Source organism: Vibrio proteolyticus NBRC 13287 (assembly GCF_000467125.1).
GTDB lineage: Bacteria > Pseudomonadota > Gammaproteobacteria > Enterobacterales > Vibrionaceae > Vibrio > Vibrio proteolyticus.
In genome coordinates this window covers 230,686-346,028 of the sequence record NZ_BATJ01000002.1, presented here as the reverse complement: position 1 = coordinate 346,028, position 115,343 = coordinate 230,686, and the positions used below count along the sequence as shown (strand labels likewise).

103 protein-coding genes, 1 tRNA gene and 1 riboswitch (2 of these 105 only partly in view) are annotated in these 115,343 nt (G+C 50.7%); of the genes, 40 read left to right on the top strand and 64 right to left on the bottom strand.

Annotation, left to right across the window (positions count from 1 at the left end; genetic code table 11):
* The 4 genes from purR to VPR01S_RS04150 all read left to right on the top strand — a co-directional run.
* Positions 1-884, top strand: partial view of an HTH-type transcriptional repressor PurR gene (gene purR, locus VPR01S_RS04165; RefSeq protein ID WP_021704053.1) — the 3' portion only. 121 nt of this gene lie to the left of the window's left edge; the window shows 884 of its 1,005 coding nt (coding positions 122-1,005); the start codon falls outside the window, past its left edge; the stop codon is at positions 882-884.
* 156 nt (positions 885-1,040) lie between these two features.
* Positions 1,041-1,125, top strand: a riboswitch (cyclic di-GMP riboswitch).
* A 113-nt stretch (positions 1,126-1,238) separates the two neighbouring features.
* Entirely contained in the window at positions 1,239-1,829 is a 591-nt protein-coding gene (locus VPR01S_RS04160) for a TfoX/Sxy family DNA transformation protein (RefSeq protein WP_021704052.1), read from the top strand.
* Positions 1,830-1,980: 151 nt separating this feature from the next.
* Positions 1,981-2,673 (top strand): TVP38/TMEM64 family protein, encoded by a 693-nt coding sequence (locus VPR01S_RS04155; RefSeq protein ID WP_021704051.1) that lies wholly within the window; start codon positions 1,981-1,983, stop codon positions 2,671-2,673.
* Entirely contained in the window at positions 2,670-2,990 is a 321-nt protein-coding gene (locus VPR01S_RS04150; protein WP_021704050.1) for a putative signal transducing protein, read from the top strand. Before VPR01S_RS04155 ends, VPR01S_RS04150 begins: the two co-directional genes overlap by 4 nt.
* 3 nt (positions 2,991-2,993) lie before the next feature.
* Here the strand turns inward: VPR01S_RS04150 and VPR01S_RS04145 are convergent, their stop codons facing one another.
* The 4 genes from VPR01S_RS04145 to topA form a co-directional block, all read right to left on the bottom strand.
* Complete coding sequence (locus VPR01S_RS04145; protein ID WP_040902243.1) at positions 2,994-3,791, bottom strand: alpha/beta fold hydrolase; 798 nt, start codon at positions 3,789-3,791, stop codon at positions 2,994-2,996.
* Between the two features lie 182 nt (positions 3,792-3,973).
* Positions 3,974-5,431 carry a glycogen synthase GlgA gene (gene glgA, locus VPR01S_RS04140; RefSeq protein WP_021704048.1) on the bottom strand — a complete coding sequence of 486 codons (1,458 nt, stop codon included), beginning with the start codon at positions 5,429-5,431 and terminating at the stop codon, positions 3,974-3,976.
* Positions 5,421-6,638 (bottom strand): glucose-1-phosphate adenylyltransferase, encoded by a 1,218-nt coding sequence (gene glgC, locus VPR01S_RS04135; protein ID WP_021704047.1) that lies wholly within the window; start codon positions 6,636-6,638, stop codon positions 5,421-5,423. The genes glgA and glgC overlap by 11 nt, the downstream gene beginning before the upstream one ends.
* Positions 6,639-7,087: 449 nt before the next feature.
* A complete protein-coding gene (gene topA / locus VPR01S_RS04130; RefSeq protein ID WP_021704046.1) occupies positions 7,088-9,715 on the bottom strand; it encodes a type I DNA topoisomerase in 2,628 nt (875 codons plus the stop codon).
* Positions 9,716-10,043: 328 nt separating this feature from the next.
* Here topA and VPR01S_RS04125 point away from each other — a divergent pair, with 328 nt between their 5' ends.
* Positions 10,044-10,289 (top strand): YciN family protein, encoded by a 246-nt coding sequence (locus VPR01S_RS04125; protein WP_021704045.1) that lies wholly within the window; start codon positions 10,044-10,046, stop codon positions 10,287-10,289.
* Positions 10,290-10,372: 83 nt separating this feature from the next.
* Here VPR01S_RS04125 and aroA read toward each other — a convergent pair whose 3' ends face one another.
* Both aroA and VPR01S_RS04115 read right to left on the bottom strand, forming a co-directional pair.
* On the bottom strand, positions 10,373-11,653 hold the full coding sequence (aroA, locus tag VPR01S_RS04120; RefSeq protein WP_021704044.1) for a 3-phosphoshikimate 1-carboxyvinyltransferase: 1,281 nt from the start codon (positions 11,651-11,653) through the stop codon (positions 10,373-10,375).
* 137 nt (positions 11,654-11,790) lie between these two features.
* Complete coding sequence (locus tag VPR01S_RS04115) at positions 11,791-12,246, bottom strand: outer membrane lipoprotein (RefSeq protein ID WP_021704043.1); 456 nt, start codon at positions 12,244-12,246, stop codon at positions 11,791-11,793.
* A gap of 26 nt (positions 12,247-12,272) precedes the next feature.
* Here VPR01S_RS04115 and aat point away from each other — a divergent pair, with 26 nt between their 5' ends.
* The 3 genes from aat (at position 12,273) to infA (ending at position 13,991) form a co-directional block, all read left to right on the top strand.
* Entirely contained in the window at positions 12,273-12,995 is a 723-nt protein-coding gene (aat, locus tag VPR01S_RS04110; protein WP_021704042.1) for a leucyl/phenylalanyl-tRNA--protein transferase, read from the top strand.
* Positions 12,992-13,690 (top strand): arginyltransferase, encoded by a 699-nt coding sequence (locus tag VPR01S_RS04105; RefSeq protein WP_021704041.1) that lies wholly within the window; start codon positions 12,992-12,994, stop codon positions 13,688-13,690. Before aat ends, VPR01S_RS04105 begins: the two co-directional genes overlap by 4 nt.
* A gap of 82 nt (positions 13,691-13,772) precedes the next feature.
* Positions 13,773-13,991 carry a translation initiation factor IF-1 gene (gene infA / locus VPR01S_RS04100; RefSeq protein WP_001040192.1) on the top strand — a complete coding sequence of 73 codons (219 nt, stop codon included), beginning with the start codon at positions 13,773-13,775 and terminating at the stop codon, positions 13,989-13,991.
* Between the two features lie 70 nt (positions 13,992-14,061).
* Here the strand turns inward: infA and VPR01S_RS04095 are convergent, their stop codons facing one another.
* Both VPR01S_RS04095 and cysS read right to left on the bottom strand, forming a co-directional pair.
* Positions 14,062-14,640, bottom strand: a complete 579-nt coding sequence (locus VPR01S_RS04095; RefSeq protein ID WP_021704040.1) for a thymidine kinase — start codon at positions 14,638-14,640, stop codon at positions 14,062-14,064.
* A gap of 72 nt (positions 14,641-14,712) precedes the next feature.
* On the bottom strand, positions 14,713-16,095 hold the full coding sequence (cysS, locus tag VPR01S_RS04090) for a cysteine--tRNA ligase (protein WP_021704039.1): 1,383 nt from the start codon (positions 16,093-16,095) through the stop codon (positions 14,713-14,715).
* Positions 16,096-16,297: 202 nt separating this feature from the next.
* Between cysS and VPR01S_RS04085 the strand changes: the two genes are divergently transcribed.
* From VPR01S_RS04085 to VPR01S_RS04070, 4 genes are all read left to right on the top strand, one after another.
* Complete coding sequence (locus VPR01S_RS04085) at positions 16,298-16,792, top strand: peptidylprolyl isomerase (RefSeq protein WP_021704038.1); 495 nt, start codon at positions 16,298-16,300, stop codon at positions 16,790-16,792.
* Between the two features lie 44 nt (positions 16,793-16,836).
* Positions 16,837-17,571: a UDP-2,3-diacylglucosamine diphosphatase gene (gene lpxH, locus VPR01S_RS04080; RefSeq protein ID WP_021704037.1), complete on the top strand. Its 735-nt coding sequence runs from the start codon at positions 16,837-16,839 to the stop codon at positions 17,569-17,571.
* A gap of 59 nt (positions 17,572-17,630) precedes the next feature.
* Positions 17,631-18,845: an EAL and HDOD domain-containing protein gene (locus tag VPR01S_RS04075; protein WP_021704036.1), complete on the top strand. Its 1,215-nt coding sequence runs from the start codon at positions 17,631-17,633 to the stop codon at positions 18,843-18,845.
* Positions 18,846-18,971: 126 nt separating this feature from the next.
* Entirely contained in the window at positions 18,972-19,475 is a 504-nt protein-coding gene (locus VPR01S_RS04070) for a YchJ family protein (RefSeq protein ID WP_021704035.1), read from the top strand.
* A gap of 68 nt (positions 19,476-19,543) precedes the next feature.
* On the opposite strand, the gene serS is transcribed toward VPR01S_RS04070, so the two are convergent.
* The 4 genes from serS to VPR01S_RS04050 all read right to left on the bottom strand — a co-directional run bounded on the left by serS (position 19,544) and on the right by VPR01S_RS04050 (position 23,691).
* A complete protein-coding gene (gene serS, locus VPR01S_RS04065) occupies positions 19,544-20,851 on the bottom strand; it encodes a serine--tRNA ligase (protein WP_021704034.1) in 1,308 nt (435 codons plus the stop codon).
* A 92-nt stretch (positions 20,852-20,943) separates the two neighbouring features.
* Positions 20,944-22,293, bottom strand: a complete 1,350-nt coding sequence (locus tag VPR01S_RS04060; RefSeq protein WP_021704033.1) for a replication-associated recombination protein A — start codon at positions 22,291-22,293, stop codon at positions 20,944-20,946.
* 2 nt (positions 22,294-22,295) lie between these two features.
* Positions 22,296-22,892 (bottom strand): outer membrane lipoprotein periplasmic chaperone LolA, encoded by a 597-nt coding sequence (lolA, locus tag VPR01S_RS04055; protein WP_021704032.1) that lies wholly within the window; start codon positions 22,890-22,892, stop codon positions 22,296-22,298.
* A 184-nt stretch (positions 22,893-23,076) separates the two neighbouring features.
* Positions 23,077-23,691, bottom strand: a complete 615-nt coding sequence (locus VPR01S_RS04050) for an SEC-C metal-binding domain-containing protein (RefSeq protein ID WP_021704031.1) — start codon at positions 23,689-23,691, stop codon at positions 23,077-23,079.
* A gap of 198 nt (positions 23,692-23,889) precedes the next feature.
* Here VPR01S_RS04050 and dusC point away from each other — a divergent pair, with 198 nt between their 5' ends.
* The gene (gene dusC, locus VPR01S_RS04045) at positions 23,890-24,849 is read left to right on the top strand and encodes a tRNA dihydrouridine(16) synthase DusC (RefSeq protein ID WP_021704030.1); all 960 of its coding nucleotides are present in this window, start codon (positions 23,890-23,892) and stop codon (positions 24,847-24,849) included.
* Between the two features lie 8 nt (positions 24,850-24,857).
* Here the strand turns inward: dusC and VPR01S_RS04040 are convergent, their stop codons facing one another.
* The 6 genes from VPR01S_RS04040 to cysB form a co-directional block, all read right to left on the bottom strand.
* Complete coding sequence (locus VPR01S_RS04040) at positions 24,858-26,330, bottom strand: GGDEF domain-containing protein (protein ID WP_021704029.1); 1,473 nt, start codon at positions 26,328-26,330, stop codon at positions 24,858-24,860.
* A 131-nt stretch (positions 26,331-26,461) separates the two neighbouring features.
* Positions 26,462-27,256, bottom strand: coding sequence for an ABC transporter ATP-binding protein (locus VPR01S_RS04035; protein WP_021704028.1), 795 nt, complete (start codon positions 27,254-27,256; stop codon positions 26,462-26,464).
* Entirely contained in the window at positions 27,253-28,197 is a 945-nt protein-coding gene (locus tag VPR01S_RS04030; protein ID WP_021704027.1) for an ABC transporter permease, read from the bottom strand. Before VPR01S_RS04030 ends, VPR01S_RS04035 begins: the two co-directional genes overlap by 4 nt.
* A 63-nt stretch (positions 28,198-28,260) precedes the next feature.
* Positions 28,261-29,226 carry an ABC transporter substrate-binding protein gene (locus VPR01S_RS04025; protein WP_021704026.1) on the bottom strand — a complete coding sequence of 322 codons (966 nt, stop codon included), beginning with the start codon at positions 29,224-29,226 and terminating at the stop codon, positions 28,261-28,263.
* Between the two features lie 157 nt (positions 29,227-29,383).
* Complete coding sequence (locus VPR01S_RS04020; RefSeq protein ID WP_021704025.1) at positions 29,384-30,586, bottom strand: methyltransferase; 1,203 nt, start codon at positions 30,584-30,586, stop codon at positions 29,384-29,386.
* Positions 30,587-30,639: 53 nt separating this feature from the next.
* Complete coding sequence (cysB, locus tag VPR01S_RS04015; protein ID WP_021704024.1) at positions 30,640-31,614, bottom strand: HTH-type transcriptional regulator CysB; 975 nt, start codon at positions 31,612-31,614, stop codon at positions 30,640-30,642.
* A gap of 340 nt (positions 31,615-31,954) precedes the next feature.
* Here cysB and VPR01S_RS04010 point away from each other — a divergent pair, with 340 nt between their 5' ends.
* Together VPR01S_RS04010 and miaE are read left to right on the top strand one after the other, a co-directional pair.
* Entirely contained in the window at positions 31,955-32,719 is a 765-nt protein-coding gene (locus tag VPR01S_RS04010) for a hypothetical protein (protein WP_021704023.1), read from the top strand.
* A gap of 70 nt (positions 32,720-32,789) precedes the next feature.
* Entirely contained in the window at positions 32,790-33,566 is a 777-nt protein-coding gene (miaE, locus tag VPR01S_RS04005; protein ID WP_021704022.1) for a tRNA isopentenyl-2-thiomethyl-A-37 hydroxylase MiaE, read from the top strand.
* 57 nt (positions 33,567-33,623) lie between these two features.
* Here miaE and pyrF read toward each other — a convergent pair whose 3' ends face one another.
* The 13 genes from pyrF to tig all read right to left on the bottom strand — a co-directional run bounded on the left by pyrF (position 33,624) and on the right by tig (position 47,941).
* Positions 33,624-34,319, bottom strand: a complete 696-nt coding sequence (gene pyrF / locus VPR01S_RS04000; RefSeq protein WP_021704021.1) for an orotidine-5'-phosphate decarboxylase — start codon at positions 34,317-34,319, stop codon at positions 33,624-33,626.
* Between the two features lie 88 nt (positions 34,320-34,407).
* Complete coding sequence (gene lapB, locus VPR01S_RS03995) at positions 34,408-35,577, bottom strand: lipopolysaccharide assembly protein LapB (protein ID WP_021704020.1); 1,170 nt, start codon at positions 35,575-35,577, stop codon at positions 34,408-34,410.
* A gap of 19 nt (positions 35,578-35,596) precedes the next feature.
* Positions 35,597-35,881 carry a LapA family protein gene (locus VPR01S_RS03990; protein WP_021704019.1) on the bottom strand — a complete coding sequence of 95 codons (285 nt, stop codon included), beginning with the start codon at positions 35,879-35,881 and terminating at the stop codon, positions 35,597-35,599.
* Between the two features lie 139 nt (positions 35,882-36,020).
* Positions 36,021-36,305: an integration host factor subunit beta gene (ihfB, locus tag VPR01S_RS03985; RefSeq protein ID WP_021704018.1), complete on the bottom strand. Its 285-nt coding sequence runs from the start codon at positions 36,303-36,305 to the stop codon at positions 36,021-36,023.
* 233 nt (positions 36,306-36,538) lie between these two features.
* A complete protein-coding gene (gene rpsA / locus VPR01S_RS03980; protein ID WP_021704017.1) occupies positions 36,539-38,209 on the bottom strand; it encodes a 30S ribosomal protein S1 in 1,671 nt (556 codons plus the stop codon).
* Between the two features lie 108 nt (positions 38,210-38,317).
* Complete coding sequence (gene cmk, locus VPR01S_RS03975; protein WP_021704016.1) at positions 38,318-38,998, bottom strand: (d)CMP kinase; 681 nt, start codon at positions 38,996-38,998, stop codon at positions 38,318-38,320.
* Between the two features lie 153 nt (positions 38,999-39,151).
* Positions 39,152-39,430: a ComEA family DNA-binding protein gene (locus VPR01S_RS03970; RefSeq protein WP_156008646.1), complete on the bottom strand. Its 279-nt coding sequence runs from the start codon at positions 39,428-39,430 to the stop codon at positions 39,152-39,154.
* Between the two features lie 156 nt (positions 39,431-39,586).
* Positions 39,587-41,440: a peptidylprolyl isomerase gene (gene ppiD, locus VPR01S_RS03965; RefSeq protein ID WP_021704014.1), complete on the bottom strand. Its 1,854-nt coding sequence runs from the start codon at positions 41,438-41,440 to the stop codon at positions 39,587-39,589.
* A 154-nt stretch (positions 41,441-41,594) separates the two neighbouring features.
* The gene (locus VPR01S_RS03960; protein WP_281169117.1) at positions 41,595-41,873 is read right to left on the bottom strand and encodes an HU family DNA-binding protein; all 279 of its coding nucleotides are present in this window, start codon (positions 41,871-41,873) and stop codon (positions 41,595-41,597) included.
* Positions 41,874-42,059: 186 nt separating this feature from the next.
* Positions 42,060-44,411: an endopeptidase La gene (gene lon / locus VPR01S_RS03955; protein WP_021704012.1), complete on the bottom strand. Its 2,352-nt coding sequence runs from the start codon at positions 44,409-44,411 to the stop codon at positions 42,060-42,062.
* 131 nt (positions 44,412-44,542) lie between these two features.
* Complete coding sequence (clpX, locus tag VPR01S_RS03950; RefSeq protein WP_021704011.1) at positions 44,543-45,823, bottom strand: ATP-dependent protease ATP-binding subunit ClpX; 1,281 nt, start codon at positions 45,821-45,823, stop codon at positions 44,543-44,545.
* 84 nt (positions 45,824-45,907) lie between these two features.
* Complete coding sequence (gene clpP, locus VPR01S_RS03945) at positions 45,908-46,534, bottom strand: ATP-dependent Clp endopeptidase proteolytic subunit ClpP (RefSeq protein WP_021704010.1); 627 nt, start codon at positions 46,532-46,534, stop codon at positions 45,908-45,910.
* 105 nt (positions 46,535-46,639) lie between these two features.
* Positions 46,640-47,941, bottom strand: a complete 1,302-nt coding sequence (gene tig / locus VPR01S_RS03940; protein WP_021704009.1) for a trigger factor — start codon at positions 47,939-47,941, stop codon at positions 46,640-46,642.
* Between the two features lie 572 nt (positions 47,942-48,513).
* On the opposite strand from tig, the gene VPR01S_RS03935 reads away from it, so the two are divergent.
* Positions 48,514-50,295, top strand: a complete 1,782-nt coding sequence (locus VPR01S_RS03935; RefSeq protein WP_021704008.1) for a sensor histidine kinase — start codon at positions 48,514-48,516, stop codon at positions 50,293-50,295.
* A 4-nt stretch (positions 50,296-50,299) separates the two neighbouring features.
* A complete protein-coding gene (locus VPR01S_RS03930; protein ID WP_021704007.1) occupies positions 50,300-51,637 on the top strand; it encodes a sigma-54-dependent transcriptional regulator in 1,338 nt (445 codons plus the stop codon).
* A gap of 332 nt (positions 51,638-51,969) precedes the next feature.
* Here VPR01S_RS03930 and VPR01S_RS03925 read toward each other — a convergent pair whose 3' ends face one another.
* From VPR01S_RS03925 to VPR01S_RS03880, 10 genes are all read right to left on the bottom strand, one after another.
* Positions 51,970-53,331 (bottom strand): TRAP transporter large permease, encoded by a 1,362-nt coding sequence (locus tag VPR01S_RS03925; protein ID WP_021704005.1) that lies wholly within the window; start codon positions 53,329-53,331, stop codon positions 51,970-51,972.
* Between the two features lie 3 nt (positions 53,332-53,334).
* On the bottom strand, positions 53,335-54,006 hold the full coding sequence (locus VPR01S_RS03920; protein WP_040902242.1) for a TRAP transporter small permease: 672 nt from the start codon (positions 54,004-54,006) through the stop codon (positions 53,335-53,337).
* A gap of 65 nt (positions 54,007-54,071) precedes the next feature.
* Complete coding sequence (locus tag VPR01S_RS03915) at positions 54,072-55,070, bottom strand: TRAP transporter substrate-binding protein (protein ID WP_021704003.1); 999 nt, start codon at positions 55,068-55,070, stop codon at positions 54,072-54,074.
* Between the two features lie 363 nt (positions 55,071-55,433).
* On the bottom strand, positions 55,434-56,549 hold the full coding sequence (locus VPR01S_RS03910; RefSeq protein WP_021704002.1) for an ABC transporter ATP-binding protein: 1,116 nt from the start codon (positions 56,547-56,549) through the stop codon (positions 55,434-55,436).
* Positions 56,550-56,554: 5 nt separating this feature from the next.
* On the bottom strand, positions 56,555-57,412 hold the full coding sequence (locus tag VPR01S_RS03905; protein WP_021704001.1) for a carbohydrate ABC transporter permease: 858 nt from the start codon (positions 57,410-57,412) through the stop codon (positions 56,555-56,557).
* Positions 57,409-58,332, bottom strand: a complete 924-nt coding sequence (locus tag VPR01S_RS03900) for a carbohydrate ABC transporter permease (protein ID WP_021704000.1) — start codon at positions 58,330-58,332, stop codon at positions 57,409-57,411. Before VPR01S_RS03900 ends, VPR01S_RS03905 begins: the two co-directional genes overlap by 4 nt.
* An 87-nt stretch (positions 58,333-58,419) precedes the next feature.
* Positions 58,420-59,667: an ABC transporter substrate-binding protein gene (locus VPR01S_RS03895; RefSeq protein WP_021703999.1), complete on the bottom strand. Its 1,248-nt coding sequence runs from the start codon at positions 59,665-59,667 to the stop codon at positions 58,420-58,422.
* A gap of 139 nt (positions 59,668-59,806) precedes the next feature.
* The gene (locus VPR01S_RS03890; RefSeq protein WP_040902258.1) at positions 59,807-61,249 is read right to left on the bottom strand and encodes an ATP-binding protein; all 1,443 of its coding nucleotides are present in this window, start codon (positions 61,247-61,249) and stop codon (positions 59,807-59,809) included.
* A 2-nt stretch (positions 61,250-61,251) separates the two neighbouring features.
* On the bottom strand, positions 61,252-61,980 hold the full coding sequence (locus tag VPR01S_RS03885; protein WP_021703997.1) for a response regulator: 729 nt from the start codon (positions 61,978-61,980) through the stop codon (positions 61,252-61,254).
* A 157-nt stretch (positions 61,981-62,137) separates the two neighbouring features.
* Positions 62,138-63,613 (bottom strand): protein adenylyltransferase SelO, encoded by a 1,476-nt coding sequence (locus VPR01S_RS03880; protein ID WP_021703996.1) that lies wholly within the window; start codon positions 63,611-63,613, stop codon positions 62,138-62,140.
* Between the two features lie 797 nt (positions 63,614-64,410).
* Here VPR01S_RS03880 and katG point away from each other — a divergent pair.
* The 5 genes from katG to VPR01S_RS21930 all read left to right on the top strand — a co-directional run bounded on the left by katG (position 64,411) and on the right by VPR01S_RS21930 (position 71,620).
* A complete protein-coding gene (gene katG / locus VPR01S_RS03875; protein ID WP_021703995.1) occupies positions 64,411-66,585 on the top strand; it encodes a catalase/peroxidase HPI in 2,175 nt (724 codons plus the stop codon).
* 337 nt (positions 66,586-66,922) lie between these two features.
* Entirely contained in the window at positions 66,923-67,657 is a 735-nt protein-coding gene (locus VPR01S_RS03870) for a winged helix-turn-helix domain-containing protein (RefSeq protein ID WP_021703994.1), read from the top strand.
* Positions 67,658-69,298, top strand: a complete 1,641-nt coding sequence (locus VPR01S_RS03865; protein WP_052035726.1) for an ATP-binding protein — start codon at positions 67,658-67,660, stop codon at positions 69,296-69,298. It begins immediately after the preceding gene.
* A gap of 106 nt (positions 69,299-69,404) precedes the next feature.
* The gene (locus VPR01S_RS03860) at positions 69,405-70,403 is read left to right on the top strand and encodes a DUF2860 family protein (protein WP_021703992.1); all 999 of its coding nucleotides are present in this window, start codon (positions 69,405-69,407) and stop codon (positions 70,401-70,403) included.
* Positions 70,404-70,525: 122 nt separating this feature from the next.
* Positions 70,526-71,620: a PKD domain-containing protein gene (locus VPR01S_RS21930; RefSeq protein WP_021703991.1), complete on the top strand. Its 1,095-nt coding sequence runs from the start codon at positions 70,526-70,528 to the stop codon at positions 71,618-71,620.
* 98 nt (positions 71,621-71,718) lie between these two features.
* Here VPR01S_RS21930 and VPR01S_RS03850 read toward each other — a convergent pair whose 3' ends face one another.
* The 7 genes from VPR01S_RS03850 to VPR01S_RS03820 all read right to left on the bottom strand — a co-directional run bounded on the left by VPR01S_RS03850 (position 71,719) and on the right by VPR01S_RS03820 (position 79,528).
* A complete protein-coding gene (locus tag VPR01S_RS03850; RefSeq protein ID WP_021703990.1) occupies positions 71,719-72,567 on the bottom strand; it encodes an ABC transporter permease in 849 nt (282 codons plus the stop codon).
* A 3-nt stretch (positions 72,568-72,570) separates the two neighbouring features.
* A complete protein-coding gene (locus VPR01S_RS03845) occupies positions 72,571-73,851 on the bottom strand; it encodes an ABC transporter permease (RefSeq protein ID WP_021703989.1) in 1,281 nt (426 codons plus the stop codon).
* Positions 73,848-74,993, bottom strand: a complete 1,146-nt coding sequence (locus tag VPR01S_RS03840) for an ABC transporter ATP-binding protein (RefSeq protein WP_021703988.1) — start codon at positions 74,991-74,993, stop codon at positions 73,848-73,850. The genes VPR01S_RS03845 and VPR01S_RS03840 overlap by 4 nt, the downstream gene beginning before the upstream one ends.
* Before the next feature lie 80 nt (positions 74,994-75,073).
* Positions 75,074-75,988 (bottom strand): dihydrodipicolinate synthase family protein, encoded by a 915-nt coding sequence (locus VPR01S_RS03835; protein WP_021703987.1) that lies wholly within the window; start codon positions 75,986-75,988, stop codon positions 75,074-75,076.
* A 60-nt stretch (positions 75,989-76,048) separates the two neighbouring features.
* Positions 76,049-77,023, bottom strand: a complete 975-nt coding sequence (gene lhpI, locus VPR01S_RS03830) for a bifunctional Delta(1)-pyrroline-2-carboxylate/Delta(1)-piperideine-2-carboxylate reductase (protein WP_021703986.1) — start codon at positions 77,021-77,023, stop codon at positions 76,049-76,051.
* A 46-nt stretch (positions 77,024-77,069) separates the two neighbouring features.
* Entirely contained in the window at positions 77,070-78,146 is a 1,077-nt protein-coding gene (locus tag VPR01S_RS03825) for an ABC transporter substrate-binding protein (RefSeq protein ID WP_021703985.1), read from the bottom strand.
* Between the two features lie 125 nt (positions 78,147-78,271).
* On the bottom strand, positions 78,272-79,528 hold the full coding sequence (locus VPR01S_RS03820) for an NAD(P)/FAD-dependent oxidoreductase (protein WP_021703984.1): 1,257 nt from the start codon (positions 79,526-79,528) through the stop codon (positions 78,272-78,274).
* A 111-nt stretch (positions 79,529-79,639) separates the two neighbouring features.
* Between VPR01S_RS03820 and VPR01S_RS03815 the strand changes: the two genes are divergently transcribed.
* From VPR01S_RS03815 to VPR01S_RS03800, 4 genes are all read left to right on the top strand, one after another.
* A complete protein-coding gene (locus tag VPR01S_RS03815; RefSeq protein WP_021703983.1) occupies positions 79,640-80,641 on the top strand; it encodes a 4-hydroxyproline epimerase in 1,002 nt (333 codons plus the stop codon).
* 12 nt (positions 80,642-80,653) lie between these two features.
* Positions 80,654-82,174: an aldehyde dehydrogenase (NADP(+)) gene (locus VPR01S_RS03810; RefSeq protein ID WP_021703982.1), complete on the top strand. Its 1,521-nt coding sequence runs from the start codon at positions 80,654-80,656 to the stop codon at positions 82,172-82,174.
* A gap of 500 nt (positions 82,175-82,674) precedes the next feature.
* On the top strand, positions 82,675-82,932 hold the full coding sequence (locus tag VPR01S_RS03805) for a VOC family protein (RefSeq protein WP_021703981.1): 258 nt from the start codon (positions 82,675-82,677) through the stop codon (positions 82,930-82,932).
* 224 nt (positions 82,933-83,156) lie between these two features.
* Positions 83,157-83,705, top strand: coding sequence for a hypothetical protein (locus VPR01S_RS03800; RefSeq protein ID WP_021703980.1), 549 nt, complete (start codon positions 83,157-83,159; stop codon positions 83,703-83,705).
* 191 nt (positions 83,706-83,896) lie between these two features.
* Here VPR01S_RS03800 and VPR01S_RS03795 read toward each other — a convergent pair whose 3' ends face one another.
* Entirely contained in the window at positions 83,897-84,259 is a 363-nt protein-coding gene (locus VPR01S_RS03795) for a VOC family protein (RefSeq protein ID WP_021703979.1), read from the bottom strand.
* 237 nt (positions 84,260-84,496) lie between these two features.
* Between VPR01S_RS03795 and VPR01S_RS03790 the strand changes: the two genes are divergently transcribed.
* A complete protein-coding gene (locus VPR01S_RS03790; protein WP_021703978.1) occupies positions 84,497-85,519 on the top strand; it encodes an alpha/beta hydrolase family protein in 1,023 nt (340 codons plus the stop codon).
* Positions 85,520-85,589: 70 nt separating this feature from the next.
* Here VPR01S_RS03790 and VPR01S_RS23140 read toward each other — a convergent pair whose 3' ends face one another.
* Positions 85,590-85,718 carry a hypothetical protein gene (locus VPR01S_RS23140; RefSeq protein WP_281169114.1) on the bottom strand — a complete coding sequence of 43 codons (129 nt, stop codon included), beginning with the start codon at positions 85,716-85,718 and terminating at the stop codon, positions 85,590-85,592.
* Between the two features lie 177 nt (positions 85,719-85,895).
* On the opposite strand from VPR01S_RS23140, the gene VPR01S_RS03785 reads away from it, so the two are divergent.
* From VPR01S_RS03785 to VPR01S_RS03745, 9 genes are all read left to right on the top strand, one after another.
* On the top strand, positions 85,896-86,558 hold the full coding sequence (locus VPR01S_RS03785) for a GntR family transcriptional regulator (protein WP_021703977.1): 663 nt from the start codon (positions 85,896-85,898) through the stop codon (positions 86,556-86,558).
* Between the two features lie 36 nt (positions 86,559-86,594).
* Positions 86,595-87,356: a hypothetical protein gene (locus tag VPR01S_RS03780; RefSeq protein WP_021703976.1), complete on the top strand. Its 762-nt coding sequence runs from the start codon at positions 86,595-86,597 to the stop codon at positions 87,354-87,356.
* 221 nt (positions 87,357-87,577) lie between these two features.
* Positions 87,578-89,188, top strand: coding sequence for a peptide ABC transporter substrate-binding protein (locus VPR01S_RS03775; RefSeq protein ID WP_021703975.1), 1,611 nt, complete (start codon positions 87,578-87,580; stop codon positions 89,186-89,188).
* Positions 89,189-89,271: 83 nt separating this feature from the next.
* Positions 89,272-90,192 (top strand): oligopeptide ABC transporter permease OppB, encoded by a 921-nt coding sequence (oppB, locus tag VPR01S_RS03770; RefSeq protein WP_021703974.1) that lies wholly within the window; start codon positions 89,272-89,274, stop codon positions 90,190-90,192.
* Between the two features lie 8 nt (positions 90,193-90,200).
* On the top strand, positions 90,201-91,133 hold the full coding sequence (locus VPR01S_RS03765) for an ABC transporter permease subunit (protein WP_021703973.1): 933 nt from the start codon (positions 90,201-90,203) through the stop codon (positions 91,131-91,133).
* Between the two features lie 9 nt (positions 91,134-91,142).
* Positions 91,143-92,132, top strand: a complete 990-nt coding sequence (locus VPR01S_RS03760; RefSeq protein ID WP_021703972.1) for an ABC transporter ATP-binding protein — start codon at positions 91,143-91,145, stop codon at positions 92,130-92,132.
* 10 nt (positions 92,133-92,142) lie between these two features.
* Entirely contained in the window at positions 92,143-93,135 is a 993-nt protein-coding gene (locus tag VPR01S_RS03755) for an ABC transporter ATP-binding protein (protein ID WP_021703971.1), read from the top strand.
* A 2-nt stretch (positions 93,136-93,137) separates the two neighbouring features.
* The gene (locus VPR01S_RS03750; RefSeq protein WP_021703970.1) at positions 93,138-94,922 is read left to right on the top strand and encodes an aminopeptidase P family protein; all 1,785 of its coding nucleotides are present in this window, start codon (positions 93,138-93,140) and stop codon (positions 94,920-94,922) included.
* 226 nt (positions 94,923-95,148) lie between these two features.
* Positions 95,149-96,891, top strand: a complete 1,743-nt coding sequence (locus tag VPR01S_RS03745) for a hemopexin repeat-containing protein (RefSeq protein WP_021703969.1) — start codon at positions 95,149-95,151, stop codon at positions 96,889-96,891.
* A gap of 50 nt (positions 96,892-96,941) precedes the next feature.
* Here VPR01S_RS03745 and VPR01S_RS03740 read toward each other — a convergent pair whose 3' ends face one another.
* Together VPR01S_RS03740 and VPR01S_RS03735 are read right to left on the bottom strand one after the other, a co-directional pair.
* Positions 96,942-99,107, bottom strand: coding sequence for a M9 family metallopeptidase (locus VPR01S_RS03740; RefSeq protein WP_021703968.1), 2,166 nt, complete (start codon positions 99,105-99,107; stop codon positions 96,942-96,944).
* 294 nt (positions 99,108-99,401) lie between these two features.
* Positions 99,402-99,478: transfer RNA gene (locus tag VPR01S_RS03735), tRNA-Arg, on the bottom strand.
* Between the two features lie 202 nt (positions 99,479-99,680).
* Between VPR01S_RS03735 and folD the strand changes: the two genes are divergently transcribed.
* A complete protein-coding gene (gene folD / locus VPR01S_RS03730) occupies positions 99,681-100,541 on the top strand; it encodes a bifunctional methylenetetrahydrofolate dehydrogenase/methenyltetrahydrofolate cyclohydrolase FolD (protein ID WP_021703967.1) in 861 nt (286 codons plus the stop codon).
* Between the two features lie 69 nt (positions 100,542-100,610).
* Here folD and VPR01S_RS03725 read toward each other — a convergent pair whose 3' ends face one another.
* From VPR01S_RS03725 to VPR01S_RS03710, 4 genes are all read right to left on the bottom strand, one after another.
* Positions 100,611-101,810 (bottom strand): NupC/NupG family nucleoside CNT transporter, encoded by a 1,200-nt coding sequence (locus tag VPR01S_RS03725; RefSeq protein WP_040902239.1) that lies wholly within the window; start codon positions 101,808-101,810, stop codon positions 100,611-100,613.
* A 217-nt stretch (positions 101,811-102,027) separates the two neighbouring features.
* Complete coding sequence (locus tag VPR01S_RS03720) at positions 102,028-102,975, bottom strand: LysR family transcriptional regulator (protein WP_040902237.1); 948 nt, start codon at positions 102,973-102,975, stop codon at positions 102,028-102,030.
* A 47-nt stretch (positions 102,976-103,022) separates the two neighbouring features.
* Entirely contained in the window at positions 103,023-103,994 is a 972-nt protein-coding gene (locus tag VPR01S_RS03715) for a lytic murein transglycosylase (RefSeq protein WP_021703964.1), read from the bottom strand.
* 29 nt (positions 103,995-104,023) lie between these two features.
* Positions 104,024-104,308, bottom strand: coding sequence for a YcgL domain-containing protein (locus VPR01S_RS03710; RefSeq protein ID WP_021703963.1), 285 nt, complete (start codon positions 104,306-104,308; stop codon positions 104,024-104,026).
* A gap of 192 nt (positions 104,309-104,500) precedes the next feature.
* Here VPR01S_RS03710 and minC point away from each other — a divergent pair, with 192 nt between their 5' ends.
* From minC to minE, 3 genes are read left to right on the top strand one after another with little or no spacing between them, the layout of a single operon-like run.
* On the top strand, positions 104,501-105,163 hold the full coding sequence (gene minC / locus VPR01S_RS03705; protein WP_021703962.1) for a septum site-determining protein MinC: 663 nt from the start codon (positions 104,501-104,503) through the stop codon (positions 105,161-105,163).
* A gap of 20 nt (positions 105,164-105,183) precedes the next feature.
* Positions 105,184-105,996 (top strand): septum site-determining protein MinD, encoded by an 813-nt coding sequence (gene minD, locus VPR01S_RS03700; RefSeq protein ID WP_021703961.1) that lies wholly within the window; start codon positions 105,184-105,186, stop codon positions 105,994-105,996.
* 4 nt (positions 105,997-106,000) lie between these two features.
* Positions 106,001-106,264, top strand: coding sequence for a cell division topological specificity factor MinE (minE, locus tag VPR01S_RS03695; RefSeq protein ID WP_021703960.1), 264 nt, complete (start codon positions 106,001-106,003; stop codon positions 106,262-106,264).
* A gap of 96 nt (positions 106,265-106,360) precedes the next feature.
* Here the strand turns inward: minE and VPR01S_RS03690 are convergent, their stop codons facing one another.
* The 8 genes from VPR01S_RS03690 to yoaA form a co-directional block, all read right to left on the bottom strand.
* The gene (locus tag VPR01S_RS03690; protein WP_021703959.1) at positions 106,361-107,977 is read right to left on the bottom strand and encodes a peptide ABC transporter substrate-binding protein; all 1,617 of its coding nucleotides are present in this window, start codon (positions 107,975-107,977) and stop codon (positions 106,361-106,363) included.
* 107 nt (positions 107,978-108,084) lie between these two features.
* Entirely contained in the window at positions 108,085-109,200 is a 1,116-nt protein-coding gene (rnd, locus tag VPR01S_RS03685; RefSeq protein ID WP_021703958.1) for a ribonuclease D, read from the bottom strand.
* A gap of 92 nt (positions 109,201-109,292) precedes the next feature.
* On the bottom strand, positions 109,293-110,981 hold the full coding sequence (gene fadD, locus VPR01S_RS03680) for a long-chain-fatty-acid--CoA ligase FadD (RefSeq protein ID WP_021703957.1): 1,689 nt from the start codon (positions 110,979-110,981) through the stop codon (positions 109,293-109,295).
* Positions 110,982-111,136: 155 nt separating this feature from the next.
* Entirely contained in the window at positions 111,137-111,997 is an 861-nt protein-coding gene (locus tag VPR01S_RS03675; protein WP_021703956.1) for an alpha/beta hydrolase, read from the bottom strand.
* Positions 111,994-112,554: a Slp family lipoprotein gene (locus tag VPR01S_RS03670; protein WP_040902235.1), complete on the bottom strand. Its 561-nt coding sequence runs from the start codon at positions 112,552-112,554 to the stop codon at positions 111,994-111,996. The genes VPR01S_RS03675 and VPR01S_RS03670 overlap by 4 nt, the downstream gene beginning before the upstream one ends.
* Positions 112,555-112,582: 28 nt before the next feature.
* Complete coding sequence (locus tag VPR01S_RS03665) at positions 112,583-112,897, bottom strand: hypothetical protein (RefSeq protein WP_021703954.1); 315 nt, start codon at positions 112,895-112,897, stop codon at positions 112,583-112,585.
* A gap of 41 nt (positions 112,898-112,938) precedes the next feature.
* Positions 112,939-113,640 (bottom strand): tRNA (adenosine(37)-N6)-threonylcarbamoyltransferase complex dimerization subunit type 1 TsaB, encoded by a 702-nt coding sequence (gene tsaB, locus VPR01S_RS03660; RefSeq protein WP_021703953.1) that lies wholly within the window; start codon positions 113,638-113,640, stop codon positions 112,939-112,941.
* Positions 113,641-113,652: 12 nt separating this feature from the next.
* A protein-coding gene (gene yoaA / locus VPR01S_RS03655) for a DNA repair helicase YoaA (RefSeq protein ID WP_021703952.1) crosses the window boundary here: on the bottom strand, positions 113,653-115,343 show its 3' portion. The gene runs 238 nt beyond the window's last position; the window shows 1,691 of its 1,929 coding nt (coding positions 239-1,929); its start codon lies beyond the right edge, outside the window; the stop codon is at positions 113,653-113,655.

Sequence of the window (115,343 nt, the reverse complement as noted above, 5' to 3'; positions counted from 1 at the left end):
AAGAGCTGAACTATGCCCCGAGTGCCGTTGCGCGTAGCCTGAAATGCAATACCACGCGCACCATCGGTATGCTGGTCACTCAATCAACCAACCTGTTTTTCTCGGAAGTGATCGATGGGGTAGAAAGCTACTGTTACCGTCAAGGCTATACGCTGATCCTGTGTAACACCGGCGGTATCTACGAAAAGCAACGGGACTACATCCGCATGCTGGCTGAGAAGCGCGTCGACGGTATCCTGGTAATGTGCTCTGATCTGACCGAAGAGCTGTCGGAAATGCTTGAGCGTCACGCAGACATTCCGAAAGTCATTATGGACTGGGGCCCGGCAAGCTCCCAGGCAGACAAGATCATCGATAACTCAGAAGAAGGCGGCTACCTGGCGACGAAATACCTGATCGATCACGGCCACACCGACATCGCCTGCCTGAGCGGTCACTTTGAAAAAGCAGCCTGTCAGGAACGAATTCTGGGTTTCCGCCGCGCCATGGGAGAAGCCAAGCTACCGGTAAATGAAGACTGGATCCTGGAAGGCAACTTCGAGTGCGACACCGCTGTATTAGCGGCAGACAAAATTGCCGCGATGGACAAACGCCCGACCGCGATTTTCTGCTTTAACGACACCATGGCCCTGGGTCTGATGAGTCGTCTGCAGCAAAAAGGCATCCGGGTTCCGGAAGATATGTCCGTCATTGGTTATGACAACATAGAGTTGGCAGAGTACTTCTCACCACCACTAACGACCGTTCACCAGCCGAAGCGCCGGGTCGGAAAGAACGCATTTGAGATCCTGCTGGAGCGTATAAAAGACAAAGAACACGAGAAACGTGTCTTCGAAATGCACCCTGAAATTGTCGAACGCTGTACAGTCAAAAAACTGAACTAACCTCTCACTTATTGATAAAAATGCGTTTAGTATTAGTGACTTACTATTTACTAAACGCATTTCACACCATCAATTTCCTGAAGCAAGATCACATTTATAACCACACTTTGTGAAGCTCTGGGCAAAATTTATTTATGCTTAAATTGGTTACATTAGCCACGCACAGGGCAAACCATCTGAAAGGGTGGGACGCAAAGCCTCCGGCCTAAACCAGAACCTGGTAGGTAGCGGGGTTGCCGATGGCAAAAAATGCATTCAGCAAGTTTACTGCTATTTGACACACCGATTGCATGTTTTTGCTAACCTCTCGGACCTGATTTGGTGGCGTATTCACATACACCGAGAAATAAAAACATGGATAAACCAGTACTTAAAGATTCAATGCGACTTTTTGAGCAACTAGGACGCGTCAAATCTCGTTCAATGTTTGGTGGTTTTGGTATTTTTGTCGACGACACAATGTTTGCTTTGGTAGTAAACGAAAAGCTTCACATCCGCGCTAACGAGCAGACTACTGCAAAGTTTAAGCAACAAGGATATGAACCTTACGTTTATAAGAAGCGCGGCTTTCCCGTTGTGACAAAGTATTTTGCACTGCCTGATAGCTGGAACGACGATCATGAAGCAACCCTGAATGAAGCGAAATCTGCGCTAGAGTCAGCAAAAAAAGAAAAAGCCTCTCAGGCAACCGCGAAACCTAACCGGTTGAAAGATCTTCCCAACCTTCGACTTGCCACTGAGCGCATGCTGAAAAAGGCAGGCATCTCTTCTGTTGAAGATCTGGAGCGCCACGGCTCTGTGGCCGCCTATAAAGCGATTTGTGATACCCACTCCGCCGATGTCGGTCTGGAGCTACTGTGGGCACTGGAGGGCGCCATTAACGGCACTCACTGGTCGGTGATCCCTCAATCCAGGCGAGACGAACTGATCAATCGCCTAAGCTAACCCCGAAGCCAGCATTATGCTGGCTTTTTTCTTATTGATACTGCTTACCAAAACGGACGATGAAATTTTTTCTGTCGGTTGCCTGTCTTGCTATAGTAACCGGACAACACCTAATCAGTGATTGGCCAATCGTTTTCAAAGAGGACTCACGATGAATAAGAAATTGCTGGTTGGCGTACTGCTGGTTGGACTGATCATTTTCCTTGGTATTAATTTCGGCCAGTATCTGACTCTGGACAATGCCAAGGCCCAACAAGCCGCACTGGGAGAGTTCATCAGCGATCACTTCGCGGTGGCGGCGTTGAGTTATTTCGTCGCCTACGTGGCAATTGCCGCGTTTTCAATCCCAGGTGCGGCGGTCGTAACCTTGCTCGGAGCGGCTCTATTCGGCTTCTGGACCAGCTTGATTTTAGTGTCCTTCGCCAGCACTATCGGTGCTACCCTGGCGTTTCTCAGCTCTCGCTATCTTTTACGTGACTGGGTTCAGAGCAAATTCAGCGACAAAATGACCACCATCAATCAAGGGGTAGAACGCGACGGCGCGTTTTATCTGTTTTCGTTAAGACTGATTCCCGTCTTTCCGTTTTTTCTGATCAACTTACTGATGGGGCTGACCCCTATTTCTGTCCTGCGCTTCTATCTCGTGAGTCAGTTGGGAATGCTTCCCGGAACCGCGGTCTACCTTAACGCGGGTACGCAACTGGCGCAGATAGACAGCCTGTCTGGGATTGTGTCCCCGGCGGTCCTGGCTTCATTTGTGTTGCTAGGTCTGTTTCCTATCGTGGTGAAATGGATTATGGTGAAGCTTCGCCTTTCCCCTAACGTCAACGGAAATGCCGGATGAAAATTTTTGTCGCCAATAACCCAACAGAGGCGCATATCGTTTGCGAGTTGCTTAAAGCCGAGCGGATCCAGTGCGAGGTCCGCGGAGAAGGGTTATTTGGCCTCAAAGGCGAATTGCCATTTGGGGAGGACACCGATCCGTACATCTGGTTATTGAATCCAATGCAAAAGATGTTGGCGCAGAGCATCATCGATGCCTATCATCAACAATCGAATACGGAAGCCGGCACCTTATGGCGCTGCCAGCGATGCGGGGAAGAAAACGAGCCACAATTCGGCGCCTGCTGGCAGTGTGGCGCCCCTCACCCAACAGAGTAACCCTTAGTGGGTGTGGCGTTTAATGAATTCTATCGAATGTTGATTAAAGACATCCGGCTGTTCAACGTTGCACACATGGCCACAATCAGGAATTTCTCGCAGCTCACTGGTTCGGTGCACAGCAACCATCTCTTTCACCGGCTGGATAAACATATAGTCACGAGCGCCCATCAGGTAGAGCGTGGGGATGGGCAGGTCTTTTTCCTTGAAATAACGCATCAGCGGGTTGACTTCAGCCGCCAACACAAACCAGCGCTTAAACTCTTTCTGACAAAGGCGTTTGGCCTCACGAATGAACAGATGGCGTGATTCTTTCTGACTGCGCTGAGGCATCACAATGTAGGCAAACAAACTGTAGAGCCACATATAGGGCAAAATATGCTTGCTCAGATTGCCCAGTTTAACCAGCAGTTGAGAACGCGTGTTCAACCGGGTAATTGCGCCGCCGAGCACCATCGTCCTGACCCGGTGGGCTGCCATCTCGGCCAGATTACGTACAATGATCGTGCCGAGCGACATCCCTACGAAGTGAGCTGACTGGATCTTAAGGTGATCCAGTACCTTTAACACATCCAAGGTCACTGACTTAAACGTATAATGATTGGCGATCAGCTCTTTGAGTAGCTGGTTGGACTTACCATGCCCGCGCAGATCCACCAGCAACAAGTTAAAATGCGCTTTATAGGCCTTGATCTGCTTGAACCAGATTGAGGAACTGCCGCCGGCGCCATGCACAAACACCACCCATTCCTTACTGGTCGGATGCGAGTATGTTTTATGAAACAGTAAAGCGTCACTCATCAGGCAAAGCGTCTCAAACTGGGTTATTCGTCAACAGGAGTTGAAGCCTACCACAAATTTCACCGGTCACTACTGACCTCATGTCAAATTATCGGAGAACATGCCTTCATTTGACCATTATTTGGTCGAGTTTTTACTCGTATCTGGCCACCTGTTTATCCAAGTCCCAGTCTGAACCTGGGCTACTGAAGTGCGGCCTGATAAAGACTCAGATACTGCTTCGCAGCCTGAGACCAGCAAAAGTTTTCACGCATTCCGTTAAGCTGAATGCGTTGCATCTCCGCCGGATTCTGAACATACAGCAGCAGAGAGCGCTGCAACATCAGCAACAGAACCTGCGGATCTGGCTCATTGAAAATCAACCCGGTTGCGTTATCCGGATCCGAGTCGTAGTCGGTGACACTGTCTTTAAGTCCACCCACACCGCGTACAATCGGCACTGCACCATACGCCATGCTATAGATTTGATTGAGACCACATGGCTCAAACTCAGAAGGCATAAGAAAAAAGTCCGAGCTGGCTTCCACCAAATGCGCCAGGCGTTCACTGTACGCCTCGACAAAGACAAATTTGTGCCCGTGCTGCGCAGCGATGTCCTTAAGCTGAGAGGCCAATATCGGGTCGCCAGTTCCAACCATCACGAGCTGTAGATCGTGGCGCAAAAACGCTTCGAGGATCGGCAACAAGTAGTGGACGCCTTTTTGATGGGTCAGACGACAGACCATGCCATACATAGCGACTTCACGCAGGGGCAACCCGAGTTCCTGCTGCAGTGCCTGTTTCGCGGCCTGTTTTCCCGCCAGCATACTGCTCGCCTCAGCGTCATAAGGCAGTGGCAGGTGCGGATCCGTCTCAGGATCCCATGACGAATAATCACACCCATTGAGGATCCCCACCAAGTCGCTCGCCCGGCTGAGGAACTCTTTTGCCATACCGTGGCTACCCAGCTCCGTTTTCAACTCTTCAGCGTACGTCGGGCTGACAGCATTAATCTTGTCCGCTGACATCACTCCGGCTTTTAGCATGGTAATGTGTGTCGGGCTGACTGCCGCCTCAGGCACATAACGCGAGTGCAGTTCCGGCACCGACTCCAGCTCATCGTAGCTGAAGACGCCTTTAAACACCGCATTGTGTACCGAAAGAACGCTTTTCATACCGCGGAAAAAATCATTGGCGCTATAGCGTTTCTTGAGCAGGAATGGCACTAATCCCGTGTGCCAGTCATTGGCATGCACAATGTCTGGTTTAAAAGTCAGTTTGGGAAGCATATCCAGACAAGCAGCACTGAAAAACGCAAAGCGCTCCCCGTTATCACGGTACGCCTGATTATTTTCTGCATACATTTCAGCGCGCTCAAAATACTGCGGACATTCGATGGCATACACAGGCACCGATGAGACATCGAGTTTACGTACCCGATATGGCGTGTAAGGCCAATGCTCCAGCTCAGTATCGAGCAGAACTTCCGACGTCTCCACATCGCCGATTTTACTGTAAGCGGGCATTGCAATGCGCACGTCCTGACCCAACTCACGCAATGCCACAGGCAGCGCTTTAGCCACATCCGCTAAACCGCCGCTCTTGATTAACCCTTCAACTTCTGATGCAACAAACAGGACAGACAACTTCTCAGTAGCCAATTCTTGCTCCTTTTGGAATGACCACAATGCCCTCATCAGAAACATGGAAGCGCTTTTTATCCTGTGACAGGTTCACGCCTATCTCAGTACCCGGTGCAATTTCGACATCTTTGTCGATAATGACCCGGCGCAGCACACATCCATCACCGATTTTGACATCTCCCAGAAGGATACTTTCACTGATATCACAGGCAGATGCAATATTACTGCGAAATCCAAGTACAGATTTTTCAATTCGCGACCCTCGCACATAGCAGCCATTACACACCAAACTGTCAATAATCTGCACCCGGCCATTATCTGAATCAGTAAACGTGGCTGGCGGCAGTGGCGGATAATAGGTATGCAGGGGCCACTTGCGATTGTAGAGAGAAAACGGCGCGTCGTTTTCCAACAGATCCATATGAGCCTGCCAGTAAGCGTCAATGGTACCGACGTCTCGCCAGTAGACTTTGTTCTTCTCTCCCGCAATGGTGTTGGTGCTGAAGTCATACACGTAGACATCACCACGAGGGAACATTTTGGGGATGATGTCTTTACCAAAATCGTGTGATGACGCTTGGTTGGCTGCATCTTCAATTAATTCTGCAAACAGAACCTGAGCCTCAAAAACGTAGTTCCCCATCGACACCAGCGCATGTTCCGGATCACCCGGAATGGCTTTGGGTTGTGCCGGCTTCTCTTCAAAACCCACCATGCGTCCCTGAGCATCCACTTCGATCACCCCAAACTGAGAGGCTTCTGCAACCGGCACGCGCAGCGCCGACACCGTGAGCGCAGCCTGCTTCTGTTTGTGGAATTCAAGCATCTGCTTGATGTCCATTTTGTAGATATGATCAGAACCAAAAATACAGACCTGATCCGGCTCCGCCAGCTCCATGAAACGTAGATTCTGATAAATGGCGTCCGCTGTCCCTTCATACCATCGCTTGCCGGTACGCATCTGCGCCGGAATCGGATCGATGAAACGATCAGTAATTCCATTAATGTTCCAGCCTTTTTTGAGGTGGTGAAACAAGGATTGTGACTTGAACTGTGTCAGAACATAAATTCTCATCAGGTCGGCATTAATAAAGTTATTCAGGGCAAAGTCGATGAGACGATAACTGCCACCAAACGGGACCGAGGGCTTGCTGCGCGATTCGGTCAAAGGCCTAAGACGTGAGCCTTCACCACCTGCGAGAATCATTCCTAAAACACCAGCCATTTTCTATCTCCATATCATTTTTATAATTGCAGATAAGCATTTGAAATTTTGGGGGGACTTATCCACATTCCATATCCAACATCTTAGCGTTTCCGGTTAAACCGCTGACCAGAAAATACCTAACAAGGTATCGAACTATATGCATATTGCAATTTAAAACACCTCGTACTTTAGGGTTAGAGCGCGTTACTTGTGTCGAGTCTGAACCCAATCACACATTTTTCTGAGACTAATACAGCAGATTAACAGTGAGCATACTCGGTCATCACACCGAACATCCGTGTAGACATAGTGAAGTTGGCATCAGATTTGAGCAATTCTTTTCCACACTTTAAATGTGATTATTTGTAACGGGTCAGAGTAACCGACGCTTTTGTCACTGATATGACAGTGGAGGAAATAAAAAAACGCAGCAAGATTGCTGCGTTTTTAGAGGAGAGGGGCAAGCGTTATTTCTTCTTGCGCTTGTCGGTAATTTCCCATTTACCATCGATGTACAAACCAGTCCAACCGGAAGGTTTACCTTCGACTTCAGAACGGATGTAGTTTTCTTTTGACTTGCGGCTGAAACGCACCACCGCCGGACGACCTTCTGGATCGTGCGTTGGCGCCGTAGTCAGATACTGGTACTTCTCCGGAATACGGTCGGCAAAACGCGCCAGTTCTTCCACCAGCGGAGCACGTGTCTCACGCGATTTCGGGAAGTTGTGCGCCGCCATAAACAAGCCAGAAGCACCATCGCGCAACACAAAGTACGCATCTGAATTTTCACACGGCAGTTCAGGGAAGTGTACCGGATCTTCTTTAGGTGGCGCGACTTCACCGTTTCTCAGGATCTTACGCGTGTTTTTACATGACTCGCTGGTGCAGTCCATGTACTTACCAAAGCGACCGTTTTTAAGCACCATGTCTGAGCCACACTTATCACACTCAACCACAGGGCCGTCGTAACCTTTCACCTTGTACTCGCCATGCTCTACCAGGTAACCGTCACAGTTCGGGTTGTTACCACAAACGTGCAGTTTACGCTTATCGTCGATCAGATACGCGTCCATCGCAGTTTCACAGATCGGGCAGCGTTTCTTAGCGCGCAGAGCGGCGGTTTCAACGTCTTCTTCCAGCACGTTGATGATGCCTTCTTCATCACCTAAGTTAATGGTGGTTTTACAACGTTCTTTTGGCGGCAGAGCATAACCGGAACAGCCCAGGAAAACACCCGTCGATGCAGTACGAATCCCCATCGGACGCGAACACGTCGGACACTGAATGTCCGTCATGACGATGTGATTCGGCTTCATACCGCCGTGCTCTTCGTCCTGCTCCGCCTTCTCCAGATCACCAGAGAAGTCTTTGAAGAAGTTGTCCAGCACGCCTTTCCAGCTCGCGTCACCTTCTGCGATTTGGTCGAGTTTCTCTTCCATTCGCGCCGTGAAGTCGTAGTTCATCAGATCCTGGAAGCTGTCATCCAGACGATCGGTAACGATTTCACCCATTTTCTCAGCATAAAAACGACGCTGGTCCACTTTGACGTAACCGCGATCCTGAATCGTCGAGATGATCGAGGCATATGTTGACGGACGGCCGATGCCACGTTTTTCCAGCTCTTTGACCAATGCCGCTTCGGTGTAACGCGCAGGTGGCTTGGTAAAGTGCTGCTTCGGATCGAGTGCAATCAGATCCAGCGTATCGCCAACTTGAACCGCTGGCAGAATCTGGTCTTCATTCTTGCCCAGAGGGCGCTGCACTCGTGTCCAACCGTCAAATTTCAGAATACGGCCTTTCGCTTTGAGCGTGTATTCCGCCGCCTTAACGCTGACGGTCGTTGAATCGTATTTTGCCGGCGTCATCTGACATGCGACAAACTGGTTCCAGATCAGCGCATACAGTTTGTGCGCGTCCGGATCCATGCCTTCAAGATCGTCCGCTTTGACATCCACACTGGAAGGACGAATCGCTTCGTGCGCTTCTTGTGCGTTACCTTTACTGCCGTATTTCAGCGGCGCGGCTGGCAAATATGCATCGCCAAACTCACTACCGATATAGCTCCGTACCGCGTCTACAGCTTCTGAACTCAAGTTAGTTGAGTCAGTACGCATGTAAGTGATGTAACCCGCCTCATAGAGACGCTGAGCCAACATCATGGTCTTTTTCACCCCATAGCCCAGACGCGTGCTTGCCGCCTGTTGCAACGTGGAGGTAATGAACGGTGCCGATGGCTTACTGCTGGTCGGGCGATCTTCGCGTTTGCAGACTTCGTAACGAGCGTTTTCCAGCACCGCTATCGCTGACTGAGTTTCCGCTTCATTCACCGGTTTAAAGGCAACATCATCTTTCTGCGCGACCTGAAGGCGGAAATCAGTTTTATCTGTGGTTTTGGTGTCTGCGTGAATATCCCAGAACTCTTCCGGCACAAACGCTTTGATTTCGCGCTCACGCTCAACCAACAGTTTCACAGCGACCGACTGAACGCGGCCAGCAGACAAACCCCGTGCCACTTTCTTCCATAGCAGTGGTGACACCATAAAGCCCACGACGCGGTCCATAAAACGGCGCGCTTGCTGGGCATTCACACCATCCATATTCAGCTCACCAGGATCCTGGAACGCTTGTTGGATGGCGTTTTTGGTAATCTCATTAAAGACTACACGTTTGTATCGCTCTTCATCGCCACCGATGATCTCACGAAGGTGCCAAGCGATGGCTTCTCCTTCGCGGTCCAAATCGGTTGCGAGATAGACGCTGTCGGCGTCTTTTGCCAGCTTCTGTAGCTCGGCGACCACTTTCTCTTTACCCGGCAGGATTTGATAATTCGCATCCCAGCCATGGAATGGGTCGATACCCATCTTTTTGATCAGTGCTTTGCGATCTTTTTCTTTCTTGATGCGCGCTTTTTCTTCTGCGCTCAGGCCTTTGGTCGATACAGCGGCGGCTTTCTTGCCATTCCCTGTACTCTGGCCCGCAGTCGGAAGATCGCGGACGTGACCAACACTGGACTTAACAATAAAGTCCTTACCAAGGTATTTGTTGATAGTTTTGGCCTTGGCTGGCGACTCCACGATGACGAGTGATTTACCCATAACTGACTCAAATGCCCTTAATCACGGTGCGAAAATTATCGCATGACGTACTTAAACTATTACTTCTTTTTTACTATTGAGCGAGATTAAAAGAAGATCAATATCTTTTTCGAAAAATAAAATCCAATTGCTCGACAATTCAACGGTTATGATCTACTCCAAAATCACCGTACCAGTTGGAAAGTGCCACATACTAAACGCGACAATGTAACGCTCACCAGTGCTTGGAACAAATATTTGTTGGGAGTCACAAAAACAACAGTGTTGCAATTCCCCGGCATGCCCCTACACTGAGTCAGGTTTCATTTCATAGCAGTAGGATGTCATTATGGGCGACAGAAAACCGATTTCATCTTTTGATTTGTTGCTGATTGCCAATCAGATTATTCAGGATCATGACGATTATATAGAGGGCATGCGCGCCGACTCCGTCGAGGAAAAAGACGACGTATTGGTGTTCAAAGGCGAATATTTTCTCGACGAAAACGGCCTGCCAACCCCTAAAACCACGGCCGTATTTAACATGTTCAAATACCTGGCGCATCATCTGTCAAAAGAATTTACACTGGTGTGAACCCACATCAGGCCGAACTTAGGGTCATGACGGCAACAAAAAAGCCTTGGCGAACAACCAAGGCTTTGTTTTAACCACGTGTATTACTGGCTTAGAGCGGCTAATTTATCAAAGTAATCCGGAAACGTTTTTGACGTACAACCAGGATCATTGATGGTCACAGGCGTATCACTCAATGCCACCAGTGAAAAGCACATTGCGATACGATGATCGTCGTAGGTATCAATCGCCGCGTGTGCCAGTTTGGCTGGCGGTGTCACAATCAGGTAGTCTTCCCCCTCTTCGACCTCAGCGCCGACTTTACGCAGCTCAGTGGCCATCGCCGCCAAACGATCGGTTTCTTTGACCCGCCAGTTGTACACGTTACGAATCGCCGTCGTCCCTTTGGCAAACAGCGCGGTCGTTGCGATGGTCATGGCTGCATCCGGAATGTGGTTGAAGTCCATGTCCACGGCATTGAGCTCACCAGCGCGCGCAATCACGTAGTCCGCCCCCCATTCAATCTCCGCGCCCATTTTCTCGAGTGCATCAGCGAATTGAATATCGCCCTGAATACTGTGTTTACCAATCCCGGTGACTTTGATTTGCCCGCCTTTGATGGCGGCTGCCGCCAGAAAATACGAAGCCGACGACGCGTCACCTTCCACCAGAAAATCCCCCGGTGCCTGATAGGTCTGACCCGCTTCGACGACAAACTCCTGATAGTCACGGTTGATCACTTGAACACCAAACTGCGCCATTATGTGCAGCGTGATGTCAATGTAAGGCTTTGACACCAGTTCACCCACGATCTTGATAGTAACGTTGTCTTGTGCCAGTGGCGCCGCCATCAAAAACGCCGTCAGAAACTGACTTGAGATCGAGCCATCAATTTCGACCGTACCACCTTGTAGACCCGTGCCGTGAATTTTCAGTGGCGGGTAATGCTCGCTCTCCAGATACTCAATATCCGCGCCAGCCTGACGCAGCGCATCCACCAGGTGACCAATCGGACGCTCTTTCATCCGCGGTTCACCAGTCAGTACGCAGTCACCTTGTCCTAAACACAGCGCCGCCGCCAGTGGACGCATTGCTGTGCCAGCGTTGCCCAAAAACAGCTCGACGGACTCTGTCACCGAAAATGGCTGGCCCAGTCCCTCGACTTCACAGACGGTTCTGTCGTCCGACAAACGATAGGATACGCCGAGTTTTGACAGTGCATTGAGCATATGTCTGATGTCATCACTGTCGAGCAGATTGGTCAGGCGGGTGGTGCCTTTAGCTAGAGCCGCCAGCAAAAGAGCGCGGTTAGAAACACTTTTTGATCCCGGCAAATTGACTTCGCCGTTAACTTTGTTGATAGGTTGTAACGTAAGGCTTTCCATTAAAGTTGATTATCCTTGGTCACTGCCATATCCCAAGGCAGTGAATAAAAATTCTTCGTACTTGCAGCCTATCTAAATTCGTGCCCCAGCACCACCCCAAATTTGGCCTAAACGACGCTTTATTTCGTCCCTCATATTCAATAGGTTTTATCCACTCTCACGCCATTGTCGAAGTACAGAATGCGGACCTCATCACCACGCTCAAACAGCATGTTGTTATCGATGTCCTGAATAACGTCGATCAACTTGTCGTCTTTGGTGCGAATCAACAGCTCCACAAGTTTGTATTCAACCCGGTATTCCTGCTGCGCGTGACTACGGGTAATACCCGCCCCTGCTACCGCTCCGACAGCGGTAGCAACCTGTTTACCGGTCCCACCACCAAACTGGTTACCGACCACCCCGCCAATCACCGCGCCCAACAGGGTTTCCCATCCGTTGGCTTTGGATTGAACAATATCTTGTTGCGAGATGTAGCGCACCGAATCAACCTGGCCAAATACAACCTGATTGACTGGACGCGCCGTATTTCTGTCGTATGCGGCATTGGCAACGAAGGGAAAAATTAATAAGATCCAAAACCACTTTCTCACCTGAATGACTCCTTTAAAACATCTGTATGACGATCTATCTTACCGAACTCAGCCCTGACGACTTCTCTTTCCCGTCGCCCTATGAAGCACTGAGTGACCCAAACGGACTGCTGGCGTTCGGCGGAGATCTGCACCCTGAGCGCATCTACTCTGCTTACCAACATGGTATTTTCCCATGGTATGGTCCAGGAGAGCCCATTCTGTGGTGGAGCCCCTCACCTCGCGCCGTCTTTAATCCTAAGACATTTAAACCAGCAAAAAGTCTTAAAAAGTTTCAGCGCAAACAACAATATCGTGTCAGTCTCAATCGTGCGACTGAGGAGGTCATCCGCTTGTGCGCGGCAACACGCCGCGAAGAGGAAACCTGGCTGAATACCGATATGCGCCGCTCTTACCTCAGTTTAGCTCAACAAGGCCACTGTCATTCGGTGGAAGTGTGGCAGGGTGACACATTAGTGGGCGGGCTGTACGGCGTGAGTGTCGGCCAACTGTTCTGTGGCGAGTCCATGTTCAGTCTGTCGACCAATGCATCCAAAGTCGCCTTGTGGTATTTCTGCCGCCACTTTGCTCGCCATCAAGGTCAGATGATTGATTGCCAGGTGATGAATCCACATCTTGAATCGCTCGGCGCCACGTCACTGGAACGCGACGATTTTATACATTCCTTGCTATCCTTTAGGGAGAAAACCACCTCGTCGGGATGCTTCGATTCTCAGTGGTTAACGCTTAGTTCAGAGGATGAAGAATGAGCTCTGACATTCAACATATCCGCATTGGATTAACCGACAGTCATGCCTGCAGCTACTTGCCAGGTCGTGAAGAACGGGTCGCCGTCGCACTGGATAACCAGATGCACAGCAACGAAAGCTATGAAGTGCTGCTCGCCAACGGATTCCGTCGCAGTGGCGATACAATATACAAGCCGCATTGTGACCATTGTCAGGCATGTCAGGCTTTACGTGTGGCGGTGCCTGATTTTACCATGTCAAAAAGCCAGAAACGCCTATTGAACAAAGCCCGTCACCTTGACTGGTGCCTTAAGTCGGATCTGGATCCCAACTGGTTTTCCCTATATGCCCGTTACATCGAAGCGCGTCACAAAAACGGCTCGATGTACCCGCCGCAAAAACAGGACTTCTACCAATTCGCTAAGTGTGAATGGCTCGATACGCAATTTTTGCACATCTACGACCGAGGACAATTGGTTGGTGTCGCGGTCACCGATGTCATGCCCCGCAGTGCCAGCGCGTTCTATACCTTCTACGATCCGGATTACCCCCTGTCCCTTGGTACCCTTGGGGTGCTGCTGCAACTCGAATACTGCCGCCAGGAGAAAAAACACTGGCTGTACCTCGGTTATCAGATAGACGAATGCCCAGCGATGAATTACAAAGTCCGCTTTCATCGCCATCAAAGGCTAGTAAATCAGCGTTGGCAAGGGTAGAATACGCCACAACTTTACTTATATCCCTTTTAACGGCATTATTTCGGCCGTTGAAAACGCCCATTTTATTAAAGAGGATTAAATGGCTAAAGAAGACGTAATTGAGATGCAAGGCACGGTCCTTGATACTCTTCCAAACACAATGTTCCGTGTTGAGCTAGAAAACGGTCACGTAGTTACTGCTCACATCTCTGGTAAAATGCGTAAGAACTACATCCGTATTCTTACTGGTGACAAAGTAACTGTAGAGATGACTCCATACGACCTTTCTAAAGGCCGCATCGTCTTCCGTGCTCGTTAATCTCTGATTATCGAATACATCAAAAAACGGAGCCCGATGGCTCCGTTTTTTGATGCTGTTCGACAGGCAGTTATTTATCCAGAGCCGTTTTGTAGTGATAGCGACACACAGATACGTACTTATCATTACCACCAATGGCGACCTGATCACCCTCTTTGATTGGCGTACCATGTTCATCTGTGCGAATCACCATATTGGCTTTGCGACCACAGTGACACACCGTCTTCAGTTCAATCAGCTTATCTGCCCAGGCTAACAGATACTGACTACCTTCAAACAACTCGCCCATAAAATCGGTACGCAGACCGTAACACAGCACCGGGATATCCAGCTTGTCGACCACTTCAGTCAATTGATAAACCTGCTGTTTGGACAAAAACTGGCACTCATCAATCAAAATACAGTCCACTTTCTCTTTGAGGTGCAGCGTGTCGATATCCTGATACAGATTCGTTTCTTCACGGAACAGATAGGCATCGGATTGTAACCCAATGCGTGACGCAACTTTGCCGATGCCATAACGGTCATCGATGGCTGCGGTATAAACCACAGGATTCATACCGCGCTCCTGATAGTTAAACGAAGACTGAAGAAGCGTGGTGGATTTACCCGCATTCATTGCCGAGTAATAGAAATACATCTGAGCCACTAAGGGATTCCCATAATCATGTTAATGACAGAAAAAAGGGCTGAATTCACAGCCCTTTAAATTGAAATTCAATTATTTACGACGCCAGGTCGTGCCATCCGGCCCATCTTCCAGAACGATACCCATTTCGGTCAGCTTATCACGCGCCATATCGGCGTTGGCCCAATCTTTTGCGGCTCGGGAATCATTGCGCAGTTTAATCAGTGCTTCGATTTCAGCCACTTCATCATCATTGCCGGCATCGCCTTTTAGGAATGCATCGGCGTCCTGATACAAAATGCCAATTACATCCGCCAGTTCACGCATACGCGCACCCAACGCGCTGGCCGCATCCAGATTGTCGCCTTTCAGACGGTTGATCTCGCGAGTCATGTCAAACAACACGGAGTATGCTTCCGGCGTGTTGAAATCGTCGTTCATCGCCTCAGTGAATCGCTGCACGTACTCTTCACCCCCGTCAGCCTGAGCCGTCATGTCCAGGCCACGCAGCGATGTGTACAGACGCTCCAGAGAGGCGCGCGCCTGATTAAGATTTTCTTCGCTGTAGTTTAGCTGGCTACGGTAGTGACCCGACATCAGGAAATAACGCACCGTTTCCGCATCGTAATGCTTCAGTACGTCACGGATGGTGAAGAAGTTGCCCAAAGACTTAGACATTTTCTCTTTGTCGACCATCACCATGCCACTGTGCATCCAAGTATTCACATACTGAGTACCGTGCGCGCAGCACGACTGAGCGATCTCATTCTCATGGTGCGGGAATTGCAAATCCGAACCACCACCGTGAATATCGAAATGGTTGCCAAGAATGGACGAGTTCATTGCGGAACATTCAATATGCCAACCCGGACGACCGGCTCCCCACGGAGACTCCCACGTCGGCTCCCCCGGTTTCGACATTTTCCACAGCACGAAATCCAGCGGACTGCGTTTCGCGCTTTCGACGTCAACACGAGCACCGGCCTGCAGCTGATCCAAATCCTGTTTAGACAGTTTGCCGTACTCATCAAATTGGCTGACTTCGAACATAACGTCGCCATTGTCTGCCACATAAGCGAAACCGCGTTCGATCAGTTTTTCCACTAACGCGATGATCTCATTGATGTATTGGGTGGCACGAGGCTCAACATCTGGACGCTTCATGTTCAATGCATCGAAGTCGGCGTACATTTCAGCGATCAGGCGCTCAGTCAGAGAGTCACACGACTCACCATTTTCCGCCGCACGTTTGATGATCTTATCATCAATGTCAGTGATGTTACGGACAAACGTCAGGTCATAGCCCAGAAAGCGCAGGTAACGCGATACCACATCAAACGATACGAACGTACGGCCATGACCGATATGACAGAGATCGTAAATAGTAACCCCACACACATACATACCGATTTTACCGGCATTAATTGGCTTGAATTCCTCTTTCTGTCTTGTGAGTGTGTTATATATTTTTAACATGAGCTCTGTCTGATATTAAGTTAAACAAAATAGTGGCTCAGTATAACAACTTGGGCTGTGTTACGTAATCCCCGATTCGAGCAAAAAGAAAGCATAAGCTAAACTTCTTAAACGATTTCTCAGGTTTTTCGCGTATTAATGTTCGGGAAGTTGAGATAGAATCTCAGTTTCAAATCAAAAAACATCAGCAAAGGTAATAATCATGATCACCCTTCACACTAATTTTGGTGACATCAAAATTCAGCTCAACGAAGAGAAAGCACCTGAAACAAGTGCAAACTTCCTGCAGTACTGCCGTGATGGTTTCTACGACAACACGCTGTTTCACCGTGTTATCGACGGTTTCATGATTCAGGGTGGCGGTATGGAGTCTGGCCTGCGTGAAAAGGCAACCCGTGCATCGATCAAAAACGAAGCGAACAACGGTCTGAGCAACAAGACTGGTACCATCGCTATGGCACGTACGATGGAACCACACTCAGCCAGCTCGCAGTTTTTCATTAACGTCAATGATAACACCTTCCTGGATTTCCGCTCTGAAAGCATGGATGGCTGGGGTTACTGTGTATTCGGCGAAGTCGTTGAAGGTATGGATATCGTGAACAAGATCAAAGGTGTGAGCACCGGTTCATACGGTATGCATCAGGATGTCCCTCTGGATGAAGTGATCATCACTGGCACAACCATCGAAGCATAATCAATGACAGAGAGCGCTGACGGCGCTCTCTTAAATGACCGACTATGACCACACTGTTTATTTCCGATCTCCACCTGACTCCTTCCGTTTCCGACATCACGACCTGTTTTATTCGTTTCATGCGCGAGGAAGCTGTCCATGCAGATGCTCTGTATGTGCTCGGCGACCTGTTTGAATTCTGGATAGGTGACGATGACAAAAGCGATTTTGCCACGCTGATTAAAGCCGAGTTCCGCGCGCTAACCACCAAAGGCGTTCCGTGTTATTTCATTCAGGGAAATCGCGATTTTCTGCTGGGTCGGCGCTTTGCCCGTGACACTGGAATCACGTTGTTGGACGAAGAATGCGTGATTGACCTCTACGGTCGTCGGGCGGTCATCCTGCACGGTGATACCCTGTGCATTGATGATATTAAGTATCAGAATTATAGAAAAAAAGTTCACCAGCCCTGGTTGCAATGGCTATTCAATCGTCTACCGTTTGCCGCAAAACAAAAAATTGTTGGCAAAATCCAGGGCGATATCCGGGAACAAAAACAGCATAAATCCATGCAGATTATGGACGTCACTCAAAGTGAAGTCGCACGGGTGACGGACCGCCATCACGTCGATTTGATGATCCATGGTCACACTCACCGTCCCGATATTCATACTTTCCGCACATTACAGGGTGACAAAACTCGAATTGTGCTGGGAGACTGGTACACTCAGGGCTCTGTTTTAGTCTATGATAAAGACGGATTTGATTTGCAGTCTCGCCCTTTTCACCCAGTGGAATGAGGTTGGCCGGGCATGTTGTCCGGCGTATAAGAGCCAATCGATAATATAAGAAGTGTCCTTTGAAATACTCATATATTGCCAGACAGCCTATTCTTGACAGCCACAAACGAACCGTCGGTTACGAATTGTTGTTTCGTGACGGGCCTAAAAATACCTTTCCGGAGATCGATCCCGATCTGGCCACCAGCCGTTTGTTGTCCGATCACTTCCTTTCGACCCACTATTCGACGCTGGGTAACAAACTCGGCTTTGTTAATTTTCCCTATCAGAGTCTGATCAACCGAGTACCCACATTGTTTCCCGCCGATAACCTGGTCATCGAAGTGCTTGAAGATTGCGCTCCAACGCAGGAATTATTGCACGCCATCCGGGAAATGGCCGCCAAAGGCTACCGGATTGCTCTGGACGATTTTGTTCCGTCGGTCGAATGGAAAGCGTTTCTGCCGTTTGTGTCCATCATCAAATTTGATATTCAGCAGTTTCCAATCGATAAGGCGGCCAAATTTATCGCCAAGCTAAAACACACAAAAATCGACTTTCTGGCCGAGAAAGTGGAAACACATCCGGAATTTGAGCAAGCCAAACAAGCCGGATTTGACCTGTTTCAGGGCTACTTTTTCAGCAAGCCGGAGATGATCCAACGTCGCGCGCTGGAGCCCGCCTTTCTCACTATCGTGCATCTGATCAAAGAGATTGCCAAACCACAGATCGATTACACCACGCTCGAAGAGTTGGTCAGTAAAGACGTCACGCTATCGTTTAAACTGCTCGCTTTTGTCAATTCTTCCGCGTTAATCAGCGCGAAGATTCAGTCTTTCCGCCAAGCCTTGGTGTATCTCGGTGAAGAGCGCCTGAGAAAGTTCATCTCTCTGGTCGCCATCGCCTCAACTCATGAATCCAAACCCGATTATTTGTACGGACTGTCCATCCAGCGTGCACGATACTGTGAGCTGTTGTTTAGCTATTGTGACAGCGACGTCGAACCCGGCTCGGCCTTTCTGACCGGGATGTTTTCCCTGCTTGACAGCCTGCTCGATCAACCGATGGATCTGCTGATGGAAAAGATGCCGATCGACAATGCAGTCAAAGTCGCATTGAAAAATGGCGATGGACTCCTTGGGGATATTCTTACCGTCACGCGTGCGTACGAAAAAGGCGATTGGGACCAGGTCGCACTTGTCAACCAACGACTGGGACTGCCAGCAGACACCCTCAGCCAATGTTACGATAGCGCAGTGCAGTGGACCGCCGATCTGCTGAACCTCAAGCCGTAATTACCTCATGCCTGTCGTGAGTGTTTTTGCGACTAAAAGTCTGGCTATTTACCTCGTAAGCAAAGCCTTCTAAACTTAAGGCCCTGTTTATCTGGCGTGTCAGCCACACCAACGAAAGAGACATTTATGACTGCCTGCCCTTGTGGAAGCCAATCCGATTACACTGCCTGCTGTGAACCCGTTCATCAGCAGCATGCTCATGCACAACAACCGGAACAACTGATGCGCGCCCGCTATAGTGCGCATGTGCTTGGGTTAGTCGATTTCGTCATCGAGACATATCACCCGAGTTGCCACGCAGAAGACCAACGTGAAGGGATTCAGGAATCAGTCCATTCAGAGTGGAAGAAGCTCGACGTCATCGGTAGCGAAGACGGCAGCGATAAGGATGAAGGGTATGTCACCTTTAGCGCGCACTTTGTCGATCAAGGTGCAGAGTACTGCATGACCGAACGTTCACGCTTTCTTCGTCAAGATGGCCTTTGGTATTACATCGACGGCGAGTTTCCCTCGCAAGAAGAGACCATTTCGGATCCAAGACTGAATCAGACCGTTAAAGAGCTCAAAGTCGGCCGTAACGATCCGTGTATTTGTGGCAGTGGTAAGAAATTCAAAAAGTGTTGTGGCTAACCATCGCGCAATTGCAGACATAAAAAAACCGACCTGACTGGTCGGTTTTTCTTTTTTATCGCCACCGATTAACCGATGTGCGTTACGCCACCCATGTACTTTTGCAGCACAGCTGGAATCGCAACGCGGCCGTCGGCTTGTTGATTGTTTTCCAGAATCGCGACCATGGTACGACCAACAGCCAGACCTGAACCGTTCAAGGTGTGCACCAATTCAGGCTTTTTCTCGCCTTTACGACGGAAACGCGCTTGCATGCGACGTGCCTGGAAGTCCCACATGTTTGAGCAAGATGAAATCTCACGGTAGGTCTGCTGTGCAGGTACCCACACTTCCAAATCGTAAGTCTTGCGAGCGCCAAAGCCCATATCCCCCGTACACAGTACGACTTTACGGTACGGTAGCTCAAGCAGTTGCAGAACCTTCTCGGCATGGCCCGTCAGCTCTTCAAGTGCATCCATTGAGTCTTCTGGCTTGGTGATTTGCACCAGTTCCACTTTATCGAACTGGTGCATGCGGATCAAACCACGAGTATCGCGACCGTAAGACCCCGCTTCCGAGCGGAAACATGGCGTGTGAGCGGTCATTTTCAACGGCAGATCGGCCTCTTCCGAAATGGTATCGCGCACCATGTTGGTTACCGGCACTTCTGCAGTTGGGATCAACGACAGTTTACGTGGTTCTTCGTCATTGACTTTCTCTGCCAGCGGTTCAGTGTGGAACAGATCCTTACCAAACTTCGGTAACTGACCGGTGCCAAACAGGCTGTCCGAGTTGACCAGATACGGCATGTACATCTCTGTGTAGCCATGTTCATCGGTGTGCAGGTCCAGCATAAACTGAGCAATTGCACGATGCAAACGCGCAAACTGACCTTTCATAACGATAAAGCGTGCACCGGTGATTTTGGTTGCACTCGCAAAGTCCAGACCGCCGCCCATTTCACCCAGATCTACGTGATCTTTCACTTCGAAGTCATAAGATTTCGGCTCACCCCAACGAGAGATTTCAACGTTCTCATTCTCGTCTTTACCATCTGGCACATCGTCTGCTGGCAGGTTAGGCACTGACAGCGTAATTTCATCTAGTTTCGCCATTACTTGGTCAAGTTCGACTTTTTTCGCGTCCAGATCGCTACCCAGAGTACCAATTTGCTTTTTGATCTCTTCAGCACCTTCTTTATCACCAGCCGCCATTTTCTGACCGATCTGCTTGGAGATGGAGTTACGCGTGGATTGTAAATTTTCAACTTCTACTTGAATGGACTTGCGTTGTTCTTCAAGTTTACGAATGGTCTCAACGTCGAGGGCAAAGCCACGACGTGCCAGTTTAGCAGCTGTTTCATCCAGCTCTGTACGAAGTAATTTAGAATCCAGCATTGTTAATCCTATGCTTTTTAGTGATGAAAAAACACGTGAAACCTTTCACGTGTTATTGAATAGTCTAACCTGATAAAGATACCCAAAAGACATTACTTTTCATAGCGCTTTTGCGGGCTTTTTGCGTCTAAACTAGCCAAGTAATCCAACTTCTCGCCAATTTTGGTCTCAAGACCTCGATTTGTCGGAAAATAGTAGCGTTTTTCTCCCATTTCCGGCGGGAGGTATTTTTCACCCGCAGCGTACGCACCAGGCTCATCATGGGCGTAACGGTATTCCTCGCCATAGCCCATGTCTTTCATCAGACTGGTCGGGGCATTACGCAGGTGATGGGGAACCTCATATTCCGGCAGGTTATGCGCATCGCTGAGCGCCTGCTTCCAAGCGCTGTACACCGCATTGCTTTTCGGCGCACAGGCCAGATAGACGATCGCCTGAGCAATCGCGCGCTCCCCTTCCGCTGGCCCAACCCGGGTAAAACAATCCCAGGCTGACAGTGCCACTTGCATTGCGCGCGGATCCGCATTACCAACGTCTTCTGACGCGATCGCCAGCAGGCGGCGGGCAATATACAGCGGATCACAGCCCGCAGACATCATTCTCGCAGCCCAGTACAGCGCCGCATCCGGGTTGGAGCCACGGATAGACTTGTGCACGGCGGATATCAAGTCGTACCAGATGTCGCCTTTGTTATCGAAGCGCGACACTTTCTCACCGGCCACCTCCGCCAGCAACTGCAGCGTGATCTGTTTGACGCCTTGAGCATCGTCCTGCGCCATGTCGTACAAAAGCTCAAGATAGTTGAGCGACATGCGCGCGTCACCGTTGACCAGCTCAGCCAGGCGTTCCAGAACGTTATCAGAAAAATGGGCCTCAATGCGGCCTTGCCCCCGGGGCGCGTCTTCAATAGCCTGATGAAGCGCCAGCAGGATTTCCTCTTGGTTGAGAGAGGTGAGCTTGTACACTCGGGCCCGTGACAACAAAGCGTTATTCAGTTCAAACGAAGGGTTTTCCGTGGTGGCACCAATGAAAGTAACCGTGCCATCTTCAATGTGGGGCAGAAAGGCATCTTGCTGCGATTTGTTGAAACGGTGCACCTCATCGACAAATAAGATGGTGCGACGCCCCGCCATTTTATTTTCTCGCGCTTTTTCAATTGCCGCGCGTATCTCTTTTACGCCAGAGGTAACCGCCGATACACGCTCGACTTCCGCGTTGGCGTAATTCGCCGCGACCTCCGCCAGTGTGGTTTTCCCTGTGCCAGGCGGGCCCCACAAGATCATTGAATGGATATGCCCCGCTTCCAGTGCTCGCCGTAACGGCTTTCCCGGACCTAGAATATGCTTCTGCCCGATATACTGATCCAGTGTTTCTGGGCGCATACGAGCAGCAAGGGGACGAAAATCTTCGTCCCCTGCAAAGTCTAAACTGTAATTACTCAAGACTACTTCCTTTGGTCATCGACCTCGACACCTTGAGGCACCACAAACGTAAAACGGTCTGCCTTCGGCTTACTGAGGTTTACCTTACTGAAAGTGAACTGGCTCTTCTGACCATCCTGTTCAATCACATTGAACCCTTTCACCACACCTTTCGTGTTGATATCGATTTGAAACTTGCCCTGATTGGAATCCACGGCGGTCGGGGTCAGCGTAAACAGATCGCCTTTTTGCACGACGGCGTAATTATCCCAGTCACTGTTGCGATTGCGAGTGAGAAGAACAAACGGGGTTTGCTCCGTAGCTTGCTCCTGACGATAAATCGTCACCTGTTCAATAAACGGGCTGTAGTACCAGACCGACTGACCATCTGAAACTAAAACGTTCTCATCTGGTGTGTTGGTTGTCCAGCGGAACAGGCTTGGGCGCGCAATTTCGACGGTCCCCTCACCTTCCATAACAACGTCACCCTCTGGGCTTGTCACCTGCTGAGTGAAATCAGCACTGAATCCGTCGTTTTTTGCCAGACGAGCGCTGAGTTCATCTTTTGGCGCGGCCAAGGCAGAGCAACTTACCAATAACAAGGCTAACAGTTTCTTCATTCAAAAAGCTCCTCACTAAATGAGCGATAAAATCTATATGGTGACGGGCTAACTCGATTTCCAGTCCTAACGTTGATTATAAATCGCCGCAGCCAGGTTATGACCGAATAAGGTCAGACATCCGTCTGAATCACGCGAAGCGTATCGATACCAGTCAGACACGCAAAACCTGAGATAATTCCACTTACTGACCGCAACACTGTTTGAACTTTTTCCCGCTGCCACAAGGACATAGATCATTGCGACCAATACCTTTATATGGGTTGACACTTTGTGACTGCGCCCCGACCATGGCCTCGTCTGCCGCCATCGCCACTTCCGCCACCATCAAATCCAACTGTTCAATAAACTCCTCCAGCGACGGTGGCGATTCGACACCCGCCTTTCGCATTTGTTGCTGTGTCTGCTCTTCATCGATCGCCAACATAAAGCTGGTCAGTAACGCCTGTAACATGCGCAGCGTTCCATCCCCGACCTGCGTCTCCATCCACTGCGCTTCGACAGTCGGCCATACCTGCATGAAGCCTTCTGCCAAGTCTGCGAGTTGTTCACGTTTATCAGCCCCGTCCACCAAGGCCAATAAGGAATATTCATTTCGTTTCAATTGCGCGTATTGTTTGTGAATCTGTTCAACAATCACTGGCTGAACGTCACTGGCGGCCGCTCCCAGCAATTCACCCAGCCAGGCTTCGGGCGCCAGAGGCTGCGTGGCAAAATTGGCCGCCAAAATGGCGCCTTCAATAAAAAACGGAGATTCCTGTACATCGGTGCTCTCCAGTGAGATGAGCTGATAAGTCATAACATGCTTTCTGAACAGAACAAAAAACTGAGTATATCACTGTGTGCTTCGCTTGCTAACCATAGTGCGGACAGACGCCCAATTCATCACCATCTCAGCGTAAAAATCAGCGTATTGGCTCAGGCGATGCGTTCCCCCTTAGTGACAATATCAACCAATACCTCTACAATCTCGCCTCCCAAACGGAGGCAAAATGGTATGCGAGTAATTCTGGGCCCGATGGAGGGCGTGTTGGATCATCTGATGCGAGAGATCCTAACCGACATCAATGACTACGATCTGTGCGTCACAGAATTTGTGCGCGTGGTCGATCAGTTGCTGCCAGATCATGTGTTCTACCGCCTCTGTCCTGAGCTGGAACAAGGTTCACAGACCAAATCCGGCGTACCGGTTCATCTTCAGTTACTTGGTCAGGAGCCGGGCTGGATGGCAGAGAATGCCGTTCGCGCCGCCGACCTTGGCGCAAAAGGCATTGATATCAACTTCGGCTGTCCGGCCAAGATGGTAAACAAAAGTAAAGGCGGCGCTGCTCTGCTTCAGCATCCGGAATTGATCCACCAGGTGGTCAAAGCCTGCCGTGACGCCGTGCCAACTCATATACCGGTTTCTGCCAAAATTCGCCTCGGCTGGGAAGACCCAAACGACTGTTTCGAGATCGTCGATGCGATTGAGCAAGCCGGCGCCAATGAACTGACCGTGCATGCAAGAACGAAATCCGGTGGCTACAAAGCCAGTGAGATTCGCTGGGAATACATCGACCAAATTCGTGGCAAAACCACACTTCCACTGATTGCAAATGGTGAGATCTGGAATTATGACGACGGGCAAGCCTGTATCGCGACCACAGGGGTTGACTCTTTGATGGTGTGCCGTGGCGCATTCAATGTGCCGAACCTTGGCAACGTGGTAAAACACAACCACAGCAAAATGGCCTGGCAAGACGTGGTCGATCTGCTGCTGGTGTACTCTCGTTATGAAATGAAAGGCGATAAAGGCCTCTATTATCCCAACCGGGTCAAGCAATGGTTCTCATACCTGCGCCAAGAGTACCCTCAGGCCCAAGAGTTATTCCGCGATATTCGAACCTTCAGCAAAGCCGCCCCGATAGTAGAGCGGATCGAATACTATCGCGACAACCTGTTGGCCGATGCCAGCTAGCCATTACCTCAGAATATCAACTTGTCTTTGCCATTGGTCTTAGCCTGATACAGCTTGTCATCTGCACGCTTAAATGCCGTCTCAAACTCGAATTGGCCGGCTTTGGTGATATCTACACCGCCAGACACGGTAAATCCGCGCTCGAGTAAGCGACTGGCATACTCAGCCAGAGCGGCTCTGACCCTGAGCAGAATCTGCTGCAGCTTTTGCTCACTGTCCCCCGTCAGATAGATAACAAACTCTTCTCCACCAAAGCGGGCTGCAATATCTGCCTGACGGATACTGCACAGGATTTGATCGGCGACGTAACAGATAACGTTGTCCCCTACATCATGACCATGGGTATCGTTGATGCGTTTAAAATCATCGATATCCAAAATCGCCAGCGCAATATATTGCTGATGGGGTGTGCGTTGCAGCAGTGACTGGAAACCACGCCGGTTTAACAAACCAGTCATGGGGTCGCGCGCGGCCAGATCTTTGAAATAGGTTTTTTCGGCATCGCTGTTAAAGTAAATCAAAACCACAGTGGAAAGCACGTAAATGAACACTATGCCCAGTAATGAGTAGACCTTGAAACTAAAGAAAAAGGCGATTTCGTTGCGGATATCCAGGTCGTAGTATACGGCGTGATGAAATTCGACGCCGGGAATATTGAGATGTTTAACATGTACTGCATTGTCCGGTATGCCGGATGTCCGCAAATCAATCAGCTTAATCGGATTGGGTAAATCACTGTCTTTACTCAGCAGAACCTCAGTGTTGACATCCAGTTCCACCATGCCACGGTAATCGCCGTCGATGACAACCGGCAATGTCATTGCAAACACCTGTCTCTTCTGCCCGTCAATCAGCAGGGAGGTTGAACTCAAACGGGAGACCGTGATTTTATCTTTGTTCTGGGCTGTATCGCGCCAGTATGGACGCGTCTTGATGATAGACACGAAGTCTCGGTCGATTTTCGCCGCACGCGATGCCGGAGATGACATAACAAAGCCACTCTCGTCAATGTAGCGAATACCAAAAATCTCATCATCAAGATCATGCAAGAAGGACAAACTCGGTGCCAGAATGACACGACTGGCCACTCTTTGATACATTCGACTGCTCGGATCGCACAGCGACGCATCCGCAGTAATCATGTAGCTAAAATCAATAGACGGAATCGGGACATCCCTTGATTCATCAAGGTTGAGCAGCGGGTCAATCGGCCACATCCGACAGACGCCGTCTTCCACTTTACGATTGTGGCTGAGCAGCAGATCCGGCCGGGCGACCAGATAGTGGTTGAACGCGTAATCGATGGCGGTCAGCAAACGCGTGGTGCGCTGAAGTGAACGGTCTATGCGGTCGTATTCTGAGTCTATTTCGCGATTGATCGCATTCAAATAAGCATTGATAGCCAGAACGAGTACCGTCATCGCCAGAGTCAGTGGTGCGACAACGACAAACCTGTGGCTGAAATGCCTCTTGCCCTTCATGAAATTCTAACCTTATCAATATAATAGAAAAAGCCCATCGCAAGATTACACGTGATGGGCTTTAGGTTTCTATGCGCTGGATTATGGCATAGGCAAAATGTGAACTCTGTCAGAGTTAAGTAAGCTCCGGCTTAGTTGAGCAGCAAACTGTCGTCCGCTAATTCCTCTCCCCGAACTTTCGAGAACATTTCCAGCAAATCCGGCACCGTCATATTGGCGCGCTGGTCACCGGCAACATCCAGCACAATTTCCCCCTGATGCAACATGACGGTGCGATCGCCACACGCCAACGCATCTTTCATCGAGTGTGTCACCATCATTACCGTCAGGTTGAATTCACTGACAATCGTTTTGGTCAAATCAATGATGAACGCCGCCATACGAGGATCGAGGGCCGCAGTATGCTCATCCAGCAGCAGCAGTTTACTTTCTGACAGCGTCGCCATCACCAGGCTTACCGCCTGACGCTGGCCACCCGACAACAAACCGATACTGTCACCCAAGCGATCCTCAAGCCCTAGCCCAAGGATACTGATGCGCTCCTGGAAGAGTTTGCGTCGCTTGGAGGACAACGAGAGATTCCAGCCACGGCGCTTGCCACGCATATACGCCAAAGCCATATTCTCTTCGATGGTCAGCTCCCCGCACGTCCCCGCCAGCGGATCCTGAAACACCCGAGCACATTGTGTTGCACGCTGGGCAACTGTTTTTGATGTCACATCCAGTTCATCAATCACCACTTTGCCGCCAATCATTGGCGTTTCACCCGTTACCGCACCCAGCAGGGTCGATTTACCCGCTCCGTTTGAGCCAATCACGGTTAAAAACTGGTGTTCAGGTACGTTAAGTGAGACACCACGTAACGCCCGGTTTTCCAATATGGTACCCGGGTTAAAAGTGACCTCAATATTTTCCAACTGAATCATGCAACTTCTCCTGATTCTTTTCCCTGTTTGACAACACCAGCCTGAAAATCAGGCTTACCGCGCTTTTTTGCCTTGAGGTTTCCTTTTATCCTTGGTGCGATCAGCGCTACGGCCACCAGAACCGCGGTGACTAAGTTCAGGTCTGATGCCTGTAAACCGAACATTCCGGTGCTAAGTGCAAACGCAACCGCCAGGCGGTACAGCACTGAGCCTACGATGACCGCCAGAACCGCCACCCAAATCTTGCGCCCCGGGATCAGCGTTTGGCCCAGTATCACCGCCGCCAGACCGACCACGATCGTGCCGACCCCGGAAGTGACATCAGCAAAGCTGTTGGTTTGTGCAAACAGAGCGCCAGCAAAGCCGACAAAGGCGTTAGAGAGCGCCAAACCAAAATAGGTATAAAACGCGGTACTCGCCCCTTGGGCAGACACCATACGAGCATTCACCCCTGTGGCTCTCAGGCCAAGGCCAAAATCACTGTTCAGCAGACGCACCACCAACAAGGCAGAAATCATCACCAAGACGCCCACCACAATCGGACGTACCAGCATCGAATCTCCCAGTGATTCAAATGGGGTCAAAATGGTGTCTTCACCGAGCAACGCCATATTCGGCCTACCCATGATCCGAATATTGATCGAGAACGCAGCGATCATGGTGAGAATTGATGCCAGCAGATGTAATATCCCACACCGAACCGCAAGAAACGCGGTCACCAAACCGGTTGCCCCACCAGCAAGGATCGCCATTCCTGTCGCTACCCAGGGGTTGATCCCGGCAACGATCGCCGTCGCGGCCACCGCGGCTCCCATTGGGAAACTGCCGTCAACACTCAAATCAGGAAAATCCAGTACGCGGAAAGTCAAATACACACCCAGCGCAACTAATCCATACAAAAGACCTATCTCAAGCGCACCAAAAAACGCAAAAGCAGACATAGGCAACTCCTTTTTCAGAGACAAAGAAACCAGTAAGCCCACGCCTACTGGTTTCAAACAGGATTACTTAACGCTGGTCGCGCGCGCTACAACCGATTCCGGCAGAGTAATGCCCAACATTTCCGCGGCTTTCGGATTGACAACCAGATCCGACCCCTTGGCCACTTTCACGTCCAACTGGCCCGGTTTCTGGCCTTCCAAGATCGCAGCGACGTAATCCGCTGTTTGTACACCGACCTGGTAGTAGTCAAACCCCAGACCAGCGATAGCCCCTTTATCAACGTACGAGGTTGCGCCACCAAATACCGGCGTTTTTGCCTGATTCGCCGCGACGATCATCCCTTCAATCGCACTGGCAACCGTGTTGTCTGTTGGGGCATAAATGATGTCTGATTTAGCAGAGATGGCCTGAGTAGCCGACTGTACGTCCGCACTCTTCAGCGCCGTAGCCTCCACCACGTCGATACCCTGCGCTTTGGCGCTTTCCTTCAGGAGTTCAACCAGAGTCACTGCATTGGCTTCACCCGGATTAAAAACCACACCGATTGATTTCACGTTAGGCAGCAATTCTTTAATCAGCTCCACGTGCTGAGCGATTGGAGACAAATCCGACAATCCGGTGACGTTCTTGCCAGGTTGCTCAAGTTGCTTCACCAATTTGGCACCGACGGGGTCGGTTACCGCAGTGAATACCACCGGGATATCACGCGTGGCAGAGACCAGAGCCTGAGCGGTCGGCGTAGCGATACCCACCAATACGTCCGGATTTTCTCCGACAAATTGACGAGCGATCTGCACAGCTATCGCCGGGTTGCCTTGAGCGGTCTTATAATCAAACTCCAGGTTTTTTCCTTCTTCATAACCTTTCGCTTTCAGACCATCGAGTAACCCCTGCCGGGCGGCGTCCAGGGCCGGGTGTTCAACAATCTGCGAAACCGCCACTTTCGCGGTTTTCGCCATGATGCTGGTGGATGAGAGTAATGCGGCGCTTGCCAGAACGGCGGTAGCGATGACTTTGCCTGCCTTCATCTGAACTCCTTGATTTAAGCATGTGATAGTAGATGTTGTGTTGTTTTTGTTATCTGCACACTTTGTGTGCGTTTAACCAACATTATTACCAATAACTTAGGAGAATGGAAAGCAAGTTTTAACACCAAATTAACAAAAAGGAGAGGTGGGTGATTTTTTATTGCCCAAAGCCGCGTTCAGCGTGAATCAGAATGTTCCTTGGTGTGATGTCACGACGACAAAACTCGCTGATGCTCACCCTGTATCCCTGCTCATTCAGATAACTGGCTTTGTCCATCACCAGCCACATTTCCAGAGGGCGACGGAATATGTCCTGGATTAAGCTTAAGCGTTCCATATGCCAGAAGCGCCGCTCAGCTTGCTCGTGATAATACGCCCAATCGCAGTCTGGCAGAATCATCTGTTTCTGCTCCGCTGCCCAGCGGCAAAATACTTCAAATCCGTCGGCAAGCATCGACTTACGAATACTGGGTATGGGAAGGTACTGTTGCAAAGACAGCTCAGAGCGCAACAGCAAATCGAAACCAAGTCGATACACCATCTCCTGAAAGCGATGACGTCTGACCCGCTCGCCTCCGGTAACGGTTTCCTGAAGGGGTATTCTCAATTCCTGACGGGTCAAAGCCAGTGATGAATTCTGTCCCAGCGAGGATAACGGCCGATACGACTCCCCCTCAATCAGATGGTAGCAACACGGTGATAGAGTGATCGCCGGCAGACCAAAGCGCACCGATTTATGCATCAAAGCAACGTGTAAATCACCGCAAGCATGCAGTGCGACGGCATGTTGTCTCGTATTGAACACATCGTCCGACTCAGCACCAAAAGCATCCCCCTGCACAAACTGCATTGGCAACGCGCGCTTGTCTGCGTCACGTTGCCCAGATTCACACAGACAAGCCTGGAACTCGAAACTGGTGACATTCTGGCGACTCTGACTGGCTAATATGCGGCCGAGGAACCCTTTCCCCGCACACCACTCCAGCCATTCGCTGCCGGAATGCGCCTTCAGTGCCGCCTGACCCATCGCTAAAATTTGGGTCAGCTTACGGCCCGGAATACCGCTGTCGATACCGCGATCGAGTGACAACGTGGAGACATCTGCTGGTTCTAGCGCGACCGCTTCCGTAAGAACGTGAAGTTCAGGGAGGCACTGGGTCACCTTGGCCTGCAATGCCTGTGGTGACGATTTGTAATACTCGACATCAGCCGGGCTCAGCTGACTCAACCACTCAGACAATTGAGGGTATTGCGTTTGCCATGCAGGCTCTGCCTGTCGGCTGTGATGAAATGGCTCGAAGCGCCACAGTAGCTGGTAGTCCGTCAGTAGTTGATCGAGAACGTGAAATCTGGATAGCATACTTCCCCCTGAGTGCGCTGCATTGTAGGGGGAAGCATGAAGAAGTGGAAGTCTTATCGGACTGGCAGTTCGATGTCGCGGAACATCTCTTCGATTTCGGCGTTTGATTTGAGAGAGATCGCCTGTTCCACCACTGGTCGGGTCAAATGCGGCGCAAAACGCTCCATAAAATCGAACATGTAAGAACGCAGGAAAGTCCCGCGGCGAAAGCCAATACTGGTGGTACTGGCCCCAAAGATATGACTGGCATCAATTGCAACCAGATCAGAATCGTGCTGCTGATCAATCGCCATGCTGGCAATCACGCCGACACCGATTCCCATTCGGACGTAAGTCTTGATCACATCGGCATCGGTCGCGGTAAACACCACGCGTGGTGTCAGGCCGACTCGATTAAAGGCCGTATCCAGCTCCGAGCGTCCGGTAAAACCAAACACATAAGTGACTAAGGGGTACGCCGCCAGATCCTGAATGGTGACCTTCTCTTTCTGCGCCAGTGCGTGATCTTTTGGTACCACAATCGAACGATTCCAGTGATAGCAAGGCAACATGATCGCATCCTGGTACAGATGCAACGCTTCGGTAGCAATCGCGAAATTGGCCGTTCCTTTGGCTATGGCTTCAGACATCTGGCTTGGGGTGCCCTGATGCATGTGTAAAGACACTTTCGGATAGCGGGCCGTAAACCCTTTGATCACTTCAGGCAGAGCATAGCGCGCCTGAGTATGCGTAGTAGAGATATTCAGCGTACCCATCTCTGGATGTGTGTGCTCACCCGCTACCGCTTTGATACTTTCAACCCGGGAGAGGATTTCCTGGGAAATACGGATAATATCTTCGCCTGCCGAGGTCACCTGAGTCAGATGCTTGCCACTGCGTTCAAAAATCTGAATACCCAACTCATCTTCAAGCAGGCGAACTTGCTTACTGATCCCAGGCTGAGAGGTGTACAGGCTTTCCGCCGTCGCTGATACATTGAGATTGTGATTGACTACTTCAACAATATACTTCAGTTGTTGTAATTTCATTATTGACCTCGTAACCCCTTCATCGGCCCCAGCCATTGCTCAAAACACTGCTATGCGACATAACATAAGCCACATAGTTTATAATTATTAGTTATAACGCTTAACGCTTCAAATTGATAGTAAAATTCGGACCAGAAAGGTAATTAAGCGCCGGGATTTTCTACGCTGAGAGCATTTTTTGCAATCCATAACTCATATTGGTGTTCTTTATTGAAATTTTCATTAATATTCAAAGTACCAACAGCGATAATACTAATTTGTTGTATTTAGGGTGCAGAGTATACGCGGAATCTTGTATCCTTAAACACAGGCCTTTGAACACAATAAAGATACCAAGTTTATGAATATAGGTTTAATCATTGCTCTCATCGCCATTTTGCTGGTTCTGGTGCTGGGTTATAACATCATGCTGCAGTACAAGCTCAAAGTGGAAACCGCACGCAAACAAGAGAGCGCACGATACGTTGCTATCATTGATGCAACAGAAGACCTGATCGGAAACGCGCACATCCTGCCATTCAGCAAAGATCTGCTGGTGTGTCTTAACAACCGCATTCTGGATGCGCTTGTCGCCATGTACGAGCTGGATCCGAAGAACAAACAGCTGGCGCAGCGCATCGATAACATGAAGCAGCAAATACAGCAGCTTAAAGACAACTATCAAGGCAATGAGTCCGCATCATTCAAAGTACCAAGCAGTGACAAGCAGGCGATTGTGATGTTGAAGCTGGTGAAACGTCTGCGCGACACCATTCGCTCCGAGCACAATAAAGGGCGTTTCGAAACGCAGGCATACGTGAATGAGAATGCGCGTCTGGAAACCATCCAAGTGCGCATCAATATTGAAAATGTGGTCAAACGCGCCAACGACGCAATGGTGAGAGGCCAGCCCGGTACCGCTTTGCAACTGTTGCGTAAAGGTCTGGATGTGCTCAGTACCAAAAATGACAACTATTCAACTCAGGCACGCGAAAAACTTCAGGCCATGCACGATGAACTGGAGCAACGTCGTCAGACGAAAAGTGCCGCTGAATTGCAAATGATGGAAGAGAAAGAACGCGAAGACGATATGGAAGCGCTCTTTGGCGAAAAGAAAAAGTGGTAATATACTCTCCACCAGAAGTGTCACAAAGACCGCTTGATTGCGGTCTTTTTTATTATTGTTAGCCCGAATTATGATAAATACACAAGCCATCCAGAACTTACTGGCCCCCATCTCTCAGTTTCTGCATTGCGAAACACCCGATGCCTGGGTGAACGAAGCCAAAAAAGCAGAAAACCTCAAAACCGTTCTGATCGACCACCTCTTGTGTGAGTTAAAAGCCGGTCAGTCAGCCATGTACCTGATCCGCAAATACGCAGTGGACAAAACCAGTGCTCACACGCTGTTGGACTGGTTCAAGCCTTATGAGGATTTCGCTTACCGTAAAAGTGGTTCTTTGGCGACGTTGAAAGGCAAAAGTACTGTATCCAAAACCATCATGGCGAAGTCAGACTCGCCATACAGTCAGGAACTGATTGATAAGATGGTGCTGTTGATCAAAGAAGAGCTGCATCACTTTTATCAGGTTCTTGAGATCATGGCAGAACGCGGTATCGTTTATGAACCAGTGACAGCCAGTCGCTATGCGAAAGGTCTCTTGTCACACATGGCCACACACGAACCACAAACGCTGGTCGATAAATTGATCATTGGTGCCTACATTGAGGCTCGATCTTGTGAACGCTTTGCCAAACTCGCACCGCATATGGATGAGGACATTGGCCGCTTTTACGTGTCATTGCTACGTTCAGAGGCACGCCATTATCAGGATTATCTGACGCTGGCCGAAGAAATTGCAGGAAAAGACATCCGTGAACGAGTGACATTCTTTGGTGAGATAGAAGCACAGCTCATCTTGTCCAAAGATGATGATTTTAAGTTTCACAGTGGTGTGCCGACAGCAGCCTGAGTGATCAAAACATCATGATAAAGGCCAGCATATCGCTGGCCTTTGTGTGGTGCTAACTCAAACCAATGATGCGTTGATTTGAGCCAGTACGTCTGCCGGGTTGGCAGCCTGAGTGATCGGGCGACCAATCACCAAATAATCGGAACCCGCCGCTACGGCTTCCACTGGTGTCATCACTCTACGCTGATCCGCAGCTTCTGTACCTGCAGGACGAATACCAGGCGTCACCAATTTAAACGTCTGACCCAGAGAGGATTTCAGCATGCTGGATTCCTGCGCCGAGCATACAACCCCGTCCAAACCCGCGTTTTTGGTCAGTGTCGCCAGACGCATAACCTGCTCCTGGGGTGCCACATCCAAACCAATCCCTCTTAGATCCGATTGCTCCATACTGGTCAGAACCGTCACACCAATCAAAAGAGGCCGGTCTTTTCCATAAGGCTCAAGGATTTCTCTGGACGCCGTCATCATGCGTTCGCCACCGCTGGCATGCACGTTGACCATCCATACTCCCAATTCTGCCGCTGCGCGAACAGCCTTAGAACACGTGTTCGGGATATCGTGGAACTTGAGGTCCAGGAACACAGAAAAGCCTCTGCGGTGCAGCTCTTGGACGAAATCAGGACCAAACAACGTAAACATCTCTTTGCCAACCTTCAGACGACAAGTGCTTGGATCGATTCGGTCAACGAATGCCAATGCATCAGCCTGATTGTCATAATCCAGTGCAACGATAACTTTCTGGTCGATCATTTCATCTCCTATTTCTCTTTATTGAGCCTAAAAAAAGGCAGCGGGATCATCGCTGCCATTTGTGATTGGATGTCCAATCGTTCCAAATCTATTCACCGTCCAAACCACGAATCGGTTTGATACTGCCCCACCCTTTACAAGACGGACAATGCCAGTACATCGAATGCGTCGAGAAGCCACACTTACGGCAGCGGTAATGCGGTTTGACTTTCAACTGCTCACCAACCAGCTTCTGCAATGTACTCAGACTTTCTTTCGCACGACCCTCTTCGGCCTCCGCCAAATGGTAGTCCATCAGACGGTAGAAGCCTTTCATGGTCGGGTTCTTCACCAGTTGCCTTGTCAGCAGCTCCTGAGCGGCGCCAACCCCATCATGCTGAGCCACTAGCTGAGCTAACATCAGCTCAGCCGAGACGCCAGCCTTGTTGGCAATACACTGACGCAGAAACTCAACTAAGCCATCTTCCTGACCAATATGGTGATAGCATTCCGCCAGCGTCGGTAAAACCTCACCGATAAAATCGATATCCTGATCGATCACCTGTTCCATGTAGTCGATGGTTTTCTGGTAATCTTCGTTTTCCAGATACAACTTGCCCAGAGCGATACTCGCCCGAACACATTTAGGATCTTCGGTGAGGGCACGTTTGAAGTTCTGGATTGCTTTGGCATTGTTGCCGTCCGCTTTTTCAATCATCGCCAGTTCACACCAGAAATGCGCGATGGTACTTCGCATGCGCTTGCGACCCATTTTGACCAATAGGTGCGCGTAATGGATAGCTTTGGTCCATTCTCTGGTCTGTTGATAAATGGCCACTAATTGATGCAAAGCGGCTTCACGATGATCCGGTTCATCCACTAATTGTTCGAAGATTTTTTCTGCGCGATCCAGAAAACCTGACACCATATAGTCTTTGGCCAGCTGCTGAAGGGCGATGTTCTTCTGATCAACGGTCAGCCCAGAGCGGGAAATTAAGTTCTGGTGTATCCGGATGGCACGGTCAACCTCCCCGCGAGAGCGGAACAGATTCCCCAATGCCAGGTGGGTATCGATGGTTTCGTTATCAACCTGGAGCAGTTCGATAAAGTGATCGACTGCCTTATCCGATTGATCAGACAGCAGCAAATTCAGACCAGTAACATACTGGCGAGAAATTTGATTGGATTGTTTTTGCTTATCTTGTTGAGCACTGCGATTCCCCATATACCACCCGTAGGCAGCGGCAATCGGCAGCAACAAGAACAGTATTTCAAGCATTAATAAACAACCTACTCACTTACGCTTGGGGTTTGTTTTCAACCGACGTATCGTTGTCTTTACTGGTTTTTTTCAGCTGTCTGTTCAGTTTTCTCAGCTGTAACTGAGTTTTGAACTGCATACTGCCAAAAATAGCACCTGCAAGCGCAAAACCAACGACAAAGACAACACCCAGTAAGGTTGAAAGATGGAATTCACCCTGCGCGACCAGATAATTGAAAGTCACGACTTCCTGATTTTGAGAGCCTAGCGCGAGAGCAATAATAAATAGTAGGAGTACAACAATGATTTTTATAATTTTCATATTCCTTCACCGTATTGGATTTGGGCATGTCTGATTATGCAGTAAATCCCGCCAACACTCCATGGTTATACTTAATAATGTGCTTATAAAAAAGCGGCATACGTAGACGTATGCCGCTTTTTTATAGTCTGCCGGGGAATTACAGGTCTGAGTTGACACGCTCGCGCAATTCTTTACCTGGTTTAAAGTGAGGAACGTATTTACCTTCCAGCTCCACTTTTTCGCCGGTTTTCGGGTTACGGCCAACACGAGGCTCACGGTAGTGCAGTGAGAAACTGCCAAAACCACGGATCTCGATGCGATCGCCATTTTCCAGAGTCGTAGCCATATGCTCCAGAATGTCTTTTACAGCATCTTCAACCTCTTTTGCCGAAAGATGTGTCTGCTCTGCGCACAACCTTTCAATCAGTTCAGACTTAGTCATAGTTCCCCTCTTCTCGCATCAATTTTTCAGTCATTATAGTCAGGAATTTCAGTTCCAACAAACACTTGCTTAGATTATAGCTGAAAATTCACACATCTACTTAGCGGTTAAATAAACTATAGACTAAGTTCCTGTGGCAGATGATAGGTTGACTTATAACGACGCAAGACAAATTGCACTTTTTACGGACAAAAAAAAGGAGCCCAATGGGCTCCTTTTTTATAAGACGAGAATTATTCGCCTTTAGCAGCTTTGAACGCGTCAGCCATAGCGTTACCGAATGCACCTTCATCTTGCTTGTTGATAGATGCCATTGCTTCTTGCTCTTCAGCTTCGTCTTTAGCTTTGATAGACAAGTTGATTACGCGGTTCTTACGGTCAACACCGGTGAACTTCGCTTCAACACTGTCACCAGCGCTCAGGATCAGAGATGCGTCTTCTACGCGGTCACGAGCAACTTCAGAAGCGCGGATGTAACCTTCTACGCCTTCTTCCAGCTCAACAGTAGCGCCTTTAGCGTCAACGGCTGTAACAGTACCGTTAACTAGAGTGCCTTTCTTGTTGTCTGCAACGTAAGCGTTGAATGGGTCATTTTCCATTTGCTTAACGCCCAGAGAAATGCGCTCACGCTCTGCATCTACAGCTAGAACAACTGCAGAGATTTCGTCGCCTTTCTTGTATTCACGTACTGCTTCTTCACCTGGAACGTTCCAAGAGATATCAGACAGGTGAACCAGACCGTCGATGCCGCCGTCAAGACCGATGAAGATACCGAAGTCAGTGATAGACTTGATCTTACCAGTTACTTTATCGCCTTTAGCTTGCGCTTCAGCGAAAGACTGCCATGGGTTAGCTTTACACTGTTTCAGGCCTAGAGAAATACGACGACGTTCTTCGTCGATTTCAAGAACCATAACCTCAACTTCGTCGCCTACATTAACAACTTTAGATGGGTGAATGTTCTTGTTAGTCCAGTCCATTTCAGAAACGTGTACCAGACCTTCAACGCCTTCTTCGATTTCAACGAAGCAGCCGTAGTCAGTCAGGTTAGTTACGCGACCAGTCAGTTTGTGACCTTCTGGGTAACGCTTAGCGATTGCTACCCATGGATCTTCACCCAGTTGTTTCAGACCTAGAGATACACGAGTACGCTCACGGTCGAACTTCAGAACTTTAACAGTGATTTCATCACCAACGTTAACGATTTCTGATGGGTGCTTAACGCGTTTCCAAGCCATGTCAGTGATGTGCAGAAGACCGTCTACACCACCTAGGTCTACGAACGCACCGTAGTCAGTCAGGTTCTTAACGATACCTTTAACTTCGCTACCTTCTTGTAGAGTTTCCAGCAGCTCATCACGCTCAACGCTGTTTTCAGATTCGATAACTGCGCGGCGAGAAACAACTACGTTGTTACGCTTCTGGTCTAGCTTGATTACTTTGAACTCTAGCTCTTTGTTTTCCAGGTGAGCAGTGTCGCGGATTGGACGTACGTCTACCAGAGAGCCAGGAAGGAAAGCACGGATACCGTTTAGTTCAACAGTGAAACCGCCTTTAACTTTACCGTTGATGATACCAACAACAGTTTCAGCTTCTTCGTAAGCTTTCTCAAGAACGATCCAAGCTTCGTGACGCTTAGCTTTCTCACGAGAAAGTTGAGTTTCACCGAAACCATCTTCAACAGCGTCTAGAGCTACGTCTACTTCAGCACCAACTTCAACTTCAAGCTCGCCAGCAGCGTTCTTGAACTGTTCAGCAGGGATAGCAGATTCAGACTTAAGACCAGCATCAACAAGAACGAAACCGTTCTCGATAGCTACTACAGTACCTTTAACGATGCTGCCTTGTTGGAATTCTGTTTCGTTTAGAAACTCTTCAAAGAGTTGAGCAAAAGATTCAGTCATTTAATTAATCTTCAATAAAGTAAACGTCCACGGGTATCCTACCTCATGGGGTTATTAACTTCGCCAGTCATCATCCATGCGACCGACGCTCTCAGCTTGATGAACTCGTTATTCAGCAAGCTTTGATTCGATATAGTTTAGTGCCTTTTCTACCACTTCGTCGATACTCATTGCAGTAGAATCCAGCAAAAGCGCATCCTCTGCAGGGCGCAATGGCGCCACCGGGCGGTTACGATCGCGATCGTCACGCTCTTGGATCTCGCTCAAAAGGTCGTCAAATCTAACATCTAAGCCCTTGCCTTGCAACTGTTTCAGGCGGCGCTGGGCACGCTCTTCGGCACTGGCATCTAAAAAGATTTTGACTTCAGCTTGCGGGAAGACGACGGTCCCCATATCTCTGCCATCAGCCACCAGACCTTTGCCGTCTGCAAACGCGCGTTGACGACGCAACAAAGCTTCACGCACTCGTGGCAACGCTGCCACTTTCGACGCGGCCATCCCCGTTTCTTCTTTGCGCAGCTCTCTGGAAACGTCCTCGCCTTCCAGAATCACTCTGACCAAATCTCCTTCGGCAATGAACTGGACATCCAGATGTGTCGCTAGGGGTACGAGCGCGTCCTCTGATTCTGTGTCCACGCCATGGTGAATGGCTGCCAGTGCGAGAACCCGATAGATCGCCCCGGAATCAAGAAGGTGAAAACCCAGCTTATCAGCCAACTGCATACAAAGCGTGCCTTTACCAGCACCACTTGGTCCATCAACGGTAATAACCGGTGTTTGAGAGGACATGTCTTACTCCATTTTGATTCTAAACCAAGTCAGAAAACTCTTGGTTTTTGACGGCACAGAATTATAAAGGGATTACCTAAGAGGTGCTAGCCGGGATCGGACAAAAGCCCATTTTTTAACGGACACGAGTCACACTTGACCGTGTCCATACTTTTACAGCTGAATGCGTGCGCGATTTTTCTCCACTAAAGCCGGGCCAATGCCTTTCACTTCGGCCAACTGTTCGGCTGACACAAAGCCTCCATTTTGTTCCCGGTAGTCGACAATAGCCTGTGCTTTCTTCAGACCGACACCACTGAGCAACGTCGCCAGTTCTTCCGCACTGGCGGTGTTTACATTCACCGTAATTTCAATCCCTTCATACTTTTCCGCCGAATCTGCGGCCTGCACCGATGCAACAGGCAACAGCAAGGCAAATAACGCTGTTGCCATCCATTTTTTCACTGACATGAGAGTTCCTCGTTTGATTGTTAACCGAAGACACAAACTAAAGTATCCTGTATCGCATCGCATTGCGGACTAAGGAAAAATAAAACGGGCTGCAAATGCAGCCCGTCTTTGTCTCATTGTCAGTTGCATGAAAACTGCTTACTGACTCACAGAGTAGTACTCAATGTCGGTGTTGGCGCGCAAGATACTCAGCACACCCGACAAATCTTTTTGCGAGTTCAACTGCGTCAGTTGAGTACCGATTTGTTGGTTGTACTGAGGATCAATGTCCGCTTCAACCTTCTCAAGCTGCACAACCGCAATGTCACCGTTCATCTCTTTTGCCTGCGCATACACTGGCTTACCGTCCTGAGGTTTGGCCATCGCATAAACCGTGTTAGCCAGCGGCGAACTGCGGTCAATTTTCTCTAGTTCACCAAACGCCAGATTGTTCTGAGACAACAACTCCTGCTTACCGTCTTTCAGCTCAGCCACCAACTGCTCAGCCAGTTCAAGCGCTTGTTGCTCGCCTTTCACCTTAGACAGTTGGGTTATGACCTGCTCTTTTACGTCTTCCAAAGGCAGAACCGTTTCAGGACGAGAGTCGTCGACTCGTACCACAACAACGTGTTCAGGTGCCACTTCGATGACTTCAGAGTTCATGCCGTCTTCTTTCACTTCAGGCGACGTGATTGCCTGCATTACCGACTGATTTTTCAGTACATCAGGTGCGTCTTGCTGAGAAATAAAGTCCGTGGTGTGAACCGTTTGACCCACCGCTTTCGCCGCATCATCCAAAGAATCGGAAGATTCAAACGCCACTTTCTCAAGCGTGGTCTGCAGGTCATAGAATTCATTGACCGCTATCTGATCTTTCAACTCTTGTTTTATTGATGCCGCGACTTCCGAGTATGGTTTAGCGACGGCGTCTTTCACATCATCCAGCTTGATGATGTGGAAACCAAAGTCTGATTTGACCACGCCACTCATATCACCAGGATTCTTAAGACCAAATGCCGCCAGTTCAAATGCAGGATCCATGACGCCTTGTTCAATCCACCCCAATGAGCCGCCAGATTCCGCACTGCCGATATCTTCCGATTTTTCCTTTGCTACCTCAGAGAAATCCGCACCACCTTTCAGTTCAGCCAGAACAGCGTCGGCTTTTTTCTCGTCTTTGATCAGAATATGACTGACTTTACGCTGAGCCTGCGAAGAGTATTTATCTAAATGCTCGTTGTAGTAGCTCTGCGCTTCCTCATCTGACACCTTCAGCTTGTCTTTCATTTGTTGAGCTGACAGTTCGATGTAGGCAATTTTGTACTGTTCCGGACGCGTGAAACGCTCAGGGTTTTGTTGGTAATATTCCTGAATTTCTTCATCCGTCAGTTGTACTTTGTCTGCAAAGTCGCTCAAAGACAGTGTCAGTTTACGAATATCACGCGTCTGAGTGATCAATTTGCTCTGCGCTTCCACTTCACCTTTGAGAGAGAAATCACTGCCCTGAATTGCCGTTAGCAACTGGTTACGGACAAGATCACGACGCAGGTACTCAGCAAAGCTATCTGGCGAGAAACCTGCGCGGCGCAATGCGGCCTGATAAATTTCCTGATCAAATTGACCATCACTCTGAAACTGAGGCATTTCCAGGATCATCTGACGGACTTGATCGTCGCTAACGCGCAGACCCAACGACTCTGCGTGCTGTTCCAACAGAACGTCGTTGATCATGCGATCCAGTACAGATTTACGGAATGACTGAACATAACCTGGATCAGATAAAAGGGTTGAGAAGTAATCACCCAGTTGAGCCTGCATACGATTACGCTCGTTTTGATAAGCTTGCTCGAACTCGCCGCGACCAATTTCGGTACTGCCGACTTTGGCTGCTGCATTACTGCTACCGCTGACCAGGTAGCTACCTACACCCGCGAAAACAAAGGAAAGGATGATTAGTCCAAGTATAATTTTTACCGCGATGCTATTCACGCCTTCGCGTAATCGCTCCATCATAGTCTATCTGCTCTCCAGAAATGAAGTTTGCTACTTCAACGTCAAAATTTAATAGCGCGATGATATCAGAAAAAGAAATGCGCATCAGTAGGATGCGCATAAATTAAAAAGGTTCGAATTAATTTGCAGTTAGCCGCAAATTTCGAAATCAGGCTTAGTTACAAGCGTCTTTCAGAGCTTTGCCTGCTTTGAAGCCAGGTACTTTAGCTTCTGCGATTTGGATTTCTTCACCAGTTTTTGGGTTACGACCAGTACGTGCAGCACGAGTGCGAACACTGAAAGTACCGAAGCCAACCAGAGCCACTTGATCGCCAGTCTGCAGCGTATCGCTTACTGCATCAATGAATGCGTCCAGCGCACGGCCTGCTGATGCTTTTGAGATATCTGCACTTGAAGCGATTTTTTCTACTAATTGTGTTTTATTCACTGTGATTCCCCTTTGCGCTACCTTAGTATTTTTATGGGTAGCATATTCGTTCCATTAAGTTTCAAATTTAGCCGGAGGCCCCGTTCCAAAAGGCTTTCCAGCTATGTTGGTAACGTTAGCGTCCAAAAAAAACGCTGACAAGCCTTTTTCGGCCTATCAGCGCAATCTTTTACTTATTTTTGCTGCACATCACTATTTTTTAACGTTAAATTCGACACCTGACGGGTCTCGCTCTAGCGCAACTTTGAGAACTTCATCAATCCACTGGACAGGGATCACGGTCAGGTCAGCAATCACGTTGTCCGGAATTTCTTCCAGATCGCGTTCGTTATCCTTAGGAATCAGAACCGTCTTAATGCCACCACGGTGTGCTGCCAACAGTTTTTCTTTCAAACCACCGATAGGCAGCACTTCACCACGCAATGTGATCTCACCTGTCATCGCAACGTCCGCTTTGACCGGGTTGCCTGTCAAGCTGGAGACCAGAGCGGTGCACATGGCGATACCCGCACTTGGCCCGTCTTTTGGTGTCGCCCCTTCCGGAACGTGCACGTGGATGTCTTTCTTCTCATAGAAGTCGTTATTGATGCCCAGCGCATCAGCACGAGAGCGAACCACTGTCATTGCAGCCTGAATCGATTCCTGCATCACATCACCCAGGGAGCCGGTTTGCGTCAGCTTACCTTTACCCGGCATTGACTGAGTTTCAATCGTCAGCAGATCGCCACCAACTTCCGTCCATGCCAGACCAATCACCTGACCAATACGGTTCATATCATCGGCTTTGCCGTAGTCATGACGTTGCACACCCAAATAATCTTTCAGGTTGTCCATCGTGACGGTCACCGACTTGATGTCGTTGTCCAGCAAAATATTCTTCACCGCTTTGCGACAGATCTTGGAGATTTCACGCTCCAGGTTACGCACGCCCGCTTCACGGGTGTAGTAACGGATGATACCGATGATCGCCGAATCAGCAATTTCAATTTCGTGCGGTTTCAGGCCGTTGCGCTTCACCTGCTTTTCAACCAAGTGACGCTTAGCGATATTGAGTTTTTCATCTTCGGTATACCCCGACAGACGAATCACTTCCATACGGTCTAGCAGCGGCCCTGGAATGTTCATTGAGTTCGATGTCGCAACAAACATCACATCCGACAGATCGTAATCAACTTCCAGATAATGGTCGTTGAACGAGTTGTTCTGTTCTGGATCCAGTACCTCAAGTAAGGCCGAAGCCGGGTCGCCACGCATGTCTGATGACATCTTGTCGATTTCATCCAGCAGGAACAACGGGTTCCGAACCCCTACTTTGGACATTTTCTGAATCAGTTTACCTGGCAGAGAACCAATGTAAGTGCGGCGGTGACCACGGATCTCCGCTTCATCACGAACCCCACCCAGAGCCATGCGCACATATTTGCGCCCAGTAGCAGCTGCAATCGAACGACCTAATGAGGTTTTACCCACCCCCGGAGGCCCTACCAGGCACAGAATTGGACCTTTCAGTTTGTTGATCCGGTTCTGCACGGCGAGATACTCAAGGATACGTTCTTTCACGCGCTCCAGGCCGTAGTGGTCTTCGTTCAGGATCTCTTCCGCTTTCGCCAGATTCTTTTTCACCTTAGAACGTTTATTCCACGGCACGCTGACCATCCAATCGATGTAGCTGCGTACCACAGTGGCCTCCGCTGACATCGGGGACATCATCTTCAGCTTTTGCAGTTCCTGCTCAGTTTTTTCGCGCGCTTCCTGAGGCATTTTTGCCTCTTCAATCTTTTGCTTCAGCGCTTCAAACTCGTCCGGCGCGTCATCCATTTCACCCAGTTCTTTCTGGATGGCTTTCATCTGCTCGTTGAGGTAGTACTCGCGCTGAGATTTTTCCATCTGCTTTTTAACGCGGCTGCGAATGCGCTTTTCGACTTGCAGCAGGTCGATTTCTGACTCCATCTGCCCCATCAAAAATTCAAGACGCTCAGTCACATCCAGAATTTCCAATACTTGCTGCTTGTCGTTCAGTTTCAGCGGCATATGAGCGGCAATAGTGTCTGCCAGGCGAGCCGCTTCATCGATGCCATTCAGCGACGTCAGTACCTCAGGTGGAATCTTTTTGTTCAGTTTGATGAAACCTTCAAACTGATTGATTGCGCTACGAACGATGACTTCTTGTTCTTTCTCGTCTAATTCAGGCGTCTGCAGGTATTCTGCATCGGCAAGAAAGAAATCGTCTTGGGTAATGGAGTGGATCTTGGCACGCTGCTGGCCTTCAACCAGCACTTTTACAGTACCGTCTGGCAGTTTCAGTAACTGCAGAATGGTCGCCACTGTCCCTACTTCAAATAGGTCCTCAACTGTTGGCTCATCGGTTTCTGCCTGCTTTTGTGCAACCAGTAACACTTGCTTGTTGTTATCCATCGCTGCTTCCAGGCAGCTGATTGATTTTTCACGGCCAACAAACAAAGGAATAACCATATGCGGGTAAACGACCACATCGCGCAGTGGCAGCACGGGGATCTCGATACGCTCGGAACGTTCCAAGTTCATATAATTCTCTCTTCCGCTATCACGTTTTAACTCTGACTGTTATGCAGTATATGGGGCCTAATTTGTTGGATTCAATGAAAGAATAAAAAAAAGGAGGCAATAATTGCCTCCTGTTTTATTTTGCTGTTTTGTTACTCAGCGCCAGCAGCTTGGTTGTCTGAGTTGGTGTAAATCAACAGCGGTTCAGACTCGCCATTGATCACCGATTCATCAATCACGACTTTGCTCACGTCAGTAGAAGACGGTAGCTCGTACATGGTTTCCAGCAGCACGCTTTCCAGAATAGAACGCAGACCACGAGCACCCGTTTTACGCTCCATCGCTTTCTTCGCGATCGCACTGAGCGCATCTTCACGGAACTCAAGCTCAACCTCTTCCAGATCGAACAAGGCAGCATACTGTTTCGTCAGTGCATTCTTTGGTTCACGCAGGATTTGGATTAGCGCGTCTTCGTCCAACTCTGTCAGTGTTGTTGTCACTGGCAGACGACCGATGAACTCAGGAATCAAACCGTATTTCACCAGGTCTTCAGGTTCTACCTGAGTGAACAGCTCACCGACAGTTTTGCTTTCGTCTTTCGAGCGCACTTCCGCACCAAACCCGATACCGGTTCCTTTGGCAACACGTTGTTCAATCACCTTATCCAAGCCGGCAAATGCGCCGCCACAGATGAACAGGATCTTGGACGTGTCCACTTGCAGGAACTCCTGCTGAGGATGTTTGCGCCCGCCCTGAGGAGGAACAGAAGCAACCGTACCTTCGATCAATTTCAGCAGCGCCTGCTGCACACCTTCACCCGAAACGTCGCGTGTGATAGATGGATTTTCTGCTTTACGGGAAATCTTATCGATTTCGTCGATGTAAACAATGCCACGTTCAGCTTTTGCTACATCGTAATCGCATTTTTGCAGCAGCTTTTGGATGATGTTTTCAACATCTTCACCCACATACCCCGCTTCAGTCAGCGTGGTTGCGTCCGCCATAGTAAATGGTACATCCAGGAAACGCGCCAGCGTTTCTGCAAGCAGCGTTTTACCGCTACCTGTCGGACCAATCAACAGGATGTTACTTTTACCCAGTTCCACCCCTTCACTGGTGGTGTCACCGTTACGTAAACGCTTGTAGTGGTTATATACCGCAACAGCGAGCACTTTCTTCGCGTAATCTTGGCCAATCACATAATCATCAAGGTGTTCACGAATCTGCTTTGGCGTAGGTAACGCCTCCGACTGTTTCTTAGGCAGAACATCTTTGATTTCTTCACGAATAATGTCGTTACAAAGATCGACACACTCGTCACAAATGTAAACCGATGGGCCTGCGATTAGCTTGCGAACTTCGTGCTGGCTTTTGCCACAGAAAGAACAGTAAAGCAGTTTACTACTACCGCTCTCTTTGCTTTTGTCTGTCATTCGCTAACCTCTTAGCCTTTACTCATAATGTTTGAGTGTATATCAAATTAAGCCGAATTGCGTTACTCAATCGCCGCTTGTGTGTTACTCGCCACGATGGGTTAGCACTGCGTCAACCAGACCATAGTCAACCGCTTGCTGAGCTGACATAAAGTTATCACGATCGGTATCACGCTCAATCACTTCCAGTGGTTGACCCGTGTGGTCAGCCAGCAGCGTATTCAGCTTCTGTTTAATGCTCAGGATTTCTTGCGCATGGATCTGAATATCCGATGCCTGCCCCTGGAAGCCACCCAGCGGTTGGTGAATCATAACACGCGAGTTCGGCAGCACATAACGTTTACCTGGCGCACCGCCAGCCAGCAAGAACGCGCCCATTGAGCAGGCCTGACCGATACACAGGGTGCTGACGTTTGGTTTGATGAACTGCATGGTGTCGTAGATAGACATGCCTGCAGTCACACTGCCACCAGGTGAGTTGATGTACAGGAAGATATCTTTGTCAGGATTCTCCGACTCCAGGAAAAGCAGCTGAGCCACGACAAGGTTAGCCATGTGGTCTTCTACCTGACCCGTAAGGAAAATCACGCGATCTTTCAGCAGACGAGAATAGATATCGTAAGAGCGCTCGCCGCGGGAAGTCTGTTCAACCACCATAGGTACCAGTGCGTCCAGAATTGGCGACATTGCATTTTTTTCTTGGTAGCTCATATTCTTATGTCCCTAAAATAAATGGCCCGGATGATGTATATCATACGGACCATTGTTAGCAGAATAGTTAACTCATAGTCAACCTTCTACGCAAGATATTGCCTATTAAGCAGCAGGTTGGTTCATCAGCTCGTTAAAGCCAACTTGTTTTTCAGTCACCTGTGCTTTAGCGATGATAGCGTCAATTGCTTGCTCTTCCAGAGCAACGTTGCGCATGTTGTTCATCATTTGCTCGTTCTGTTCGTAGTAAGAGATCACTTCTGATGGATCTTCGTACGCTGTTGCCATCTCTTCGATCAGTGCTTTCACTTTGTCTTCGTCAGCTTTCAGCTCTTCAGACTTGATCACTTCACCCAGAAGCAGACCCACAACAACGCGACGTTTTGCTTGCTCTTCGAACAGCTCACGTGGAAGCTGGTTTGCTGCTTCTACGTTGCCACCGAAACGCTGAGCTGCCTGTTGACGAAGGACGTTGATTTCCTGGTCGATCAGTGCTGCTGGTACGTCGATTTCGTTTTCTTTAACCAGACCGTCGATAGCCTGTTCTTTGATGCGGTTCTTCACAGCTTGCTTCAGTTCGCGCTCCATGTTCTTACGAACTTCAGCTTTAAGCGCGTCAATGCCGCCTTCTGCAACACCGAACTTAGACACGAACTCATCGTTCAGTTCTGGAAGCTCGCGAGCTTCAACTTTGTTCACTTTGATGGCGAACTTCGCTGCTTTACCTTTCAGGTTTTCAGCGTGGTAATCTTCTGGGAAAGTCACGTCGATTTCGAATTCCATACCCGCAGTTTTACCTGTGATACCGTCTTCAAAACCTGGAATCATGCGACCTGCGCCCATTTCCAGAGGGAAGTTCTCAGCTTTACCGCCTTCGAATTCTTCACCGTCGATAGAACCAACGAAATCGATCGTTGCACGAGAGCCTTCTTCAGCCGCTGTGTCAACTTCTTTCCAAGTTGCCTGTTGCTTACGCAGAGTTTCGATCATCTCATCGACGTCTGCATCGTTAACTTCTGTTACTGGCTTTTCAACCGTGATGCTTTCCAGACCTTTCAGTTCCACTTCTGGGTAAACTTCGAAAGTCGCAGCGAAAACCAGGTCTTTACCTTCTTCGTTTTCTACCGGTGCGAAAGTTGGAGCGCCAGCTGGGTTGATTTTCTCTTTCACGATCGCTTCGATGAAGTGACGTTGCATAACTTCACCCATCACGTCTTGACGTACTGCTTTGCCGTACATCTTCGCAACCATTTTCATTGGCACTTTGCCTTTGCGGAAACCATCGAAACGACGGTTTTTCGCGATGTTGCGTAGTTCAGCTGTCACTGCATCTTCGATGTTTGCAGCAGGAACAGTAATATTCAGACGGCGCTCTAGGCCTTCTAGCGTTTCAACAGTAACTTGCATTATATATAAACCTCAAAACAGGCCCAGCCAGGCTGAGCGTATGAGTTGGTGACTCACCAACTGCATCCTTGTCAAGTGCCGCTTGGCACTCATTTAAACTTGAGAATCGGTGTCAGCCGGAGCTGACGCCGGACTAATCAGCGATATCTTTCTATTTCTGCCGGCCTTGCCAGGAGAAAAAGGTATCTCCGATTAGTCTCAGGACAAAACGATTTTTAGACGCAGCATTCTAACGACCATAAACAGGCCTGTCGAGCTAATCCCTGATATCGTTACGCCATTGTTCTAAATTCCCGCACATTTGCCCTAAAATCGAACAAACGCTGAAAATCTTCGTTTGAAATGGGGACAATAATGGCTTTTTCAAGGGAATCGAGGCTTTTTTTCGTTAAATAACTTAAAAAGAGATCTCGCTCCTGTTTTACCCCGCAGAATCGCTATCTTTTTGAACACCTCATTCGCAATTCGCTTTACCTTATATACCAAGGGCCTGCGGTTGATTTCGCGTCATTCTTGCACGAGCAATTCACCAGGCCTGCTGAATGGATTTCGTTGTTTCAGGAAAGGAAGTCATGCTGCGAATTCGACGAGCCAGCCTGATATTGCTGGTTGTATTTCTCCTGCTGGCCACCAGCGGCGCCCAACTCGTGTGGCGCTACAGTTACCAGAATCTGCTGGTTGAACATCAGGCTCAGCTGGATCGTTTTGCCAGCCATATTGCCACCAAGCTCGACAAATACGCTCACTTACCCCGGCTGTTGTCGAAAGACAAAGAACTGGTCGACGCATTGTTGCAACCGGACAACCCCGCTCAGATCGAAGTGACCAACCGTTATCTGGAACAAGTCAATGATGTCATTCAAGCTTCAGATAGCTATCTGCTCGACGCAAACGGAACCACCATCGCAGCCAGTAACTGGAATCTCGACCGCTCCTTTCTGGGACGTAACTTCGCCTGGCGACCCTACTTCAATATCGCCATGCAGGGCACTCGTAGCCAGTATTTCGCTTTGGGTTCGACTTCGGGACAACGGGGATACTACTACTCTTACCCTGTGGTGTATGCTGCGGAAATTATTGGCGTGGTAGTGGTCAAAATGGACTTGTCCGCCATTGAAGAAAACTGGGAAAGCAAAGACAGCACCTTCGTTGCCACCGACCCCAATCAAGTCGTTTTCATGTCCAGTAACCCGAAGTGGCTGTTCAAAAGCCTCATTACGTTATCTGAAGCCCAGCGCTCGACGATCACCAACAGCCGCCAATACCTGGATACGCCCATCCGTTCGCTTGGCCTGAATGGCGATCTGAGTCATTCCCCGACAGAACTGAAAAACCCAAGGCGCGGCGGACTGGCGGGGGACTTTATCGTTTCATCACGCCCCCTGAGCCAGCTGTCACTCAATATCCGAGTTCTGTCACCCAAAATCACGCTATTCTGGCAAAGTCTCGGCTTTGTGGTGATTCTCAGTCTGGTGTTTGCGATCATCTATCTGGTTATGCTGCTGATCCACAACCGGCAACTGAAACACCGTCAATTGGAGCAGATTCAGTCTGAAGCCAAACAGAAGCTGGAGTATCTGGTGATGGAGCGCACCGCCAAGCTGCACGCAGAAATTGATGAACGCAGCCGAACTGAGGAAGCGCTGCGCCAGACACAGGCCGAACTGATTCAAGCCGCTAAGCTCGCGGTGCTGGGACAGATGTCAGCCAGTATCAGCCACGAACTGAATAACCCGTTGGCAGCCATTCGCAGCTTTGCTGACAATGGACGACGCTACCTGAACAAAGAAAACTACCCGAAGGTGGATGACAATCTGGCACGGATCGCGTCTCTGACCGAGCGCATGGCTAAGATCAGTGAGCAGTTAAAATCATTCGCTCGCAAATCTGACAGCAGTGAACGGGTCGTAACCCGCCTGCATCCGGTTATTCAGTCCACTCGCGAGTTGCTGGAAGCACAACTTAAGGCTCACCAGGTTACGCTGGAGATCAACAGCGACGATCTCGTCGAAGTGGAAATCAACCCTATCCAGCTTGAACAGGTCTTGATTAATCTGCTGACCAACTCGGTTCAGGCATTAGAAGAGCAGCCGCAACGTTTGATTCGCCTTTCGGTCAACGTTCACGCAGACTGCCTTCTGATCCATATTGATGATAACGGGCCCGGACTGAGTCAAGAACAACAAAATCAGCTGTTTGAACCGTTTTATACCACGAAAAAGAACGGCCTCGGTTTAGGGCTGTCGATTTCACAACAAATTATCAAAGCCATGAACGGTCAGCTCACGGTCTCTCGGTCGCCATTAAACGGAGCCCGCTTTACCATTCAACTGCCGCTGCCTATACAAGGATGAATCAATGCACGATGTATTTTTCATTGATGACGAACATGACATTCGCGAAGCCATCGCACAAAGCTTCGAACTGGAAGAGATTGAGGCGCAGTTTTTTGCCAGTGCCGAAGAGGCATTGCTGGCCGCCAAAGCCGATACGCTGCCTAAAGTGGTCGTGACCGATATTTGCCTACCGGGCTTGTCGGGCGAAAACCTGCTTCAAACAGTCCTCAATCAGGATCCGGAAGTGCCAGTGATTCTGATCACCGGTCACGGCGACATTTCCATGGCCGTCAGCGCGATGCATAACGGCGCGTATGATTTCATCGAAAAACCGTTTTCACCGGATCGGCTGGTAGAAACAGTGCGGCGCGCCATCGATAAGCGCAACCTAACCCTAGAAAACCAAGCGCTGAAGCGCAGCTTAAAAGCCAGTCAGACGCTGGGACCACGCATCATCGGCGACACCCAGTGCATCCGTGATCTGCGTGACACCATCACGCAGATCGCCGATACCGATGCCGATATTCTGTTGTTCGGGGAAACCGGCACCGGTAAAGAGCTGATTGCCCGCTCCTTACATGAACAGAGTGCACGACGCGAACAGAACTTCGTGGCCGTCAACTGTGGCGCCGTCCCGGAAAACCTGATTGAAAGTGAGCTGTTTGGCCATGAAAAAGGGGCGTTCACTGGCGCGGATGCCCAGCGCATTGGTAAATTTGAACATGCGCAAAATGGCACACTGTTTCTGGATGAAATTGAATCGATGCCAATGCAGGCACAAATCCGTCTGCTGCGCGTGTTGCAAGAGCGCGTTTTTGAGCGCATCGGCTCTAACATACTGCTGCCACTCAATATTCGCGTCATTGCGGCGACAAAGGTTGATCTCAGACAGGCCGCCGCAGACGGTACGTTCCGGCAGGATCTGTATTACCGCTTGAACATCGTCACACTCGACTTGCCGCCACTTCGTGAACGCAAAGATGATATTCCCGCCTTATTCCATCATTTTTTACTGGTTGCTGCCGCCCGATACGGCAAGGCCGCCAATGCTTTGCCCGAGCATGATTTGCAGCAGTTGCTCAGTCACGACTGGCCGGGTAATGTCCGTGAGCTGCGCAACGCCGCCGAACGATTCGTACTTTTAGGCAAACTGACGCAATTGGGTGATGTACCTGCTTCAGTACCATCGTCGAGCCTGGCAGAGCAGGTCGCGGAATTTGAAAAAACGGCAATTGAGCGCGCGCTGATCGAGTGTGGTGGCAGTATCAAACAGACGATGGAAAAACTGAACATCCCACGAAAAACGCTCTACGACAAAATGCAAAAGTATCAAATCGAAAAAGAGGCGTACAAAAACTAACCAGACAAAACCGCACACCCACGCATTTCATTTTTGAGACAAGATACATTTTACCTCTTTGTACTGTGACACCCATCGCCTGCTTAGCCATACTAAGCGCAGGTTATTGGGTTTCTCGGATGCGTATGGGCGAAAAAGTAAAAGTGCCGAACATCAGCGACACGGTGCTGATTGACGGAGTGTATCGCTGCGAACAACGTTCTGGCCAGGACAGGCGGAGGAACAAGCGTAAGTATCAATTTTACGAGCGCAGATTCACCCGTGACCCACGCGCAGGCTCAGGTACAAAAATAAACGAGGAGGTTTAACCCTCCTCGTTTTTTTGCCTGATGTTATTTAGTGATGATTTCCGGTCCCATCAGAGAAGTCGGTAACCAGGTTGAAACCCAAGGCACATACGTCACGATGATCAGGAACAGGAACATCACCGCCACCCATGGCAACGCCGCCTTCACCACACTCATCATCGACATTTTCGCTACCCCGGCGGTCACAAACAGGTTTAATCCCACAGGCGGTGTGATCATTCCGATTTCCATGTTCACCACCATGATGATACCAAGGTGAATCGGATCGATACCGAGTGCAATCGCGATCGGGAACACCAACGGTGCCACGATGATCAGCAAGCCAGACGGCTCCATAAACTGACCGCCGATCAACAGCAAGACGTTGACAACAATCAGGAAGGTGATCGGTCCCAGACCCGCAGACAACATGGACTCTGTGATCATTTGTGGAATACGCTCTTCGGTCAGAACGTGTTTCAGAATCAAAGCGTTGGCAATGATAAACAACAACATAATGGTCAGCTTGCCCGCTTCAAACAGCGTATGCTTGGTGTCCTTGTGGACAAAGGCTTGCAGGATTTTCACCACTGCCGGCTTGCGGTTTTGCTTGTCTGCAAACGGCCCCATATCGCGGTACACAAAGTTGGCAATCAGGAACGCGTAGACAGCTGCGACGGCCGCCGCTTCTGTCGGCGTGAAAATACCACCGTAAATACCGCCCAAGATGATCACTACCAGCAGCAAGCCCCAGCTCGCATCTTTGGCCGCCTTTAACGCCTCGCCCCAGCCAACAAACGGCTGCTTGGGCAGATTTTTCACCCGGGCAGCTATGTAAATAGCAATCATCAGCATGACACCGGCCAGCAGTCCCGGGATGACGCCGCCTAAAAACATCCGGCCAACCGAGACATCCGTTGCCGCCGCATACACCACCATAACGATGGAAGGCGGGATCAAGATCCCCAAGGTCCCCGCATTACAAATCACACCCGCGGCAAACTCTTTGGAATAACCGTTTTTAATCATCCCGGCGATCACGATACTACCAATGGCAACCACGGTGGCGGGCGATGAGCCAGACAGCGCCGCAAACATCATACAAGCCACCACGGACGCCATGGCCAGACCACCACGGAACCAGCCCACCATGGCAATCGCAAAACGGATGATCCGCTTCGCCACACCACCGGTCGACATAAAGCTCGATGCCAGAATAAAGAACGGAATCGCCAGCAGGGTATAGTGTCCTTCAAACGCGTTGAACAGCGTCTGTGCCACAGAAGCCAGAGACGCTTCCGAATGCCACATTAAAAACAGGATGCTCGACAAGCCCAGTGAGACCGCGATGGGCACCCCAATCAGCATAAAGCCGATAACAAGAAGAAATAACAGCAAAATATCCATGACTTAGTTCTCCTTGTTGTCGTGTTTGTTTTTTGGCGTCATCACGTCGCCCGCCTCTTCAGCCAGCTCCTCTTTGAGCGCTTCCAGCTCTTCCTCTGCTTCATGCCCGGCGATCAAACGATCCAGCTTACCGGTCATGATCTGGACGGCCAACTGAGCAAAACGGAAAGTTAAAAGTGCCATACCCAGTGGCAATGCCATATAAGGAATAAAGCGTGGTAGTTTTTCGTAGCGTTCACCTTCATTCAACCAGTCAGCCAGAAACTGAAACATGTCCGGCATGGGAATATCGTCGGTTTCATACCAGGCACGTTCTGAAATAAACGGATACCAGTAGTTCCACGAGCCAATCAGCAGCAGCACAGAAAATACCAGGCAGCAGCCTACCGCTAATAGCGCCAGTACTTTACGCCCCCCTTCTGGGGCCAGATTGATGACCACATCCACCCCAATGTGAAAGTGCTTTTTGACGCCATAAGACGCCCCGACCAGCACCATCCAGGCAAACATGAACACGGTCAGCTCCAGTGCCCAAAGAATATTGTCGTTAAAGAGATAACGCATGATGACGTTAATGAATGTCAGCATCGTCATCGCGCCGAGGAAGAAGGCAATCAATGTCTCTTCTACCTTGTCGGTGAACTGACCGACTTTCGCAAAAAATGACTGTTCCATGTGATACATCGCTCGAATCAGGTAGAGATGGCTCCCGACGCGCGGGAGCCTGTTATAGTGATGAGTTATTTCTGGTTGGCAGCCAGTGCCGCATCGATCAGATCAGAACCGATGTCTTTTTCAAACTTCTTCCAGACCGGCTTCAGCGCTGTTACCCATTCCTGACGCTGCTCCGGTGTCAGTTCACGTACGACGCCGCCCGCTTCAATCACGTACTGCTTGTTCTGCTGCTCCACTTTGTTGGATTCGGCATTACGGGTATCTGTGACTTCTTTCAGGATCGTTGCGAACTGATCACGCACATCGGCCGGGAGTCCGTCCCACCATTTGGTCGACGTCACCACCAGGTAATCCAAGATACCGTGGTTGGTTTCAGTGATACCGTCTTGTACTTCGAAGAACTTCTTACCGTAGATGTTCGACCAGGTATTTTCCTGACCATCGATAACTTTGGTCTGCAGGCCGCCGTACACTTCCGCAAATGACATTTTCTGTGGATTTGCACCAAGCTGCTCGAACTGAGCCACCAGCACGTCTGAAGCCTGGACACGGAATTTCAGACCTTTCGCGTCTTCAGGGTGAATCAAGGGCTCGTTGGCGGAGATTTGCTTCATGCCGTTATGCCAAAACTCCAGACCGCGAACGCCACGGCGGTTCATGGCATTTTTTAGCTTCTCACCAGCATCAGAACTCTGGAAGCGGTCCACCGCATCTACATCATCAAAAAGGAAAGGGAGATCGAAAATACGGAACTTTTTGGTGAATTTTTCGAATTTGGACAAAGACGGTGCTGCCAGTTGAACATCACCATTTAGCATCGCTTCCAGAACTTTGTCATCATCGTACAGTGTTGAGTTTGGGAATACCTGCATACAGGCTTTACCATTCATCTCTTCATTGACCCGCTTTTCCAACAGCGACGCCGCAATCCCTTTCGGGTGCTTGTCGGTATTGGTTACGTGACTGAACTTAATCACGATTTCACCAGGGTCACAGTTCGCCGCGGCGTTGAAACTGGTGACAGCAAGAATAGAGGCAGATAGTAGAGTTAAAGGCTTTAACATGTTGTTCTTCTCCTTGTGGATAATCACAGCCCCATCTATGGGCACTGATACCCTTTAGTAAAGGCAACTTACAGGCCAACCTTTAACATTTTTGCTACAACCTTTAAGTTACAATAAGTTAGATGTGAAAATGCATCCGAGAAAGCAGCAGAGTTCACCCAACAGAATGATAAAATGGGTGGGAAATGACCCATCGAAACTGATGAATGAGTCAAAAGTGACTCATTGAATTTGGGAATGGTCAGAAAGAGGCGAAGGAATAAAAGCGGCGAGTTGGCAGGAAGTGCATCCCCACGCTGAACTGCAAGCACCGCTCAGCGCCCTCCCCCGTGGACATTGATGTGGGGACACACTTAACCTGGTTTAATGGAAGTCGATGCGCTGCTCCGACTGGGCGTCAAAAAATACCGCTTTGGACAAATCAAAATGCAGAGGGGCAACCTGACCTACACTGGCGTCAAACTCAGGCGACAAGCGGCACGCCACTTCCTGATCATTCACCTTGATCATCGCGATGGTATCCGGTCCGGTTGGCTCAAGCACCTCAAGCTGCAACGTCAGTTCCGTTGACGCCACAGAGTCCGGGTTGGCCGACTCCGTGATGTGTTCCGGCCTTAGACCAATCACGATCTCCTTACCGTCCTGAGCACGCATGGAGTCTGGTAATCTGATGTGATGCTCCTGGCCATTACCACCGGTCACTTTAATCACAGGTTTGTCATGCTCGTCCAGATCCACCATGGTGTGAATAAAGTTCATCGACGGAGACCCCATAAAACCGGCAACAAACATGTTGTTCGGTCGGTTATAGATTTCTTGCGGCGTGCCAAGTTGCTGCAAAATACCGTCTTTCATCACGGCAATCCGGTCAGCCAGCGTCATGGCTTCAATCTGGTCGTGGGTTACGTACACGATCGTGGTACTCAACTGCTGGTGAAGACGTTTGATCTGATGACGCATTTCAACTCTGAGCTTAGCGTCCAGATTCGACAACGGCTCATCAAACAAGAACAGTTTTGGCCGACGAGCCAGCGCACGTCCCATCGCCACCCGCTGACGCTGTCCGCCGGACAGCTGAGAGGGTTTGCGTTCCAGCAATTGATCAATTTGCAGCATCTTTGCAACCCGTTCGACTTCCGCATCAATTTTTGCCTGAGGCAATTTACGGATCTTAAGGCCAAATTCAATATTGCCTCGCACGGTCATGTTCGGATACAGCGCGTAAGACTGGAAGACCATCGCAATATCACGATCTTTTGGCTCGACACTCGCAACATCGATACCATCAATCACAATCTCACCTGAGCTGATGTTTTCCAGCCCCGCAATGGTATTCATCAGCGTCGACTTACCACACCCAGACGGGCCAACCAGGATCAGAAACTCCCCGGAATCAATGCTGATGTCGATGCCTTTGAGGGTTTCCTGTTCCGCTTTCGGGTACGTTTTACGGATCTGTTTCAGTTCCAGTGTTGCCATGTTAATTATCCTTTTACTGATCCCGCGGTCAGGCCACGAACAAAATACTTTCCTGCCAGTACATACACAACCAGCGTTGGCAATGCCGCGATGATCGCCGCCGCCATATCCACGTTATACTCCTTCACCCCGGTGCTGGTGTTGACCAGGTTATTCAATGCCACCGTAATGGGCTGCGTATCGGACCCGGAGTAAACCACCCCAAACAGGAAATCATTCCAGATGGAGGTAAACTGCCAGATCACCGTCACCATGATGATCGGCGTCGACAACGGCAGCAGAATTTTGAAGAAAATAGTAAAAAAGCCTGCCCCGTCCAGCTTAGCCGCTTTGATCAGCTCATCCGGTACCCCGATATAAAAATTACGGAAGAACAACGTGGTAAAAGCCATACCGTAAATCACGTGCACGGTGACCAGACCTGCTGTGGTATTCGCCAACCCCAACTTACCCAGCACCGCCGCCATCGGCAGCAAAATAACCTGAAACGGAATAAAGCAGCCGAACAGCAACAAGCTGAAAAACAGGTTGGAACCACGAAATTGCCATTTGGTCACCACGTAACCGTTGAAAGCGCCCAGCAACGTAGACAAGGCCACCGCCGGGATCACCATTTGGAACGAGTTCCAGAAGTAACCCTTCACCCCTTCACATTTCACACCGGTACAGGCGCTGTCCCAGGCTTTGTACCAGGCATCAAACACCCACTCTTGAGGCAAACTCATCAGGTTTCCGGCACGAATATCCGGCAGGGTCTTAAACGAGGTGATCACCATGACAAACAGTGGCATCAGATACACCAGACAAAAGAATACCAGCGCCGTGTAAATCAACGCCCGGGAGAGGTTCATTGTGGAATTCATGATTTTTTCTCCCTCAGTTCCGAATACAGATAAGGCACCAGAATGGCCAGAATCCCCGCCAACATCATCATGGCACTGGCCGCCCCCAGACCAACCTGGCCGCGTGTGAATGAGTGTGCGTACATGAACAACGCCGGTAAATCGGACGAATAGCCGGGACCACCGGCGGTCATTGCCGTCACCAGATCGAAGCTCTTAATCGCAATGTGAGAGGTGATGATCACTGCGCTGAAAAATACCGGACGCAAACACGGCAGAATAATTTTCCAGTAGATGGTCGGCAGGCTGGCGCCATCAATCTTGGCCGCCTGAATAATGGATGAGTCAATACCACGCAGCCCAGCCAGAAACATCGCCATAACAAAGCCGGAAGACTGCCACACCGCCGCAATCACTAAGGTGTAGACCGCCATGTCAGAGTCCACCAGCCAGTTGAAACTGAAATGTTGGAATCCCCAGTCATGCATCAGTTTCTCCAGGCCAAGCCCCGGGTTAAGAATCCATTTCCACGCGGTACCCGTCACGATAAAGGACAGTGCCATCGGGTAGAGATAGATGGTGCGGATCGCGCCTTCCTGACGAATATTCTGATCCAGTAGAATAGCCAGTCCAACCCCGAGCGCAATCGCGATGAACATAAACAGCACACCAAACAAACCAAGGTTGGTGATAGAAGTGATCCAGCGGTCGTTTTCCATCAGTTTTTCATACTGGATAAAACCAACGAAATTAAAACTGGGCAGAAAACGTGAGTTGGTCATTGAAAGTGCAGCCGTCCAGAAGATATAGCCGTAAATGCACACCACGGTGACCACCATGGTCGGTGCAAGTACAATCTTTGGCAGCCAGTGTTGAAGTCTGTCGGCGAAACCGGGTTTCGGTGCCGACTTCGTCGTAGACCGAGTCAAAACATGCTCCATAACGATTCCTTGTTGCAAATGCTCCGGGAGCCCCCACTCCCGGAGCAACAGCAAACCGGGTTCCCCATAAACCCGATTCCCTACGCTTTAGATAGCCGCTTTCACTGCTTTCGCCAGCTTCTGTGCAGCCTCTTTCGGATCCGCGTCAGGATCGTTAAAGAAGTTTGTCACCACATCAAAAATCGCGCCTTGTGCGTAACTGGTGGTCGACATGCCATGTGCCATACTCGGCACCAGATCACCTGACTTCGCCGTGGCTTTGAACGCCGCCATTGAGTCCAGTGCACAGCTGTCGAATTTCGACATATCCATATCCAGACGAACCGGAATCGATCCTTTGTTCAGATTGAACACTTCCTGAAACGCAGGTTCAAGGATGGTTTTTGCCAGTGCTTTCTGGGCTTTCTTGTTCTCAGCATCGCTCAGCTCAAAAAACGCAAAGCTGTCGACATTGTGGGTAAACTGACCGGATGTGCCTGGTGCTGGAACACAAACGTAGTCTTTGCCCGGCATTTTGCCCGCAGCACTGAATTCGCCTTTGGCCCAGTCACCCATGATTTGCATCGCAGCATCACCATTGATGACCATCGACGTTGCAACGTTCCAGTCACGTCCCGGCGAGTTAGCGTCAATGTAGTCATGCATTTTCTGGAACTTGGTAAACACCTCTACCATCTTGTCGCCAGACAGCGTGTCCATATCGAGATCGACAAACGCCTTCTTGTAATCATCACTGCCAAGCACACCCAGCGCAACCGCTTCAAAAACCGTGGCATCCTGCCAAGGCTGGCCACCATGAGCCAGTGGCACGAAGCCCGCCGCTTTCAGCTTATCGCCAGCTGCAAAGAATTCGTCCATAGTCGTCGGGATTTTAGCGCCGGCCTTTTCAAACACCGCAGGGTTGGCCCAAAGCCAGTTCACCCGATGCACGTTCACCGGTACCGCCACATATTCACCGTTCCATTTCATGATGTCGGTGATCATGGAAGGCACAACCTCATCCCAGTGGCCTTCTTTGGCAACATCATCCAGATTAGTCAGAAAGCCTAATCCACCCCATTCTTGAATATCATGGCCTTTGATCTGCGCCGCAGAAGGCGGGTTTCCTGAAACCGCGCGGGTTTTCAGTACGGTCATCGCACTTTCACCGCCACCACCGGCAACCGCAAAGTCTTTCCAGCTGTGGCCCTGCTCTTCGAGCATCTGTTTTAACACTGAAATGGATTTCGCTTCGCCACCGGATGTCCACCAGTGCAGCACTTCCACTTCACCGGCTTGTGCGAATGAGGTAGCAGATAAAAGAGATAAGGTCAGTAGGGTTTTGGTCATTTTCATTGTTATCTTCCATGTATCGGATTAGACACTCCCGGTCCTTGCCGGGCACAGGCTTTCATGCCCGTTCATCCGCAAGTCTATCCAACTCAAAAACAAACACTGAAACAAACCGTAACCCACAGGTAACAATATTGTTACATTACACTTCCAGGCTAGGTGGGATAAAGACTCGAGCGCGAAGCCCGCCCTGAGGCAGATTGTCGATAATGAGATCTCCGCCGTGTCCATGCAGAATATTGCGGCAAATGCCCAGCCCAAGGCCGTGACCGTTGTCATCCTCAGACAGACGAAAATACGGCTCAAACACCGCTTCGAGTTTACTGTCAGGAATTCCAGGCCCCTGATCAATAATGGTGACGGTCACCCAATCTGGTGTCTCGTCCACCTGAATATTGGCGCGCAGTCCGTATTTGACCGCATTGTCAATCAAATTGGCCAGAACCCGCTTAATGGCCAGCGGCTTCGCAACGATAGGCTCGATTTCAGCCGGATGAAATTCAACCCGGATTTGCTGATGATTGAGCGGCTCAATCACCGACTGTATAACCTCATTCAGGTCAACATACGCATTGTTTTCGTGCAGATCCGTATCTCGAACACACTGCAATGCCGATTTCACCATGATCTCCAGCTCATCAAGATCTTTGTTGAACTTCTCTCGTTTGTGAGCACTTTCCAGTAGTTCGGCTCGCAGCCGCAAACGGGTGATCGGGGTTTTTAAGTCATGTGAAATGGCCGAAAACAGGTGATCCCGGTCGGCCACATAACGCCGGATACGCTGCTGCATCCGGTTGAAGGCGCGAGTCGCCATGACCAGTTCACTTGCCCCCTCTTCCACCAAGGGGCGTTGCTGGATGTCCATGCTCATCTCATTGGCTGCCTTCGCCAACCGCTTAAGCGGTTTCACTTGACGACGCACCAGCAAATAGGTCAATCCCAACAGCAAGCTGGTGGAAAAGAACAAGAACAGCACTTGCTCCCGACCCAAAATGGTGTCGTCCAGTGTGATATAAGGTGCGGGCAACAGCGCTGCAATGTACAACCATTCATGATCTTTCAGCTCAATCTGAACCACCAGCACTGGCGGGTTAATGGGTGCCAGCGTCAGCGTATGGTGGGCCCAGGATTTAGGTAAGTCGCTCAGATAGATGTCGTTTTTCAGCAAACGCAAGGTTTCCGGACGAGAGAAGTCTACCGACACCGACTGGACATGATTGAGTTTCTCATTCAGCACTGTCCTGATGGCATCGACCGATGCCCGTTTTAGCCTCGTATCGCCGATCGGTTCAACAAGCAGTTTTTCTTTATTGAACGAGACAAAAAAACGTGTTCCGCCCATATTGCGGATCTGATCGAGCACAATGTGGCGATAACGAATTGGCAGAGACTGAAAAAAGTTCACCGTGGAAGCAAACATGTTCGCCATACTCGATGACGCTGAGCGGATACCCGCCAGTTCTTTGTGTTTTGACTCGCTATACCAGATGGCGGTGGCGATGCCCTGCGCGATCACCACCGCCAGCAAGGTCAGCAACAGAGTTCGTGCCACCAAAGAGTTGGGTTTTAAGCTCGGCCAGCGCATCATCAGTGCTCGTAATTGACAGGCACCGAGAGTATGTAGCCGTTACCACGCATGGTTTTGATGTATTGCGGGTATTTACCACTGTCCCCAAGGCGATGACGCAGGCGACTCAGTTGAACATCAATGCCACGTTCAAACGGTAAGGCTTCCCGGCCACGCGTAGCGTAGGAAATGGTGTCCCGGTCGAGTACCTCATTAGGCCGGCTGAGAAACAGCATCAACAACGAAAAATCACTGCCGGAAAGGTCATGCACCTTATGATTATCCAAGTGCGTGATCTTATGAGCCAGCGTATCCAAACGCCAGTCACCGAAGACGATCGACTTCGGCAACGTATCCGCAACCTTGTCATCCTGACTCTGAACCCGACGCAGCACGGCTTTTATCCGGGCAATCAACTGACGGGGATTAAACGGCTTTGCGATGTAATCGTCCGCACCAATTTCCAACCCGATAATCTGGTCGGTTTCATCCGACACGGCTGTCAGCATAATAATAGGAACATCTGACTGACGCCGCAATTGCTGACACAGCGTAAAGCCATCGCTGCCCGGTAGCATAACGTCGAGCAAAATGAGATCCGGATAATCGTTCGTGTTGATATGTGTCAGTAACCCATCACCATCAGCGACACTGCCGACTTCAAAGCCAGCCTTACTCAAGTACTCTTCCAGTAATTCTCGAATATCAGCATCGTCATCGACTACCAAAATACGACTCTGGTTGTGCATGGTTGAATTCCGTTGTTACAACTTATTTACACAGTGTATAGATGACGATGCGACTTGATTATTGATATTTCAGTAAAGTTTGAATTGCGTCTCGCGCGGCTTCACAATTTCTTCATACTCCTCACGGCGCGCCGACGCACATCCCCTTTCGAGACATTTACGATGAACAGCTGATTTCCATTTTCTTGCCCCATTCAGGAGGCAACTGAGCATAATGTTCACACTCAGGCTGAGCGTCGAAAGGATGTCGCAGCAGCCTCGCCAAACGGTTTACTTCGCTGTAATCACCGTCTTCCGCTTTGTCGATAGCCTGTTGTGCCAGGTAGTTACGCAAAATGTATTTAGGATTGACGCTGCGCATCTGGGTACAACGTTGCTGGATCGTCACCACATCACTCTGTTCATCCGTTTCTGCTGCGCAGCGCGCCAGATAGGTATCCAGCCAGTGTCGCGCGGCTTCACGGTCAATAAACAGATCAATCACGCTTTGAGGCTCTGCCTGATCCAATTCCGATAGTTGACGAAAGAAACGCGTGTAATCCACCTTGGTCTGAGTCATTAACTCAAACAGACCGTTGAACAGTTGGCTGTCACCATCCCGTTTATTGAACAACCCGAGTTTGGCACGCATTTTATGGCTGAAATAGTGATTAAGCTGAGGTTCGAACTGGCTGAGCGCGTGGTCGAGATCCTCTCGCTCAATCAGCGGTGACAAAGCATGCGCCAACGCAGACAAATTCCACAAGGCGATACGTGGTTGCTGGTCAAACGCATAACGCCCCTGATAATCAGAATGGTTGCAGATGTAGCCCGGCTCGTAGTCGTCCAGAAACCCAAACGGCCCATAATCAAATGTCTGGCCGAGGATCGACATGTTATCGGTGTTCATCACACCATGTGCAAACCCGACGGATTGCCAGTCTGCGATCATTTCCGCCGTTCTGTCGACAATGATGTTGAACATACTGACGTACGGTTTGTCGTCTTCACGACATTGCGGCCAGTACCATTCGATGACTTTATCCGCCAGCAACCGTTGTTCTTCAAGTTGATTGGTATAAAAGAAATGTTCGAAATGACCAAATCGAATGTGGCTCTCCGCCATGCGGATCAGCAGTGCACCCGGTTCACTTTTCTCGCGATAGACCGGTGTTTCACTTGCCATCATCCCCAGCGCGCGCGTGGTCGCAATTCCCAGCCCGGCCATCGCCTCACTGCACAAATATTCCCGAATGGTGGAGCGCAACACAGCCCGTCCATCCCCCATGCGAGAATACGGCGTTAGGCCTGCCCCTTTCAGATGAATATCAAACACCCGTCCGGATTTACTGGTGATCTCCGCCAGCAGGAGTCCCCGTCCATCGCCCAGATCCGGGTTATAGACGCCAAACTGATGCCCGGCGTACTTCATCGCCAACGGAAAAAACGCCTCCGGCATCGCTTCTCCGGAGAAGGCATGCAGCAGTTCCGGCGTGTAATTCGGATCGGAGGGCAAGCCAAACTGCGCGGCAAATTGGTCGTTCCATACCACCCAGTGTGTATTGGTCAAAGGTTGTGGATCGACGGGCGTGTAAAAGCTGCGGGGAAGGTCCGCAAAACGATGGGAAAAAGGCAGTGCACTAAACAACGACATGGCGTTTCCATTAACAACAACAGTTAATATAAACGCTAGCACATTTTAGGCAAAGATAACCAGAAAAGCCTTACCAATAAGGAGTTACACAGTAAGTAACCACTAATAGTGTAAGGCTTTCGTTGCGGGTGTTAAATCAGAGCGAAGACACCGACGATGGTCAACAAGGAGAATAGGCACGTACGGCTGATTACTCCAAATTCGCTCGGTTGGATCATTTCTTGATGCTGCATACTATCTCCTCGTTATATTTATTGTGACACCTTAATGACACTATGATGAATTTTTATCCGCAGCTCAAGACACGCTAAGATTAAATTTTTATGACATCAGGTAAAAAACTTCACCAAAATGTGGAGCATAGCTCGTTAGTGAGTATGCACCCTACCTAAAGTCAACCACCGTCTACTCTGACTTTTTGTTTAGTTTTTAAGACAAGCTGGCGCGCAGGCTGAACCAATCAACGGTTAATACACGTTATCACACGGTTCTTTACCCGACTTTGATTTTGCCTATCGATAGTATAGATAAATCGAATTTGTTTTTATCCCATATGTGACTTAAGTTTTTCATAACAAATAAAAAACGTTTTCATGACACGAGAAATAAACGATTACATTTATTCTTTTTTCTCGTAGAGAATCGTGAAAAACAGCACATTTGTCTGATGATATTCAGGTGAAGATTAACCACACTCTTTTGTGTCGCAATGCGTTTATTCAGACCTAAAGGGACGCAGAATATCAAAAAGCTCGACGCTGTGAGTTGTGCAGCATGTCACTCTTAAGGAGATAAAAATGAACAATAAAGGTACGGGTCAAGGCGGTAAATGTCCGGTGATGCACGGGGCACTTACTTCGACAGATAAGTCGGTAATGGACTGGTGGCCAAAAGCATTAAATCTCGACATTCTCAGCCAGCACGATACGAAAACCGACCCTCTGGGGGCGAATTTCAGCTATCGTGAAGAACTGAAAAAACTGGATGTAACGGCACTCAAACACGATCTGAAAGCACTGATGACAGACAGTCAGGAGTGGTGGCCGGCAGACTGGGGGCACTACGGCGGCCTGATGATACGGATGGCATGGCACGCCGCAGGCTCTTACCGTACCGCCGATGGACGCGGGGGCGGTGCCACAGGTAACCAGCGTTTCGCTCCCCTCAACTCCTGGCCGGACAACGCCAACCTCGACAAAGCGCGTCGTTTACTCTGGCCAATCAAACGCAAATACGGTAACCAAATCAGCTGGGCGGATTTGATCATTCTTGCCGGTAACATGGCGTATGAATCGATGGGCTTTAAAACTTTCGGCTTCGGTTTCGGTCGTGAAGACATTTGGCACCCGGAAAAAGACACTTACTGGGGCTCAGAGAAAGAGTGGCTGGCAACCAGTGATGCAGAAAACAGCCGATACTCCGGCGAGCGCGATCTGGAAAACCCTCTCGCCGCTGTAATGATGGGCCTGATCTATGTCAACCCTGAAGGGGTGGACGGCAACCCAGACCCGTTGAAAACCGCCAAAGACATGCGCGTTACCTTCTCCCGAATGGCGATGAATGATGAAGAAACCGTGGCTCTGACCGCCGGTGGTCATACCGTGGGTAAATGTCACGGTAACGGCGATGCCGCGAACCTCGGCGCTGAGCCTGAAGGCGCTGAAGTGGAAGAACAAGGTCTCGGCTGGAACAACAAGGTTTCTCGTGGTATTGGCCGCAATGCCGTGACCAGTGGTATCGAAGGCGCGTGGACAACACATCCGACTCAATGGGATAACGGCTATTTCGAAATGCTGTTCAACCATGAATGGGAATTATCGAAGAGCCCGGCAGGCGCGTGGCAATGGGAACCGGTTGATATTAAAGAGGAAGACAAACCGGTAGACGTAGAAGATCCCAGCATCCGCTACAACCCAATTATGACCGATGCGGACATGGCACTGAAAGTAGATCCGGAGTACCGCAAAATTGCCGAACGTTTCCGCAATGATCCGGCCTACTTCGAGGACACGTTTGCGCGTGCATGGTTTAAGCTGACTCACCGTGACATGGGGCCGAAAGCACGTTACATCGGCCCGGATGTCCCGGCAGAAGATCTGATCTGGCAAGATCCGGTCCCAGCGGGTCGTCGCGACTACGATGTGGATGCAGTCAAAGCCAAAATCGCGGCCAGTGGCCTGAGCATCTCAGAGATGGTTTCCACCGCCTGGGACAGTGCACGAACGTTCCGTGGATCAGACAAACGTGGTGGTGCCAACGGCGCGCGTATCCGTCTGGCCCCACAGAAAGACTGGCAAGGTAATGAGCCTGCTCGTCTGGCCAAGGTTCTGAGCACACTTGGAAACATCGCAGCCGAGACCGGAGCCAACATTGCCGACACCATCGTACTTGCTGGTAACCTGGGCGTTGAACAGGCCGCCAAAGCAGCTGGTTTTGATGTAGCCGTGCCATTCGCACCGGGACGAGGCGACGCCACACAAGAGCAAACCGATGTAGAGTCGTTCGATGTACTGGAGCCACTGGCTGACGGTTTCCGTAACTGGCAGAAAAAGGACTTCATCGTCAATCCGGAAGAAATGCTGCTCGACCGCGCGCAACTGATGGGCCTGACGGCACCGGAAATGACGGTTCTGATCGGTGGTATGCGTGTACTCGGTACCAACCACGGCGGTACGGCACACGGTGTCTTTACTGACCATGTTGGCGCACTGACTAATGACTTTTTCGTCAACCTGACCGACATGCGTTACATCTGGAAACCGACTGGCCGCACTACCTATGACATTTGTGACCGCAAAGACGGCCAGGTGAAATGGACGGCCACTCGCACGGATCTGGTCTTTGGTTCCAACTCGATCCTCCGTTCGTATGCCGAGCTGTACGCTCAGGATGACAGTAAAGGCAAGTTTGTCACAGACTTTGTTGCCGCCTGGACCAAAGTGATGAACGCCGACCGTTTCGATTTGGTTTAACATCGTCATCCAGAAACTTCGCCCCGTCCTTTTGGCCGGGGCTTTTTTATGGCACCGCCCATACCCTTTACTAGCCGTCCTGAGTGAAACCAGCCTAACCCATTGCTTATTATTATATTTTCCACGCAATCAAGCGAAATGTATTATGATTTTTTATAAGAAACCATTAGCATCAGTTCACACCCCATCCAGACATCATTCTGCACATTGAGCACGTGGCTCATATGCGAACCACAGCGATGCCCCCTGACTGGCATAAATGGTCACAAACCGTCACAGGATAGGATACCGCGCTGAGATACGATACGTTGGTGGCAAAGGTATTTAAGGAAAAAGTATGCAGCCAGAAAATGGTAGCGCCGAAACGAAATACACCATCGCTCTGATCGAGGATGATCTGGAATTGGCGGGTCTCATCAGTGAATTTCTTCAGGCCCATGAATTTTGTGTTGAGGTCATCAGTGATGGCTTAAACGCTGTCGAGTATATTCTTACTCGCCATCCGGATTTGGTGATTCTCGATATTATGCTGCCTGGTTTATCCGGGATGGATGTGTGTCGGCAGATACGTAACCGCTACAAAGGCATGATACTGATGCAAACCGCTCTGGACGACGATATTGATCAGGTGATGGGGCTAGAGCTCGGCGCGGATGATTACATCATTAAACAAGTTCAGCCTCGTCTGCTGCTGTCACGTATCCGCGCGCTGCTGCGCCGGATGAATCGAGCTCCTGGCGATGAAAGACAAGACAAATTGGTGGTGGATCAATTGGAAATCGATATTCAGCGCCGTACGGTACGTTTTGAGCAGCAGGCGGTGGATCTCACGACCGCCGAATTTGAACTATTGTATCTGCTTGCCCAGCATGCGGGGGAAGTAGTGTCGCGTGAAGCGATCATGCAGCATATCCGCGGCTTCGAGTATGACGGCCTCGATCGGTCGATCGACCGACGGATATCGCGACTTAGGCGTTCGCTGTGCGACGATTCAACTTATCCGCAGTTGATCAAAACCATTCGCGGCGTCGGCTATCAATTGTGCGTCTCTGCGATGGCTCAAGCGAGGTGAATGATGTTAAAAGCCTTTTCGATCCTCTGGTTAGCGATTTTTATTCCGTTGATTTTTCTGGTGATGCCAACCGGGTTTGGTCCGGTGAGCTACCTGAGCGAGCGGATGATGTACCGCTTCTACACCCAAGTCTACGACGATACCCTGCGGATTATTCATCAAGAGCTGACTGAGCTGCCTCAGGCCCACTGGCCCGGCCACATTGACCAGTTGAGTGAACACTTTGGCTCTCAACTCAAACTGGTGACCATGGGCGACTATCAACACGACAGTGAAGCGCAGGCCTTGCTGGCCGCCGGTGAGCTAGCCATGGATTACAATGATCCGGTCGCACTGCTTAAACGGATCGAACACAGCGACTGGGTGCTGTATTACGCGATGAACCTGTCGCAGGCGGAGCTGGTTGCAACTCAGTCGCAGGGTGCACTGTATATTTTAAGGCGCTCACTACTGAGATTGCCGCCAGAGCAGTGGGCGACCTACCTCAGCTCAGTATCAGAAAATCGCCCCTTTGATGCCCGTTTGGTCGAAATCAACGATGTGCCTCTGACCAATCAAGAACTCAGGCGCCTCAATAACGATAAAGTGGTCGGCCACGTGCAGCAAAATGGCGGGATGCTGCTGTACACCCGACTCAATGATCAGTATCTGGTCGGTATTCTCGATGTGCACAGTCAGCATTCTCAACAGCAGTTACAAACGACCTTGATTGGTCTGTTTGTTGTCACTATTTCCGGCGCCTTGTTGCTGTGGCTATTCCCGTTGTGGCGCGATTTACGTCGTCTGGCTAAAACCGCCGGTGAGTTTGGCGAAGGGCGATTGAACCAGCGAGGCAAACTGTCCCGTCTGTCGGTCGTCGCTCAGCTCGGCAGCGCGTTTAACACCATGGCAGACAACATCGAAAAGCTGATCAATGGACATCGGGAGCTTACCAATGCAATTGCTCACGACTTGCGTACGCCGCTTTATCGCCTGAGATTCGCATTTGAAATGCTGTCCAATGACGGTATTAGCCACGATCAAAAAGAAAATTACCAGAAAATCATCAACAACAGCATTGATGACCTCGACCATCTGATTAACCAGACTCTGGTTCTATCACGCTACAGCATGAACAGCCAAACCAGCCAGATCCAGCACTGCCCGCTGCCCGCCTTATTAAAAAGAGAGCTGTCCATGTTCGCGGATGAATGGCCAGAGCTGGACGTCAATCTTACCTGCCCCGACTGCCCACCGGATCAGACCATCGCCGTTGATCAGCGAGCGATGTTGCGGGCGCTGAATAACCTGCTGAACAACGCCAGTCGCTTCGCCCGCAGTCAAATCAGAGTGCGTTTATATCGACAGGATACCCATTGGATATTGGTGGTCGAAGATGACGGCCCCGGGATTCCGGAGAGCATGCACGCACGTATATTTGACCCCTTTACCCAGGTGGACAATCAACAGCGTGATACCCGACAGGGACACGGCCTTGGCCTGGCGATCGTACGCCAGATCGTCCTGCTTCATCAGGGCGATGTCACGCTGGATCGTTCTTCGTTGGGAGGCGCCCGTTTTACACTCCGCTGGCCCGCGGCTCTATCGCCACAATCCACCTCCGGCGACCACAAAACGGCAACGTCAATTCAACAGCCCTGATATATGGTGGTGTCCAACTTGGTCACAATGTGTCCCACAGTTGGTCTGTTGATTCCCACTCAGCCGCTTAGCATGGTACCTGACACACTAACTTGTGAGGAAAACCATGAAAGTTGCACTTTGGCTGGCCCCGACCCTTGGGCTGCTCTGCGCGGGTGTTAACGCCCGCCCTTCCCCCGAAGAAGACATGACACCAGGCTGGGGCGGCACCATCAGTGCCAACGGCTTTGTGATCCATCAACGCTCTCAGTTTAACACCGATGATGACAACGCCATTACGAAAGATCTGAACAATCGCGGTCAGGCGGTAACGCAGTACCAAGCTATTCCGTTAGGGCGGCTGCACTACACCACCGCCAGTGGTAGCACCCAGTTTTTTATTGGCCAGAGTAAAGATCAGGTCATTGAGGGTCAGTTGCAGGCAGAAGCAGGGATCACTCAACGCCTTGGCCGTTTCGGTACGCTGACAGTAGCGTACTTTCCCAAACTCCCCGGAGTCAGTGAAACCTGGCGCGATCCGTTTCTCACCAACGCAGAGCGTGACGCCACGGATGTTTCCACGCACGGTGGCCGCATCGCGTTTTCGCCGGCGTTTATTCCACTCACTTTCCGTTACGCCTATGTCGACTACCAACTGGATGACGAGGACTCAGGAAACAGCCTGTTGATTTCGTCATCTGAACGTAAAGCCCTGGTGCGTGACAGCGACTATCATCAGGCAGCGATTGAGTTCCCGATCCCGCTCAGTCGTCAGATAACTCTGCTGCCAAGGCTCAACTACACATTCCGTCAGGCCGAGGGGGATGCAAATGACTTCAACGCCTGGGGCTATCAGCTCGGTCTCAATATGGACTTCGGTCGCCACAGCCTCAATACGGTACTCCGCTACTCCGATCAGGACTATCAAAACCACCATCCCGTGTTCGGTCAGGAACGCGATGCGACCCAATGGAGCGCCAGTTTGCTCTATCTCTATCACGCACCATTTGGCTGGCAAAATGCCTACCTCAACCTGCTCAGCTCAGCAGAGCAAACCGACAGCGATATTCGTTTCTACCAAAGTCAGGGCTATTACCTGTCTGCCGGGATCGGTTATCGCTTCTGAGCATCACAGACCGTGTGTGAGGTGGTCACAAAGCGTCACATACGGTCAAACTATCGCCACAGCGTGTTCTTGGGCGCTCCCTTACCCTGTAGTCAATACAACAAACTATTAACGAGGCACCTATGACATCTATTCCTTTTCAGCGTCAGTTGATGGCCGGAACCGTACTGGCTCTGGCACTGCTCTCCGGCTGCGATTCCGGCTCCAGTGATGCGAAAAAACTGACCAAACCGACCGTGAACGCCGGACGTGATCAACTGTTAACTCTCCCCCTCGAGCAGATAACCCTTGATGGGAAAGTCAAAAGTCACCTGGAAGCGTTCGACATTGAAAAAATTCGTTGGAGTCTTGATTCCGGCCCTCAGCCCGTCACTATTCTTGACAACGATCGCGAAGATGCCACCGTACTCAATGTCACTATGGCGGGCACCTACATCTTCAAGCTCTGGGCCGAAGATTCAGCCGGCCGTGACAATTCAGACACCGTCAAAGTAGTGGTCAACGCAGCGACAGAGAATGCCTCGTCTGCAGCCACGGTCCGTCATCAATCCCGTTCGTCGTCCGTGTTCCTGTCCGACACAGTAGCCTCGCAAGCCGTGGTTGAATCCTATCTTCTCAATCACACCTTAACGCCAGCGGCAAGCGATGCGCCTATGCTTTCATGGGGAAAAACTGAACAAAATCTTGGTATTGTTCAGGTGCATCATCTTGATCAGCAAAGCCGGGATCACATCAATCAACAGCTAGACAGTATGGTGAATGCGCTGTCCGACAGCGATGCCATTGTAGTCGATCTGAGCGGTAGTCAAGGTGGCTCATATCTGACTGCACAACGCGTGGCTGAGCGCTTTTTTGATACCACATTGCCGGTATTCAGCCTGGAAAGCGGCCAAGGTAACGTGTACACCGTGAACGTCACGCCGGCAGCGTCTCGTCTCGAACAGACCAACATTTACCTGATTACAAACGGCAATACTGCTGGCGCCGCAGAAGCATTAACGCTGGCCATGACTTTGTTGCCACAGGTTGTGCATCTTGGCGAGACTACACAAGGACGCGACCTTGAACCGGTAGCGTCCGGCACCACACCGGACTACTGGCTACTTAACCTCAACGGAGAGCGTCTGGGCCAATCGGGCATCACCCCTTATCTGGATTTGGCCGATGAGCCGTCGCCGCACCGTGCTGCCTACGAGTGGATCAACCAGCGACATTAAATATAGAAAAAGCGCCCCGAGTCACCAGGGGCGCTTGAGGCCAAGCAATGCATTGTGGGTATCCTGGACGTGGTCACCTTACGCTGACGACCCCGAAATTATTCCGCAACTCCCCGTATTCTGGCGTTGCGCCGACGCAGCAATTCCAGGGTAACCAGCAATAATACCGACATCAGAATCAACATACTGGCCACCGCCAGAATGGTTGGGCTGATCTGCTCCCGGATCCCTGACCACATTTGTCGTGGCACCGTTTTCTGCTCAGCACCAGTGAGAAACAGGGCCACCACCACCTCATCAAACGACGTACCAAACGCAAACAGAGCACCGGATATCATTCCCGGCCGAATCAGAGGTAACGTCACGTGACGGAAGGTGTATACCGGCCCAGCTCCCAGGCTGTATCCGGCTTTGACCAGTGTGTGGTCAAAGCCACTTAAGGTCGCGGTCACCGTGATGACCACAAATGGCGTACCGAGCGCGGCATGCGCCAGAATAATTCCGACGAATGTCTGAGAAATACCCAGCCGGGTATAAAAGAAGTACATCGCTGCGGCGGAGATAATGAGCGGCACAATCATGGGAGAAATCAACAACGCCAGGATGGTATTACGCAGTGGCAGACGGCTGTTGGCCAGACCCATGGCCGCCAGAGTGCCCAGTACCGTTGCAATCAAGGTAGCCGCCAAGGCAATGAAAGTGCTGTTTTTCAGCGCCAGCAACCACTGCTCACTGGTCAACATGGCCTGGTACCAGCGCAATGAGTAGGCGTCGGGATCTAAATTCAGCATCCCCTCGGTAAACGTAAAGTAAGGTGTGGCATTGAACGACAGCGGTACAATGATCAAAATCGGCGTAATCAAAAACAGCAACACTGCGGCACAAAACAGCAAATAGATGTAATAGACAACGCGCTCCGTGGCGCTGGCATAGGTAGGTAACGTCATCTCTTAGCCTCCCACTTTAAGATTGTTTATCCCGACCAAACGGTTAAACAGATAAAAAAGCAGCAACACCACCAACAGTAGTAAACCGCCCAAAGCCGCGGCCATTCCCCAGTTGAGTGAAGTCTGCATATGGTAAGCAATCATATTGGAAATCATCTGGCCACTGCGCCCCCCCACCAACGCCGGTGTGATGTAAAAGCCGATAGACAAAATAAAGGTCAACAGAGCGCCTGCACCAATACCAGGCAGCGTCAGTGGCATGTAGACACGAACAAACGCCAGCAGCGGTGTTGCGCCCAGCGAACGAGCCGCGCGAAAATAGCTCGGGCTGATGCCTTTCATTACGCTATACAGTGGCAAAATCATGAACGGCAACAAAATATGCACCATGGATACTATGGTACCGAAGGTGTTGTGGATCATCTGAATCCGTTCGCTGGTGAGGCCACTCCAAATCAGCAAATCATTGATCACTCCCTGATTTTGCAATAGCACGATCCAGGAGGTCGTGCGCACCAGCAAAGAGGTCCAAAATGGCAACAGCACCACAATCATCAACAGGTTGGCTTTCCGATCCGGCAGATTGGCGAGCAGGTAGGCCAGTGGGTAGGACAGCAATAAGCAAATCACGGTGATCGTCAGCGACATCCAGAAGGTTTTGTAGAACAGTTCCAGATAAATCTGACGCGAAGGCGGCTGGTCGACCACGTTCCCTTGATCGTCAACCTTGTAATCGAGCGCTGCCAGGTAATGGTTGGCGGTATACACTGAGCTGAGGTTCTTGAATGCCGACCAGTAACGAGGCTGGGACCACCGCCTATCCACAGCGGCCAGCTCAGCGACAGATGCGGGCAAGTCACTAGCGGCAGAGAGCTTTCGTCCAGTTTTCATCAACAAAGAACGCATGCCGGACACTTCGACGTTCATCCGGTTAGCCAGCTTGGGCAAGGTTTTATCCTGATAATGTGCCTGCAACTCGTTCGCCAGTGCGACGACCGTTGTGTCTTGCGGTAGCCCTTGATAGGACCAGTGTTGTAAAGACGTCATGGTCTGCGGGAACGCACCGGGAAGTTCCTGATTGTCGACGCTGCGATACAGCATTTCCACAATCGGAAACGCAAACGTCACCAGAATAAAGCAGACCAAAGGGAGGGTCAGAAGAAGAGAGCGGATCTGCTTGCGACGTTCAGCACGTTGCAACTGGCGGCCCAGATCAGGCTGATGTTCAGAGATCGGCTGGCCGATGGCCGCTACCGATCTTAGCGTGGTCAACTCGCGACTCATGCCGCCACCTCCTGAGCCAGACTTCGTACCTGTTGAGGTTTATCCAGACTGGCGCAATCCAGCGCGTGACAGTCCTGACTGTGCCAGCCAATACGGCAAATGTGTCCGGGGATAAGCGGCTGCGTATCACGGGTATTATTGGGCACTTTCAACACCAGCACACCCAGAGAAGCGACTTCAACCACCAACCGATAGTGATCCCCATGATAGATCTGCTCGCGCAGACATCCTTCGACCAGATTGTCACAACCATCACGCTCTGGCTGAATGGAAATTTTTTCCGGCCGGACTGACAAAACGGTCTCCTGCCCCGGCGTGTCAACGCACACCCGACGCGCACGAAGCCGGTAATCCCCCGCAGACACCGTGCATACATCGCCCTGAAGCTGCTCGACCGTCGCACACAGCTGATTATTTTCACCAATGAACTGCGCGACAAACGCGTTGCTCGGTGATTCATACAGCTCGGTGGGTGTGGCCAGTTGCTGCACGGCACCGTCATTAAAGACCGCAATCCGATCAGACATGGTGAGCGCTTCAGTCTGATCGTGGGTCACGTATAAAATCGTGATGCCGAGTTTTTCATGCAGATGTTTGATTTCCATCTGCATCTGTTCTCGCAACTGCTTATCCAGCGCGCCCAGTGGCTCATCCATTAATACCAGTTTGGGTTCAAACACCAATGCACGCGCAAGGGCAACGCGTTGCTGCTGACCCCCAGATAACTGTTTGGGATAGCGGTTAGCGACATGTGCCAGCTCCACCATGTCCAGTGCCTGCGTCACTTTTGCATGCACCTGCGAAGAACTGAGTTTGCGCACTTTGAGCGGAAAGGCCAGGTTTTCCACGATGGTCATGTGAGGAAACAGCGCATAGTTTTGAAACACCATGCCGATATCACGTTTGTGCGGTGCCAGGTGATTGACCGCCACACCATCAATGTAGATTTCACCACCGGTGGCGGTTTCAAACCCCGCTAACATCATCAGACAAGTGGTTTTTCCGGACCCGGACGGCCCCAGCATGGTGACAAACTCGCCGGGCGCGATATCCAGATTAAAATCTTTGACCACCAGGTTTTTGCCATCGTAGGTCTTTTGTACGTGCTGAAAACACACGTAATTTTGTTGGGTTGTGTTCATGTCGTCTTCCTTCCTGTTGTCAGTACCGTCGGACTTTCTGAAAGGGGCGCCAGCGGCACCCCATTCATTGGCATTTCGCCTTATAGGTTGTACTTGGAAAGATCCGGACGTGTGGCGATAGCCTGTTCCACTAAGGCAATCACTTGTTGGCGCTCAACCCCCTGAAGAAGTTGTCGCGGCGCGCGGACTTGCTCCGAGCCACGGCCACACACTTGCTCGGCCAGTTTGATGCACTGAACCAAAGTCGGAATGGTGTCCAGTTTCAGCAATGGCAGGAACCAACGATAGATTTCCAGCGCTTCGGCATAGCGCCCCTGGCTGGCAAGCTTATAGATCGCCACAGACTCTTCCGGGAAAGCGTTGGTCAGACCGGAAATCCAGCCGGTGGCGCCCAGCATAAGCGACTCCAGAGCAATATCATCAACGCCGCTGAACACTGTGAAACGATCGTCAAAACGGTTGTACAGCTCGGTAATACGACGCGTATCCGTTGTCGACTCTTTCACGGCGACGATGTTATCCAGTTCAGCCAACTGAGCCATGATGTCGAGATTCACATCCACCCCGTAAGCCACCGGGTTGTTGTAAATCATGATCGGCATCTCCGGCGTCGCCTGTGCGAGCGTGCGATAATACGCCAGCGTTTCACTGTCTGATGTGCGGTACACCATGGCAGGCATCACCATGCAACCGTCAATGCCAATATTCAGTGCATCCTGCATGTATTTCACTGAGGCTCCGGTGATCGATTCTGCGGTTCCGGTAATCAAAGGAACCCGGCCGTTCACCACTTCTTTAGCGGCCTGTAGAACCTGGCGTTTCTCTTCCGGGTAAAGAGCGCAATTCTCTCCCACGGTGCCAAGACAAATAATGCCGTTCACACCATCGTTGATCTGATTATCGATCACGGTTTGGGTAGCATCGAGGTCAATCGACTGATCCTGACGAAACTGAGTACTGACAGCGGGGTACACACCTTTCCAATCTACGTTCATTAGTTTTCTTCCATATGTATATTGTATGCAATTTTGCAAGACGAGCGAAAATGCTCAGAGTTATCCGGCGTTCAAACCGGACGAATGTTTTAATACCGCCTTCACCGCGGCCAGGTCAGCCAGCGCACTGCCGACGGATTTGTATAACGTCACTTCTTGCGTGGTCTGACGACCATTTACAGTACCGGCGCACAACTCGGGCAGCTCGCCGCAGATATCACCAGCATCAAACACGCCTTCATCGATGGGGATCAGCAGATCACCAGCCTCAGCCAATACGTTGATCCGGCTGTCCACGTAAACCCGGGAACGAATCACGGCCTGAGTATCGCACTCGCGCTTATCCCGGTCGTGATTGCCGATCAGGTCCACATGGGTGCCGGCCCGAACACACGCCCCATCAAACAGAGGATCAGCAGCCCCTGTGACACAGGATATGATGTCGGCTTCCTGCACCGCAGCCGTCATGTCTTCAACCATGCTGACGCTGAATTGGCGCTCCGGTGGCAAAGCACGATATTCATCGCCGGACAAGATACGGTCTACGGCAGCCAGAGCCTTGTGCCGATCCCGTCCCCACACCTGTACCTGTTTCAGCGGACGAACCGCAGCATAGGCCCAGGCCACGTAGGCGGCCAGGTTTCCAGTGCCACAGATCAATAGCCGCTCCGCCTCCTGGCGGGCCAGGTAATCGGCCGCGAGCGCTGACGCGGCCGCGGTGCGCCAGTACGTGAGCACTTTCCCGTCCACCAGCGCCAGCGGTTCCCCATTGTCGCGCCGAAACACCAACAACTTGGATGACAATACCTCCTTACCCTGCGCCGGATTTTGCGGCAGATAGGTAAAGGCTTTGACGGTAATTAACTCCTCATTCCACGCAGGTAATAATGCAAAGGCGTCATAACCGCCCTCTTCCAGCGGCATCACCCGACGCTGTGGAATGGTTGCCGGCCGGGCGTAGGTGGCACGCATAACCTCAATCAGTGAAGTCATGGTCAGGCTGTCTGCCACTTGTCTGGCATCAATGGTTATCATGTTTCCTCCCGGGCGCTGCATCGCAGCGCCATTGATGGTTTTGGGGTTAATTGAGCAACCAGGTGTTGAATTCTTCATTCAGTTCATCGGCATAATCTGACCACCATTCGTCGTTCATCAGAAACGCGGTGGCAAAATTGTCTGGTGCGGTCGGCAGATTGGCTAAAATGGCCGGGCTGACATAAGCCGCTGACGATTTTCGAGTGGGTCCGTATGCCACGTACTTCGCTTGCTCTGCCAACGGCTGCGTCCCGGACGAAAATGCAATAAAGTCGCGTGCCAATTTGGCATGACGGCTGCCTTTGGGAATCGCCCAGCCGTTCATGTACCCCATCTGGTGATCCCAGATGATGCGAAATGGCTGGTCTTCATCCTGACGTGCATTGTGAATTCGGCCGTTAAATGCCGACGCCATCACCACCTCTTTATCCGCCAGCATTTGTGGTGGCTGTGCGCCAGTGGTCCACCACAACACGTAAGGTTTGATGGTATCGAGTTTGGCAAACGCGCGGGCCCGGCCCTCCGGTGTCTCCAGTAACGGATACACCTTATCCGGGGCGACACCATCCGCCAGTAACGCCCATTCCAGATTTCCCTGCGGCTGCTTTTGCAATGCCCGGCGCCCCGGGAAGCCGTCGATATCAAACAAGTCGGTGAGTTTGGATGGCATAGTTTTGCCTTTGAAAGCGTCTTCATTGACCGCTAGTACGGTCGAGACCACGATGGTATTAACGGCACATTCATGGATCGCTCCGGGAATAAAATCTTGCTCGGCTGGGGTGCCATCAGCTCCCGCAGGCAGGATGGACGGATCAACTGGCTCAAGCAGACCTTCAGCGCAGCCGCGAACAATATCCGGCTTGTCGAGCGACACCAAATCCCAGCGAACATTATTGGCTTCGACCTGCGCTTTGATCTCGGCTAAACCGCCACTGAAATCTTCCGAGACAATCTCCACACCAGTGTGTTCGATAAACTGCTTATGGTAAGCCTCGACCTGGCTTTTGGTAAACGCCCCGCCCCAGGAAACCACCGTCAGTTTCTCTTCCGCCGATACGCTACCAGCGCCCAACAGCATACCTGAAATCAACATGGCAACCGGTGCCAGAGTCATTCGTGACATGTTTTGCTCCTTTTCGTGTTGTTCAGAGAGGCATCTTGTTACCGCTGTCAGACGCGCTCACTTGTTAACCTTTTATTAACATAAACACCAAATATATTTTATACAATATTTAATTTTAAGATTTTCTAAACAAACCGTTGGAGTGTGAACGGCGCCACATCCAACGCTGGAGTGTCATCATTTACCATCGCTGCAATCAAATCAGCGGTAATCGCCGCCTGAGTCAACCCCAGATGTTGATGGCCAAACGCCAGTAAAATTCGGCCGTCAAAACACTGATCGATAACCGGCAGAGAGTCACAGGTCGACGGCCGGTTACCCATCCAGGTATCGCCTTTTTGCTCTGGGCTGAGGCCTTGCTCCAGCAGCGTATCCGCCATCGAAAGCAGCATATCGGCACGGCGCATATTGGCTGGCGCATTGATATCGGCATACTCGACCGTACCAGCCAAACGCAAACCGCCGGTCATCGGGGTCATAATAAATTTTCGATCGGCAGAGCTGATCGGAAACGGCAATACCGGCGCCGGGTTAGATACCATCAGGTGATAGCCGCGCTCGGCTTGCAGAGGCACCCGAACTCCTGTTAAATCCCGCACCAAAGGCGCTGAGTAAGCGCCGGCGGCGATGATCACCTTGTCGCAGGTAACCTGTCCACGTTCTGTCAAAAGCGTGCCGCCGGGGCGAATCTTCATCACTTCACACGCTTCCACGCTCCCTCCCAATTGGAGCAGCGCCCGTTCCAGTGTTTTACACAAATGGTAAGGCTCAATGCTATGACCGGTTTGAGGGAAAAACACCCCCGCATGCACCTGATGACTGAGCGCTGGGACCCGTTCCCGAATGTGCTCAGCCGACCAGATTTCGCACGCGACACCCGCCGCACGCAACGCTTTGAGCGTGGGTTGATAACGTTGAAAGAGTCGTTCACTTTCAAACGTGAGCAGCGAACCGTCCATTTTGAGCAGCTCGCGCCTACCGATGGAATCGAGCAATGTGTGCCAGCTTGCCACCGCTTTCTGATTCAGGCCGATCAACGCCTGAGTTGCGCGCACCGTCGCCGTAGGTCTCGCCTGGAACAAAAAGCGCAGCATCCAGCCCAGGGTTTTCGGCAAGTCCTGCCAACGGACAGACACTGGTCCATCAGCAGCCCACAGCATCTTAGGCAGTTGCGGTAGCAAGCCCGGAGTCGCCAGAGGAAAGATCTGCTCAGTGGCAATGTGTCCGGCATTGCCTTTTGAACAACCATTGCCCGCGCCATGAGGGTCAAACAAGGTCACCTGATAACCTTGTTGTTGCAGTTTCAGACCAATGGCCAGACCAATCACGCCAGCCCCGACTACACCTATGGTGCCTTTTTTCGTCTCACCCTGATTCATCATGAGTTTTGCTCCGCATCACACTTCATAAAATAAATTGTATAAAATATATTTAACACCACGATAACATTGCTAAGGTGTACTTCAATCGATTTCTTATTCAAGGAGCTGAAAATGAGACAGGGGACCTTTTTCTGTATCGATGCCCATACCTGTGGCAATCCGGTACGGTTGGTCGCGGGCGGCGTTCCGCCTTTGCAAGGCAACACCATGAGCGAAAAGCGCCAGTACTTCCTTGAGCATTACGACTGGATTCGCCAGGCACTGATGTTTGAACCCCGCGGCCATTCGATGATGTCAGGTTCTGTGGTGCTCCCTCCTTGCAGCGACAATGCCGATGCCGCCATTTTGTTCATTGAAACCAGTGGCTGCCTGCCGATGTGCGGCCACGGCACCATCGGCACGGTCACCGCCGCACTCGAGCATAAACTGATTCATCCCAGACAACCTGGACGCCTGCTCCTTGATGTCCCGGCCGGTCAGATTGAGGTTCACTATCAGACACAAGGTGACAAGGTCACCTCAGTGAAAATCTTTAATGTCCCGGCTTATCTGGCCCACCGCGATGTCAAAGTCTATGTCGAGGGACTGGGTGAGATCAGTGTCGATGTGGCCTACGGCGGTAACTACTACGCCATCGTGGATCCGCAATCTAACTTTCCCGGCCTTGAACACTACTCGCCGGACGAAATCCTGATGCTCAGCCCGAAAGTTCGTCTGGCCGTCTCTGAAACGGTGCAATGCGTACACCCAGACGATCCCACCGTGTGTGGCGTCTCCCATGTACTGTGGACCGGCGCCCCGACTCAGGAAAATGCCACCGCGCGCAACGCGGTGTTCTACGGCGACAAAGCCCTCGACCGTTCACCGTGCGGTACGGGCACCAGTGCTCGCATGGCGCAATGGCATGCCAAAGGGCGACTGGCTGAGGGAGACAATTTCATTCACGAGAGCATTATCGGCAGCCTGTTCCATGGCCGCATCGAAGGCACCACGCAAGTCGGCGATCAACCGGCCATTCTGCCAAGCATCGAAGGCTGGGCACAGGTCTACGGACACAACACCATCTGGGTCGACGACGATGACCCATACGCCTATGGCTTTGAAGTGAAATAACAAGGATTGACCATGACCACTAAGACCCATTTTCAGGCCGTCAATGCATTTGACGGCACACTCCTGCCCGGCGATTTTCCGGTGCACGGTAAGAGCGATGTTGATCAGGCGGCGAAGGCGGCGGCCGGTGTCGCCCGTTTTTTCCGCCAGACCAGTGATCATAGCCGTGCTGAGCTATTGCGCTGTATCGCTGCCCAACTTGAATTACAGCAAGACGCGATTGTTGAGCGGGCCCATTTGGAAACCGCCCTGCCGCATGCACGCCTGAACGGCGAGCTCGCGCGGACAACTCACCAACTCCACTTATTTGCAGAGGTCGTGATCGCAGGCCACTGGCATCAGGTCATCATGGATACGCCGGATAGCCAACGCCAACCACAGCCCAAGCCCGATATCCGCCGACAACAGGTTGCGCTCGGTCCGGTTGCGGTATTCGGTGCTTCCAACTTCCCGCTGGCCTTTTCCACCGCTGGTGGTGATACCGCGTCGGCGCTGGCAGCCGGATGCCCGGTGATTGTCAAAGGACACACGGCACATCCCGGGACCAGCGCGATGGTCGCGGAATGTATCCACCGGGCACTGGAAGAAAAAAACCTCCCCCACGAGATTTTCACTCTGCTACAAGGTGTGGAGCGTGAACTGGGCCAGTCTCTGGTCAGCCATCCGGCCATTAAAGCGGTCGGGTTTACCGGCTCTGTCGCGGGTGGCCGCGCGCTGTTCAACCTCGCTCAGCAACGCCCGGAGCCGATTCCTTTCTATGGTGAACTGGGGGCGATTAATCCAACGTTTCTTCTGCCAGCAGCGCTTGAGTCCAACCCGGAGCTGGCGCAGCAGTTCGTCCAGTCGATGACACTCGGCTGTGGTCAGTTCTGCACCAAGCCCGGCGTGGTTTTTGTCCTCAACAGCCCGCAGTCACAGGCCTTTATTGAAACCGCGCAAACCCTGATCCGTCGGCAACCCAGTGTCACCCTTCTCACCCAAGGGATTGCTGACAGCTACCGCCAATACACGACCCAGCGCGCAGCCGATCCCAGTCTGAGCGTATGCACCACACCGGAAGCCGCCACTGATATTGCGCCTATGCTGTTTGTCACCTCCGCCCAACAATGGCAGCAAAACCCGCAATGGGAAGAGGAGATCTTCGGCCCGCAGTCGATGATTGTCGTCTGTGATTCTACCAAGGAAATGCTGACGCTGGCTCAATCACTGACCGGATCGCTGACCGCGACACTGCACGCTGCTGAAGCCGATTTTCCGTTGGCGGCACAATTGCTGTCCAGGCTGGAAGAGCTGGCCGGACGCATCGTCTTCAACGGTTGGCCAACTGGTGTCGAAGTCGGTTACGCCATGGTTCACGGCGGCCCCTACCCGGCCTCGACGCAATCGGCCTCGACATCCGTGGGCGCCGAAGCCATCCATCGCTGGTTGCGACCGGTCGCTTATCAATCGCTGCCGGACGCACTGCTGCCTGAGGCACTGCAAAGTGACAATCCGCTGGCGCTCGTTCGTCAGGTTGACGGCCACTTCGATTAAGCCAAACAAACAGGCACTAGTTGGGTGTAATTCACCACACATCACTAAGCCCGCATACATTGCGGGCTTTTCATTGTTTGCCTTTTAAGCATTTCAAACGATTTCGCTTTAAAACTTATAATGTTGAAGAAATGCCCAACAAGGGCGACTTATGAAAATGTTTAAACCCACCCGCTCTGAATGTGGTGGCCGGCGCACAACAATAAAAACAAGTCAGCGCGAGAATAAAACGCTCCATGTGCTTTCTTGTGATTGTGTGAAGAAACTGACCCAATTACGGTTTAATTTGTAATACAAAAGCTGAACCTAAGGAGCCAAGAAATTATAACAATGAAAATTATTCGGTATTTTTCAAGCTAATATCCTATTGTTTTCAGTAGCCTCTTGATCATCAATTAATCCTCGTTAAAGAACACTACATTATAGGATGATTAAAGACGGAGTTTAGCCGACTAGTGAGTGTTAGCCCGACACCAATAGATATTAATTAAGGAGAAAATATGTTTGATCACGTCGTATTTGGCGTTCGCGATTATGAAAAAAGCAAGGCGTTCTTTCTTAAGGTTCTAGCGCCAATTGGCATAGAGGTCGTGTCTGAAGGAGAACTCGGTATTGAACTTAGCGCTGATGGTAAAACATCACTGTGTATCCGTCTCCAACCGGTCGAAACCCCATCTCATCTACATTTGGCATTTGTTGCTGAAAATCGGGAGCAGGTTGATAGCTTTCATCGTGTCGCACTGGAATTCGGAGCCTAAGACAATGGGGCACCAGGTTTGAGCCCAAACTATAGTGGTACATATTATGCGGCGTTCGTTATTGGCCCAGACGGACACAACATCGAAATGGTGTGTCACGAGGGAGAGGGCTAACAAGGCGTTTAAGAGGGATGTGGCACGCGTGGCATTTTTAGTATGCGTTGGATTTAGCGATTACGGTGTTATGCAGCTAAACGATAAGTATTGATTTCCAGGAGTTGAATATGAAAAGGATTTTAGGTTTCGCGCTGATAGCTGTGATTCAAGGCTGTACGAACAAATCAGCAGTTACAGAAACGTCAGTGGGAGAATCGTGTATAGGTACTACGGGTATCAGTGGTGAACTAAGTAACAAATTTAAACCAATCCCAGACCCATCGCTGCTTGCTCAATCACTCGGAGAGCCGTTACAAGGCAAATTGTGCCAAGGTGCTGTATATCAAAATACGCAAGATGTGACTATCTATCGAGCATGGAATAGTACAAACCCTAACAGTCAATTCGGTCAATGGTGGGCACTTGAACTTCCCTCAGGGAAGACAGCGGAGTATAGGAAAAACTATGAGATTTGCTATCAATGGTCACCGTTGGATAAGCTTTCGAAATGCACATTGAAAGCAGGGACTAAAGTTGTCGTAGGTAATGGTCAAAGTGCTGAATGTTCGGCGTATTTAATCTACCCGGTATCTGAAGTTCAACAACTATTCATAGTAGATTCAGGCAGTTCAGTGGTTAATTGTCAGGTCTATGACAGCGTAATTTCTTGGGAATAAGCGTTTACTTTGAATCGCTGCATAACAAAGCGTTTAAGGCCGATTCGCAACGCTTGGTATTTTGGGTTCGAATCGGCTTTAGTGTTGACAGCACAATGGATTAGGCTTGTTGATTAGCGTTGCTCACCTCTTAACACGGCGTTATGTTTTACAGAAAGCCACTATCAGGATTGGTAGTGGCTTTCGTAAAGTTATCCGGCAAATACCCTGATTCTGTGGCCATCTGGGTCAACGGCTACGAAATTGACACCGAAAATGGAACTTTCTGGGTGTTGCACAAATTCAACGCCTTTCTCTATCCATGACTGATACAGTTCATCCAGTGTGCTTTTATCAGTCACTGGCATTGAAAGTTCAGTACCACCGCCTGTTATAGTACTTTTTGGTGTTAAGGCGTCTCGTTGTTTCAAGGTTATCGTTACATTATCAGCGAAGTCCAAAGCAACAAATGTAGGCGAAAGGACATTTGGCTCACACTCAAAAATACTGGCATAGAAGTGTTTGCTTTTACTTACATCAGTGACATATAGAACAAAGGAATCAATTTTAAACATAATGTACTCAACGGTTTATAAACGTTGATATAAGTATGTAATGCAATAGTGTCAAAATCTGTCAGGAGAAAATAAGCATATCAACGTGTTCAAGGGGGACTATCAACACTGAGACTTTTCTCTCTATGTTAGGAAATGGGTTTAAGGTGCTATTTTTAGTCAGGTGGTAGCGTTGCTCCCCCTTTTATTAACCGGGCGTTACGCAAGAAGTGAGAACATAAAAGGAATCCTCTAGTAATGAAATTTTTGAATACTGTATTGATGCTCATTCTGCTACAAACAAATGCTTTTGCGTATGACATCGGTGTGCAACAACTTCAGATTGCTTCTCAAGAACGAGCAGCGAATCTTCAAGTCACGGTTTGGTATCCTGCATTACCGGGAGGTAAGAAGGTAATCCTCGGTGAAAACATCTTTTTTGAAGGCACGCCAGCGATGCGGGATGCGCCTATCGCAAACAGCCGGTTCCCTCTTATTCTTCTTTCCCATGGCGCTGGCTTAGGAGGGCGGGCTGAGGCCATGAGTTGGCTTGCAACACCGCTTGCTGAAAAAGGGTTTATCGTAGTGGCTCCGACTCACCCTGGCAATACAGGCCCTGACCGCTCGGCATTAGAAACAATGAAGTTATGGCTGAGAGCATCTGACCTTTCGGAGACGCTTAACGCTATTGAGAAAAATACAGCGTTCAGAGCGCATATTAACTTCGACAAAATAGGCGTTTTAGGTATGTCGATGGGCGGTGGTACTGCGTTATCGATTGCAGGTGCTCGAATCGCCCCCGAGTTGTTGATGAGCTATTGTGACACGATGGATCTCAATGCATCACTGTGTGACTGGGTGCGCTTGAGTGGTGTTGACTTGCGTAAGATAAATCCGGAGTCGGCCAGCCGAGATAACCAAGATAATCGAATTAAATTCGCCATGGCGATTGATCCTGTGCCCTCTGACATTTTTGCAGTAAATACATTTTCAGAAATTACCATTCCGGTCATGCTGGTAAATCTTGGCAAAAAGGAAGACATTCCTAAAACGGCACAGGCGTCAAAGGTCGCGGCCGTTATCCCCGACAGTACCTACAAAATAATAGAGAATGCCAGCCATTTTTCGATGTTTGGATTGTGTAAGCCGAATGCTTCGGAAATCGCTAAGGAAGAAGGCATCGATGAACCTATTTGTAAAGATGGCGACCAAGGTTCACGAAGCGAGATTCATACACGGTTGATCGATATGGTTGCAGAGGCTTTCGGTCGCTTAGGTTAACTGTTTAACTCGTGCCCTGTCGCTCCCAACCGGACAGCAGGGCCTTTTTCTTATCCGTTCGGAATATCAATCAAAAAGGATTTGACGTTACCGACACCGGGTGAATTGTTCCGCCTGCCCCCTGCCAATCTTCCTTCATCGCCGGCTCCATGGTGTGCAGAATAAAGCCCATATGCGCACCTTTTTGTAGTATCGACATGGAAATAACGTGTAAAGCTCACTGAGGAGATTACTCTTGGCACGGTTAAAAAGCCACCAACCGGTGCCTTTTTGTTGCGCTCAGCTCTCAAAAACCGGGACATATAGTCGGCTCAGGATTCAAAATCACTACACTAGTGTATATTGGATAAAATATTTCAGAATGCTGGAGACGAGGATGTCACAGAAACCCGTTTTTAAAACGCGGACCCAATTGGTCGAGGAAGCAATTCGCGCTCAGATCCTCAAGGGTGAACTGAAAACCGGCCAGCCGCTGCGTCAGGACGCACTGGCCAAAGAGTTTAACGTCAGCCGGATCCCTGTTCGTGAAGCCTTGGTACAACTCGAAGCTCAGGGGCTGGTCAGCTTTGAGCCGCACAAAGGGGCCACCGTTACCGAGCTGTCGCCCGATAAAATTGACGAGCTGTTTGAGCTGCGCGCCGTGGTTGAATGCCACATCCTTGAGCGCGCCATTCAAAACATGACCAACGCGGATTTGGAGCGTGCCCGCCAGGTACGTGAGCGCTTTGAAAGTATTGTTAACAGCGGCGACGAAGTGGAAGAATGGAGCAACTATAACTATGAGTTCCACAAAGCCCTCTACGCGCCTGCCAACATGCCCGAAACCATGGACGTGATATATAACCTCAACACCAAATGTGACCGTTATATTCGTCTGCAACTGCTGTTCACCACAGGCATTGAGAAAGCCGAAAACGAACATCTGGCGCTGTTTGAGATGTGCCAGAACCGCGACATCGAGGGCGCTAAGTATCTGCTGAAAAAACACATACTCGAAGCTGGCAGCGCCATCCGCGACTTACTACTGGAAAGGCAATAACACCACCTCAGTTAAACCACGGCTCGGAGAGAACGGATGCACATCGGACCGAAATTTTTGCTTGCAGCGATCAGAAAAAAAATCAAAGACGAGGGGCTGTGTTACAGCTCCTTATCGGAAAAAACCGGCATTCCTCTTTCAAGTATCAAGCGTCATCTGCATAGCCCATCCCTGGGGCTTGATAAGATTCTGATGTACGTCAATTACCTCAATACCAACCTGATTGAGTTGACCAAACTGGCCAATCAGATCCAGCACGAGAACGAACAGTTTGTGACCGAGGAGCAAGGCAAGCTGTTTCTTGAACACCCGTATCTGATGGACTTCATCTATATGGTCACCTCGCGCAATCTGGCACCGGAAGCAATCGCCGAAGAATACAATCTGTCCGATACCAGTTTGCGATTTTACCTGCGTATTGCCGAAATTCTCGGCTACATTGAGGACTTTGGCGATGGGCTGTTCTATCGTTCCGGACGACGCTTTCTGCTCAAGGAAGGATCCGACATCGACACCCTATTTCGCCACCGTTTCCAGAAAGAATCCCTTTCTCACCAAGTTAACCCCGGCGTGTGCGTTGGACGAATTCGCCTGACCCCAACCCAACGGGCTCAGCTTGAAGACGATCTCTACGTAAAACTGATTGAGCTGAATGCGATCAACTGCTCCAATGACGAAGGCGAAGAAACCAACATTATGATGCGCTGTACGCCCGGAAAACAGATCCTGTTCTCTGATGGCCTGCCCAATATCGATGGTGCTCTGCTCAAACACGTCTCTGAGTCTTTTCCTAAGTAACCATCTGAATTTATTAATCTATTCCTCTTCCACTCGGATCAAGCCTGAACGAGGCAAAGCGCGAACCCGTGTGGCTGAAATTTCTCTGGTCTCATTTTCTGAGCCCGGAAAGCTCTGGATCCGAACCTTTGTTACTAATATGTTAAATACAAATTGAGAATAAATTTTATACAATATACATTTTCCTTGTTGCATAACGACAAAAACACAACGAGGAAGTCATGAAGATAAGCAAACTACTGATGCTGAGTGCCGCGATTGCCGGTGCTTTTTCAGCCGGGGCTATCGCCAAGCCTTACCCTGCAGGAACGCAACTCGCAACAACACAGGAAATCACCCTCAATAACGGCGCGGAAGTCACGTCGATCGACCCAGCCAAACAGGCTGCGGAGCCAGCGTTTAACCTCGGTCGAGACCTGTTTGAAGGACTCACCATTCAGGACAAAACCGGGACAACCATTCCCGGAATAGCCAGCAGCTGGACCGTAAATGACGACAACACCGTGTACACGTTCTCCCTGCGTAACGCCCACTGGTCCAATGGCGATCCGGTGACCGCGCAGGATTTTGTCTACAGTTGGCAACGCCTGCTGGATCCGCAAACTGCCTCGCCTTACGCCTGGTTTGCCGCCATTCCCAAAATCAAAAACTCGGACAAAATCATGAAAGGCGAAGCCAGCCCGCAGACGCTGGGCGTACGGGCGATCGATGCACACACTTTTGAAGTCACGCTCGAGCAATCGGTGCCGTTTTTCATCAAATTGCTCAGCCATCCGGTGTTGGCGCCCGTACATCAGGCAACCGTGGAAAAGTACGCGAGCGAGTGGACCCAGCCACAATACATAGTGACCAACGGCGCTTTTACGCTTTCCGAATGGAAAGTGAACGAGAAATTGGTAATGGTGAAAAACCCGCACTACTGGGATCACGAGAACGTCGTGTTGGAAAAGATCACCTGGTTGCCTATCGGTGACGCCAATGTTTCACTCAATCGTTACCTGGCCGGAGACATCGACGAAGCCTTATCCATTCCAGCGGCGCAAAAGAAAAAGCTGCTGAAGGAATACCCGCAGCAAGTCGCCAACACCAGCGCGTCACTTGGCTCCAGGTTCTATTATCTCAACACTCAAAAAGGCCCGACTCAGGATGTAAGGGTTCGCAAAGCGCTGTCTTACGCCATTGATCGCAACATTCTCACCAAAGCCATTTTGAAAAACGGTGGCATTCCTATGTATACCCTGGTGCCTCCGCAAACCGATGGATTTACTTCCCAGACACCTGAGTTTGCCAACTGGAATCAGAAACAGCGTAACGACAAAGCCAAAGCGCTGCTGGCCGAAGCAGGCTACGGCAAAGACAAACCGCTGAAGCTGACGTTCACCTTACCGACCTTTTCCACCGATGTGAAAGTGGCAACGGCTATGGTAGGCATGTGGAAAAGCGTGCTCGGCGCTCAGGTGGAGATCAAACAGCTGGAGCCGAAAGTATTTTACGCCCTGAAAGACCCGGGCAACATCAGCCGCGGTGGCTGGACCGCAGACTACAACGAAGCATCGACCTGGTTAGATCTGTTTGTCTCCACGGGTGAGTACAACGACTCGCGCTATAACAACCCGAAATATGACCAGCTCATGGCCGACTCGAAAGTGCTCGATGATCCGTCCCAAGAGTACCTGCAAGCCGAAGCCTTACTGCTGGACGATATGGCGATCATTCCGGTCTACCGTCCGGGTAACGATCAGTATCTGCGCCAACCCTACATTGGGGGCTACGAGCGCACCAACCCAGAATCCTCTTACTACCGCAAAAACGTGTACGTGAAGGCCCATTAACCGGGCCGTATTTGGGGCCGGGAGTCTGCGGTTCGGCATGAACGCACCCGGCTCCCTTTTTTGCGGTTACTCGGAGAATCATTATGTTGCTCTACATTCTGCGTCGTCTGCTCATCGCGGTTCCGACGCTGCTGTTCATCGCGCTGGTTTCCTTTTGGCTGATGCACATCGCACCCGGCGGTCCGTTTGATATGGAGCGTCCGATGCCAGAAGTGGTGCGCGCTAATATCGAAGCCAAATTCCACCTGGATGAACCATTTCTGGTTCAGTTCTTTATCTACATTGGCAACTTCGTTCGTGGCGATCTCGGCCCCAGCTTTGTTTATCAGGATTTTAGCGTTACTCAGTTGGTCGCACAGTCCTGGCCAGTCTCGGCCATACTGGGTGTGCTGTCGTTTTGCATTTCAGTGCCTTGCGGCATGTTGCTTGGCACGGTCGCGGCACTCAAACGCAACAGTCGCTTGGACTATTTGCTGATGTCGCTATCGATGACCGGAGTGGTGATCCCTGCGTTTGTGCTGGCGCCAGTTCTGGTGACCATTTTTTCTGTCCAGCTCAACCTGCTGCCGGCCGGTGGCTGGGAAGGCGGCAAGTTGGCGTTTTTGATCCTGCCGGTGTTAAGCCTGGCGATAGGATCTATTGCCAGTATCGCCCGAGTGATGCGCGGAGCCATGATAGAAACCCTCAATCAGCCTTATATCCGTACCGCCAAAGCCAAGGGCCTGTCTACCCGTTACATTCTGTTCCACCACGCACTGCGCCCTTCTCTGATCCCAGTGGTTGCCATGCTCGGCCCGGCTTTTGTCGCCGTTGTGACCGGGTCGGTGATCATCGACATCTTTTTTGGCACTGGCGGCATGGGGCAGCACTTCGTATCCGGAGCGCTCAATCGCGACTACGGCCTGGTAATGGGCATTACGCTGATCGTCGCCTCGCTCACCATCTTCTTCAACCTGATCGTCGATTTACTCTACACCGTGATCGACCCGCGTATCCGCATTTAGGAGGCAGGATGCTGACGACAAAAAAACTCGATAGTACCTTGCTGTCTGAACGCATGGCAGCTCAAGTGAAGGCCGTCGAAGGCCGCAGCCTGTGGCAAGACGCCTGGGCCCGCTTTCGTAAAAATCGCGCGGCCATGGCGTCGGTCTACGTACTGCTGCTTATTATTTTGTGCATTACCTTTGGCCCCAGCCTCTCTCCCTACAACCATGATGAGATAGACTGGAACGTAGTTGCTGAACCTTATGAGCTGGGCAAGCCATCTCTTGAGAGCGGACACTACTTCGGTACCGATGATCTTGGTCAGGATTTGTTTGCTCGCACCATGAAAGGCGGTCGTTTGTCCATCATGGTCGGCTTTATGGGGGCGCTGGTCGCGGTGGTGATCGGCACCATCTGGGGCAGTATTTCCGGCTACGTAGGCGGTATGGTCGACAGTGCCATGATGCGCATCATTGAAGTGCTGGATTCGGTGCCATTCATGTTCATGGTGATCCTGTTTGTAACCCTGTTCGGCAACAATATTTATCTGATTTTCGTGGTCATCGGCATGGTCTCCTGGCTTGGTATTGCCCGGGTGGTACGTGGGGTCACCTTCAGTATCAAGAAGCGCGAATTCATCGAAGCCGCACATTCAATTGGCGTGTCTAAATTCACCATCGTCCGCCGACACATTCTGCCCAATGTCCTTGGCATCGTCATGGTGTATTCCTCACTCATGGTGCCGGGATTCATTATGTTCGAATCTTTTCTCAGCTTTCTCGGACTCGGCGTCCAACCACCAGACACCAGTTGGGGCATCCTGATCGCCGAAGGCGCCAAAACGATCGATGTCGCCCTGTGGTTGCTGCTGTTCCCTTCGTTGTTTCTGGTGGCCACTCTGTTTTGCTTTAACTTCATCGGCGATGGCCTGCGAGATGCCCTCGACCCGAAAGATCGCTAAGGAGCCGATATGACCATTTTATCGATTCAGAATATGAACGTACGCTTTGTCACCCCAGACGGTCAGGTTCAGGCAGTCAGTGACCTCTCGTATCAGATTGCCGCGGGTGAGACGCTGGGGATCGTCGGAGAATCGGGCTCGGGGAAAAGTCAGTCGGTGTTTGCCCTGATGGGCCTGACCGCCGAGAACGGTCTGGTCAACGGTGAGGCCAACTTTCATGGTGAAAACCTGCTCACCATGTCCAAACGCCAGCTCAATCGCGTGAGGGCGGAGAAAATCGGCATGATCTTTCAGGATCCGATGACCTCGCTCAATCCGTTTATGAAAATCGGCAAGCAGTTGTGTGAAGTGCTGATGGTACACAAAGGGATGAGCAAAGCCGAAGCTCGCCGCGAGTCCATCCGCATGCTGGATGCCGTGCGCATTCCGTCCCCTGAAACGCGATTGACTCAATATCCTCACGAGCTTTCCGGCGGGATGCGTCAACGGGTGATGATCGCCATGGCATTGCTGTGTCGCCCGGAATTGCTGATTGCAGACGAACCCACGACAGCGCTGGACGTTACGGTACAAGCTCAAATTCTGGCTCTGCTGCGCGATCTGCAACACGAATTCAACACCGCCATTTTGCTGATCACCCATGATATGGGCGTGGTCGCGGAAATGTGCGATCGGGTACTGGTGATGTATGGCGGCCGGAAAATGGAAGAGGCGGACACCGACACCCTGTTCCGCCAACCCGCTCATCCGTATACCCAAGGGTTGCTGAAAGCGATTCCCTCAATCAGTGAAGACATGCAGCGATTGCCGACGATACCGGGTAATCCGCCCAGTGCGCTGATCAACAGCAAAGGTTGCCCGTTCAAAGAACGTTGCAGCCACTACCGACCGGATTGCAGTGCAGTTACACCGGCATTTCTGCCACTGAGTCCGAGTCAGGCCATTGCCTGTCACGTGATGGGACAACACAACGTCACCCCTTTGGTTCGCTCGGCATAAGGAACACGTCATGGAACAACACGATATTTTACTCTCCGCTCGCGAACTGAAAGTGCACTTTCAGGTGGGTAAGCACTTTCTTCCCAGCCGGCGTAAAATTGTTCAGGCCGTCAACGGTATCGATCTTGATGTCTACCGCGGGGAAACGCTGGGGATCGTTGGCGAGTCCGGCTGTGGTAAATCAACACTGGCACGTGCACTGCTGCGTCTGGTTGAACCCACCAGCGGTGCGCTCAACTGGAAAGGTGACGACATGCGCGCTTTTAATAAACGCACACTGGCACATCGTCGACGTGAGTTTCAGATGATATTTCAGGATCCCTCAGCCTCACTCAACCCGCGTCTGACCATCGCCGAATGCATTGCTGAGCCTCTGCTGACCCATGAGCCACAGCTCAAACGCCCTCACGTCGAGCAACGTGTCATGGCGATGATGGACAAAGTGGGCCTTTTGCCCAGCCAGCGTAACCGCTATCCGCATGAGTTTTCCGGCGGTCAGTGCCAGCGGGTGGGCATTGCCCGAGCTTTGATCCTCAATCCGGATCTGGTGGTATGCGACGAACCAGTCAGCGCACTGGATGTCTCCATTCAGGCCCAGGTGATCAATCTGCTTGATGACCTCAAGCAGGAAATGGGGCTGACCTTAGTGATGATTGCACACGACCTCAGCATCGTGCGCCACATCAGTGATCGGGTGATGGTGATGTATCTCGGTAAACCCATGGAAATGGGCCGGTACGACAAGGTATTTGACCAGGCTCAGCATCCCTACACTCAAGCGTTGCTGTCTGCCGTGCCAATAGCCAATCCCACACTGGCACGCCAGCGTGACGTGCAGCTTCTGCCCGGCGATTTACCCTCTCCCCTCAATCCACCGAGTGGCTGCGTATTTCGCACCCGCTGTCCTCAGGCCAGCGAACTCTGTGCCCAACAGCCGCCAACTCCGAGTGGCAACGATGAACACCATCTTTTCTGTACCCATAATCGATTAGGAACTGTGTAAGTATGAATTCGATCTGTCAGCGTCTGGCGGCTTTGCGCCAGGCCATGAGTCAGCACTCGCTGGCCGCCTACATTGTCACCAACAACGATCCACATAACAGCGAATACTCGGCCGATCACTGGCTGGCTCGCAGCTGGATCTCCGGCTTTACCGGCTCGGCTGGCGATGCCGTGATCACCGCAGACGGCGGTGGTGTCTGGACCGATGGCCGCTACTATATTCAGGCAGAAGAACAACTGACTGGATCAGGCTTAAACCTGTTTAAAGCCAGACAAGCGGAAACCCCAACCATTGCCGAATGGCTGACCGATACACTACCACCCGGCGCAAGAGTCGGCGTGGACGGGCGGACAATCAATGTGAATGTCTATCAGCAGTTAACCCTGGCGTTTGCTGACAAAGGCATAGAATTGGTGCTCGATCATGATCTCATTGACCCGATTTGGACAGATAGGCCATCGCGTCCAGAGACCCGAGTGTTTAACTATGATCTGGAATACGCCGGGGTTGAGACCACGGACAAACTGACCGCAATCCGCAGTTGGATAACGCAGCGAAAGAGCGATGCGTTGCTGGTTTCGACGCTGGATGACGTGATGTGGACCTTAAATATCCGTGGTGGCGACACTCTGTATTGCCCACAGTCAGAATCCTACCTTCTGATCACCACAGAAACATGCCAATTGTTTATCGAACCAGACAAGCTGCCTGCCGATGTCGCCGCTACGCTGTTGCAGCAGTCCGTGACGGCGCAGCCATACAGCGCAGTCAGTGAAACGCTTGCCACACTCGGCCAAGGCTCCCGCCTGACTCTCAACCCTGCCAGCACGGACAGCTTGTTGATCAGCCGAATCCCCAAAGAAATTGATGTACATGGCGAGCCTTGCCCCATCACCGACATGAAAGCTCAGAAGAACCCGGTTGAGATGGCCAATATGGAAAAAGCCCTGGTGATGGACGGTGTCGCCGTGGTGCGGTTCATGCACAGGCTGGAACAACAAGTGCCCGGTGGCCAAGTAACTGAGTTGTCTGCGGAAGCACAGCTGCGCGCCTGGCGTCAGCAGAATCCGAATTACATCGGCGAAAGCTTTCGCACCATCGCGGGATTCGCCGCCCATGGGGCCAAAATGCACTACGCCGCCGATGCGCAAAGCAACGTGATCGTTGATGAAAGCCAATTTTTTCTGGTCGACTCCGGCGGTCAATACCTCAACGGTACCACCGACATCACACGCACATTTCACTTTGGCCAGCCGACTGAGCAACAACGCCGCGATTATACCCTGGTGTTAAAAGCCGTGATCCGTCTGACTCAGGCCCGCTTTCTTCAGGGATCGACCGGCGCCAATCTGGATGTGCTGGCACGCGGCGTCCTGTGGCAACACGGTATCGATTATAAATGTGGTACCGGCCACGGAGTCGGTGTGTGTCTCAACGTCCATGAGGGACCGCAAAACTTCTCACAGAACCTGAAAGAAGTGGCGCTCAAACCTGGTATGGTGATCACTAACGAGCCCGGTGTTTACCGTGAAGGCGAATACGGCGTGCGCATCGAAAACATCATGAAAGTCATCGAGGTGGAACGCAATGCGTTCGGCACCTTTTATGGCTTTGACACCATCACACTCGCGCCAATCGCCACCGCACCGCTGGATACCAGCCTACTTGATGCACACGAATTGAGCTGGCTGAATCACTATCACCGTCGAGTTTACGAGACCTTAGCACCCCATCTGGATACCGACGAAAAACAGTGGCTGCTCAGCGCGACCCAGACCATCGTTTAACATACTGTACATTCCCTGTTTCATCCTCCTTTTGCCAGCGCTCTGCTGGCTTTTTTTGTTGGCAATGGCTCGCTGGTCATTTGTTGGGGCAATGACGCACCAATAATCGATGTCATCAATTCAACACAAATATGTCTTTGATCATTCAAGCGACATTCATATAGCTCACCTAAAGTAATACTGGACTAGACCAAATAGTTAATTACACACTCATCATGGAGGAAAAATGAAAACAACGTTACTTGGCCTGGCTTTAGCTGGCTTATCTCTATCGCTGCATGCGGCCGACAATAAAGTACTTTTGATCGGCATCGACGGGCTGCAATACGAAAAACTCGCTGGCGTCGATACCCCGGCCTTTGACCGTCTCAATATCACCAAAGCTTATACGGGCGGGATCGCCGGTACATCCACCGAGCAACTGACCAAAAGCGGCCCCGGCTGGGCCACGATTCTGACAGGCATGTGGGTTGACCGACATCAGGTGACCAACAATGACTCCGGGCTTGCCAACAGTGATGTGAAAAGCGTTTATCGCTACATTGCGGAAGCCAACCCTCAGGCGGATATCTCCAGTTTCAGTACCTGGGCACCGATCCACACACAGTTTTTCAGTAACGATCTGGAGCTAATGACCCGTTATACCTCAGGCGGCACCGATGACAGCAATTTACAACAGACGCTGACCACACTAAGCAGTCAGGATCCGGATTTCATCTTTTTGCATTTGGATGAACCGGATGAAGTCGGCCACAGTCAGTGTTTTGGATCCGCGTACAATGCCTCCATTAAAGCGGCCGACCAGCGTCTGGGCCAATTACTGGACGCCGTCGAGCAGCGTGAACAGCAAGGTGAAGACTGGCTGGTTCTGGTCACCACCGACCATGGTCGCACGCCGGTGACCGGATGCGGCCACGGCAATCAGACCAGTCAGGAAAAAACCATTTTTATTGCCACCAATCAGTCGTTGAACACCGAGTTCAGTCAAGTGACCCAGAATCCGGTTAACACCGATTTTGGTGGCTTGTACGGATACGCCGCGCAAACGGCCATTACTCCGACCATTGTGCGCTTTTTGGCCGCGGATACCGGTACTCAAACCGATTTCGCCAGTACCCCGATGGTCGGTGAACCTGGCGTTCGCAAACTGATGTACTACAACGGTGCGTTCAGTTGGGTCAATGGCAGCTCGGCCGAAGTTGAGGTGTACCGTAACAACACTCTGGTCGACACTCTGAATAATGGCGAAACCCAATGGCAGGATCCAGCCGCTCCCCAGGGAATCAATCACTACCGTTTTATGCAAAACGACGTGTCGGTCAGCTATCAGATCTCTCAGCTCGATCTGACCGCCGCTCACCAGTGGCACAATGCCAAGAGCTACTTCTTTGGTCAAAGCGGCCGCTACTGGCGCTACGATACCGTCTTGGATAAAACCGACAGTGGCTACCCGACTCCAGTGACTGATTACAACTGGCCCGGGCTTGCCGATTACAAACAGCTGATCGATGCCGCGTTCTACAAAGATGCCAACACGGTGTATTACTTCCTCAGCGATGGCCGTTACCTCAGCTACGATGTGCAGGCGGATCGAGTTCGGGACGGCTACCCAAAAGCCGTAAGTGACAATGACTGGCCAGGGCTGGCACCTTACGCAGACCGCATCCAGGCGGCGCTAAAATGGCAGGGAGAGCGGGTGTATTTCTTCCTCCGCGACGGCACGTATCTACGTTATAACCTCAGTGAAAACCGTGTCGACAGCGGCTATCCAAAGCCAGTCAATGACTCGACATGGCCGGGGCTGGGGGCATACGCTGGAAAAATTACCGCGGCGCTGAAATGGAACGACGCTCGAGCGTATTTTTTCGTGGAAGGGAATCAGTACCTAAGATACAGCATCTCGGCCGACCAGGTGGATGCCGGTTATCCTAAACCGATCAACAGTTCGACCTGGCCCGGGTTGCAGTAACCCTGAGTATAAAAAAACCCGGCCTATGCCGGGTTTTTGCAGTTACCAGATTAACGACAGGACGTCGCATCGAAATCAACAGCCAACGCCGCGCCGCTGAACGCACCGGAGATTTTGAGGTAACCCCAATAGTTGCTCTGACTATTGACGACAATACACTCCTGGTTACCACTGTTATCCGACGACGCGTCCACATTGCTGCCGTCCGGCCAGCCCTGATTGCTGTATTCCAGCTTAAGGTCACCACTGCCCTGCCCAGTCGTGATGGCAATCGACTGTCCGGCATTGACGGCTTCGATGCTGAGCCAAATCACGTCCTGACTGGCAAGACACACAGGTTCGCCGACGGTAACACGCCCGCCGGAAACCGTTGGCTGACCGTCACAGCCAGGCAGTGACGAGCCGTTAACCAATTGAGTGGTCCATTGCTCAAACTCGCCCTGATACTGCACAGCCCACTGGTCAATGATGGTTTTGTAGCCGCTCCAGTTACCAGCCCGAGTTTCCGCCAGCATCAGGTTTACCTCATCCGGATGACGTTCGAACATGAAGCGCACCGCCAGATAACCCCAGCGGTAGATACGGTCGACATCAAAGCCATCGTAGGTGGTGTCAAAGATTTCACTTAGGGTGTACACCGAACCGTCTTCGATGGTATCCAGCGCAGCCTGGTTGTCCTTTTCTTTGGACACGTACTCAGCCACCCCTTCGCTCCACCATACCACTTTCTCCGTCGGTGCCGAAAAGTCTCCGTACATATCAAAACGCCCGTCCAGATAATGGACGTATTCGTGTTCCAGGTTCCAGATGTAGTGATCCGGATTGGCGTAGCTGGCTTCATACGCAATGAAGTTCGGCACATTCCCCGGCTGAGACGGGTCACCTTCCAGGTACATACCACCGTTGTTGGTGTCTATGCCAAAAATCGGCCCGGCGTACTTACCGTAGTCTTCGCTGGAGTTAAAGATATTTACTTGTAGCTGGGTATTGTGATCGTCGGCAACCGGCTGGTTGCCGGTTTCAAGCGTGGTATGAAAATACCCCTCTTCAAAGCCCATTTTGTCACAGGCGGCCTGTTGTTGAATCGCCGTCAAATCTTGCGACAAAATGCGGATCGTCGGGCTACACGTATAACTCTGCGCTAAAACCTGCGCTTTCAATTGCGTTTCAAAACCGCAAATCCCGTAGTCACTGCAATCCGCATAGTAAGATACCACGTCCGCCGCCCCCAGCCAGACCGCATCACCACTGCCATACATCGGATACTGATCAAACAGTTGGGTCAGTTTCTGTTTCACCAAAGGCTGTATCGAGGTGTTGCTGTACATGGTCAGACGACCCAGCTCTTTCCCTGCATTTGCCAACATGAACTCCGAGTCACTACCCACCATCGACTGATTCAAGGCAAACTGGCTCAAAGCCTCAACCAACTGCGTTTGTTTACCAATCTGAGCCACAAACTGATTGTTCCACTGACCACGGTACAAAATGGTGAATATGCCGTTAACGGCATTTCGCATATACCAGTGCTGAGCATAATCGCTGTTCCAGCGCGTCAGCCACTGTGTCACCACATCCAGGTACTCATGTTGTAGCTCCGCGCTGTCCATGGTGATGATCACTTCACCCAACACTTTGCCATGCGCATCGTTGCTATCGTAAAAATGGGGACTGGCAACAAACGCATCCACCGACTCTTTCACCGCAGTGGTCACCCAACTGGCGAGCGTCACCCCATCGTTATAGAACTCAGCGTAAAACCCGGCCCGCAGATAGAGAAACAGCGCTTCCAGTTCGCTGCTGCCACCACCCGGGTAATTTTTGGCCAGTTGTGTGGTGTACTTGGCCACCTGATACATATTGTTCGAGTCGAATGCGCTGACTTGAGTGGCACTGTCTGCACCGAACAGTTCGTTGACACACTGCGAACCCTGAGTGCGAATTTCACTGATAAGTTGATTGGTGTCTGAAGTGGCAAACGCCGATACATCGCATTCAACCGTCGCTTCAGCGCTCATGCTGCGCAGCAAGGATTGAGCTTTTTGAGGCGGTTGCATTGTCTGACGTGTCGGTGCACGGTCATCCTGATGGGTTTCAACGCCATGATGATGTTCCAGGTTCAGTGGTTTATGTTGTGGGGTCGGTGCTGACGCAGCCCAAGCGTGCGTCCCAGCCAACATCGCTACCACGGCGATGGTCAGTTTTTTCAGTTCCATTATGTTTCTTCTTTTGTCGTAAATTAATCCCGCTTACCGAACGGCCAGTAAGCACTGACGCGGAGAACGAATCAGCCGTTTCACAGTAAAACTGCAACAAAAGCATTAGAAACAAATTTTTAACATTCCCAATAAAAGGTACCAAAAAGCAACACTTTAGGTCTCAAGACCTGATACTGGTAAAACGAGGATTGTGTTTTCAGAGGCTTGAACTAGCCGATTTTATAAAATCTTAATGGCCGATCGAGGACAGGAAAGCAAAAAGGCCCCAGCATAAGCTGAGGCCTTAGAATATGGCACGCCCTACAGGATTCGAACCTGTGACCACATGCTTAGAAGGCACGTGCTCTATCCAACTGAGCTAAGGGCGCGTTACAGGGACAGGATTATACGAGCTGCAGTTCTTAAATCAATGGCTTTGTCTAACTTTCTGATTCAAGTGCCTAAAAAAGCCACACGCCACCATCAAGTGACGAAAAACAGAACAAAGCAAACGTTTGCCTATAGATGTTCATTAAGATATCTGCGACAATGCGCGCAAAAATATTGGCCACCAATTTTTGAAGGAAAGTCATGACAGCTCAAAATATCGACGGAACTCTAATCTCTCAAACGGTACGCTCGGAAGTCGCGGCGCGAGTTAAAGCTCGCACCAATGCCGGTCTGCGCGCACCTGGCTTGGCTGTTGTTCTGGTCGGCGAAGATCCGGCCTCTCAGGTGTATGTCGGCAGCAAGCGCCGCGCCTGTGAAGAAGTAGGCTTTGTGTCTAAATCCTTTGACTTACCGGCCACCACGACAGAAGAAGAACTGTTGTCTCTGGTTGACGTACTCAATGCTGACGCTGAGATTGACGGTATTCTGGTCCAGCTCCCGCTGCCAGCCGGCATTGATACCACGCATGTACTTGAACGTATCCATCCGGAAAAAGACGTCGACGGTTTCCACCCTTACAACGTCGGTCGTCTGGCGCAGCGTATTCCAAAATTGCGTTCGTGCACGCCTAAGGGCATCGTTACCCTGCTGGAACGATACAACATACCTCTGCGTGGCAAACACGCTGTGATTGTCGGTGCGTCTAACATCGTTGGCCGTCCAATGACACTGGAACTTCTGTTGGCGGGTTGCACCACCACCACCTGTCACCGCTTTACTAAAGATCTGGAAGGTCATGTGCGTCAGGCTGACATTCTGGTCGTCGCAGTCGGTAAACCGGCATTTATTCCAGGTGCGTGGATCAAAGAAGATGCGATTGTGGTCGATGTGGGCATCAACCGTCTGGAGTCTGGCAAACTGGTGGGCGACGTGGAGTACGACGTTGCACGTGAAAAAGCCAGCTTCATCACGCCAGTGCCTGGTGGCGTTGGCCCAATGACGGTCGCGACGCTGATCGAAAACACCATGATGGCGTGTGAGCAATACCACACCAAGAAGTGATCGTGACAAAGACAACAAAGGGGTGACATCGGTCACCCCTTTTTTATTACTGCGATATTGAACTGCGGTTTACAGAGACAAAATCACGCCAGCCAACGACGCGCTCATCAGGTTTGCCAGTACACCGGCCGCAATGGCACGGAAACCGTATTGGGAGATAAACGCGCGCTTCTCTGGGACCAAACTACCCAGGCCACCAATCAGCATTGCCATGGTGGAGATATTGGCAAAACCACACAGGGCAAACGTCACGATCGCCTGAGAGTGCTCACTAAGCAGATCACGGTTTTCAATCAGTTGAATAAACGCCACAAACTCATTCACGACGATCTTGTTGCCGATCAACGAACCCGCCGTAATCGCTTCGCTCCACGGGATCCCCAGCAACCAGGCGACAGGGGCAAACAGGTAACCCATGATCAGCTCAAAACTCAACTGAATGCCAAACAGGTCGCCAACCCAACCCAGCATACCGTTTAACAGCGCAATCACACTGACAAACGCCAGCAGCGTTGCGCCAACGGCCACGGCAATGCGCAGGCCAGACATCGCGCCATCTGCCATCGCTTCAACCACGTTAGTTGCACGCGGCATCTCGACATTGTCGGCTTCAGAGTCAACGGCTCCCTCACCGTTTTCCGGCATCAGCAGTTTGGCCATCATCAATCCCGCTGGTGCTGACATAAAGGCTGCCGCAATCAGATAGTTAAGCTCGACGCCCAGTGACGCGTAACCCACCAGCGTTCCTCCGGCGACAGAAGCCAGACCACAGGTCATCACGGCGAAAAACTGCGAATCGCTCATGTGCTTCAGATACGGTTTGACGACCAACGGCGCTTCAATCATGCCGACGAAGATATTCGCAGTCGCCGAGAGCGACTCAGCGCGGCCCGTGCCGAGAAACTTCTGTAATCCACCACCAATCAGGTTGATCACCTTTGGCATAATGCCTAGATGATAGAGACCAGATATCAGCGCGGAGAAGAACACTATGATACCTAATACATTAATGGCAAAGGTAAAGCCGCCCGTTGCCAGGTCACCAAACAAGAAAGTGATCCCTTCCTGACCATAGTTGATCAGACCGGATACCACTTCCGTCACCCGATTCAACGCCTCTTTACCGGCCGGAATGTAAAGCACCAGCAGCGCAAACAATACTTGCAGCAGAAACGCCAGCGACACGGTTTTAAGACGGATATTTTTTCTGTCAGTTGAAAGTAACCAGGCAATAAAGAAGATCGCCACGACACCCAAGAGAGAACTCATAAAAAGGTAACCAAAAAAGAAACATGAAGGCGCGGATTGTATGCAGGCAAACGATTAACGCAACCGAAGGATGTTAACGACTATCAAACTCGATGGCGATTAAAATTCAACCACGCAACATAACCACTTGAATTTCATGAGGATAAACGTTTGCGTCACTTTGACTATTTCCATATGGAAAAGATGTTTCTGAAACAGGAAATAATCGTGCTAGAAATCACACTTTAGGTGTGCGGATATAAGCAGCGAGATTCTGATCCCAATGGCAGGGGGAACCGATCTTCTGCCGGATAAACTCGATCACGGCTGAGGTTTTTTTCGGCATATGCTTACGGCTTGGGTATACAGCGTAAAACGGCATCGACTGACTGGCGCGCCAGTCCGGTAACAACTGAATCAGTTTACCGCTGCGAAACTCATCGCGCAGCAGATACGTGGCCAGATACCCCACGCCCCATCCGGCAACCGCAGCGTCACGTACCGCCTCGGCCAAATCGACCGAATAGTTTCCGGAGACTTTGACAAACAGTTCCTCACCAGCGCGGGAAAACGCCCAACTGGTGTAATCACGCTCCCAACAGCGATAAATCAAACAATTATGCTGCGCGAGCTCATCCGGTGTTTGTGGCGTGTCGTGCTGAACCAGATAATCTGGCGATGCGGCCACCACAAACTGACAGTCGGCCAGACGCTGGGCGATGTACCCTTCCGGCAAGTGTTCGTTATTGGTAATCCACAGATCTAAGCCCTCTTCGAGCATATCAACGCGATAATCGAATAAATGGACTTCCACTTGCAGGTTCGGGTAGCGCTGGCGAAGCTCATCCATGGCGGGAATGATATGTAACGTCCCGAACGATTGTGACATTCCCAGCCGCACCAGGCCGGAGACTTCATCACGTTGACTCTCCATTTCATACTGAGCCGTATTGATCGTTTCAACCAAACGAGCACAGTGCTGATGAAATTGCAGCCCAGCTTGAGTCGGGGTGAATGTCCGGGTAGTGCGCTGTATCAACTTGAGCCCCAGCGACTCTTCCAACACATTCAGCTGTTTGCTGACATGAGAGACAGACACCCCCAGACTCTTCGCCGCCGCCGTAAAACTCTGGTGTTTCACCAGCGCAGCAAAAATCACCATTTGGGCGGCTCGTTCAGAAAGCACGGCAATATCCTCAGAAAGATGAAGGGGCTCTAGTGAGCCCCTGAAAATCAGTAGATGATGGCATCCGCCAGATGGCTGACCGCTAAGGCAAAGTAATACGACCGGTTCCACTTCATCAACACATTGTAGTTGTTGTAGACCAGATAAGTGCGGCCGTTCTCATCGTCCGGCATGATCAACCAGGCCTTGATGTCGTTGTCCAGTGTCGGTAGTGGTTGACCGTTGTAACGGGTCACGCCCAGCTTGCTCCATTCCTGCAAATACTTACCTTTGGCTTCATCGCGCCCTTCCAGGCTTTTGTCGATACCGTGCGGTACTTTGACCTGGCGCCCCCAAGTGTAGTTGTCGTCCCAGCCAGACTGACTGAGGTAATTAGCCGTGGAAGCAAACACATCTGCCTGCGTTCCCCAGATGTCTTTTTTGCCATCACCGTTACCGTCTGCCGCAAACGACAAGAACGAGCTTGGCATAAACTGACATTGCCCCATCGCGCCCGCCCAGGAGCCTTTCATGTCATCCGCTTTAATATGACCTTGCTGAATGATTTCCAGCGCCGCCATCGCTTCTTTGCGGAAAAACGCTTCACGGCGGCCGTCATAAGCCATGGTCGACAGCGCATCGATCACGCTGTACCCCCCGGTGAACTTACCGAAATTGCTCTCAACGCCCCACAACGCCACAATGTAACGCGGTTGGACACCGTACTCTTCACCGATGCGTTTAAGCGCCGCGTAGTGCTCCTGATAGAGCTTACGAGCCTGCTTGACTTTCCACGCCGGAACAGCACGCGGGATGTATTCATCCAGCGTGAGTTTTTTTTCGGGCTGATTACGATCGGCTTTGACTGCCCGTGGCTTGTACGTAACGTTTTTGAACGCATCATCAACCACTTGCTGAGAAATGCCATTTTTGAGTGCTTCTTGTTTGAGACCTTCGACGTACTGCTCAAAGCTTTGCTCGTTGGCCACTGCGCTGGTCGCCAAACTTAAACCTAATACGACTGACAATAGTTTTTTCAAATTGCCCTCCTTGAGCAATTATTGGTCACTCAACCTTTGCTATTTTGCTGAGCTTTGCGTTCTTTGTATTGTTCCAGCAGATTTTCTGGTGGCGGTGGTAGTTGCAGGAAAAAGCCCTCTTCGTTCATAGACGCTTTCACTTTTTCGATATCAACCTGGGCCAGCTGACGCCCGTCCATCTTAATCATCATCACGAAAACAGGTTTGCCGAACATCTGCATGAGTGTGTCAGGAACCTGTGAAAAATCATCCTTTTTCGGGAGATAGAGATAGGTACCTTCTTTTTTCGAACTTTTGTAAATTGAACAGAGCATAGTGTTCCTTTTGCCACGAAGGCTGAGTATTTGTCTCAGTTTCGTAAACAATTAGCTAAAATTGCAACTAAAACGACCATTTGACAGCAACATAACTTGCTGTGCTATGGCGGGGAATATAACATGAATACCCAGGTTCCAAGCAACGCCCTTTCTTATGAGGCGATGAGTTATTGAGGTCAATGTAGCCATATGTCATCTTCCCCTGACCTAAAAGGTAGCAGCTTTACTTTGTCAGTTTTGCATCTTTCTGACAATGATGTCCCAAAAACCATTGAATTTCTCAAAGAGAAGGTTGAGCAGGCACCGGCCTTCTTCGCCTCAGCACCAGTGGTGATCAATATTGAGCAGGTGAAGGAAGACATCGATTTCACTGCATTAAAACAAGGCATCACCGATGCAGGCATGATCCCGGTCGGGATCACAGGCAGTAAAGACAAACGCATGCAGAATTTGGCATCCCGTTCCGGGTTCGCCATCATGTCTGCCAGTAAATCACCGTCTAAGGCACCAGCAAAAATGGCGCCTACCAAAGTAGTTCGTACCCCTATCCGCTCCGGGCAGCAGGTGTACGCGAAAGACGGCGATTTGGTGATCATGAACCATGTCAGTGCCGGTGCAGAAGTTATTGCCGACGGTTCTATCCATATCCACGGAACGCTCCGTGGCCGCGCGATTGCCGGGGCAAGTGGTCAGAAAGACGCAAAGATCATTTGCCATGATTTACAAGCCGAGCTGGTGTCTATCGCAGGCAGTTACTGGCTCAGCGACAAAATTGAACGTGAGTTCTGGCAGAAGAAAGTCATGGTGTCCACCCAGGATGACTCTCTTCATATCGAAACGCTCACCATTTAAGAAAATAAGGAAAACACATAATGGCACGCATTATCGTTGTTACGTCAGGTAAAGGTGGGGTGGGTAAAACCACGTCCAGCGCGGCCATCGCATCTGGCCTCGCGATGAAAGGCAAAAAAACCGCAGTGATCGATTTTGACATCGGTCTGCGAAATCTGGATTTGATCATGGGGTGTGAGCGCCGTGTGGTGTACGACTTTGTCAATGTCATTAATGGCGAAGCAACACTGAATCAGGCACTGATCAAAGACAAGCGCAACGACAATCTTTTCATTCTTCCTGCTTCCCAAACCCGGGACAAAGATGCGCTGACACGTGACGGTGTGCGTCGCGTTCTGGATGAACTGGATGAAATGGGCTTTGATTTCGTGATTTGTGATTCACCGGCGGGTATCGAACAAGGCGCGCTGATGGCGCTATACTTTGCAGATGAAGCCATTGTCACAACCAACCCAGAGGTTTCGTCAGTGCGTGACTCTGACCGTATTCTGGGTATTCTGGACTCGAAATCACGTCGCGCGGAAGAAGGCCTTGAGCCCGTCAAACAGCACCTGCTGCTGACGCGCTACAACCCTACCCGCGTCACTCAGGGTGATATGCTGAGTGTGGAAGACGTAGAAGAGATCCTGCATATTTCGCTGCTCGGGGTTATCCCGGAAAGCCAGGCAGTATTGAATGCCTCCAACAAAGGCGTGCCAGTGGTGTTTGACGAGCAGTCAGACGCCGGTATGGCATACAGTGATACGGTCGAGCGTTTGTTAGGCAGCCAGGTGGATTTCCGCTTCCTGACGGAGCAGAAGAAAGGAATCTTTAAACGACTATTTGGAGGCTAGCGACATGTCACTACTTGAGTTTTTCAGACCGCAGAAAAAATCTTCTGCGAATGTCGCAAAAGAGCGTCTGCAGATCATCGTCGCAGAACGTCGCAGCCAGAACGATCCTGCGCCGAACTATCTGCCGCAACTTAAAGAAGACATTCTTAAGGTGATCAGTAAGTACGTCGCGGTTGATCCGTCGATGGTCGACCTGTCGTTTGAGCATAAAGATGACGATATTTCCGTGCTCGAGCTGAACGTTAAGCTACCAGACGACGAAAAATAATCGTATCGGTGGTGCTCTGTACCAAGCAACGAAAAAGAAAAAGCAGGATGTCATTCATCCTGCTTTTTTATTGGCCACTCTGTCATTCCCGCCTAATTACTCAACGAAATACATGTCTTTTGCGTAGATATTGCCTTTCGGGTTGTTGTCCGGGAAACCCTTCAGCTTGGCGTTCACCAGCCGGGTGTGTTTATAGAAGTGTAACGGAATAATTGGGGCGTCATTGACGATCAGCCGTTCTGCCTGCTCGTAATACTGGTAACGTTGTTGCTGATCGCTGGCTTTCGCTGCACTTTGCAATAACTTGTCGACCTGTTCATTGCAGTATTGGGTGCTGTTATTCACGTCATGACAACGAAAACTGTTCAATACCGCAGACGGCTCCGCGAAGTCACCAAAGGCAAACGAGCGAGCTACCGTAAAATCGCCGTTCGATTTGGCGTTGAGGTATGCATTCCACTCCATATTATTCAGCTCAACCTTCACTCCCAGCGGCTTCCACATTGACGCAATCGCCAGTGCAATGCGTTTATGATTTTCACTGGTGTTATAGGTCAGCGTTATCTTCAGCGGATGCTTATCATCGTAGCCGGCCTCTTTCAACAGTGCCCGGGCAGTCTCGATACGCTGCGTGGTGTCCCAACTCGCAAATTCCGGCTGCGCCGCCCGGTAATCCGGAATAATGTCCGGCACCACCGAATAAGCTGGCGGCTCTCCCTGACCAGTAACTTTCTCCACCAACGTGTCCCGGTCGATCATCATACTCAGGGCACGACGCACATCCGGATTATCGAACGGCGCCCGTTGCGTATTAAAATCATACACGTACGCTCCGAGCAAACGCAGTGAACGAATCAGGTTCGGATTGTCTTTGCTCAGTTTCTGATAGTATTCCAGTTGTACCCGGTTGGTCATGTCTATCTCACCCGACATAAAACGGACAAACTCGGCATTCTGGGAAGAAAGCGCCAGATAGCGCACCCCATCAATGTAGGTATGTTCGGCATCGTAATAGCGTGGGTTTTTAGTGACATCTACATACTCATTCGGCACCCAGCGTTTTAAAGTGTAGGCACCGCTGGTGACAATATGTTCCGGACGAGTCCAATTTTCACCGAACTTTTCGACTTTGTGTTTGGGCACCGGTGCGAACGTTTTAATGCTCATCATACTGAGAAAGTGCGGCGTTGGTTGTGTGAGCGTCACAACAAAGGTGTGCGCATCCGGAGCTGCGACCCCAAGTTGGCTAACGTCAGTCGCGCCGCTCAGTACCGCTTGAGCGTTGAGCACATTCGCTGTCGTCAGGTTAAAGCCCGTGCTGTTTCCCGTACTCGGATCGACCGCTCTTTGCCAGGCGAACACAAAATCCTCAGCGGTGATCGGCTGGCCATCCGACCAGGTCGCAGGTTTTAAGTGGAAGGTGACGGTCTTTCCGTCTGTGGATGTTTGCCAGGACTGTGCCAGCCCACCGACAATTTCCCCTTGCAGATTTTCTATTAGCAAGCCTTCGAACATGTCGTTAACGATCACATCCCCAGGCGAGCCAGAATCGACAAATGCAGGATCAAGCGTGCTTGGCTCTGCGCCATTGCCACGTACCAGAAACTGCTCTTTCGCTAAAACGTCGCCCTCGGCTAAGGTTGCAGCGCTGACTGGCAGCGGCGACAAGAGCAGAGCGGCGTAAACCGCTCCGGCAAGTCTGTTTTTTTTCATTTATCGATATCCTTATCATATGTAATGCATCACCCCATTTTTACCATACTCAAATGAGGCTTGCGATAAGGATTCGTCAAATTTTCTATAAGAGACAATAGATTAGACTAGATTAAAGAGTCTAATTTTTCACCAAACAGTGGTTTACGCCAACCTTGCATCACATCCGGCAGACGCACCGAATCACGCTCTTTACGCCACACCCAGCTGATGACCTGATTCAGTTGCTTCTTGGAAGCAAGAAACTCACTCGCCAGCCCGGTATTTTGTGACACGTGTTTTACTTCATCCTTGAGCTTTTTGAACAGCTGTTTGTACCCAGGTAAGTCCATCAGGCGCTCAATTTTTTCCGGATACTGCTCGGCAGGTGTCTGCTGCGCTCGCTTCACGATCCCGGCAATCCGCCCGCCATGACGGCGCACTGAGCGAGGATCCATGCCTTCCTGCTCCATTCGCTGCGGGCTACGGATACCAAGCCGCGCAATGGTCAGCAGATCCGTGTCTTTAAACACAAAGTTCAGCGCCAGATCGTTTTTCATTGCGTACTCAATGCGCCATGTTGCCAAAGGCTTGAGGATAGCCAATTCACTCGGACGCAGTTGCCAGGCGCCTTTGATATCCAAATAGGCGTTGTCGATATTCGCGGTACGGATGCGCTTTTGGACCAGCAGATCACTCTCCTGCTGCGCGGCTTCCCACCAACCGGCCTGCTGAACTTCGGCCAGCAGTTTGTCGTACAGCGGATAGAGGTAGTAAACATCGGCAGCCGCGTACTCTAGCTGTTTTTGACTCAGTGGACGCGCTACCCAGTCAGTACGAGACTCACTTTTATCCAGCTCCAGCCCCTGATACTCGGCCACCAGCGTCGCAAAGCCGGTTGACAAGCCATGACCAAGAAACGCCGCCATGATCTGGGTGTCAATCATCGGAACCGGCGTACAGCCAAAGGCATTCTGGAACACCTCCAGATCTTCGCCACAAGCGTGCAGAACCTTCATGACTGACGCGTCTTTCAACAGTTCCACAAATGCGGTCATTTCTTCCAGAGCCACAGGATCGATCAGCGACAACGTGTCCCCGTCGAACAATTGGATCAAGCCCAGTTGCGGATAATAAGTACGGGTACGGACAAATTCGGTATCCAGCATGACCACATCACGCTCACGCGCTTGCTGACATACGGTTTCCAGTTCACTGACTTGGGTAATAATCTGATAGTTCACAAACTTCTCGCTCTGTTTTCTCATCGGGAGAAAAGAAAAATGCCGACATATTAAGTCGGCATTCTAGCATTAAAAACGATTACGACGGGAAATTACTCGGCTTTAGCCAGTTTCGCATCGTTCTCTTCACGCAGCACCCGACGCAGTATCTTACCTACGTTGCTCTTTGGCAGATCTTCACGGAATTCAACCAGTTTCGGTACTTTGTAACCGGTCAGATGCTGACGACAATGCGCAATCACCTCTTCCTTGGTCAGGCTTGGGTCGCGTTTCACCACGTACAGTTTTACCACTTCACCCGATACTTCATGTGGCTGACCAATGGCCGCGACTTCCAGCACTTTGCCGTGCAGTGCCACCACATCTTCGATCTCGTTCGGGTAAACATTGAACCCAGAGACCAGAATCATGTCTTTTTTACGGTCAACAATGTGCAGGAAGCCTTCGTCATCAAATTTCACGATGTCACCGGTCGATAACCAACCGTCATGATTGATCACGTCTTTTGTTGCTTCCGGTCGCTGCCAATACCCTTGCATCACCTGCGGACCACGTACCTGAAGTTCGCCGGTTTCACTGTTTGCCAAGGCATTGCCTTCGTCATCGACAATACGAACTTCCGTTGACGGCACCGGCAAACCTATCGAGCCGTTGTACGCGGTCAGATCGTGAGGATACGCAGCCACCAGCGGCGAGCATTCGGTCAGGCCATAACCTTCCAGCAGATAACAACCGGTGGTTTTCTTCCACTGCTCGGCAACCGCACGCTGAACCGCCATACCGCCACCGACCGCCAGACGTAAATTGCTGAAATCCAGCTCATGGAAGTCTTCATTGTTGATTAAGGCGTTAAATAAGGTATTGACGCCGGTGATCGCGGTAAATTGGTGCTTCTGCAACTCTTTGATAAAGCCCGGAATGTCACGAGGGTTGGTCACCAACAGGTTCTGGCCACCCATTTCGATAAACAGCAGGCAGTTTACGGTCAACGCAAACACGTGATACAGCGGCAGTGCGGTCACCACCAATTCTCGACCTTCCGACAAAACCGGACCGTAAGCGCCCTTGGCCTGCAGCACGTTGGCCACCATATTCCGGTGAGTCAGAATCGCCCCTTTTGCCACGCCGGTTGTACCGCCGGTGTATTGTAAGAATGCAATGTCATCACCGCTCATGAACGGTTTAACATATTGCAGACGACGCCCTTGACGCAGCGCCTTACGCATGGAAATCGCCCCGGGCAAATCGTACTTTGGCACCATACCTTTAACGTATTTGACCACGAAGTCGACCAAGGTGCCTTTGGCACGAGGCAGCATCTGCCCTAAACTGGTGAGCACCACGTGTTTTACCGGCGTTTTATCGACGATCTGCTCAAGAGTATTCGCAAAATTGGAGACGATCACGATCGCTTTTGCGTCAGCATCACACAATTGATGTTCTAGCTCACGCGGGGTATACAGCGGGTTCACATTTACGGCAATCAAACCGGCTCGCAGCACACCAAACAACGCCACCGGATATTGCAGCAAATTCGGCATCATCAGTGCAACACGATCGCCCTTTTTTAGTTTCAGTTCGTTTTGCAGGTAAGCAGCAAACGCACGGCTGCGCTCTTCAAGCTTCCGAAACGTCATCACCGAGCCCATGTTCATAAAGGCTGGCTGGTCAGCGTATTTCTGAACGGATTGCTCGAACATCTCAACCAGAGACGGGTATTTATCCGGATCAATAGTTTCCGGCACATCACTTGGGTAACGTGATAGCCAAGGTTTTTCCACTGTGATACTCCTCGTTATTAGGCTGGGGTTTGCGTCAGATGGCCACTCAAGGCACGCGGACAGAAGTGCACAAACCCAGTGCAACAGCATCATTTTATTATTCTGCTATTACATCACAGCCAAAGCGCTTGAGCACGAAACACTCAAACACTTGTTTAAATTTTGTTAACTAAGCCAAAAATTAGATCAGATACTCTAGAAGGCTGCTGTAAGTGACAATGATGACCACCAGATATGGTCACGATTTTGGTCTTTTCAGAAGCGTTTAGAGCAGACTCTGCCCGTAAGTGCTGGAACCCCTGCTCGCCTAAGATCACCAGTTGAGGACACAGGACCTCAGCCTGGATTGCACGAGCATGCTCCGGAGACATGCGATACAAAGAATCACACTGTAAGTGCGTATCATGACACCAACAAAGACGCCCGTCCTGTTGGTGTAAACTCCGTTCTACCACCGGCGCAATCAACGATTTCTCGATCTGATTTACGCTGGCCCGCCGGCGAACGGCTTCATCTACACTCTGCAGTGTCCTGAGTGGCTTGCGTCGAATCCGCTGGCGACCGAGTACCCCGTTACGCAGTCGGGAGACGCTGTTGTCGGGCGATTCCGCCAATGGACCTAAGCCCTCTATCTGAACCAATCCACTGATTTGCTCAGGAAAGGCGGCACTATAGCAACTCGCAATCAAAGCACCAAGTGAATGTCCTACTAACAAGGTTCTGTTTGGCGATAACTTAGCCAGAAATTGGTAAACATCGTCTATGTAGTCGTGAAATGGGTAGAAATTGCTACCTGATTTATGTTGTGACAGGCCATGTCCCGGTAAATCGATTGCGCACAGGTGCAGGTTCGGGTTGAGCGCTGACAGATGATTCATGACGGTCTGAAAACTGGCCGCGTTGTCGAGCCAGCCATGCAAAAAAACGACCGACAGTTCGGCCGTTTGTGCATCGCCACTCTCCACTGCCGCCAGTGTCAGCGAGTCCAGCGCATAGCGGGTGTGATTGAAATTCATTTGACGGTTTTGATGACCTTACCCTCACGCGGGCCGTAATCATAATAAAGGTGTCGACAGTAAATGCCGATGCACGGATAGAAGAAAGGATCATCATAGGTGACAACTCGCTCTTCGACACGCCATAAGTGGTAGCCTGAGATCTGCATCACCGGAAAACGATAGTCGTAATCGCCGACTTTCTCTTGCTCAGTGCCTTGTGAGGTCCCCAACAACGTCACCATCCGGCCTTTGGCAAACGTCACCGGATCGATAAACCCATCAATGTACCCTACAAAACGGCCATGTGGCTCTTTATCAATATCGGGCTTGCCGGATTCACTGATTGGCAGGTTCACCACTTCAATACGGGTTTTATTGTCGAGGTTCGTGACAGCGGCGATCACGCCGCCAAGGCGAATAGGTGTACCATCGGCCGTTGTTTGAACCGACCACGCCTGATAATCAGAAATCAACCGAGGCGAGTCAGATTTGAGGGTTTCCGGTAACGAAGCGCACCCGGCCAGTAACAGGATGGCAGAGAAAGAAAAGATGGAGGTCAGAGAAAACAGTTTCATGGCAGCCGCACCCGAAAATATCATTCAGTTAGATATAAATATCGACCCCAAGCAGGCTGGCAAGTTCCTCACGTTTGGCCTGATTCATAACGTTCAGGTACTCTTCCATGGCTTTCCGACTTTTGCCTTCCGGTAAATCGTATTGCAACCGCGCCTGGTGAACATCAGACGGCTGAACCTGGCGGATCGAGTGAGAGACGGCATCGGCAACTTTACTGGTCTGCTCGGCCGGTGTTTTACCCTGCGCCTGGTTGACGTTATTTTTCTTACCGGCTTTCTTCGCTTTATTGGTCCGTTGGTTGCCGGGGACGGAAGCAGGAGGTAAACCGTTAACTGAAACCATGGTAATCCTTTACGAGGCCACAACGTGGCCTCATTACTGAATTATTCGCGGCCCGGAAGCTTTTTCCAGGCTACGTTGTCGCGCAGATACACCGGACTGGCTTGCTCTGCGTCAACCGTGTTGCCTTTCGCCAGTTCAAAGGTCGCCAGATAGGCGATATCCTGGGCATCCGGGTATAACACTTCACTCGGAGTACGTTGCAACTCAATCGCAGCCAGCTCTTGCACGTATGCATCCCATCCCGTGCCAGCGGTGCCCCAAATACGTTCATCTGCCTGAATTTGCTCTGCCAGCATCAATGGTGGAATCACACATTCTGGCTCCATCTCATTCCAGCTTCCGTCAGCCTGACGGCTAAAACGTCCCCAGTAGACTTCACTCATACGTGCATCAATCGCACAGGCTACCTGCTGCATGCCATGCACCCGGTACGACCCTTGGGCCATCGCCGCCAGCGTGGAAATACCTATCATAGGTAAGTCGGCTCCGAAGGCCAGCCCCTGCGCGATACCGATGCCAATTCGCACACCGGTAAAACTGCCCGGCCCACGGCCAAACGCCAGCGCGTCCAATTCGTGCAATGTCAGCCCGGCTTCTTTAAGCACTTCGTCCACCATAGGCAGGATTTTTTTGGTGTGATCCCGCGGGGCGACTTCACTGCGTACGTAAAGTTGGTCTGCGACTAAAAGCGCAACTGAACAGTTTTCGGTTGCAGTATCCAAGGCAAGAATTTTCGTGCTCATTAATGTCTCTGATTATACTTCGTTGGTATCTGAAATCTGGATAAGAAACTCTTTCACCACTTCGAGATCGCGGGTCCGCGGAATCGGTGGCAGACTGGACAGGAAGATCCCGCCGTAGTCTCTGGTCACCAGGCGATTGTCGCAAATGATCAATACGCCCTGGTCTCTCTTATCACGAATTAACCGCCCGACGCCCTGCTTCAGGGTGATCACCGCGTCAGGTAACTGCACCTGATCAAACGGGTCGCCACCCTTGAGGCGGCAATCTTCAATCCGGGCCTTTAATAACGGGTCGTCCGGAGCGGTAAAAGGCAGTTTGTCGATGATAACACAGCTTAACGCATCACCTCTAACATCAATCCCTTCCCAAAAGGCGCCCGTGGCCACCAGCAACGCGTTGCCAAGTTCCATAAACTCTGCCAACGTTTTCTGCTTACTGGTCTCCCCCTGTAACAACACGGGCACAGTCAAGGTTTCCCGGAAACGTTCGCCCAAATCGCGCATCATACTGTGAGAGGTGCACAGGAAAAAACACCGCCCACGGTTTTGCTCAATCAACGGGGCCAACATGTTCACCAGTTTGTCTGCCAACCCAGGGCTGTTGGGTTCCGGCAGATAACGCGGCACACACAGCCTCGCCTGACTTTGATAGTCAAACGGACTCGGCAGCGAAAACTGCTGCGCCGGTTGCAAGCCAAGCCGAGAAGTAAAGTGACCAAAGTCATCGTTCACCGCCAACGTTGCAGAGGTGAATATCCAGGCACCTTGCTTGAGTTCAATCTGCTCATGAAATTTATCGGCGACCGACAACGGAGTAATGTGCAGACTGAAATGCCGCGGCGTGGTGTCATACCAGTAAGAGTAGCCGGTGATCGACACATCACACACCCGGTCGATGCGCGCTTTGATCAGGGTCGCTCTTTCGTAGGCGGTGTCCAACAGTTGACTGCGCCCAAGCGCTAACTTGAGCACATCGAGGGCAAAGTCGAGCGCATCCTGCAACCGTTCTAACTCACGAACAATCGGCGCGGAGTTCAAGGCTTCACGCCAGTTGCCTCGAAATCCGGGCTCACCCAGCAAAATTCGCAGGTCACCGGCCGTCTGCACCAGCTTCTCGCCCACTTTCTGTAACTGACGCATATCGCGCGCTTCGGTGCGATACCCGATTTCGATGTCTTTCGCCAACTCTTGAATTTGCCGGCTGGATACCGATTGACCGAAGTACTGACTGGCAATATCGGGCAGTTGATGCGCTTCATCAAAAATGAAAACGTCAGCCTCAGGAATCAACTCACCAAACCCGGTTTCTTTGATCGCTAAATCGGCCAGAAACAGGTGATGGTTCACCACCACCACATCAGAGTCCATCGCCCGCTTACGCGCTTTGAGCACAAAGCAATCTTGATAACTCGGGCACTCTTTGCCCAGGCAGTTATCATTGGTCGACGTGATCGTTGGGATCACCGGGCTGTCTTCTGCAATCGCTTCACACTCCCCCAGATCGCCGGATTTGGTTTCCGACGCCCAGCCACGCACTTTGACCAATTGGGACAACAAGGTTGGATCCGACTGCGGCGTATGACTTTCAACCATCTGACGGCTAAGGCGGTCCAGACACAGATAGTTGGCACGGCCTTTTAGCAAGGACACCTGACCATAAAATCCCAGCGCCTGAGTCATCAGAGGCAAATCCCGATGGAACA

Coding starts and splice junctions, on each gene's coding strand:
- VPR01S_RS04160 (WP_021704052.1), top strand. CDS start 1,239: ATGGATAAACCAGTACTTAAAGATTCAATGCGACTTTTTGAGCAACTA.
- VPR01S_RS04155 (WP_021704051.1), top strand. CDS start 1,981: ATGAATAAGAAATTGCTGGTTGGCGTACTGCTGGTTGGACTGATCATT.
- VPR01S_RS04150 (WP_021704050.1), top strand. CDS start 2,670: ATGAAAATTTTTGTCGCCAATAACCCAACAGAGGCGCATATCGTTTGC.
- VPR01S_RS04145 (WP_040902243.1), bottom strand. CDS start 3,791: ATGAGTGACGCTTTACTGTTTCATAAAACATACTCGCATCCGACCAGT.
- glgC (WP_021704047.1), bottom strand. CDS start 6,638: ATGGCTGGTGTTTTAGGAATGATTCTCGCAGGTGGTGAAGGCTCACGT.
- topA (WP_021704046.1), bottom strand. CDS start 9,715: ATGGGTAAATCACTCGTCATCGTGGAGTCGCCAGCCAAGGCCAAAACT.
- VPR01S_RS04125 (WP_021704045.1), top strand. CDS start 10,044: ATGGGCGACAGAAAACCGATTTCATCTTTTGATTTGTTGCTGATTGCC.
- aroA (WP_021704044.1), bottom strand. CDS start 11,653: ATGGAAAGCCTTACGTTACAACCTATCAACAAAGTTAACGGCGAAGTC.
- aat (WP_021704042.1), top strand. CDS start 12,273: ATGACGATCTATCTTACCGAACTCAGCCCTGACGACTTCTCTTTCCCG.
- VPR01S_RS04105 (WP_021704041.1), top strand. CDS start 12,992: ATGAGCTCTGACATTCAACATATCCGCATTGGATTAACCGACAGTCAT.
- infA (WP_001040192.1), top strand. CDS start 13,773: ATGGCTAAAGAAGACGTAATTGAGATGCAAGGCACGGTCCTTGATACT.
- cysS (WP_021704039.1), bottom strand. CDS start 16,095: ATGTTAAAAATATATAACACACTCACAAGACAGAAAGAGGAATTCAAG.
- VPR01S_RS04085 (WP_021704038.1), top strand. CDS start 16,298: ATGATCACCCTTCACACTAATTTTGGTGACATCAAAATTCAGCTCAAC.
- lpxH (WP_021704037.1), top strand. CDS start 16,837: ATGACCACACTGTTTATTTCCGATCTCCACCTGACTCCTTCCGTTTCC.
- VPR01S_RS04070 (WP_021704035.1), top strand. CDS start 18,972: ATGACTGCCTGCCCTTGTGGAAGCCAATCCGATTACACTGCCTGCTGT.
- serS (WP_021704034.1), bottom strand. CDS start 20,851: ATGCTGGATTCTAAATTACTTCGTACAGAGCTGGATGAAACAGCTGCT.
- lolA (WP_021704032.1), bottom strand. CDS start 22,892: ATGAAGAAACTGTTAGCCTTGTTATTGGTAAGTTGCTCTGCCTTGGCC.
- VPR01S_RS04050 (WP_021704031.1), bottom strand. CDS start 23,691: ATGACTTATCAGCTCATCTCACTGGAGAGCACCGATGTACAGGAATCT.
- dusC (WP_021704030.1), top strand. CDS start 23,890: ATGCGAGTAATTCTGGGCCCGATGGAGGGCGTGTTGGATCATCTGATG.
- VPR01S_RS04040 (WP_021704029.1), bottom strand. CDS start 26,330: ATGAAGGGCAAGAGGCATTTCAGCCACAGGTTTGTCGTTGTCGCACCA.
- VPR01S_RS04035 (WP_021704028.1), bottom strand. CDS start 27,256: ATGATTCAGTTGGAAAATATTGAGGTCACTTTTAACCCGGGTACCATA.
- VPR01S_RS04030 (WP_021704027.1), bottom strand. CDS start 28,197: ATGTCTGCTTTTGCGTTTTTTGGTGCGCTTGAGATAGGTCTTTTGTAT.
- VPR01S_RS04025 (WP_021704026.1), bottom strand. CDS start 29,226: ATGAAGGCAGGCAAAGTCATCGCTACCGCCGTTCTGGCAAGCGCCGCA.
- VPR01S_RS04020 (WP_021704025.1), bottom strand. CDS start 30,586: ATGCTATCCAGATTTCACGTTCTCGATCAACTACTGACGGACTACCAG.
- cysB (WP_021704024.1), bottom strand. CDS start 31,614: ATGAAATTACAACAACTGAAGTATATTGTTGAAGTAGTCAATCACAAT.
- VPR01S_RS04010 (WP_021704023.1), top strand. CDS start 31,955: ATGAATATAGGTTTAATCATTGCTCTCATCGCCATTTTGCTGGTTCTG.
- miaE (WP_021704022.1), top strand. CDS start 32,790: ATGATAAATACACAAGCCATCCAGAACTTACTGGCCCCCATCTCTCAG.
- pyrF (WP_021704021.1), bottom strand. CDS start 34,319: ATGATCGACCAGAAAGTTATCGTTGCACTGGATTATGACAATCAGGCT.
- lapB (WP_021704020.1), bottom strand. CDS start 35,577: ATGCTTGAAATACTGTTCTTGTTGCTGCCGATTGCCGCTGCCTACGGG.
- VPR01S_RS03990 (WP_021704019.1), bottom strand. CDS start 35,881: ATGAAAATTATAAAAATCATTGTTGTACTCCTACTATTTATTATTGCT.
- ihfB (WP_021704018.1), bottom strand. CDS start 36,305: ATGACTAAGTCTGAACTGATTGAAAGGTTGTGCGCAGAGCAGACACAT.
- rpsA (WP_021704017.1), bottom strand. CDS start 38,209: ATGACTGAATCTTTTGCTCAACTCTTTGAAGAGTTTCTAAACGAAACA.
- cmk (WP_021704016.1), bottom strand. CDS start 38,998: ATGTCCTCTCAAACACCGGTTATTACCGTTGATGGACCAAGTGGTGCT.
- VPR01S_RS03970 (WP_156008646.1), bottom strand. CDS start 39,430: ATGGCAACAGCGTTATTTGCCTTGCTGTTGCCTGTTGCATCGGTGCAG.
- ppiD (WP_021704014.1), bottom strand. CDS start 41,440: ATGATGGAGCGATTACGCGAAGGCGTGAATAGCATCGCGGTAAAAATT.
- lon (WP_021704012.1), bottom strand. CDS start 44,411: ATGAACTTGGAACGTTCCGAGCGTATCGAGATCCCCGTGCTGCCACTG.
- clpX (WP_021704011.1), bottom strand. CDS start 45,823: ATGACAGACAAAAGCAAAGAGAGCGGTAGTAGTAAACTGCTTTACTGT.
- clpP (WP_021704010.1), bottom strand. CDS start 46,534: ATGAGCTACCAAGAAAAAAATGCAATGTCGCCAATTCTGGACGCACTG.
- tig (WP_021704009.1), bottom strand. CDS start 47,941: ATGCAAGTTACTGTTGAAACGCTAGAAGGCCTAGAGCGCCGTCTGAAT.
- VPR01S_RS03935 (WP_021704008.1), top strand. CDS start 48,514: ATGCTGCGAATTCGACGAGCCAGCCTGATATTGCTGGTTGTATTTCTC.
- VPR01S_RS03930 (WP_021704007.1), top strand. CDS start 50,300: ATGCACGATGTATTTTTCATTGATGACGAACATGACATTCGCGAAGCC.
- VPR01S_RS03925 (WP_021704005.1), bottom strand. CDS start 53,331: ATGGATATTTTGCTGTTATTTCTTCTTGTTATCGGCTTTATGCTGATT.
- VPR01S_RS03920 (WP_040902242.1), bottom strand. CDS start 54,006: ATGGAACAGTCATTTTTTGCGAAAGTCGGTCAGTTCACCGACAAGGTA.
- VPR01S_RS03915 (WP_021704003.1), bottom strand. CDS start 55,070: ATGTTAAAGCCTTTAACTCTACTATCTGCCTCTATTCTTGCTGTCACC.
- VPR01S_RS03910 (WP_021704002.1), bottom strand. CDS start 56,549: ATGGCAACACTGGAACTGAAACAGATCCGTAAAACGTACCCGAAAGCG.
- VPR01S_RS03905 (WP_021704001.1), bottom strand. CDS start 57,412: ATGAATTCCACAATGAACCTCTCCCGGGCGTTGATTTACACGGCGCTG.
- VPR01S_RS03900 (WP_021704000.1), bottom strand. CDS start 58,332: ATGGAGCATGTTTTGACTCGGTCTACGACGAAGTCGGCACCGAAACCC.
- VPR01S_RS03895 (WP_021703999.1), bottom strand. CDS start 59,667: ATGAAAATGACCAAAACCCTACTGACCTTATCTCTTTTATCTGCTACC.
- VPR01S_RS03890 (WP_040902258.1), bottom strand. CDS start 61,249: ATGCGCTGGCCGAGCTTAAAACCCAACTCTTTGGTGGCACGAACTCTG.
- VPR01S_RS03885 (WP_021703997.1), bottom strand. CDS start 61,980: ATGCACAACCAGAGTCGTATTTTGGTAGTCGATGACGATGCTGATATT.
- VPR01S_RS03880 (WP_021703996.1), bottom strand. CDS start 63,613: ATGTCGTTGTTTAGTGCACTGCCTTTTTCCCATCGTTTTGCGGACCTT.
- katG (WP_021703995.1), top strand. CDS start 64,411: ATGAACAATAAAGGTACGGGTCAAGGCGGTAAATGTCCGGTGATGCAC.
- VPR01S_RS03870 (WP_021703994.1), top strand. CDS start 66,923: ATGCAGCCAGAAAATGGTAGCGCCGAAACGAAATACACCATCGCTCTG.
- VPR01S_RS03865 (WP_052035726.1), top strand. CDS start 67,658: ATGATGTTAAAAGCCTTTTCGATCCTCTGGTTAGCGATTTTTATTCCG.
- VPR01S_RS03860 (WP_021703992.1), top strand. CDS start 69,405: ATGAAAGTTGCACTTTGGCTGGCCCCGACCCTTGGGCTGCTCTGCGCG.
- VPR01S_RS21930 (WP_021703991.1), top strand. CDS start 70,526: ATGACATCTATTCCTTTTCAGCGTCAGTTGATGGCCGGAACCGTACTG.
- VPR01S_RS03850 (WP_021703990.1), bottom strand. CDS start 72,567: ATGACGTTACCTACCTATGCCAGCGCCACGGAGCGCGTTGTCTATTAC.
- VPR01S_RS03845 (WP_021703989.1), bottom strand. CDS start 73,851: ATGAGTCGCGAGTTGACCACGCTAAGATCGGTAGCGGCCATCGGCCAG.
- VPR01S_RS03840 (WP_021703988.1), bottom strand. CDS start 74,993: ATGAACACAACCCAACAAAATTACGTGTGTTTTCAGCACGTACAAAAG.
- VPR01S_RS03835 (WP_021703987.1), bottom strand. CDS start 75,988: ATGAACGTAGATTGGAAAGGTGTGTACCCCGCTGTCAGTACTCAGTTT.
- lhpI (WP_021703986.1), bottom strand. CDS start 77,023: ATGATAACCATTGATGCCAGACAAGTGGCAGACAGCCTGACCATGACT.
- VPR01S_RS03825 (WP_021703985.1), bottom strand. CDS start 78,146: ATGTCACGAATGACTCTGGCACCGGTTGCCATGTTGATTTCAGGTATG.
- VPR01S_RS03820 (WP_021703984.1), bottom strand. CDS start 79,528: ATGATGAATCAGGGTGAGACGAAAAAAGGCACCATAGGTGTAGTCGGG.
- VPR01S_RS03815 (WP_021703983.1), top strand. CDS start 79,640: ATGAGACAGGGGACCTTTTTCTGTATCGATGCCCATACCTGTGGCAAT.
- VPR01S_RS03810 (WP_021703982.1), top strand. CDS start 80,654: ATGACCACTAAGACCCATTTTCAGGCCGTCAATGCATTTGACGGCACA.
- VPR01S_RS03805 (WP_021703981.1), top strand. CDS start 82,675: ATGTTTGATCACGTCGTATTTGGCGTTCGCGATTATGAAAAAAGCAAG.
- VPR01S_RS03800 (WP_021703980.1), top strand. CDS start 83,157: ATGAAAAGGATTTTAGGTTTCGCGCTGATAGCTGTGATTCAAGGCTGT.
- VPR01S_RS03795 (WP_021703979.1), bottom strand. CDS start 84,259: ATGTTTAAAATTGATTCCTTTGTTCTATATGTCACTGATGTAAGTAAA.
- VPR01S_RS03790 (WP_021703978.1), top strand. CDS start 84,497: ATGAAATTTTTGAATACTGTATTGATGCTCATTCTGCTACAAACAAAT.
- VPR01S_RS23140 (WP_281169114.1), bottom strand. CDS start 85,718: ATGTCGATACTACAAAAAGGTGCGCATATGGGCTTTATTCTGCACACC.
- VPR01S_RS03785 (WP_021703977.1), top strand. CDS start 85,896: ATGTCACAGAAACCCGTTTTTAAAACGCGGACCCAATTGGTCGAGGAA.
- VPR01S_RS03780 (WP_021703976.1), top strand. CDS start 86,595: ATGCACATCGGACCGAAATTTTTGCTTGCAGCGATCAGAAAAAAAATC.
- VPR01S_RS03775 (WP_021703975.1), top strand. CDS start 87,578: ATGAAGATAAGCAAACTACTGATGCTGAGTGCCGCGATTGCCGGTGCT.
- oppB (WP_021703974.1), top strand. CDS start 89,272: ATGTTGCTCTACATTCTGCGTCGTCTGCTCATCGCGGTTCCGACGCTG.
- VPR01S_RS03765 (WP_021703973.1), top strand. CDS start 90,201: ATGCTGACGACAAAAAAACTCGATAGTACCTTGCTGTCTGAACGCATG.
- VPR01S_RS03760 (WP_021703972.1), top strand. CDS start 91,143: ATGACCATTTTATCGATTCAGAATATGAACGTACGCTTTGTCACCCCA.
- VPR01S_RS03755 (WP_021703971.1), top strand. CDS start 92,143: ATGGAACAACACGATATTTTACTCTCCGCTCGCGAACTGAAAGTGCAC.
- VPR01S_RS03750 (WP_021703970.1), top strand. CDS start 93,138: ATGAATTCGATCTGTCAGCGTCTGGCGGCTTTGCGCCAGGCCATGAGT.
- VPR01S_RS03745 (WP_021703969.1), top strand. CDS start 95,149: ATGAAAACAACGTTACTTGGCCTGGCTTTAGCTGGCTTATCTCTATCG.
- VPR01S_RS03740 (WP_021703968.1), bottom strand. CDS start 99,107: ATGGAACTGAAAAAACTGACCATCGCCGTGGTAGCGATGTTGGCTGGG.
- folD (WP_021703967.1), top strand. CDS start 99,681: ATGACAGCTCAAAATATCGACGGAACTCTAATCTCTCAAACGGTACGC.
- VPR01S_RS03725 (WP_040902239.1), bottom strand. CDS start 101,810: ATGAGTTCTCTCTTGGGTGTCGTGGCGATCTTCTTTATTGCCTGGTTA.
- VPR01S_RS03710 (WP_021703963.1), bottom strand. CDS start 104,308: ATGCTCTGTTCAATTTACAAAAGTTCGAAAAAAGAAGGTACCTATCTC.
- minC (WP_021703962.1), top strand. CDS start 104,501: ATGTCATCTTCCCCTGACCTAAAAGGTAGCAGCTTTACTTTGTCAGTT.
- minD (WP_021703961.1), top strand. CDS start 105,184: ATGGCACGCATTATCGTTGTTACGTCAGGTAAAGGTGGGGTGGGTAAA.
- minE (WP_021703960.1), top strand. CDS start 106,001: ATGTCACTACTTGAGTTTTTCAGACCGCAGAAAAAATCTTCTGCGAAT.
- VPR01S_RS03690 (WP_021703959.1), bottom strand. CDS start 107,977: ATGAAAAAAAACAGACTTGCCGGAGCGGTTTACGCCGCTCTGCTCTTG.
- VPR01S_RS03675 (WP_021703956.1), bottom strand. CDS start 111,997: ATGAATTTCAATCACACCCGCTATGCGCTGGACTCGCTGACACTGGCG.
- VPR01S_RS03670 (WP_040902235.1), bottom strand. CDS start 112,554: ATGAAACTGTTTTCTCTGACCTCCATCTTTTCTTTCTCTGCCATCCTG.
- VPR01S_RS03665 (WP_021703954.1), bottom strand. CDS start 112,897: ATGGTTTCAGTTAACGGTTTACCTCCTGCTTCCGTCCCCGGCAACCAA.
- tsaB (WP_021703953.1), bottom strand. CDS start 113,640: ATGAGCACGAAAATTCTTGCCTTGGATACTGCAACCGAAAACTGTTCA.